The following is a 115,343-nucleotide window of genomic DNA, read 5'->3' on the forward strand; positions in this document are numbered from 1 at the left end:
ACAACCCCGCAGCACGCAGTGCTGCGGGGTTTCTTGTTTCTGACACTCGCAACCGTGCACCGATAGCGGTGATCCCCTGGCTCAGGGCGAGAAACGTCACCATCGTTAAGCAATTGCTTGTCATGTATCAATGGGTTAATGTTAATTTAACTTCAGCGCGCCGCTCAACGGAATGCAGATCTATGCCTATTATAAAATCACTGCTTCTCCTGCTACTGCTCCCTGTTTGCTTTAAGACACTGGCAACGACACTGACATTTGTGGATCAGGACGGACAGTCGTTGTCTGACGTTGTTGTCACTGGCAATAGTACTCAGCCTGCAGCTACGCAGCAAAGCAATGAACCCGTGATCATGGATCAGGTAGACAAGCAGTTCGTCCCTCATGTACTGCTTATTAAGCAAGGCCAGCAGGTTGCTTTCCCTAACAGTGACAATATACGCCACCATGTTTACAGTTTTTCTGAAGCTAAACCGTTTGAAATAAAACTGTACAGCGGTGATGACTCGGCCCCGGTGACATTTGAAAAGCCAGGCATTGTCGTGCTTGGCTGTAATATTCACGACAGCATGGTTGGCTACATTTATGTGCAGGATGCGTCGCGTACCTGGCTCAGTGACACTGACGGCAAAATTACGGTGCCGGACAATGTAACGGAAATCGAAATCTGGCATCCGCACCTGGACGTGGTGAAGACGACAAAACAGTCGGTAACGCTATCAGAGAACAAGGCCTTGCAAACTATCAGGTTAAATTTAAAGGCCAGGCCAAAGCCTGAAACGCAGAGCAATACGTTTGGGAAGCGCACCTTTGGTCACTAGTGCCTATGCAAATATCACTTAGACACAGCCTGTTCAGACTGCTCTTAGGTGGCATTGTTATCACTGCCATGCTGATTTTGTTTGCGGTGTGGAACGGAACTAACGATCTTATTCAGAAAAATGTCGAGCGTGAACTTCTGATAAGTCGTGGTATTTTGCAGCGTGTCATTACTGATCGCTACGATGGCTTAGGCACGGCCTCGTCGGCGATCAGCAATACCTTTGAATTTCGCCAACAGGTTGGTCTGCGTAGTATTCCCGATTTAAACAGCACCCTCGAAAGTTTTGCACGGCGACTGGATGCGCAGCAATTGCTGGTCATGGATCTGCAGCACAAAATCATTACTTCACTTCCAGAGCGGTTAGCCCAGGGTCAGGTCACGCCGTTTAAGGCACTAAACCGTAAAATTGATTATGACACCGTGGTCGGCGATTTTATTGTTTTAGATAATACGCTCTACTATATGGTAGTAACGCCGGTTAAAGCGCCCAGAACCATCGCTTACCTTGGCGTTGGCTTTCAGTTCAGCCGTGCGTTTCTGTCTAATCTCAGCGACGTTGTGGGCGCGGAAATTATTGTGCATCTGAATGAGGCCCAGGGAGAGCAGCGCATTCTCAGTGCCAGTGTAGATTCACAGCGCGCCAGCGCTTTACTGGCAGAATCCGGGCAGGAGCCCAGCTGGTTTGACATTACGCTCGACACTGAGGGCCATTATCTGACGCGAAGCTTCTCATTGCCTGAACTGGGTGAGCTTCCTGTCGAATTCTCACTGGCACTGGATGTCGGCCCCCAGTTTCGCAGCTTTACCAACCTTCAGTTAACCATCATCTTTATTGCACTGGTCGCAATGCTTGTGGCACTGGCTGTTGCTATGCTGTTGTCGAAGCGCGTCAGCGGGCCCGTGGCAAGTCTGGTAGAGGCCGTAAATAACATCGCCAATGGTGATTACGAGCAGCCTCTTAAACCCAAAGGGCGGTTGTCAGAAATTGCCGATCTGGCTAAAGCATTCACCAGCATGCAACAACGTATTCGCTCCCGTGAAGAGCGCATTCGCTATCAGGCACAACATGACATGCTAACTGGCTTATACAACCGGGATTATGTGGACCAGCGGCTTGAGGCGAGGCTCGGCGCCGGCGAAACACTACAAATTGTAGGAATTAATATCAGTGGGTTTAGAACCATCAACGATCTGTATGGTTACTCAAACGGCGATACCTGCCTGAAAATTGTGGCCGAACGCTTACTGCGCTGGCCCGGGATGGCGGCGCGATTATCCGGCGGAGAAGTGTTGTTCGTGCCGGACCAGGCGCTTACCGAGTTACAGCTGGAAACGCTGCGCTATATTCTGGAACAGCCGGTTGAAACGAACGCTCTCTCGATTCCGGTCAGGGTCACGATTTCGGTAATTAATTGCCCGGAAAGTGGCCACTCTGCGCAGGAAATTTTCAGAAAAATCAACATTGTTGCCGATGAAAACGAACGCTCAGGCAAATGGCTGGTGTGGTACCACGAAGAAATGGAGCAACATTACCTGCGCCGGCTGACCATTATCACTGAGCTCAAAAAAGCGCTGATGAGTGAGCACACCGAATTATCTATGGTGTACCAGCCGAAAATAAATCTGGAAACGTCGCAAATCTGCAGTGTTGAGGCCCTGATACGCTGGAATAACAAAGCCCTGGGATTTGTGCCTCCAGATGAATTTATTGGTATTGCAGAACAGGCCGGATTAATTGAACTGGTAACCAGCTGGGTTATCGAACGAACACTTATCGATTTAGCCTCATTTCGGGAGGCGGGCTACAGCTTCACTGTGGCAATGAATTTGTCGACCCAGGATATACAGCATCCCGAACTGTTGGGACGGCTGAACAGTGTGATCCGTCGTGAAGGACTGCTGCCTGAAGATCTTGAGCTGGAAATTACAGAAAGTGATCTGGTTGAAGACGCGGCGACAGCAACGGACAACCTGACCAAACTGTCCAATTTAGGTTATCGTTTTGCGATTGATGATTTTGGTACAGGTTACTCCTCCCTCGCTTACTTAAAAACGTTGCCGGTGAATACCATTAAAATTGATAAGAGTTTTGTACTGAACCTGGCAACTGACCGTTCCGATCAGCAAATTGTCCGCACGGTGCTGAACCTGGCAAAAGTGTTTGGCCTGGAGGTGGTGGCGGAAGGCGTTGAAGATGAGACGTCGCTTAATGTGCTTAAAAAATGGGGGTGTAATATTGCGCAGGGTTATTTCATTAGTAAGCCTGTCACAACAGAGGGGCTGTTTGAATGGCTGGCAAATTCACCGTATTCAATAAAAAATAAGGAAGATTTATGAGGGGAACGTATTGCGCTGTTCTGGCACTGTTAACCCTGTCTCAGAATGTCATTGCCGACGAGGGCAAGCTGATTGGTACAGCAGGCCTGAATCAGATAGAAGGGGCAGGCGGCGGTGGTCTGGTGCCCTGGGCGACATTGTCGGGGTATGACTCACAGGAGCAAACGTCGTTAAATGTCTTTGCCACCAACGTCAATGTTGATGATTACCGTCTCCAGGTGCTGGGAAGCAGTGTGTCACTCTACGACAGAGTGGAAGTTTCGGCGGCCCGTCATACCTTTGATTTAACCAGCCTAGGTGGTGAAATCAGACAGAATATTTACGGGGCTAAGGTGCGCCTCTATGGCGATGTGGTGTATTCACAGTATCCGCAGCTCAGTGCTGGTGTTCAGTATAAGGATTTGCAGGACGATACGATTGCCAACGCGCTTGGTAGTACGGATAGCAGCGGTCTGGACTATTACCTGTCAGCAACTAAAGTGCATTTAGGCGCGGCGGCTGGCTATAACCTGGTCTGGAATGTGACCGCACGTATGACGAAAGCGAATCAGCTGGGGTTGCTGGGCTTTGGTCATGCCACGCAGGATAACCACGAGTTAATGATGGAAGGCTCTGTGGGCATACTGTTCAACCGCCATCTTGCAGTCGGCGCAGAGTATCGGCAGAAACCTGATAATCTGGGCCTCGGTGAAGATGACTGGTGGGATGTCTTTGTCACTTATATTCCCTCAAAGTCTTTCAACGTGACGCTGGCCTGGGCTGAGTTAGGCAGTATAGCCGGTGCGCAGGGGCAGGATGGACTGTATCTGTCGATAGGAGGTCAGTTATGGTGAAATGTGTAAGCAGTATGCTCATTATTCTTGCATTAGCTGGCTGTGCTACTACTCAGCAGAGTCTTTATGATGAGCTGGGCGGTAAACAAACGATTGCGGCAATTGTCGATAATTTTATCACTGAAATTCAGTACGATGCTGAAATCCTGCCATACTTTGAGGGCAGTGATATTGCGCGGTTCCGTGACAAGCTTGAGGAGCAGCTTTGTGATGTTGCCGATGGCCCCTGTGACTACACCGGCGATACGATGGCTCAGGTTCATGCTGGTATGGCTATCACTGAACATGATTTTAACCTGACCGTCGACTTGCTTATCAATGCGATGACGCAGGCGGGTGTGCCCCACCGGGTACAGAACAAACTTCTGGCACGTCTGGCGCCGATGCGAAAGGATATGTTGTACAAATAGCTTGCTCGTCGGGCGCGGTGTTGCAGGTTATGCGTATCGCGCTGTAACGACTGGCAGTAATTTTGCAGTAACAGTAATGCAATTTGCAGTCTATGTCGCAGAAGCGCACATACACACAACGATGTGTCCCACGCAGGTCGCGTCAGCGACGTCACTGGGAAGGTGTACTGGGGCTTACAGGCATATGTCCGCGTTCATACAAATGAGGAGCTAACAGTGGATATTTTACGGATTATCTTGTCAATTTTACTGCCGCCGCTTGGGGTATTCCTGCAGGTAGGGATAGGACCACAATTCTGGATCAACATTTTGCTGACATTACTGGGTTATATTCCCGGTATTATTCACGCTGTGTATATTATTGCCAGTCGTTAAAAAAAAGCGCCGAAAGGCGCTTTTTTGTTAGGTACCTATTTTCTTCGCGCGCTTTGTATAAACGAAGCTACCAGCGACAACGCAAGTAAAATAGCAAATATGTAGAAGATAAACTGCGCAATGGACGTTGCGGTACTGGCAGCGCCGCCAAAACCGAACAGCGCAGCTATAATCGCGATCGCGAAAAATATCAGTGACCAAACCAGCATGATAACTCTCCTGAATGCCTGTTAGGCAGCCTTCGTTTCACTTTTCATTTCGTCAATGTAGCCTTTCGCCAGCTGCTCTTTTTCACTGCTGTTTAATAGTTTGCCGGCCGTCTGGAAAAATCCCTGCTCTTCATCAGCCAGGTGATGCTCAACTTTTTCTCTGAGCGTTTTTAAATGATGCAGCCAGGCTGACGAGGACATATCTGTCTCATCCAGTTTTTCCAGTAGTTCATCTATCTCGTGATGCTCGGCAATACCGTGGCGCGAGAGTTCTACCGCTTCGTCATACTCTAACAGAGGCGAGTAAAAGTGACGCTCTTCAGCAACGGCGTGACGTTCAAGCTGCTGTTTAAGATCGGCGTAGTACTCCCTGCGAGCCGCTGTATCACCGCTGGTCTCGTTAAGAATTTTAAGCAGTAACCGTTGCTTTTCATGATCCTGACGCAATGCTTCGAAAATCTGCATATGATGCTCCTGTGGCATTAGTAAAAAAAGAGAACAGGATTTACTTTGCTAAATTCATTCCAGTTTTATTTTATGTAACACATTGATAAAACAGCTAAAGATATAGTTCGGGTTAAGACAGACTGAGAAATTGGTACGCACAGTGGGTAGCTTTTACATAAGCTGAAACACCCGCCATGACTGTTCGGTTTTGTGCCTGTGGCGGGTGTTAGCCGACGAGGAAGGGGAGGCAGGGAGGTCAAATGCCCTGCGCTACCATCGCATCAGCCAGACGACGGAATCCGGCAATATTAGCGCCGCGGCTGTAGTTAACAAAGCCGTCATCCTGTCCTTCATCTACACACACCTGATGGATGTCTTCCATCACAGATTTAAGGGCTGCGTCCAGTTTTTCGAATGACACTGGCCGAAACGCCGCGTTTTGTGACATTTCCATTCCGGAAAGCGCCACACCGCCAGCATTTGAGGCCTTACCGGGCACATGTGGAATTTTTGCCTTTAAAAACGCCTGCTTTGCTCCGTCGGTACAGGGCATGTTAGCGCCTTCTAGGACCAGTTGGCAGCCGTTCTCAATAAGCACCTTGGCATGTTCATCATTCAGCTCGTTTTGTGTTGCGCAGGGCAGGGCGACATCACAGCGCAATGACCACGGAGCTTTTCCGGCATGCCACTTACCACCAAATTTGTCTGACAGGGCTTTAAGAATATTGTCGCTGTCCTGTTTATTGTCCATCGCCCAGCTGATCATTTCTGCTGTTAGGCCATCTTCATATTCGTAGAAGCCCCGGCTGTTGGACAGTGATATGACACAGCCTTCATGCTGGGCGGCTTTCAGGGCCGCATGCAAGGCCACGTTGCCAGCCCCGGAAATCGCGATCCGCTTGTTGGTTAGTGTGGTCTGATGGGACTCCAGCACCGCGAGCAGGAAATAGATAAGCCCAAAGCCAGTGGCTTCGGTGCGTACAAAACTACCGCCAAAATCGACCCCTTTACCGGTAAGTACGCCTTCAAAACGGTTATTCAGTCGCCGGTACTGGCCATACATGTAACCAATTTCCCTGGCACCCACATTAATATCTCCGGCAGGTACATCGGTTCGGGCACCGATATGCCGCTGCAGCTCGGTCATAAATGCCTGACAAAAACGCATAACGTCGTCATCACTGCGGCCTTTAGGATTAAAGTCTGCACCGCCTTTAGCACCGCCAATCGGCAAGCCGGTCAGGGCATTTTTAAACGACTGTTCAAAAGCCAGGAATTTGAGGATAGATTCATTGACGGTGGGGTGAAAACGCAGCCCTCCTTTATACGGCCCGATCAGACCACTGTGCTGAACCCGCCAGGCCTGATTAATTTCAATGTCACCGCTGGTATTTTTCCAGCATACATTGAAGTGAATGATGCGCTCCGGCACACACAGCCTGCGTAATACATCGTTGCGCTTATAGTCACTGTGCGCGTTAAATATAGGTATTATGTCGTCATAGACCTCTTTAACAGCCTGAAGGTACTCTTCTTGATCCGGGTGACGGTCAGCCAGCCAGTCTACTACTTTGTCATAATTAGATTTTGAACTCATTGACTTCACTTCATTTAACATAACGCCTCATACATACCTTGGCAGAGGCGGGGGCGATCAATCCCGGGTGATGGCATCGCCATTTTCAAGCGTGATCACAGACAAACTCCGTGGCAATGTTTCAATTAAGAGTGTCTCTGCCTCCCGTAATTCCCCATCAATGGCATAAGCGCGTTTCTTAGAAAAGTGAATTTCAATAGTGGAAGCCTGGGTATGGCGTATCCGCTCCGACTGCTTTTTCCCGTCGGGCGTCAGAAAAACCAGCTCTGCCAGGCTAAGAAATTGTTCATCGGCGGAGGATTTCGGGGTTAACCAGGTGATATCAAGTTTTCCGTCGACCACGCTGGGCTCTGTGCTCCCCTGAGCCAGCGCGGTTGTGACCGGCGCCGCATTGGCGATCACCAGGCTGGGTGTCTCAAGCTGCTCTTTCTCTGCGCCGTCCAGAGAAATATCCATGGTCAGGGTTTCATTGGTAGACATGGCTTCCCATAACCCTCGCAGGTAAGCAAACTGGCCACCTTCGTCTTTCTCTTCGCGGTCGGCACGCTCAATCATCTTTTGCTCAAAACCGACTGCCGCCACCAGCAGCATGAGTTCACCGTTGCAGCGTGCAGTATCAATATCGTGGGAATAGCCTTTGATGAGAAGGTCACAAGCCGTATTTATGGGGGTGATCTTGCTGCTGAACCCGTGTAATACCTGACTTAACGCGTTGGCTGTTCCCATTGGAATAATCCCAAGTTGCCTGGATGAGCCAATCAGTGCGTGGGCAACTTCGGCAATGGTCCCGTCGCCGCCGCATGCGACAATAATGTCACTGTTTTTGTGCAATGCCTTTTTTGTCAGCATGGTGGCATCGATGTCCGGGGTTGTTTCCATTACATCGACCCTGAAGTGGGGATTAAGCTGTGAAAGAATATCGTCGCTGTAAGTTTGCCATTTACCGCCACCGGCAACAGGGTTAGCAACCAGCGTGAGTGTTTTGTTCAGTGCCAGTCGTCCCCCTTGCTTCACCTTTGTCAGTGATGCAAGCTGACGCTTATTCAGCCGGGCTGTATCGCGTACTGACTTGATTTTATTCAGCGCGTCCTTAACAGACAGCGTGTCATCTTTAGCCAGCAGATAGGCGGCAACAATCAGCACAGAACGGCCACGGCCCAGAGCACAGTGCACAACCACTTTGCGTCCTGCATCTATTTGCTGATCTATCCAGTTGATGGCCGTATTCAGTTGCTCCATTGTTGGACTGGTATGGTCTAACACGGGGACGTTCAGGTAAGTACAGTCTGACTGGTAGGCCGACCAGTCTAACCCGTCAAACTCTGCAGTAACGTCTAAGATTGCCTGGACGTCATAATCAAGCAGCGTATCGACATCGCTGCCAAATAACCGGCAGGCTAAAAACAGGTTTTCATCTATCTGTTGGATGGCTGGCACCTTGTCGTTTTTCCTGGCCCAGCTGTTGTAGGACCCGCTGCCAAGTAAAAAGGGAATGAATAGCCAGCGAATGTAAAAAGGTATGGAGCCATCTTCTCGTTTACGAAACAGTGAGGGATAGTTGAACAGGTAGGCGCTGCTGACAGCGAGCAATGAAAAGGCAATCCACACCAACGGCGCTTTTATGAACCAGAAAGGAATTAGCCAGGCAAGTCCCACAGCGGCGATGGCACCAAGAACATAATATTTCACCATTTTCAATGTGTCGTCTCCCTTAACGCTTCTTAACATTTCCCGATTGAACTAACCGGGATGACTGACAGTATCCACACATAGTCCCGATAGCGGCTGGCGAGTCTGAACGATGACGCGCTGGCGATCCAACTTAAGCAGATAACTTGCCATGTCTCCAGCATCGATACGAAAAATTGCAAATTTTGTGTGGTTTCAGTCAATCTGGCTGCTGGTCATACTTTTTCAGTACGAGTGGTTGTGGCTGGTTTGTTTACTATTAATAAGTTTTTTTCTGATTACTGATGACAGAGCAGTTGATTTGGCGGTAATTACCATCGTGGGCGTGACGGGTGTCATTATTGACAGCCTGCTTACTGTTGGCGGGGTGTTTGTTTTTACGTCACCGGTGTACGGGATACCAATTCCACTGTGGTTGATAGCATTATGGCTGGCGTTTGCCGGCACACTGAGGCACAGCCTGCGGTATTTTATCGGGCATTGGTGGCTGTGTGCAGGGGCGGGGGCGGTTTTCGGGCCCCTCAGTTATTACGGCGGCGTACGGCTGGGAGCGGTGACCTTTGGCTACCCACTTTCCGTTTCACTGGCAGTACTTTCGCTGGTCTGGGCACTGGTGCTGCCTTGCGCGTTTTACATCGCTGCAAGGGTGGAAGCGCGTCGCCAGACTCTTCAGTTTAATGATTAACAGAGCAAACATAAGGAAGACAACATGACGAAAACCGTATTTGTAACCGGGGGAAACCGTGGCATCGGTTTTGAAATCGTGCGCGGATTTGCCAAGGCCGGCTATAAAGTTATGATGGGATGTCGCGATGAGGATGAAGGCAACGAAGTGAAGGAAGACATCGTTGGTGGTGATGTTCATGTAATAGAAATGAGCCTGAGTAATGAGCAGGGGATTATTGACGCGCTTACCCGCGCAACGGCGGTGTATGGCGGGATTGATATACTGGTTAACAACGCCGGTGTGCTGTGCCGCGATGGCGTAGAGGATGTGTCGATGGGGGACGTATCATCAGCGCTGCAGGTACATGTGCAGGCACCGCTTACTCTTATACAGCAAGTATTGCCCGGTATGAAAGAACGTGGGTTTGGCCGGATAATCAATATGTCGTCAGGCTGGGGCGCGTTTGCTGAAGGGATGGAAGGTCCGGTAGCCTACGCGATCAGTAAAGCTGCGCTAAACGCGCTTACACTCAATGTTGCTAATGAACTTGAAGAAGAAAGCAATATTACGGTTAACAGTGTCTGTCCGGGCTGGGTACATACCCGTATGGGCGGAACAGATGCCCCGAAGTCACCGGAAGAGGGAGCCGATACGGTTGTATGGCTTGGCACGCTGGAAGACGAAACTCCCAATGGCAAGTTTGTCAGAGAGCGCAAAGAAATCGACTGGTAAACACAAAAAAGCGGCCAATCGGCCGCTTTTTCACTTATTGTTTCCACATTAACGCAATGACCGGGTTACTTTCAGACCTCGCCTCGCCAGCAAGCGCTCAACGCTGTCGACAGACTGCGAACGTTTCAGGTTTACAATCAGCGCACTGCGCTTTTCTTTCACAGCGTGGCGCACTGTGTCTATAAGTGCACTGCGATCTGGTCTGAGACTAAATAAACCCGCTGCAAACAGTCCAATAAAGAAGCCTGGGCTGATGAGTGCAATAAATGTAAAGACAGGGTTTTGCTGCGTCAGTGCCGGACCAACTGTAACCAGAATGGCAGCAAGTATTAAACCAGCCAGCAATCCAATGAAGCCCAGAAGCAAGTGGGAGTTAAGCATTTTTTTCTTAATGCTGCCGGCATCGCGTTCCAGCTTGTCACTAAGATGCGCTTCGCCTGGATCCATAATTACAATTTGTTCACTGGATACCGAACAGTCCGCTTCCAGTTGTCTGGCTGTTGCTTCCGCTTCATCGTGACTGTCAAATACAGCTGCTAGCTGAGTATGCTGGGCGGAAAAAATATGCCCGGTTAACTTGTCTGGCGAAGTAGACATAAGACCTCCAGAGTCGTTAGTACCTGAATAGCGACACTACTCGTTTCGCTATTATGAATATCTGCAGCGAACAATTAGTATCTTAATCACGTTAAGTGTTCAAATCCCGTTCCTGTTTTGTAAGTTCATGATAATTATAATCATATATATTTTTTTTGTAGGGACAGTCTGACTGAGTAAGCGTTGGTGTGAATAAATTGCACGGTATTCTGAAAAATATGCCTGGCTGCACTGAAATTAATAGGTAAGTTTGTCGTCACGACGTCGTCGTCCCCGGTGCTCAGGCATGTGGGTAAGCGCCCAGGGCCTAAAACGATATGGCAGACGAAGGCGTGTTAATTATGCAAAAAAGTGGCGTTAAGTTTGCAACATGCCCGCAACAAGTAACTACCAGATACGCGTTGCAGATGACAGGCGGGGCAGACGGCCGCGTTCATGTGTTCTGACACGGTGGAGGCGAAATGACGACATCGGTTGCCGTTATATATCAGGACAGTGAATGTCCAGACAACGGAATTACCCATGAGGTAATTCGTGGCCTGGCCAGCGAACAAATTGATGTAAAAGCGTATTCGTTCGATACCGCTCAGTCACATCTTGACGAGCTAGATACGTTCGACGGAATGATATTTGGTTCGTTACCTGCCAAATACGCTGATCAGGAAGCGTTGCAGGCTTTTATTCGTTCAACGCGGGTGCGTTGTCAGACGGGCGTGTGGCGAAATAAAATTGCCACAGCGTTTACACATACACTAGAGGTGTGTGCGGAATCAATGCCATCGTTGTTGCAGTTGTCATTGTTTTGCGCCCGGCATCATATGGTTTGGATTGACGAATCTGACAACACGCGCACAGCGGCCCATTCTGATGTCCGTACTGAAGATGACGCGTCCGTACAACAAACACCGGCATTCGCTTATGGGCAGCGGGTTGCTCTGATCACAAAGCAGTGGTTAGAGTAGTCGTGGTCGCGGAGTAAAATGTGGCACTCTCAGAGAACGAGGCCATAAGACGCTGCAAACGGGGGCGCGGCTTTGAATACTTTTATGCAACCGGCAATAAAGTTGGCTGCAGACGGACACTTCAGCGAATTAAGCGACTCGTCATTCCTCCTCAATGGCAACAGGTGCTGATTAACCCAAAGCCATCAGCACGCATCCAGGCGGAAGGCCTGGATAGAAAGCACCGTCGGCAATACATTTACCACCCCTCCTGGCACGAGCAGCAGCAACAGCAGAAATTTTCAGATATGACCGATTTCGGCAGATGTCTTCCTGAGTTTCGTCAACATTGCTGGCAACTGCTTAAACGCGAGCAGTGGACCCTGAAACGCAGTGCGGCGCTGGCGTGTTTGCTACTCGACCATACCGGGCTGAGGGCGGGAAATCGCCAGTATACACAGTCCAATCAGACCTATGGGCTGACAACGCTGAGGCGCCGCCATCTTCATCAGGAGGGGGACAGGATCCGTTTACGTTTTACCGGTAAGCACCATCGCGAGCGAGATGTGGTAATTGATGATCCTGCTCTGGCAGATCTGGTGTGTGAAAGCGCAGAAAAACAGGGGTATGCACTGTTTCGCTATCAGGCTGACGGACACTGGCATGACATTGACAGCGATGACGTGAATGCGTTTATCCATACGCATCTTAGCGACCGGTTCAGCTGCAAAGACTTTCGCACATGGTCAGCCAGTCGCTTTGCAGTTCACAGTTTGCCAGTGGTGAATAGCAGTCTTCAGCAAAACGTGAGGCGCAAGTGGTCACCCACATTAACCCAACATGTGGCAGACATGCTGGGTAATACCCCCCAGATATGCCGAAAATATTACCTTCACCCGAAACTAATTACAGCGATCGAATCGCCCCGGCAACGCAAGCAACTGCTCAGTGAGGTTGGTGAAATTATGCACGATAAAAGAGGTTACAAACATGCGTTGTCGTCATTAGAAAAGGTTCTTATACAAGTAATATCGTAAAAAGTGCTCATGGAATAAGCTTCAATTGAATTTAATAAATAGTGATATAAAAAGAATAAAAAATAGCACTTTAACACGATATTAACTTTTTTGTATCTCGCGGCTATTTAGAATATATTTATAATAAACAATGGGATAGGGTTTCTTGTTTTTGTAAAATTGTAAAATGTCAGCTTGATTAAAAACCCATCGTTAATGAGGTATTTCAATCTGTTGTCTATTAATTGCGCTTGAATTTCACAAAATGAATCTTATATAATTTGAACTCTAATCATTGTTGAGCGACGAATTCCTGCGCCGGATGGCGTAGCTGAAAACTGAAATCACAAGAAGGGGTGCATACAGGTTTATGCAATTTGAAGCATATATATCGTTAGCCGTGTATTTTTTAGCAATGCTGGGCATTGGGCTGTTCGCTTATCGTCAGTCTACCAGTGACATCTCCGGCTACATTCTGGGTGGGCGTCAGGTAAGTCCGCAGGTAACGGCACTGTCAGCCGGTGCGTCTGACATGTCAGGCTGGATGCTGATGGGTCTGCCGGGCGCAATGTTTGTGACGGGCTTTGATGCGATGTATATCGCTATTGGCCTGCTTACAGGTGCCCTGGCAAATTATCTGCTGGTAGCGCCTAAGCTGCGTGTTTACACCGAGGTTGCGGACGACTCACTCACCGTTCCCGAGTTTTTTGCCAAGCGTTTCGGAAATAAAAATGCCAGCGTACGAATGGTGTCAGCCGCGATTATTGTGCTGTTCTTTACGCTATATACCTCGGCAGGATTAGTGGCCGGCGGCAAACTGTTTGAAAGTGCCTTCGGTGTTGAATACATGTGGGGACTGCTAATTACCCTTGGCGTTGTGGTTTCGTACACACTGCTTGGTGGCTTTCTGGCAGTCAGCATGACGGACTTTGTTCAGGGCTGCATCATGTTTGTCGCACTCGTCATGGTGCCCATTGTGGCCTACATGGAATTCGACAGTATGTCAGCAATGACGGGGGCAGCCTATGAGTCTGTGCCCAGTTTAAGTGAGTCATGGCAGGAAATGTCGCTGCTTGCGCTGGTTTCCAGTCTGGCATGGGGACTTGGGTATTTTGGTCAGCCACACATTATTGTCAGGTTCATGGCGATTCGCTCGGTGAATGCGGTGAAAACCGCCAGAAATATCGGCATGTCGTGGATGACGGTGACCATCATTGGCTCACTGGGAACAGGATTTGTGGGGATTGCATATTCTAATGCATTTGGATTGGACGTTGCGGACCCTGAGACTATATTTATATTGTTCTCTCAAATTTTGTTTCACCCTTTGATTAGCGGATTTTTAATGGCCGCAATTTTAGCAGCAATTATGAGTACGATTTCGTCGCAGCTGCTGGTGTCAGCAAGTTCGCTGACCGAAGATATTTATCGTGTTTTCTCCAATAAAGATGTTAGTGAGAAAGCGACGGTAACCATTGGACGTATCGGTGTCGCAGGCGTCGCTATTGTTGCGCTGCTGCTGGCGATGGATCAGTCCAATACTATTTTATCGCTGGTAAGTAACGCCTGGGCAGGTTTTGGTGCTGCATTTGGTCCACTTGTACTGTTTAGTCTGTATAAGAAAAACCTGACACATAAAGCGGCGTTGTCCGGCATTGTGACAGGCGCAGTAACGGTTCTGTTCTGGATCTATGCGCCAGTGCTTGATGGCGGTAAAGCGCTTAGCAGCGTGGTTTATGAAATTATTCCAGGCTTCGTAGTGAGCATAACAACGCTTTGGGTCGTATCTAAATTTGATGCCGAACCTTCGGATAAGGTTGAAAATATGTTTAACGAGGCCAGTAACGAATTAGCGAAACAACAAGCTTAAGGTGAATGAAACATTATGAGTCATCCTAATTGGAAACGCGTGGTCGTTAAAGTTGGTAGTGCGTTGATATCTCCCAACCAGCAAGGATGCAGCAGCCACTACCTGCTGAGCATTGCACAGTTTATTGTGCGATGCCGTGCCAATGGCACGCAGGTTGTGCTGGTTTCATCTGGTTCTGTCGCGGCAGGGTCGCATATGTTTCCGGATCAGGAAAAAACAGATATCGCGGTCAAAAAAGCCATGGCAGCAGCCGGACAGACTGAAATGATTGCAACCTGGGACAGGTTGTTTGACTTTCCGTCTGCGCAAATCCTGCTAACCCACGCCGATCTTCGTGATCGGGAGCGTTATGTCAGTATTCGCGAAACCATCGACAGTCTGCTGGATAACAATATCCTGCCGATCGTCAACGAAAACGACACCGTTACCACGGACAAACTCAAAGTGGGTGACAATGACAACTTGTCGGCAATGGTGGCAGCGGCCGCTGATGCTGACTCGCTGATCATCTGTTCAGACATTGATGGTCTGTACGACAAGAATCCCCATGAACATGACGACGCAAAACTGTTGTCATGGGTTGAGGAAATCGACGAGAAAATTTATGCCATGGCTGGCGGCGCCGCTGAAGACGGCGTGGGTACCGGTGGCATGCGTACCAAAATTGAAGCGGCAGAGAAGGCCGTATCGCACGGTATTGATACGTTTATCATCAACGGCTTTACGGAGCTATCGTTTAACATGTTGCTGGATGGGAAAAATCCAGGAACACACTTCCAGCCGTATGACAAACCGATGAAAGAGAACATTCACTGGATGACACATACATCCAATGCACAGGGTGAAGTGATTGTTGAAAGTGATTTCTCTGCATCGCTGGAAGATGAGACAGATAGTTTAACAAGTAGTGAAATTATCGGTGTGAAGGGCGAGTTCTCAGTAGGTGATACTATCCTTGTGCGCAAGGACGATGGCACCAAGCTGGTGAAAGCCAAGTCAAACTACAGCAGTTGTTTGCTGAACTTCATCGCGAAACAGGACAACGAAGAGTTCGCGTCGGAATTCGAAGAGAAAACCGGTCCGATTATTTCGAAACAGCATATAGCAAATCTGGAGAAAGAATGAGCATTATTACGGAGTTATCGCAACAGGCAAAAGACGCTGCACGTAAACTGGCAGTTCTTGACGAAAGTACTAAGAATGCGGTTCTCACTGATATGGCCGAAGCAATTCGTGCCAACAAAGATGCTATTGTAGAAGTTAATAAAAAAGAAGTAGCACGCGCGAAAGACAATAACCTGGATGAGGCGATGATTGACCGCCTTATTCTGGATGATGCGCGCATCGAAGACATGGCCGCAGGCATCGAGACCATCATTAACTTAGATGATCCAGTCGGGCAGGAGCGTTTACTGACCAACCGTGATAACGGGCTGGAAATCAAGAAAATGCGTATCCCGCTCGGTGTGGTCTGCATGATTTACGAAGCCCGTCCAAATGTAACTGCCGACGCAGGTGCATTATGCTTTAAGTCAGGCAATGCGGTTATTTTGCGTGGTGGTAAAGAGGCACTGGATAGCAGTCTGGCTATCGCCAAGATCATGCAGGATGTGCTGGAAAAGCATAATCTGCCGAAGGCCGCAGTGACGGTTGTTCCTGATCCTGATCGCGCCCTGATGCAGGAGCTGATGGAGCAGGAAGATTATATCGACGTGATTATTCCACGTGGCGGTGAAGGTCTGATCAAGTATGTAACAGACAACGCCAAGGTTCCGGTCATTCAGCACTTTAAAGGTGTGTGTCACCTTTACGTCGACAAAGACGCGGACCTGGATAAAGCACTAAACCTGCTAATTAATGGTAAAACCCAGCGTACTGGTGTCTGCAATGCACTCGAAGGTCTGATTGTACATAAGGCAGTAGCTGCTGACTTCTTACCGAAAGCAGCTGCAGCAATGGCAGAGCGTAGTGTTAAAATCAACGCCGATAAGCGCGCTTCAGAATACTTTGAAGGTGCCACAGTTATCGGCGATGATGAATTCGGTGAAGAATACCTGACGCTGGAACTTGCCGTGGGTATTGTCGATGACTTTGATGCAGCGCTTAATCATATTGCCCGTTTTGGCAGTAACCATACAGAAGTAATCTGCACGGAAAACAAAGAGACAGCGTCTCTTTTCCAGCGGGCCGTCGACGCATCAGGCGTGTGTGTTAATGCCTCTTCACGCTTTAACGACGGCAGTCAGTTAGGGCTGGGCGCGGAAATTGGTATTGCTACTACCAAACTGCACGCTTATGGTCCGATGGGACTGGAGTCACTGACGGCTGAGAAGTATCTGGTCAATGGTGATGGTCAAATTCGTGAGTAAGTCACTACGTCACTAAGTGACTAAGTTTCGCATGCGGCATTGTGCCGCGTGAGACATTAATACATAATGCAAACACCGGGAACTCCCCGGTGTTTTTTTGTTTGTGTATCAATCATCTATCTGGAGTGACTAGATGACATTTGACCTAGATTTGCTGCTCTATCAGGCCAGTGAGTTTGCGCTTGAGTACAAACTGGCCACCTCTGTGATCCTGGTGATGGCGTTGTACCTGGTAAAGCGTGGTCTGCTCAGACTTATCCGTAAGATCAGTTCTCAGCGCGGTGAAGACAGGCGTAATCAGCTAAACATCTTAGAGCAGCTTGGCAATGCATTTATCATCATTGGTCTGATGATGTTGTGGTCCTCCGAAATCCAGAGCCTGGCAATTTCGATTGCTGCGTTTATGGTCGCCATTGTATTGGCGACCCGTGAATTTATTCAGTGCTTTTTAGGCTTTATTTACTACCTTGGCGCCCGTCCATTCAGGGTTGGCGACTGGATCCAGATGAATCAGGTCGTGGGTGAAGTGGTCGAAATGGACTGGGCCAAAACCACCATGCTGGAAGTCGACCCGCATACGTTTAACTACACGGGGAAGCATGTGTATTTCCCAAACAGCCAGTTGGTGACGCAAAGCATTAAAAACCTGAATTTCATGCGCCGTTACCGGCTGCACAAGTTCAGTATTGTCAATGAACCCACGGTGAATGCGTACCGATTGCTACCCGCCTTCATTGCGCGAGCGCAGGCTCATTGTGAATACTTTCGCGATGTGGCAGAACGCTATAAGGCGCTCATCGAGCGTCATCTCGAACAGGAGTTTATCGAGATTGACCCGGAGGTTGAGGTCAGTACCAACGAGCTGGCAAAAGTTGTGATCCGCATTTCCTTGTTCTGTCCGACCGCCGAGGCCTATGAGCTGGAACAAAAGATTTCGGCCGACTGGATGAACCTGTGGTTCCGCGCACAGAAAGAGCTGGAAGATGCGGAGATACCGAACACAGAGGTCCTGCCAGCTACAGCTGCGGCGACTACGACGCCCTGAGAGTTAACTTAGCAGTTGCCACTGACGCCGCTGGGTAAAATGCCCCTGCAGAAAACTCATCTGGTCAGCCAGAATACGCCGGTTCATCAGATAAAACCGTTCATACACATTCGGCCGGAACGGTACCGCAAGGAGTGCCATATTGGCTTCTTCCGGTGTTTTCGCCCCCTTGGCGTGATTACAGCGTGAACAGGCGGTGGCAACGTTGGTCCAGTTGTCCTTTCCTCCACGGGAACGGGGAATAATGTGGTCGCGGGTCAGCAATGATGGTCTGAACTGCTGACCACAATAGAGACACAGGTAATTGTCACGCCGAAACAGATACCGGTTGGTGAGCGCAATCTTGCCACTCATATCTGTAACCTTGCCCTCACAGGCGATAATAGAGGCCAGCCTCAGCCTGCTGCGCTGACCCAGTGCATTCCAACCTCCGTGCAGAACAATCGAGTCGCTGCCCAGTTCAAACAGCACTTTTTCCTGCGTATATAATCTTGCAGCATGCTCGATGTTAATCCATTCCTGCGGCATGCCGGCTTTATTTAAGCGAAGAATTAGCATTACGGCTTCCCCTTAGCACACGTGAACTTCACGCTTACTTATAGAATACCTGCTTTTGTTTCATTTTGATGAAAAATTATGCAATAAGTGTGAAATTTACCAGAATCACCGGTAATCATGAGTGCAGTGAACGAATTGCCACAATTGCCTTGTTATTACGAAGGCTTGCAATTTGCCAAAACAGATGATTTGGTAATGGAATTAAGGCGTGTTCGTCGCTATACTGTGCGCCGCGTTTAAAAGCGATAAATAAAGATTGAAATTAAAGGACAACTAGTGACTCCTATTACAAAATCATTTCAGTATGGACAACATACTGTCACTCTTGAAACGGGCGTAATTGCTCGTCAGGCCACTGCAGCCGTCATGGCAAGCATGGATGACACTGCGGTGCTTGTCTCTGTTGTGGGTAAAAAAGAAGCAAAACCAGATCAAAGCTTTTTCCCGTTAACAGTTAACTATCAGGAAAAAACCTACGCTGCCGGTAAAATTCCGGGTGGCTTCTTTAAACGGGAAGGGCGCCCGTCAGAAAACGAGACATTGACCGCGCGTCTGATAGACCGTCCGATTCGTCCTCTGTTCCCGGAAGGGTTCAAAAACGAAGTTCAGGTCGTTATCACCGTAATGTCTGCGAATCCTGACATTCCTACCGATATCATTTCGATGATTGGTACCTCTGCCGCCCTGGCTATCTCTGGTATTCCTTTCAATGGACCTATTGGTGCTGCACGGGTTGGCTATGTCGACGGTGAATATGTACTTAATACCCGTATGGAAGAGCAGCCAAACAGCGAACTGGATCTGGTTGTTGCCGGCACCGAAAGTGCGGTTCTGATGGTGGAATCAGAGGCCAACGTGCTGTCTGAAGATACCATGCTGGGTGCTGTAATGTACGGCCACGAGCAACTGCAGACCGTTGTTAGCAACGTGAATGAGTTTGCTAAAGAAGTCGGCACTGAAGCCTGGGACTGGCAGCCTGAAGCAGAAAACACAGATTTGAAAGCCAAGGTGAAATCACTGGCAGAAGCCGGTATGACTGAGGCGTATCAGATTTCTGATAAGATGGCGCGTAAAGACGCAGTCACCGCGGTCACAGAAAAGGCCCTGGCTGAAATTGTTGAGGCCGACGAAGAGCAGGACGAGAAAGAAGTTCTGGATCTGTTGCATGAGCTGGAAAGTGATGTGGTTCGTTCACGCATTCTTGACGGTCAGCCACGTATTGATGGCCGTGACCCGGCGATGATCCGTGCCCTGGATGTAGCAACAGGTATCCTGCCGCGTACGCACGGTTCAGCGCTGTTTACCCGTGGTGAAACGCAGGCGATTGTGGCGGCTACGCTGGGTACTGAGCGTGACGCACAGATGATTGATGAGCTGCAGGGCAAGCGCGACAGCCGCTTCATGCTGCACTATAACTTCCCGCCATACTGCGTGGGTGAAACCGGCATGATTGGCTCGCCGAAGCGTCGTGAAATTGGTCACGGCCGTCTGGCTAAGCGCGGTATTCAGGCTGTTATGCCAAGTGAAGAAGACTTCCCGTACGTGGTACGTGTGGTGTCAGAAATCACTGAGTCTAACGGTTCTTCTTCTATGGCATCGGTATGTGGTACGTCACTGGCGCTGATGGACGCGGGTGTACCGATTAAATCATCGGTTGCCGGTATTGCCATGGGGCTGGTGAAGAGCGACGACAACTTTGTGGTGCTGTCTGACATTCTGGGTGATGAAGATCACTTAGGTGACATGGACTTTAAAGTTGCGGGTACCACCGACGGTATTACTGCACTGCAGATGGATATCAAAATCGAAGGTATCACCAAAGAAATCATGCAAATCGCGCTGAAACAAGCGAAAGAAGCACGTCTGCACATCCTGTCTGTCATGGACGAAGCGATTGGCGGCCATCGTGAAGAGCTGAGCGAATTTGCACCGCGCATTTACACCATGAAGATCGATCAGGACAAGATCCGTGATGTGATTGGTAAAGGCGGCGCGATGATCCGCACTATCACTGAAGAGTCTGATACCAACATCGAAATCGAAGATGACGGTACAATTAAGATCTTCGCCACCGAGCGCGCGAAAGCGGATATTGCGATCAGCAAGATTGAGCAGGTTACAGCAGAAATCGAAGTAGGTAAGACCTACAACGGTAAAGTAACCCGTATTGTCGATTTTGGTGCGTTTGTTGAAGTGCTGCCAGGCAAAGAAGGGCTGGTACACATTTCTCAAATCGCTCACGAGCGCGTGAACAAAGTCACCGATTATCTGTCAGAAGGGCAGATGGTTGATGTGAAAGTGATGGAAATTGACCGTCAGAACCGTGTCCGTCTGAGCATTAAAGAGCTGCTGGAAAAGCCGGCACCTAAGCAGTCTGACGACGAATAAGTCAGGTTCACAGACATAATGCAAAAGGGAGCTTCTGGCTCCCTTTTTTATTGTTGCAAATCAGAGGTAATGAAATTCATGGAACCGCAAACACAGACCGAGGTTGAAGCCGCAACATTCAGACGCTTGCTGGCACATCTGGACGCCAATAAAGATGTGCAGAACATTGACCTGATGATCCTGGCCGATTTTTGCCGCAACTGTCTGGCCAAATGGTACGCCAGTGAGGCCGCCGAGCGCGGCGAGGAAATGAGCTACGAAGAGGCCAGAGAAGTTATCTATAAAATGCCCTATGCCCAATGGAAAGAGGCATACCAGCGCCCGGCTACCCAGCAGCAACTTGATGCAATGGCGGCCAGGCAGCAAAAATAGTGGCGCATCAGCCGGCCATTGTCTGTTTGCTGAAAGAATGAGGAAGCAAGGCCGCGATTGTTGTGCGTTCAATATCGCCCTGCTGCGTGACCATCACGACCTGCGTATCAGGGCCTGCAAACTCAGCGATTTTTTGTCTGCAACCACCACAGGGGTAACAAAAATCTTCATTCGGACTGACGATGACAATGGTTCGGATATGCGTGTCACCGTGCAGGATCATATTGCCGATGGCTGAGGCTTCTGCACACTGGCCCAGCGGATAAGCCGCATTCTCGACATTACAGCCACTGTACGTGTTGTTTTTATCGGTAACCAGGGCAGCGCCGACGGCAAAACCGGAGTAAGGGGCATAAGCGTGACGTTGCGCGCTAAGGGCTAATTGGCGTAGCTGAGTGAGTTCCTGTGTCATAATTGCCTTTATTTGATGCCAGCCGTTAGTACTTTACATTTTGCGGTAAATGCGAGAAGGTTGCCGCATCTTTCCGCCATCAGTCGGTGGCTTATACTTATTGTCGTTTTCTGAGAAGCCTTTTTTATCATGCAACTACGCTTAAGTCTCATTTTTTTCCTGTTTACACTGGCTATCCTGGGTGGCTGTGCACAAACACCTGCGCCTGGGGAAAAAGCACAGATGGGTAATTTGTTGCTGGCAGAGCCTGCTCCCGTCAGTCCACGATCTCAGATGGCCATTGCCCGCTACAACCAAATCCTGTCTACGTCGGGACTGCCCGATGAAGACAAGGCCGAGCTGCACTTCCAGCGTGGCATGTTATACGACAGTGTAGGGCTGGGCGGGCTTGCGCAGTTCGACTACACTCAGGCCATTAATTTAAAGCCAGATATGGCAGAAGCGTACAACTCCATTGGCATTCACTATATTCAGCAACGGGATTTTATTCAGGCGTATGAGGCATTTGACTCAACCCTGGAGATTAATCCCGACTACGATTTTGCCTTCCTGAATCGTGGTATTGCGCTTTATTACGGTGGCCGCTCTGAACTGGCTGTCGATGATCTGGCAACCTTTGTGGGTATGGATAACAGCGACCCATTCAGAGCATTGTGGGCTTACTTTGCGCACTATGAACTGGCGCCGGAAGAAGGCACTGCCTATCTTGAAGAGGTTCGCCCGGCGCTGGACGACGAACACTGGGCGACCAGCCTGGTTGATTTGTTCCGTGGCGCGGTTACCGAAAATCAGGTACTCAACTCACTGATTGAAGGGGTCGACAGTCAGAAGGCTCTCACCGACAGACTTTGCGAAGCCTACTTTTACCTTGGTAAATATCATACCCAGCGAGGCAACCGCGGCATTGCCTCCAATTATTTCAAACTGGCACTGAGTACTAATGTGTTTGAATATGTAGAGCACCGCTATGCCAGAATGGAGTTAAACCGGTTACGCCAGTCCGGTAATCAAGCGCCTTAATTATGCGGGGCCTGTTACTGGCGATTGTTGCATTTTTTCTGGTCTGCGCTGACACCACCTTTGCGCCGCACGTTCTGCTGCATAATGCGCAATCTGCCGCACAACCCAGTCCGCTGTTATGGCGCGCCACCCAGCAGGGCAGCGAAGAAGCAAGGGCTGCACTTATTCGCCTCTCCCGTGGTGAAAAAAAACGCTACTGGCTGATGCGGCTGGCGCAAAATGACGACCCGCAAGCGGCGTGGGCACTTTATGAACTTAGCGGTCCTGATGATGATCCGCGTCAGCTAATGCGTCTGGCAGCAATGGGCAATGTGCCAGAAGCGCAGCTTTCATACGCCATGTCTGAAGATGATCCGGCATTCAGGGAAAAATGGCTCAAAAGAGCGGCCAGTCAGGGGCTCGCCGACGCGCAGGCTGCACTGGCTGACTGGTATCTGCTGTACGATAAGCCCGAAAAAGCCCGCCCCTTGCTGGCATTGATCGCCGATAATGATAACCAGAGTGCGTATAAGTTTGGCCGGTTGCTTTGGGATGCCGGTGAAAAAGAAGCCGGGCGGGAATATCTGGCGAAAGCCGCAGAGCAGGGCAATGCAACAGCGCAGGGAGTGCTTGATGTATTGAAACGGTATACCCAGCAACCGGTAACCCGTTCGTTTGATAATCGCTGGCCATCAGAGTGCAGGCAACGTATTCAGATGTTTGCCGACAGTTTGTCGACCATTCAGCATGCCGACAAACTATACCGGGCGTTTAATGACGATCCCCGTCTGGCCAGCCTGCCATTGTGCCTGGCAAAACCACTGTGGCTGACATCGGATACGTTTACCTGTGATGAGAACTGGCAACAAAGCCAGCGTCTGGGTTGCGATATCCGGCCGCTGGCGCCCGCTATTGAGCGAGACGGTGCCAGTCATGTGGTCTTACTGGCCCAGCAGGGTAAGGCGAATATTGATAATGGAGTGATGTTTTTAGACATTGGTGATACCTATTCAGTGTTTGTGCATGAACTGGCTCACTTCGCCGGTTTTGCTGACGAGTACCCGCTGAGCAAAGGTGCTGCAAAAAAAGTTTGTCAGACTGCAACGCAGTCGGTAAATGAAAGTCCTAACCTGGTCTTTGATGGCCGCCTGACCTATGCCCCCATGTCCGTATTGGAACGCTGGCTGAAACTGGCTCCGCACGATGGCATATGGCCCGCAAAAACCTGTGACGGAATAAAAGGAAACGCATACAAACCCTCATCTGCCATCACCTTTATGGAGCACCACGACACCGGGGTAATACCGCCGTTGTATCTGGCGTTATGGAAGCAACAGCTTGAAGATAAAACCCGTCAGCGGCCGGTCAGCATGAACCTGTTTCAGGCTTTTCATCATCATGGCCAGACCGCCCAGGCCGGTATCTGGCTTGAACGCTATCAGCAGGCGGTAGCGGCAATGCCGGACGCTACCGGTACGCCGTCCGCCACACACTGAGCAGCGGCCAAGCCTGAGAAGTGATCAGGCTAGGGTGTTGCCTCATCTTTTAGTTCGTTTACCCACATGGCGGTTGCACCACAAATGGCGACGGGCATAACAATGAAGTTGACGATGGGGATCAATGAAAACAGATTGACCATCGAGCCAAATGCAAACGCCCGCGATTTATGCTGGCCCAGGTGCAGGCGCATGCGGGTGAAGGGCACTTTATGGTTGTCGTAAGGGTAATCGCAGTACTGAATGGCCATCATCCAGGCGTTAAACATAAACCAGATAACCTGACCAAAAACCGGCACAAATAAAAACAAAAGCAGAAAGCCGATGGCCCGGGGCAGGTACCAGATGAATTTTGCCATTTCACGTGACAGTGTACGTGGAATGTCCTTGAGCAACCCCATGATGCCTTCGTCACCCAAAGACTGTCCTGACAGATACCGTTCTACTTTTTCGCTTAAAATTCCGTTAAACGGCGCGGCGATCCAGTTGGCCAGTGTGCCGAAAATGAGCGCGAATATTAACAGCACGCTAATCACTGCCAGTGGCCAGAGAATGAATTCCACTACTGTGGCTGCCCATCCAAGCCAGTCAGGCACCAGGTTGATCAGGTATCGGATCCCGTCATCAATCTGACCAAACAGGAAGTAGAAAGCAACGGAGAAAAGCACCAGATTAATGGCCAGTGGTACAAACACAAAGCGCTTGAGCCCTTTGGTGGTGATCAGTGAAAACCCTTCGAAAAAATAATGAAAGCCACTGCGTGACGTCATACTACCTTCCTTTACTTTCGCTGTGTGCGCGCAGTATAACGGGGCTGTGACAGTGTGGGAAATGCCATTTGTTACAATCTGTTTGTTTTGGTAAAGTCAAAGCAATAACAAGAATACTATGACTGCGCTTTATGCCCTCCATACGGAGCTTTCCTGACAGCCCGAACCTGTTGTGTAGTGCCCATCTTTGCCTGGGATGGTTGTTGTGCGACTGAAAAAAATTAAGCTCGCAGGCTTTAAGTCCTTCGTCGATCCTACTTCCATTCCCTTTCCAGGTGATATGACGGCCATTGTTGGTCCCAATGGCTGTGGCAAATCAAATGTGATCGATGCCGTGCGCTGGGTACTGGGCGAAAGCTCGGCGAAAAACCTGCGTGGCGATGCGATGACCGATGTGATTTTTAACGGGTCATCCGCACGTAAGCCGGTCGGTCAATGCAGTGTCGAACTGATTTTTGATAACAGTTCAGGGCGCTTAGGCGGGGAGTATGCAGGCTTTGTAGAGTTGTCCGTCAAACGTCTGGTGACGCGGGATGCACAGTCAACCTATTTTCTCAACGGCACCAAATGCCGGCGCCGCGATGTGACGGACCTGTTTTTAGGTACCGGACTGGGACCACGCAGTTATGCCATCATTGAGCAGGGTATGATTTCGCGGCTTATCGAGTCCAGGCCTCAGGAGCTGCGGGTATTTATCGAAGAAGCGGCGGGGATATCGAAGTACAAGGAACGTCGCCGCGAAACGGAAAATCGTATCCGCCACACCCAGGATAACCTTGAGCGGTTAGAGGATGTGCGTTCAGAACTCGGTCAACAGCTGGAGAAGTTGCAGCGTCAGGCGGCTGCGGCCAACCGCTATAAAACATACCGGGCAAAAATCCGGGAGCTCAAGGGACAACTGGCAGCCATTCGTTATCTGACGATGAGTGCACAAACAGAAAAACTTGAACAGCAACGTAACGATGAGCAACGTGAACTGGATGCGCTGGTAGCCGAACAGCGTGGTGACGAAGCCGGTATAGAGCGGTTCCGCAGCCAGCAGCAGGCTGCTAAAGACGAACTTGACAGACTACAGCAGGCGTTGTTTACCGCGGCAACGGCTATAACCCGGCTTGAGCAAAACACGTTGCACGGCAAGCAGCGCTACCAGCAAATCGACACCGAGCGCCGTCAGTTGCGTGAACAAATGCAGGTACTCGAGGATTCTCTGAAAGACGCCCGGGAGGCCTACAGTGATGCGGATAAAGCCTGCAGAGAGCTGGAGCCCCGTCAGGAATTACTCATCGCCCAGCTTGAGCAGGCGCAGGAAAAGCTGGATACCGATGAGCAGGCGTTACGCGAATTCAGTGCTCAGTCACGCGACAAAGAGCAGGCATACTTGCAGGCCAAACAGCAGTCCCAGACCTGTCACAGTCAGATTCAGTCCACCATGAGCATGCAACTGCGTACGACCCAGCGAATAAGCGAGCTCAATGACGAAATCGCAGGGCTTGACAGTGATGATTTACAGCAGCAGAAAGCACTGATTGATGCGTCGCTCGATGAGGCAGCAGATACGCTCACTGACGTTGAAGCAAAATGGCGACAGGCGCAGACAGACACGGCCAGTGCGCAGCAGGCGCATCAGGCATCGCTGGGCGTGGTTGATGAACACAAAAGTGAGCGTCAGAGACTTTCCTCTACGATTGCTGCGCTGCAGGCCCTCCAGGAAGATGATGTGCCAGTGGCGGCTGATAACGATGCGTTTTCTGCGTTGTGGCAGCATCTGACGGTGAAGACCGGCGACGAGTCATTGCTTGAGTTCGTATTGCGCGTAATGGGCGACCCGCTTATCGCCGACACACTGAATGATGATGCGCTACTAGGTGCAACGCCGCGCGTTCCTCAGGGCAAGCCCGTATGGCTGGGTGGCGACGGACAGCCCGTAAAACCAGGTACACTGGCGGCGTGCCTGGAGGGGGGCTTTATTCCGGCCGGATTTAACGATATTTATGTGTATGACAGCATTGAAGATGGCGCACAAAAGCGGGCAGCACTGAGCGGTGGTCAGCAAATTGTCACCCGTGATGGCTATTATCTGACCCGGCACAGTGTGTTGTTCGGTCAGGCAGACAAACAGGAGGGGGCGTTGCAGCGAGCGGCGCGCCTTGCCAGTCTGAATGATGAGCTGGCAATGACACAGGCGGCACTGGAAGAAAGTGAAAACATTGCTGAAGACTGCGAATCTGCACTGAAAGAATGTAGAGCACAGGAAGACGCGTTGTCAGAACAGCGTCAGCATACATCTAATCAGGTACAGCAGTTGCAGAATCAGCAGGGGATGCTGGATATGCAGGTCACGCAGTCAGCAAGCCGCACGCAAAAGCTGAATGATGAACTGCATCGTCAGCAACAGTTACTGGATGAGGAAAACTCGCAGCTTGAAACACTCTCTGCGAAGCTCGAAGGGCTGGAAGAAGATATTTTGCATTTCGAAACGGACATGCAACAGGTTCAGACGCAGCGTGACACGCTTGAGCGGGCTGTTGAAGAAGGCCGCACCAGGCACAGGCAGCTCAGTGAAGAAAAGCACAGCCTCGACTTAAACTTAAGCCAGCAGCAAAATCAGCGCACCCTGTATGCACAGCAGGTAGAGCGAAATGAAAAACAGCGCCAGGATTACCAGGCCCGCGATAAGCAACTGCTTGAAGAGCAGGAAACATTGTTACAGCCGCTTGAAGACCAGCAGCTTGAGTTGCAGGCGCTGCTGGATGAAAAGGTCGCCACTGAAGCCAAGCGCACCGAGGCCCAGACCGAGCTGGACAATGTTGAGGCGTTGCTGAAAGAAGCCGAGCAGGGCCAGCAGGGCGTGGCCGAGAAGATCCAACAGCGGCAGGCTAAAATCGACAGTCTGCGGATTGAAATTGAAGGTTCCCGCGTTCGTGCCAGTGCCGTACTGGAGAAGCTGGATGAAGCCGGTACGACTTTAAAAGCCGTGCTTGACACACTGCCTGAAGAGGCCAGTGAAGATACCTGGCAGGCTGAACTGGACAAAGCGCAGGCAGCCATTAACCGGCTTGGGGCAGTCAACCTGGCGGCGGTTGAAGAATATGAAACACAGTCGACACGTAAAGCGCACCTGGATGCGCAGCATCAGGATCTGACAGATGCGCTTGAAACCTTGCAGTCGGCTATTCGTAAGATAGATAAAGAAACCCGTAGCCGTTTCTCTGCTACATTCGAACAGGTCAATGACGACTTAAAACAGTTATTTCCAAAAGTCTTTGGCGGCGGCTCAGCGTATCTCGATCTGACTGATGACGATCTGCTGGAAACGGGCGTCACGATAATGGCGCGGCCACCTGGCAAGAAAAATAGTACGATTCATCTGTTAAGCGGTGGAGAAAAAGCCTTAACCGCTTTATCATTGGTGTTTGCAATTTTCAGGCTCAATCCAGCACCATTTTGTTTGCTGGATGAGGTGGATGCACCGCTTGATGACGCTAACGTCGGGCGTTTTTGTAATTTGGTTTCAGAAATGTCGCAGACGGTGCAGTTTATCTATATCACCCACAATAAGATTGCGATGGAAATGGCAGCGCATCTGACCGGTGTGACCATGGCTGAGCCTGGCGTTTCCCGCATGGTCGCTGTGGACGTGGATGAAGCTATAGCCTTCGCAGAAGCATAACAAAGGGCGAAATACGAGATGGAAGATGAGTTACGTCTCTCACTACTGATAGCAGGTTCCTGCTTTATTATTGCCGTTCTGGCACATGGGATCTGGAAAATCAGAAAAAATAACCAGCCCTCGCCGCGACGTGAAGAGCCACATGCGTGGAGCGAGGATACCGAAGAATCGTCAGAGGATACGTCAGACGACGCGGGCTGGCAGACATCACCTTACGATGACCTGGGGCTCGGTGAAGTCCGGGTGGTTAAACAGCCGGAAGCCAGACAAACGTCCGCTGCTTACAGTCCAGAAGAGGGTGACGAGACTACTGAAACGCATGACGCGCCGTCACCCGGGACCCTGGATGATGACAACGATGCGCAAACGCCTGTCCGCAACGAGGATGATAGCCAGACAACGCATCATGAAAGCACAGTGCCTTGTGAAGACAAACTCTATGGCTCTGTGGTCACTAACCCTAAACCGCATATGCAGTCGCAGAAAAGCGCAGCATCGCAGGAAGAGCCCCTCGACTTTCCGGAGCCGCCAGGCTTTTTAATTAAAGAAGAGGCTGCTGACAAAGACAGTGAGTCGCGCACACCCTCAGCAGAGGATGCCGAGGTGGACAGCTTTAGCCTGGATGCGCAGCCTGCTGAGCCGTCTGCAGATACGCAGGCAAAAAACGAAGGCGGGCTGGGTGAGCAGGCGAAAAAACTGGTCACGCGAAAACGTAGCAAACACGCACCACAAAAACGTCGTCAGGAGCCAAATTTTGGTGATGATCAGATGCGTATCGACTTTGAAGAGCAGTCAGAAGCGACGGAGACTGATCACGCAGAAACACCGAAAAGTGCGCCCCAGACTGACATGCCGCCAGCGGAGCAGGAAGTATTGATCCTGAATGTTAAAGCGAAAGGCGATGCGCCTGTTTCCGGGGCGGCCCTGCTGCCATTACTGCTGACCCTTGGCTTTAAGTTCGGCGATCAGGATATTTTTCACCGCCATGTAAATTCTAATGGTAAAGGACCGGTATTGTTTAGTCTCGCCAACATGTTTAAGCCTGGCAACTTCGATATCGATAACCTTGAAAACTTTACCACTCAGGGTGTCTCCCTGTTTATGATCCTGCCCATCGACGGCGATCCGCATCAGGTATTTAATATGATGCATAATGCGGCGCGTAAAATAGCCGATGAGTTTGGCGCACAAATCCTGGATGGAAGGCGCAGTGTGCTGACCAAGCAGGGGCTGCAGCAATATACCGAGAAAATCCGGGAATTTGAGCGCCAGCGCATGATTGCGCGACATTAATCACAATAACAGCTAGAGAAGGGGCGTCTGTGATCCCAGAAGACATTCAGGCGCGCGCCGAGTCCCTGCGCGCGCGTATTAATGATTATAACTACCACTATTATGTGCTCGATGCGCCCACGGTGCCGGATGCCGAGTATGATCGCGATATGCAGGCGTTAATGGAGCTTGAGCAGTCGTACCCGGCGCTGATTACACCCGATTCCCCCAGTCAGAAAGTTGGCGGTGAGCCCCTCGATGCGTTTGAATCAGTGAAGCATGATGTGCCTATGCTGTCGCTGGACAATGCCTTTGACGAAGACGCATTGTATGCGTTTGAAAAGCGCCTGGCGGACAGGCTGAAAGACAGCCGTACCCTTACATTTAGCTGTGAACCAAAACTTGACGGCCTGGCAGTCAGCCTGCTGTATGAAAATGGTACGCTGACCCGGGCGGCGACCCGCGGTGACGGGCAAACCGGAGAAAACATTACGCAAAATGTGCGTACCATTGCCAATATTCCACTGTCGCTGCGTGGTGATGCATTGCCATCGCGTGTGGAAGTGCGTGGCGAGGTATTCATGCCAAAAGCTGGCTTTGAATCTCTTAATCAGCGCCAGCGTGAAAAGGGTGAAAAGGTGTTTGTGAACCCGCGAAATGCCGCAGCAGGCAGTCTGCGTCAGCTTGATTCGCGGATCACTGCAAAGCGTCCGCTGATGTTCTATGCCTACTCGCTGGGCGTGGTTGAGCCTCAGTCCTTTGCGTTACCGGACACCCACAGTCAGCGCCTTTTGAAGCTGGCGCAGTGGGGACTGCCACTGTGTCGGGAAACCGATGTTGCCGACGGGGCTGGCGGTTGCCTTGCCTATTATGAGCGACTAATGGCTCAGCGTGACGCGCTAAGCTATGACATCGACGGTGTGGTGTTCAAAGTCGACGAGATTGCCACGCAACAGCAGTTAGGGTTTGTGGCCCGGGCGCCACGCTGGGCAATTGCCCAGAAGTTTCCGGCCCAGGAAGAGATCACCCGGTTACTGGATGTGGAATTTCAGGTCGGGCGGACCGGCGCAATTACCCCGGTCGCCCGTTTAGAGCCGGTTTTTGTCGGCGGGGTTACCGTGTCAAATGCGACGCTGCATAATCAGGATGAAATTGCCCGGCTGGGCGTACAAATTGGCGACTATGTCACCATTCGCCGTGCCGGCGACGTGATCCCGCAGGTTGTGTCGGTGGTAGAAGCCCGCCGTGATGACAATGTACGGCCGATTGTCTTTCCCGAGCATTGTCCAATTTGTGATTCAGGCATTGAAAAACTTGAGGATGAAGCCGTGGCACGCTGCACCGGAGGGTTAATCTGTGCAGCGCAGCGTAAGCAGGCACTGAAACATTTTGCATCCCGCAAAGCGCTGGACATTGATGGACTGGGTGACAAACTGGTAGAGCAACTGGTGGATGCCGATTTGGTCCATAGTCCGGCAGACTTTTTCCGGCTTTCTGTCGCTGATCTTATTTCGCTTGAGCGCATGGCTGAGAAGTCGGCCTCGAATCTGCTGGCGTCACTGGAGGCGTCGAAGCACACCACGCTGCCAAAGTTCCTGTATGCCCTGGGCATTCGCGAGGTGGGTGAAACGACAGCCCTTAACCTGGCATTGCACTTTGGCTCATTGCCGGCACTGCGTGAGGCCAGTAAAGAGGCACTGGTCGCTGTGAATGATGTGGGCGAGGTGGTTGCCACGCACATTGCTAATTTCTTTGCAGAGCCACATAACAACGACATTATCGACGCGCTGATTGACGAAGGTCTGGTCTGGGAAGACATGGCCCGTCCGGATGAGGCTGAGCTGCCGCTTGCTGAGCAAACCTGTGTGCTTACCGGCAGTCTGACGGCAATGAGCCGCAGTGAGGCGAAAGGGCTGTTACAGCAGCTGGGCGCGAAGGTTGCCGGATCCGTATCGGCGAATACCGATTTTCTGGTGGCCGGAGAGAAAGCCGGATCAAAACTGACGAAAGCCGAACAACTTGGCGTTAAAGTATGGAGTGAAGACGCACTGCTTACTGTCTTGCGTGACCATAACCTGTACGAGGGCGACAACGACTAGTCTGACTGACAACGCTGGGAATCAGGACAATTTAAGGGGGCGAGGATAAGCGCACCCGGTCTGATTCCAGCTATTAGCTCTCCGTTGCCTGGCGTTGTGCAGATCTGCGCTGCCAGGCGCGCCTGACCTGTATACGCCATAACCAGTTCAGCCCGACATACCCCACTGTGGCAAAGACCACGGAACAAATTCCACAGCCAACCAGAAACGCAGGACCGATGGTCGATACACTGTCGACAACCCATTGCCAGCTGAACTGAAAATTAAAATGGCCCGGCGTGGTCCCAAGTACAGTAGATCCGACTTTGTAGGCGCCATAGAATATGGGGGGCATGGTAAAGGGATTGGTTATCCATACGGTAGCGACAGACAACGGCAGATTAGCCCGAAACGGAATAGCCACGGCAGCTGCCAGCCACATTTGAAAAGGAACTGGCCAAAACGCAAAAAACAATCCGATAGAAAAGCCACCGGCCGCCGAGCGACGGTTCAGATGCCACAGATTAGGGTCGTGCAATATGGTCCCGAATACACGAAGCGCGCGCAGGTTTTTTACTTTTTCGTGGTCTGGCAGGAATCGACGAATAAACTTTTTAGGCATAAAACAGATTCATTGACTAAATTAGGGTACGCAACGGAATGCGCAATGTTACCACACCATGGCTCTCGGCCTTCGTACTCTCTGCACTGACATCGTATGTCTGGCCAGCGCTGCCATCGCTGACAGTACTGTTGATCGTGACCGGCTTAATAAGCAGCGCGTGTATCGTGACAATCATCGCCCCCCACGCTGTCGGCGGTCTGACACCGTTAAGACCCGCCATTTTTATCGCGCACGGCCTTGCGGTTGGCACGCTTTGGATGGCGAGTGTAGGTCATTGGTACTATGCATGGCAACTGCCACGTGACAAAATTCAGCAAGATGTCACATTGAGCGGCACTGTTGTCGATGCCCGCTGTCGTCCAGATGGCCACACGTATACCCTGACAACCCGCGTTTTTAAAGCGCGAGGCTGGCCTGGGCGCAGAGCGGTCAGGCTGCATGAGCAGTCTGATTATCCGTGTCTGCAAGCCGGAACACGCATCACGGCCACGGTCGTACTAAAGCCTGCATACGGCACGGCCAACCCAATTGGATTCAATTTTCAGCAATATTTAACCAGTCAGGGCATTGTAGCGACCGGCTATGTCCGTCAGCGTCATGTTGTCTTTGTCCCTGCGCCGTCGTTGCGTCAGCGCCTGCAGCGTCTTATTCAGAGCAGGGATCATGATTACCAGCGCTGGCTGCTGTTGTTGTTAACCGGCGATAAAAGTAAGTTGCGCGCTGAAGACTGGGCATTGTTGCGGCGCACCGGTACGGGCCACTTATTCAGTATATCAGGTTTGCACCTGGGTATTATCGCTGCAGCGCTGTTTCCACTGACCGGATTTATTGTTGGCTTGCTGGTCAGCCGTTGTACGTGGATACCAACACGTGCAATATGGCCGCTTACCCTACTGGCAGTGGCCCTGCTTACCGGTCTGTACGCCCAGATAGCCGGCGCCGCACTGCCCGTTATCCGGGCATGGGTACTACTAATCATTGGCCTGTTGCTGGCACTGACCCGTCGCAACTGGAATGGGCTTCATGTGGGCCTGTGCATGCTGTCAGCCTGCATTATTTTGTTTCCCCTTTCTGTGTTGTCGGCCGGCTTTTACCTGAGCAGCGGTGCAGTGCTGGCTATCTGGCTGTTGCTGTGGCGTTACCGGTGGTACCAGCTGCGCTGGTATCAGTTACTGTGGCGGCTGCAGCTTGCACTTTCGCTGACACTGCTACCCGTAGTTGTGAGCTGGTTTTCGGTGATGTCGGTGTCAGCTATACCGGTTAACCTTCTGCTGGTACCGTTGATGAGTGTGGTGCTACCGGTATTGTTATTATTGTTACTGCTGGCCTGGGGAATACCGCCCGTATCGGACAGCAGCCTGTGGCTTGCTCACCGTATCATGGGCAGTCTGATCGACGCCGTAGCATGGCTGGACAAGGGGCTGCCAGTCCCGTTGACGCTGTTTCCACCGAACAACCTGATGGTTATTGTTGCCGTCATTACGCTACTGGTAGTTTTGCCACCTTTTGCATACAGGCGTCTTGCGATTGCGCTGCTGACACTGCCATTGGCGTTTTCGTTTGTGCCTTTTTCTTCGCGGTTCATGCACGTCCATGTACTGGATGCAGGGCAGGGAACTGCGGTCATCGTTACCCGTGGCAGGCATGCCATGGTCGTTGATACCGGCCCTGCGCATAATGGTGTCGCGCCTGTAACTGAATATGCGCTGATCCCATTGCTAAAGCGCCATCGCCTGCATCTTGATCACATCATAGTGAGTCACAATGATAATGATCATGCAGGCGGGGCAAAAGCACTGCAGGACTACCTGAACAGGGCCGGGCAATCACCGCGCTGGTACCGGCCGCATCAGGGGTGTTATGCAGGAAAAACGCTGCACTGGCAGCAGGTTGAGGTTCACTTTCTCTGGCCCGAGCGTGGCAGTGCGATGGCCGGTAATAACGGCTCCTGTGTGGTTATGCTTGACGTTGGCGCGCAGCGACTGTTACTGCCTGGGGATATTGAACGTTCGGCGGAATATTCACTACTTGCTGGTACACCCGGTTTGCGCGCTTCGATTATGCTGGCACCGCATCATGGCTCTGATACTTCATCTACCGGCGCGCTGATTGAGGCAGTTTCACCGCAAACCGTTATCTTTACCCAGGGGTTTGAAAATCGCTGGGGCTTTCCTGAAAGGGCGGTTGTCGAACGCTACCGTGCGCGTGGCGTGCGCATGATGGCAAGTAGTGAGTCAGGCTATATCAGGCTGACGTTCGCTCCACAGCGGCCGGTCAGGATCGAGTCTATGCGGCATACCCTGCGTCCTCGCTGGTACTTTCGGGCCCGCCAATTTCATACGATGGATTGAAAAACACATGTTAAGCCCTACAGTAACACCGTGTTAAGATTAGGGATTTAGGGTAAGTCCCTGTACACTGTCAGCGCTATAAATAAGAGAATTGATTTAATCCATGCAGCAACCCGATTATTCGGCCGCGCAGGTCAGACGCTTTCTTCGCTATCTGCGACCCTTTAAGCTACCGTTTTTTGTCGCCATCATCGGTATGATTGGTTATTCCGCCGTGGACACGTTTGTGTTTGCGCAGCTTCAGCCCATGATTGATGAGTCACTGGGCAACAATGATCATGAATACCTGCGTCTCGCTGCCTATGCGATTGTGCCACTTTTTTTGCTGCGCGGGGTGTTTAACTTTCTTGGCTCTTACACGCTGACCTGGATTGGCTCGCAGGTAGTGATGCGCATGCGTCAGCAGTTGTTCGACAAATATATTCACCTGCCGGTGTCCTTTCATGACCGCCATTCGGTGGGCAATCTTATCAGTAAAGTGACGTACGATACCGAGCAGGTTGCCGGGGCTGCAGGTAAAGCCCTGCTGACACTGGTCCGTGAGGGTGCGCTGGTGATTGGCCTGCTGGTGGTGATGTTTTACTACTCCTGGCAACTGTCACTGATATTCTTGCTGATTGGACCGCTGGTGGCCGTGATCGTGTCCTTCGTCAGCAAGCGCTTCAGAAAAGTCAGCCGCAACATTCAGCACGCAATGGGAAACCTGACGTCAGCGGTAGAACAGGCCGTTAAAGGGCATAAAGTGGTGATCATGTTCGGTGGTCAGGCAATAGAGCAGCAACGCTTTAAGAAAAAGAACAACCATAACCGCCAGCAAACCATGAAACTGGCTGTCACCCAGATTTTAAGCGTGTCATCCATTCAGGTGATTGCATCGGTGGCGCTGGCCGTGGTGCTGTTTATTGCCAGTACACCGGGCATGCTTGAAGAGCTGACGGCAGGCGTGTTTATTAATGTTGTTTTCTGTATGGTGATGCTGCTCAAGCCGCTGAAGCAACTTACCACCATCAACAATGAATTTCAGAAAGGCATGGCTGCCTGTACCAGTGTGTTCACTATTTTAGATAATCAGGACGAAGATGACAGCGGCAATACGACCTTTGACCGGGTCAACGGCAAAATTGAGTTTGATAAGGTTACGTTTACTTATCCGGGTAAGCATCAGCCTGCACTCAGCGATATCAGCTTTACCGCTGAGCCGGGCCAAACCGTGGCGCTGGTCGGGCGATCAGGCAGCGGCAAATCAACTATCTCGTCATTGTTAACACGCTTCTACCACCCCGACGAGGGACAGGTCAGGCTGGACGACACGCCTCTGGCCGAGGTTGATCTCAAGTCGCTGCGCGCTCAGTTTGCTCTGGTATCCCAGCATGTCACTCTGTTTAACGACACCATTGCCAATAATATTGCCTATGGCGCGCGCGAAAATGTATCGCGCAAGGACATTGAGCGCGCCGCGCAGATGGCACACGTGGATGAATTTCTTAACCAGTTACCACAAGGTCTGGATACTATTGTCGGCGAAAATGGTCTGATGCTCTCGGGTGGACAGCGACAGCGTATTGCTATTGCCAGAGCTATCCTTGCTGATGCCCCTGTTCTGATCCTGGATGAAGCTACCTCTGCGCTGGATACTGAATCAGAAAAACTGATCCAGGATGCGCTGGAGGCACTACAGCAAAATTGCACGAGCCTGGTGGTTGCCCACCGCCTCTCGACCATTGAAAACGCCGATATGATCATTGTTGTTGAGCAGGGGCGCATTATCGAAATGGGCCGGCATCAGGATCTGCTGGACAAGCAGGGGCACTATGCCCAGTTGCACGCTCTGCAATTTGGAGACTAGCGCATGGCGTCTTTAAGTCAGCGCTGGTACCAGGGCCACCCATTGCTGTGGCTGCTATGGCCTCTTTCTATGCTGTTTGCGCTGCTCTCTGCGGCGCGGCGACTGGCTTACCGGCTAAACATAATACCGGTCACCAGCGTGACGGCCGATGTTATTGTGGTGGGCAATATCAGCGTGGGGGGAAACGGTAAAACGCCGCTGGTTATTGCGCTGGCCAGCCACTTTCGTGAAAAAGGCCGTCGTGTTGGAATTCTCAGTCGCGGCTATGGCGGCAATAATTCGACGTTTCCGCGTCAGGTGCTGCCTGGCGATGACGCCCGCGATGTGGGAGATGAGCCGCTGTTAATGGCCACCCGCACTGGTGTGCCGGTGGTCATTGACCCCAAACGCGCTCGAGGCGCGCGGTTTTTAGTGGATTCACTGCAATGCGATATCATTATTTGCGATGATGGCCTGCAGCACTATGCGCTGGCCAGGGACGCAGAAGTTGTAGTAATGGATGAACGGCGCTGGGGCAGTGGCCATCTGCTACCCATGGGGCCATTGCGCGAGGGCCGCTGGCGGCTGAACAAGGTGGATGCGGTGGTACACAATACCGCCAGAGATGAGGGGCCGTACTTACCGCAGATAACCAGTATGCAGGTGAGTATGCACCTTGAAGCTGGCCGCGCCATCAATGTGAAATACCCGCAGCAGACAGCACCGGTATCGGAACTGCATTCTGAGCCTGTTACAGCACTGGCTGGTATCGGTAATCCTGATCGCTTCTTTCGTCAGCTCGAGACAATGGGGCTGGCAGCAGACGAACAGATACGTTTTAATGATCACCATGTTTTCAGCCGGGAGGATATTCCTCAGGGCAGGGTGATCATGACGGAAAAAGATGCGGTAAAGGTCACCGCGCTTGCCCATGATGACTGCTGGTTTCTGCCGGTGACGGCTGCACTGCCGACGGATTTTTACACACATATCGCATCGGTATTAGAGAACGCCAGCCACAAAGGACGATAAAATGAGCTTTGACAAAAAATTACTAGAGGTACTCGCCTGTCCGGTCTGTAAAGGCAAACTGGTACTTAATCACGACGACCAGAGCCTGATTTGCCGCTTTGACCGGCTGGCTTATCCCATTCGCGATGGGATCCCGGTGTTAATTGAAAGTAAGGCCACCACACTGTCTGTGGATGAGGTAGACGCGACAAGGTAGCAGTTATGGATTTTATTGCAGTTATTCCCGCACGCTTTGGCTCAAGCCGGTTTCCGGGAAAGCCGCTGGCTGATATTCATGGTAAACCGATGATTCAGCATGCGACAGAACGTGCCAGAGAAGCCGGTGCGGGCAGAGTGATCGTAGCAACCGATGATGACCGCATTGCCAACGTTGCAGCTGGGTTTGTCGACGTCTGCATGACGTCTCCCGATCATCAGTCGGGTACCGAGCGTATTGCCCAGGTGCTTGCTGATCAAAACATTGATGATGAGCAGATTGTAGTTAATGTGCAGGGCGATGAGCCGTTTGTACCACCTGAAAATATCAGGCAGGTCGCTCAGGCACTTAACGACCGTCAGGACATTGCCATGGCCACGCTGGCGACGCAAATTCAGTCAGTCGCCGATGTTACCAACCCGAATGTTGTGAAGGTTGTGCTCAACAAAAATAATGAAGCGCTGTATTTTTCCCGGTCATCCATTCCGTTTGAGCGGGAGCGCATGGTGGCGCATCCCACTGACGCCGATCCACAGCACTATCACAGGCACATTGGCCTTTATGCCTACCGTGCAAGGTATGTACGTCAGTATGTGAATTATACACCGTCTGTACTTGAGCAGCTTGAGTCGCTGGAGCAGTTACGGGCGCTGTGGTATGGCGATAAGATATATTGTGCCCTGGCCGCGAAAGCGCCGCCGATGGGGGTGGACACACCGGATGATCTGGCGCATCTGTTAGCGGTTATGGCGGACCGGTAAGTTGTTACCATTAGCCGGGCTGACCGGCGTCATTTTCATTGTTTCATTTGTTATCGCTGAATAGCTAAATCGGGAGTAACGCATGAATGTTGTCATAACAGGTGCCAATCGCGGGATTGGTCTGGCGTTCGTACGCCATTATCTGTCGCAGGGCGTAAACGTGTTTGCACTGTGTCGCAACAGTTGTGACGAGCTCAATGGCCTTGGTGCCAGAGTGATAAACGGCGTGGATGTCTCCCAGCCGGACTCGTTAAAAGATGCCCTCAAGCCACTAACTGATGTCAGCATTGATTTACTGATTAACAATGCCGGGGTATTGGGCAAAGAAACCATTGATGACTGGGAGCCCAACACCATTGATTATCAGTTCAGGGTAAATGCGCTCGGACCTTTGCTGGTTACCCAGGCACTGCTGCCTTCATTAGCCGGTAACGCAAAAGTCGCAATGATTACCAGCCGTATGGGCTCCATGGAAGATAATGGATCAGGCGGCTATTATGGCTATCGTATGTCCAAGGCGGCTTTAAATGCGGCGGCGGTATCCATGGCCACCGATTTAGGTCACCGTGGCATTGCGGTAGGCATTTTCCACCCTGGCTTTGTGCAGACCGAAATGGTTAACAATGCCGGTGATATTGACGCTGATACGGCAGCAACCAGACTGGCCGCGCGTATCGACGAACTCACACTTGAAAATGCCGGGCAGTTTGTGCACTCAAACGGGCAGGCATTGCCGTGGTAGTGTCGTTAGCAATCCGCGGCACCTTTCTCGCGTCGCTGCTCTTTGCCACAGCGGTATCAGCCAGCTGGCGTGATGGTCCGGCGCTGCCCGCACCGGTGCAGGAGATCTATCCGGCATTGTGGCAGGGCAAGCTGGTGGTGGCCGGCGGGCTGAGCGGGCACGCTGAAGGCCTCACCATCACGGACAAAGTCTGGCAGTTGGGTAATAAGAACTGGCAAGCGCTGCCAGCACTCCCCGAACCCCGTCATCACCCGTTTGTCGTATCGCTCAATAACTCGCTGTATGCCATTGGCGGTTTTGTTACTAATGAACGTGGTCAGTGGGCCAATACCGCCGATGTGCTGATGCTGACAGATGACGGCTGGCAAACGCGCGCCTCGATGCCGGTGCCGCTGTCTGAGACGGTCACGGCGGTAATTGACGGCAAGCTGCATGTGGCAGGTGGAAGAACACCCACGCAGCAAAATGGTCAGTGGGCGGACAGTACCGATACCAACTGGCACGGTGTATATGACCCACAAAGCAATAGCTGGCAACAACGGACACCATTGCCCAAAGCACGTAACAGTGCCTGCAGTGCACTGGTAAACGGGAAGTGGCATGTAATAGGAGGCCGCACAGTGAACGGTGGTAACAGTAGTCAGCACGATATCTATGACGCCCGGACGAATAACTGGCAGCAGGGTGAACCGCTGCCACAGCCACAGGGTGGTCTGGCGTGCGCTGCACTCGACGGTGTCATCTATGTCTTTGGTGGTGAGTATTTTAATAACGGCGGTGGTGTGTACCCGACGGTATGGGCTTATGATACCGGCGAACAATCCTGGCAGTCAGTTTCCTCTATGCCTGTGCCCCGTCATGGCCTCGGCGCTGTCGCGCTTGAAGACAGGATCTGGATCATTGGCGGCGCTGCGAAGGCTGGCGCAAATGAAACCAGTGACAGAGTAAGTGTATTCACCCCGTCGCCCTGATGGGACGCAGTGATACACAACGACGTACAGGCAAGTGTCTTACACCACAGCCTGCTCTGTAATCGCTATCTGTTTGCAACAGCTACTCCTTGATGAATACTTTCAGGCGCGTCAATGGCCACAGCGTCTGCATCTGCTTCCAGGTCTGTTCCGATAATATTCGAAGGCCAGGCGTTGATAAGTATTCGGCGCATTGTCCTGGCGTGTGTTTGAACTAACAGGCTGATTGTTCCTCCTGAAATGGCCTTGGGCGGGAGGAAATATGTCTTCATACATTTTAGTTTTTTTCACATCGGTGGCTATTTTTTAAAATGTCGCTATCTCGCAATGCCCATAACACCGTATTGTCGCCGATCCTTTTCACACGACGGCCCGTACTATCTCCTTGTTTTTAGGGAAAATCATCGTTCGTGATGGTCACTGTTCCTGGCATGACGCCAGGTAAGGTGTAGTCATATCACACGCTTCAAATACCGGGAAGTTGTATGAAAGAAGAACAGCATGCTACACCAGGTCTGTTACTGGCACTGACGCCAGTTGTACTGTCGCTTATTATTTTAGGGACACAGATATTTTACTTCGGCGTGTTTGAACCTCATATTCCGCTGGCGATAGGCGTGGCGCTGACGAGCTGTGTAGGGGCTTATCTGGGGCTGACATGGGAAGCGATCCGGGCCGGTATTTTCAAAGTTATTCATGTGGCATTGCCATCCGTTAGCGTACTGATTGTCGTTGGTATGATTATCGGAATATGGATTGCCAGCGGGACAGTCCCGACCATTATTTATTATGGGTTAAAAACCTTATCACCTGAGATCTTTCTGGCAGCGGGCATGGTGATATGCGCTGTAGTAGCAGTCTCGCTTGGCACAAGCTGGGGAAGTGTCGGTACGGTTGGTCTGGCATTGATGGGCATCGGTGAGGGTTTTGATATTCCCATGTACTGGACGGCCGGAGCGGTGGTGTCGGGTGCGTTTTTCGGTGACAAGGTATCGCCACTGTCTGATACGACCAATCTGGCGCCCGCGGTGACAGGCACAGATGTCTTTTCTCACATCCAGAATATGATGGCCACCACCATTCCTGCCATGCTGATCGCGTTTCTCATTTATATTGGCGTTGGCTATTTTGTGATCGATGCTCAGAGTGTGTCATTTGAAAAAATAGAAGGGATCACCACCGCCTTAGACGAAAACTTCACAATCTCTGGCTGGGCGTTGCTGCCCGCTCTGGTTGTTATGGGGCTTGCGCTTAAGAAGTTTCCACCACTTCCATCCCTGTTCGTTGGCGTTCTTGTAGGCGGTGCCTTCGCCATGGCAATGCAGGGACAGAGCCTGCAGGCCGTGTTTGATTATGCAAACAACGGCTATACCATTGAGACCAATATCAGTGAGATAGACAATTTGCTTAACCGTGGGGGCATTCAGTCCATGATGTGGACCATATCGTTAGTGCTAATTGCACTGGCGTTTGGAGGCGCACTGGAAACTACGGGCTGCCTGAAAACGATAATTAATTCAATAAAGAGTAAAGCCAGGTCGTTTGCCGGAACGCAGGCTGCCGCGGTCGGCACGGCGTTTTCAACCAACCTGGTAGCGGGCGACCCGTATCTGTCGGTGGCGTTACCCGGCAGAATGTTTTCTCCTGTGTATCGCGGCATGGGCTATTCCACACTGAACCTGTCCCGTGGCATCGAGGAGGGGGGCACGTTGATGTCACCGCTGATCCCGTGGAATGCGGGCGGTGCGTTTGTCATATCCGCCCTGGGGTTGGGGATTTCTGGCAATAATTTAGAAAATTTACTGTATATCCCTTTAGCATTTGCATGCTGGACAGCCCCATTGATAGGGATATTTTATGCCTACGTAGACTGGTTCTCGCCTAAAGCCACGGACAAGGAACGCGAGGAATGGGAATCGTCAGGCGCCGATATTGCAAAGTTCAATAAAGACGGTTCGCCAGTCCCAGACTAAGATACCTGAAGGACACCCCGGCTTGCGCCGGGATGACGATTCATTGGTGTCAGTGCTGGGTGTCCGGGGTTTAGATTTTTACCGGTCTGTTGCCCTTACGCTGAGGCCTCTTCTTCGTCCTGTTCGTCAGACAGTACTGCCCACACATCATGCTCGTTGGCGTGGATAACTTCGGCCCACACGCGCTGACCGGGGGCGACATCATACACACCATTCAGATGTACCAGACCATCTACTTCCGGCGCGTCCGCATAAGTACGGCCTACTGCGCCTTCACTGTCTACGCTGTCGATAACAATCTGATATTCATTACCCACGCGTTCCTCTAAGCGTGCCGTGCTGATTTCGCCCTGGACTTCCATAAAGCGAGCAAGACGTTGTTGTTTTACGTCTTCGGGCACGGGGTCCGGCAATTCATTGGCTTTTGCGCCTTCCACCGGTGAATAGGCAAAAGCGCCAACACGGTCCAGCCGTGCATCACGCAAAAACTGCAGCAACTCTTCAAACTCTTCTTCGGTTTCACCCGGGAAGCCGACAATAAAGGTAGAGCGAATGATGAGTTGAGGACATATCTCACGCCATTTACGGATCCGCTCCAGTGTGCGCTCTGCACTGCCGGGACGTTTCATCAGTTTTAGCAGGCGTTTACTGGCGTGCTGAAGGGGAATATCCAGATAGGGCAGGATCTTTCCTTCATTCATCAGTGGAATAAGATCATCAACGTGCGGGTAGGGGTACACATAATGCAGTCTTACCCACATGCCCAGCTCGCCCAGCTTGTCGCACAGCGTTTGCAGGTTGGTTTTTACCGGCATGCCATTCCAGAAGCCAGTGCGGTGTTTTACATCCACCCCGTAGGCGCTGGTATCCTGCGAAATCACCAGCAGTTCATTAACGCCTGCGGCCTTAAGCCGTTTAGCTTCATCCAGAATTTCTCCCATCGGACGGCTGATCAGGTCGCCACGCATTGACGGAATAATGCAAAATGTACAGCGGTGATTGCAGCCTTCGGAGATCTTCAGGTAAGCAAAGTGCCGGGGCGTCAGTTTTATGCCATGGTCCGGTACCAGATCCTGAAATGGATCGTGCTCTGGCATAGGCAGATGTTCATGGACCTGCTCAACCACAGATTCGTAAGCGTGCGGCCCGGTGATCGCCAGCACATTCGGATGTACTTCACGGATCTCGTCTTCTTTTACGCCAAGACAGCCGGTCACAATGACACGGCCGTTCTCTTTTAAGGCCTCGCCAATGGTATCCAGCGACTCTTCTACGGCCGAATCAATAAACCCGCAGGTATTAACAATGACCAGGTCGGCATCGTGGTAAGTTGGCACCACATCGTAACCTTCAGTACGCAATTGCGTAAGAATACGCTCTGAATCTACCAGGTTTTTGGGGCAGCCAAGACTGACAAACCCAATCCTGCTGCCGCTGGCAGGTGCCGGGGAGCGGTTTGCCTCAAGGGTTTTTACCGGAATGTCCGATGTGGTCGTTTGTTTTGGCGAAAAGCGTTCTACAGTCATAGCGGCCAGCCTGGCGATAAAAGTGGGCGCGAATTATAACGAATTTTGTCGCTAATAGCAGCAGTTTCCAGAGACACCCCAAGCGCTTTCGGTCGGCGTAGCGTTCGCGATAAAATCTCCGTAAACTGTGCAGTGTTTGCAGCCACTGTGGACTGCGGGCAATCAGGTATCAGCAGGGTTTTTCTTGGTTAATTTACAAACTTTCATATCTCATAACGTCTCAGTGCGTTTTTATCAGTTTACAGACCAGCACAATAGGGCCGTTGCATGTTAAAACTGCCATTACACTGCTACGACGAAGGTGGGCGGATCCTGCCGCCTCGCTGGCTGTTCTGGCTGATAGGACTAGCCTGTGCTGACTGGGTTTTGCTGGTGTTTTCACTGGCTTCACGCTCGCAAACTGAGACGTTACTGGAAATTTTTTACCCTGACAGTGGCATGCTGGGGGTTAATCTGCTTGCAACACTGCCGCTGGTAGCGGGTGGCGTGCTGATCAGTCAGCGTGCGCGACTGTGGAAACGAGGGATGATACGGTGGGTCGTGCTGGTGCGTCCGCTGTTATTGACTGGCTTGCTGATGAGTGTCGGCGTCGCACTGCGTACCGAATATGTAATGGACTGGGCGTTTTCAGCATACAGCAGTGCGCGTCTGGCACTGCTGCTGGCGTTTATTTACTGTGTGTTTCGCAGCCGTCACCTGCGCTGGATGACAGAAGACTGGAAAGTGCCTGAACACACCCGTGAATAACCGGAAACCTGCTACTGTGAGTGCTGGCTGGCGGCGTGCAGAAAATAGGCGTTGACGCTGACGTCACTGTCATTCACCAGGCGCTCATAACAAATGCCGGCAAACGCATACGAACGGTTGCCAATTTCAAGCAGCACGTGAGGCGCATCCGGGTTGCTTTTATCGTAGTGCCAGTCGCCGCCAAAATGGTTTCTGAACACTTCGCCAACATAGGCGCCAAATACGTTACACAACGTAAAGACGGCAGAGTCTTCCAGTGCCTGATCGCGGTACCTGTCCAGAAAACCTAAGAGAATATCATCGACTCTGGCAACGCTCTCTTTTGAGTAATCCAGTGCAATGTCGAACTCCTGCCTGGCCACATCCACGGCGTCGCGTGCGGTATCATGCATCAGTGTATCAAGGTCTGTCGCGTTCATGCTGCTCTCCGTTTTTTTAATTATTGTGCGTGAGTTATCCGGTAAAGTCTATTTCTGTCCGGTGAGACGGTTTACCACGTGGGCGGCAGCAAACATGCCAAAGGTTGCGGTCACCATGGCAACGGCACCAAAACCGCCGGCACAGTCCAGCCGGGTGCCGCCTTCCATCGCTGACTTGTTAAAGCAGACGCTGCCATCTGGCTGGGGGTAGCGGAGCTGCTCCGTGGAATAAATACAGGTGACGCCAAAGCGGCGTTTCGGGTTTTTGCTAAAACCGTAATTGCGTCGTAACTCGCTGCGTAGCTTAGCGGCCAATGGGTCCTGAATGGTTTTGGCGAGATCGCCTTGGGTTACCTGGGAAGGATCGATCTGGCCCCCGGCGCCGCCTACTGTCACGACCAGGGTTTTGTTGCGTTTGCAGTGCGCAATGATGGCTGCTTTGGCGCGAATGCTGTCGGTAGCATCAATAACGGCGTCTGTCTGGCTGTTCAGGTAAGCCGCCACCGTATCCTGAGTAACAAAGTCTTCAATGGCATGCACGGTTATCTCAGGGTTGATCGCCAGTAACCGTTCGCGCATTACTTCTACCTTAGGACGGCCAATCGTGTCAGCTAAGGCATGAATTTGGCGGTTGGTATTGGTAATGCAAACATCATCCAGATCAATCAGCGTAATAGTACCTACGCCACTGCGGGCAAGTGCTTCAGCGCTCCAGGTGCCCACTCCGCCGATGCCGGCGACAACGACATGACTGTCAGCCAGTTGAGTGGTGTTTTCGGAACCGTATAAACGGGTAAGGCCGCCAAAGCGGGGATTATCACTCATCAGAATTGTACCTGCCGAAATAGGGTTGCTGCCTGTTTGAGGACGCGAATGATCGCAGACTGGTAGTATTTTTCAAGAGAATATGCAGCGGTAGCGCCAGGCTTTGTTGCCATGGATGCCGGCCATTGCTTGTGAACCCTGTCTTGCGACTACGCAAGTCAGAACCCGCTGAGTGATGATAGACTTATCCGCATCATCCGTAGAAAAAGACAGCGCAGTCATGGCAGTACTTAACGCAACCCCGCAGGCAGATCTGGTCATTATTGGGGCCGGAATTATCGGCGCGGCAGTGGCAAGGGATTACCTTGCGCGCTTTCCTCATCATCATGTGCTGATGCTGGAACGTGCTGACCGCCCAGCGGCGCATCAGACCGGCAGAAACTCAGGCGTAGTGCATGCCGGCGTGTACTACCCGCCGGGCTCCCTGAAGTCGACCCTGTGCAGGGAGGGGCTGGATACCACGCTGGCGTATTGCAGAGACCATCAGCTACCCGTTGAACAGTGCGGCAAAGTGATTGTGGCTACGGATGAGACCGAAGCGCAGCGTCTTGATACGCTTTATTCAAACTGTAAAGCCAATGATTTGCAGCCTGAGCGCTGGAGTACCAGGCAAATCCGTAGCCATGAGCCTGCTATCAGAGGGACTGAGGGTGTGTATGTACGTCACACAGGGATCACCGATTATGCGGCCATTACCCGTCATATGCTTAGTGCATGCAAGGCGACAGGGCAGTTTACACTGGCAACCGGGGCGGAGGTTGAGACAATCAGTGAAGGCGCTGACAGTGTCACGCTTGAGGTAAAACAACACGCACGGCGGGTCAGGGTGAAAAGTCAGGCACTGGTGTGTTGTGCCGGTGTACGTGCCGATCAGCTTATTCGTACTCAGCTTGGTGACTGTGACTTTGCCATACTGCCGTTTAAGGGCGAGTATTTCCGGCTGTCGCCACGCTTTGATGCGGTGAGCTCACGGCTGATTTACCCGGTGCCTGATCCTGCCATGCCTTTCTTAGGCGTACACCTTACCCGTATGATTGGCGGTTACACCACCGTTGGTCCTAATGCCGTGCTGGCAGCAGGGCGCGAAGCTTACACCTGTCTCGACACGTCGCTGGCAGAGCTGGGCAGAATACTGCGAGTTCGGGGGCTGTATCCGCTTTTATGGCGGTTTAAACGGGCCGTGGTCAGTGAGCTTATCACCAGTTTGAGTAAACACGCCTATGCCAGCAGAATACAGCGCTACTGTCCGGCTGTCACCGTCGACGACTTTACGCCATACCGCAGCGGTATTCGTGCGCAAGCTGTAAGTCGTAACGGAGAACTGATGCAGGACTTTCATTTTGTTCAGACCCAGCGCGTACTGCACGTAGGTAATGCACCGTCCCCGGCCGCGACCAGTGCTATCCCCATCGCGCGTACCGTGGTCGATCGTCTTTTGTAATATTCGCTTTTAACGGTTAATCAATCCGAATCTTTGTGTACTACGTTTTACTCCAGATATGTTCAACTGACAATATTACCTGTAACGCACAGGTGTCAGACAGCAACAGGAGAAAATAATGGGCTTACTGGTCGAGGGTAAATGGCAGGACAAGTGGTACGACACGGACAGCACAGGCGGTAAATTTGAGCGTCAGGCGTCACAATTCAGAAGCTGGGTCAGCGAGGATGAAGACAGCGAGTTTCCAGTTGCGTCAGGGCGCTATCACTTGTACGTGTCTCTGGCCTGTCCCTGGGCACATCGCGCGCTCATTTTTCGCAAACTGAAAGGACTGGAGCCGCACATTGATGTGTCAGTGATGCACCCTGAAATGCTGGAAAATGGCTGGGAGTTCGGTGACTATCCGGGCGCTACGGGAGATAAACTGTATGGCGCTGACTACATGCGCGATATCTACACCAGGGCAAAGCCTGACGTCACCACACGTGTGACCGTGCCGGTATTATGGGACACCCACACTCAGCAAATCGTGAACAACGAGTCTGCTGAGATTATCCGCATGTTTAACAGCGCATTTAATTCGCTCACTGGCGATAAACAGGATTTTTATCCGCAGGCGCTGCGCAATGATATCGAGGCGGTGAATGAACTGGTTTACCACAACATCAATAATGGGGTGTATAAGGCCGGTTTTGCCACCACGCAACAAGCCTACGAAGAAGCCGTATCGGCCCTGTTTCATGCTCTGGACAGTCTGGAAGTCAGACTCAGTGAACAGCGTTATCTGGCCGGTGATACGCTGACGGAGGCCGACTGGCGTTTATTCACCACGCTGGTGCGTTTTGATGCGGTCTATCACGGCCACTTTAAGTGCAACATCCGTCGTATTGCGGATTACCCAAACCTGTATGGTTATCTGCGGGAACTTTATCAGTATCCAGGTATTGCCGGGACCGTTAATTTTGATCATATCAAACGTCATTATTACTACAGCCATACTATGATAAATCCTACTCAGGTTATCCCTGCGGGACCCGAACTGGGCTTGGATGAGCCACACAGGCGAGGGGCATAGATGAGGCGAGAAATAACCAGAAAAGTACGCGGCGTTGATACCCAGGATGGTGCGGGCGTGTCACTGTCGAGGATCCTTGGACAACAGGCACTGCCACGGCTTGATCCGTTTCTGATGCTGGACTACTTTGGCTCAGACTCACCGTCAGAGTATCTGGCTGGCTTTCCCAGTCATCCGCATCGCGGCTTTCAGACCGTGACCTATATGCTGGCTGGTAAAATGCGTCACCGTGATTCGGTGGGCAATGACGGCGTCATTGAGCCTGGTGGGATCCAGTGGATGAACGCGGGCAGAGGGATCATTCATGAGGAATTGCCACAGCAAACAGACGGTCTGCTCAAAGGGTTTCAGTTATGGGTCAACGTGCCTGCGTCTCACAAGATGTCTGAGCCAGACTATCAGGACATTGCATCACAGGATGTACCTGAAGTTGTTGTACGCAATTCATTGGTCAGGGTGCTGGCGGGGCGCTTTTCGAATACTGAAGGGCCGGTAAAAAATATTCCTGTTAAGCCCTTGCTACTGGACGTAACGGTCAATGGTAGCGTCTCACTGCCCATAGCCACAGATCACACTGCATTTATTTACTGTTTCGAAGGAGCAATCAGTGTGCAAAACACGGCGCTATCCAGTGGTGAGCTTGGCGTACTGAGTAAGGGTGATACCATCGACGTGGAAGGGGCCGGGCGTGCGCTGCTGGTTGCCGGCAAGGCGATTGGTGAGCCCATAGCACAATATGGGCCGTTCGTTATGAACACCACCGACGAAATTCAGCAAGCAATCAGTGATTACACGCGCGGTGAACTAACCGGGTAATACCGTCATTAACTTAACCGGTACGTGGCGTCCTTTTCCAGCAACGCGTTAACCTGTGCCACCGGAATAGGACGCTGAAAATGGAACCCCTGAAAGTAGTCGCAGTTAAGCGCTCGTAACGTTTGTGCCTGCGTGGGTGTCTCGATACCCTCTGCAACTAAGTGCATGCCGGATGCATGGGCGAGGGAAATGATCGCGGTAATGAGCGCGGCACTGTCTTTTTGCTGATCAAGCCGATCGATAAATGACTTATCTATTTTCAGAATGTCAGCCGGAATTTGATGCAGGTAACTCAGGCTGGAAAAACCGGTACCAAAATCGTCAATAGAGAAAACAACCCCCAGTTTTTTGCTCTCCAGCATGTTCGCGACACACCGCGCTAAGTTGTCAACGATGCCGTCTTCGAGCAGCTCAATTTCGATATAATGCCCAGGTAATTCATGTGTCGCTAGCAACCGTTTTAGCGTGCCAGTGAACAACGGCGACGATAAATCTTTTGCGGACATATTAATAGACACGGTTCGACTACCGAGCAGGTTGTTGCGTCGCCATGTAGCGGTTTGTCTAAAAACCCAGTCGAGGGTATAACTGACCAGCTGCTGCTCAATTCCCAAATCCTCGCACGCTGACACTATTTTATTAGGCGCTACGGGACCCAGTGTTGGATGCCGCCAACGCATTAACGCCTCGAAACCCGCAATTTTAAGCGTTTTGGCATCGATTTTTGGCTGAAACTCAAAATAAATATGTTTCGCTTTCAAAGCGTGTGGGAGCGCGTTTCTGAATTGCTCCTGACAGATAATTTCATTGAGTAGAGCATTACTGCAGGTTACCAGTCGCTGATTCGGCGAAAACTGTTTAGAAAAAGTCTGTAGTTCGGCAATAAGATTCATTACCTGCTGACTATTGTCGAGACCTTCCAGCGATGTTGTCCAAAGCAGTTGCGCCTGTACATCAATATCTTCACCATCGACCTGAAGGGGCACATGCAACGCATTTTCCAGCTTTTCCATATTCAGGGTGGTCTCATCTACCCGGTCATACTGTTTGGCAATCAGACAGAACCGATCAAAACCTATACGGGTGGCGATGACAATACCGGGGGACAGGCGGCGTAACGCATTCACCATCTCATCACAGACCCGTTCGGAAAAGGTAAAGCCACGGGTATTGCGAAGTTGAACAAGGCTTCGCAGCTTTACAACGCCAAGACCGAGACTTTTCCTGCATTCTTCGGCCAGTAAGCGACTGGCCCGGGTGAAAAAGTTAAACGGGCTGAGCATAAACTGATTTTCTTTCTCTGAGCGCAATACTGTGCGCACTGCCACCGGAGAAACAATGGTAGAAATAATGTCAGCCAGTTGTGTAAGCCGGTTTTTCTCCAGGGAAGTTAAGGAACGTGGTGTGGTGTCGATTAGACACAGTACGCCTAACGCTTGATGGTCATCGGCTTTTACCTGCGCACCGGCGTAAAATCGAATATGGGGACGTCCGGTTACCAGCGGGTTATTGGCAAACCGGGTATCACAGCGCGCATCCGGTATCTCAAAAACATCATCACAAACAATCGCATGAGCACAAAACGAATACTCACGCAGGGATTCCTCAACGTCCGGTCCAACCCGTGATTTAAGCCATTGCCGGTGTGCATCAAGCAGTGAAAACAAAACGATAGGCACGTTAAAAAGCTCGGCCGCGAAAGCGGTGAGCTGGTCGATAAGGGGGGCGGGATCGCCGTCAAGCAGTTCACTTCGGCTAAGCGCTGCAAGGCTGTTTTTTTCGTCAGTATCCAGATACTGACTGCACTGCACCTGCTCTAAAAGATTTCCCATCAGACTCTCTCCTTTGAGCGCGCAGTATAGTCGCACAGATATCTGACACGGAATTGGACTTTAGTTTAAAAAATCGCCACAGTTTTGTGAAAGGGCAGGGCAATGCTGGGGCCGGTCATCTTTCTGACAGGACATCCTTACCGTTGCACATCGATTGTCGTCTCAGGTAAGCAGGAAAATCATCCACGCGTGGGTCAGTACTACGATAGTGGTCAATGCCATACGCAGTGTCATATAACCCATGATAAGCGCTTTCGGCATGGCCAGCGTGAATTTATCGTAAACCAGTATCGCCAGATAGCTTAATGACAGGATCCCAAGTACCAGCGGGTGGCCGCTGAAAACCAGACATAACCAGCCAATGATGGTCGGCAGCATGGCGACGTACAGCTGGTGGCGCACCTGAAACTGATTAATGGCATCCCACCAGTGAATACCACCAAAAAATGACAACAGTACTGCGGAGTACTGCGTAAAGTACCGGGCAGCCTGAGACAGAGCCAGCCAGTCGAGTGCAACAGCCAGTGGCATAAACACAAACGGAATAAGGCCCGCAAGACCAAGAGCAATGGCGGGGTAAGGCATAATGCATCCTTCTCTAACAAAAATAGCGCCCGGTGGGCGCTATTTATTTAATAAGCCAGACTAAGCTTAGCGATTAATCGGCGTATATTCACGTTTGCTGCTACCTGTGTACAGCTGACGCGGACGACCGATTTTCTGTTTCGGATCGCTCATCATTTCGTGCCAGTGTGAAATCCAGCCTACTGTCCGTGACAGCGCGAAGATACAGGTAAACATGTTGGTAGGAATACCAATGGCTTTCAGTACGATACCAGAGTAGAAATCCACGTTCGGGAACAGTTTCTTCTGGGTGAAGTACTCGTCTTCCAGCGCAATACGTTCAAGCTCCATCGCAACATCCAGCAGCGGATCGTCAAGTTGCAGCTCTTTAAGTACTTCGTGACAGCTTTCGCGCATAACGGTCGCACGCGGATCGTAATTTTTATAAACCCGGTGTCCGAAGCCCATCAGACGAAACGGATCGTTCTTGTCTTTGGCTCGCTCGATAAATTCCGGAATACGATCAACGCTGCCAATTTCTTCCAGCATGTTAAGACAGGCTTCATTGGCACCACCGTGTGCAGGGCCCCACAGTGACGCAACACCGGCCGCAATACATGCATACGGGTTTGCACCGGAAGAACCGGCCAGTCGCACGGTAGAGGTCGATGCATTTTGTTCGTGGTCTGCATGCAATGTAAAGATACGATCCATTGCACGTTCAACAGCCGGGCTTACTTCGTAATCTTCCGCCGGAACTGAGAACATCATATTCAGGAAGTTAGCGGCGTAGCTTAAATCATTACGCGGATAAACAAACGGCTGACCTACGTTATATTTGTAGCACATTGCTACCAGCGTAGGCATTTTGGCAATCAGACGGTGCGCGCTGCGTACACGCTGTTTTTCGTTACCAACATCCAGATCGCTGTGATAAAACGACGACATTGCGCCAACAGTGCCACACAGCATAGCCATTGGGTGGGCGTCGTTTCTGAAACCATGGAAGAACATATTGATTTGCTCATGTACCATGGTGTGACGGGTGATGGTGTGTTTAAACTCTTCGTACTGCTCTTTTGTTGGGGCCTCGCCGTGTAGCAACATGTGGCACACTTCGAGGTAGTCTGCATCACGTGCCAAATCTTCTATCGAGTAACCGCGGTGTAAAAGCACGCCGTTGGCACCATCGATATACGTGATTTCTGACTCGCAAGATCCTGTCGCCAAAAAACCTGGGTCGTAAGTGAAATAGCCATGAGCACCCAGTGTACGCACGTCAATGACATCTTGTCCTTCGGTAGGGGACAATACGGGTAACTCTATTTCCTTATCTCCGACCTTTAAAATGGCTTTCTGATCTGCCATAAATGCTCTCCTCAGAATGGTTCTGTTTGCAGCGAAATCGAACAAAAAACGCTCGATTCGTAGGGAAAAGTGGCGTATTTGTACTTTATTCTGCACCGATAAGTCAATTTAAATGCACTGTCGCACCATAAATATTCCCTATTTGTGGTGTTTATAGCGCGGCTTTTCAGACCGCATTTTCATGCCACATGGGCGTTTGCAGACAAACCACCGGTGAAAATATTTTTTACTGAAATATCGTACATGACTGGTTAATCTTTGGGCAATGGCCCGACCAGATACGCAGTGTTCCGTCTCCTGGTGAGTATTTTATCCACCAGCCTTTGCCAACTGTCTAAATTAAAAGCACTTAATATTTGCCTCTGGCAGGGATTCGGTGCGTAGTACAGTGTACATGTGACTGTCGTTTATACCGCATGTGGCCTGGGTTTCGATCAAACATGATCGAGTTTTTATGATGTCAACTACCGGTATAAAGTGGTATAAGACTAACGTCCTAATAAGGCACAAAAAATTGTAATTATATAATGCGCTGGATATACTCAGCGGTACTTGAAATCGGGAATATTTATTCTGTAAATCAAGTAATAAATAATTCACAAAATGTTAACAGCTCAGGGAGTGAGGCTTTAACAAACAAATCGTACCGGTTTACGACAGGACACAATAATGTAACCGGGAAAATTGTCCCTACGGAACAAACAGGCAAAAATTGTGAAAAAGCAAAGACCAGTAAATTTAGAACTCAATACCATTAAATTTCCGCCTTCTGCTATTTCGTCAATTCTCCACCGCGTGACCGGCGTGGCCATGTTCTTTGCGCTTTTATTTGTCATCTGGGCATGGGCAGTGTCCGTGTCATCTGCAGACGGCTTTGCCAGCGTAAGCGCATTAATGGACGGGATTGTCGGAAAGATCATCGCAATTGGTACCGCATCCGCGCTGACCTACCACCTTCTCGGTGGTATTCGTCACGGCATTATGGATATGGGCTATTGGGAAGAACTAGAATCAGGAAACCTCAGCGCTAAAGTCGTCATTGGCCTCTGGATTGTGCTGACAATCGTATTGGGAGTTGCACTATGGTAACAAACCAGGCAAGCATTAAACGTGATGGGGTACAGGATTATGTATCGCTTCGCGCAACCGCAGCGATTATCGCTGCCTTTACACTGTTCATGACGTGGTTTTTTATTTCCACTGAATCGTTAACTTACGAAGTCTGGCATGGCCTGTTTTCCGGGATCGCCATGAAAGTATTTACGCTGGCGACGCTGGTTGCCATTATGATTCACGTTCGCATCGGCCTGTGGCAGGTGCTGACCGATTATGTCAAATCGTCTGTCGTACGCGGTATTGTGCAATATGTATTGAATATTATTGCCTTTGTCTATGTCGCGGTTGGACTGTTTGTACTGTGGGGGGTGTAAAATGACGTTACCTGTTCATGAATTTGATGCCGTTGTTATCGGCGCCGGTGGTGCAGGCATGCGGGCCGCACTGCAGATTTCACAATCAGGCAAGTCCTGTGCCCTGTTATCAAAAGTATTCCCAACCCGATCACACACTGTGTCAGCGCAGGGCGGTATCACAGTCGCGCTGGGTAACTCACACGAAGACAACTGGCAATGGCACATGTATGACACCGTAAAGGGGTCTGACTACATCGGTGACCAGGATGCCATTGAATACATGTGTAAAGAGGGTCCGGAAGCCATTATTGAAATGGAAAACATGGGGCTGCCATTCTCCCGTTTTGAGAACGGCAAAGTCTACCAGCGTCCTTTCGGTGGTCAGTCAAAGAATTTTGGTGGTGAGCAGGCAGCACGTACAGCAGCTGCTGCAGACCGTACCGGTCATGCCTTATTGCACCTGTTGTACCAACAGAATGTTAAAAACAAAACGCAGGTGTTTTCAGAATGGTACGCACTGGATCTGGTTAAAAACCAGGACGGTGATGTTGTCGGCTGTACAGCCATTGATATTGAGAGCGGGGAAGTGGTGTACTTCAAGTCCCGTGCAGTGGTGCTGGCAACCGGCGGTGCGGGGCGTATCTTTGCCTCGACAACCAATGCTCACATTAATACAGGTGACGGCATTGGTATGGCACTGCGTGCCGGCGTATCGGCCCAGGACATGGAAATGTGGCAGTTCCACCCAACGGGAATTGCCGGTGCGGGTACACTGGTAACAGAAGGGTGTCGTGGTGAAGGTGGCTACCTGCTGAATAAAGACGGCGAGCGGTTCATGGAACGTTATGCGCCAAACGCCAAAGACCTTGCCAGCCGTGACGTGGTTGCCCGTTCAATGATGACGGAGATCCGTGAAGGCCGCGGTTGCGATGGCCCGTGGGGCACGCACCTTAAGCTGAAGCTGGATCACCTGGGTAAAGACGTTCTGGAATCGCGCCTGCCGGGCATTCTGGAATTATCGCGCACCTTTGCACACGTTGATCCGGTGAAAGAACCCATACCGGTTATACCAACCTGTCATTACATGATGGGCGGTATCCCGACGAACGTGCATGGTCAGTGTCTGAGCATGGATGAAAACGGTAAAGAGAGTGTCGTAAACGGTCTGTTTGCCTGCGGGGAAATTGCCTGCGTATCGGTTCATGGTGCCAACCGGCTGGGCGGTAACTCGTTACTGGATCTCGTAGTATTCGGTCGTGCGACCGGTATGCACCTGGGTGAAAAACTGTCCGAACTGGAACAGACCCGTGATGCCTCTGAGTCTGACCTGGAAGCAGCAATGTCGCGCTTCAACCGCTGGGAAAACTCAGATAAAGGCAAGGGCGAAGATCCGGTTCAGATTAAAAAGGATATGCAGCAATGCATGCAGCTTAACTTCTCGGTATTCCGTGAAGGTGAAAATATGGCTGAAGGCCTTAAAGAGCTGCGCGAAATCCGCGATCGACTGCAACATGCGCGTCTGGATGACAAGAGTTCAGATTTCAATACCCAGCGTATTGAGTGCCTGGAGCTGGACAACCTAATGGAAACCGCGTTGAGCACAGCCGTTGCAGCAAACTTCAGAACGGAAAGCCGTGGTGCACACAGCCGCTCTGATTATCCGGATCGTGATGATGATAACTGGCTGTGTCACAGCGTTTATCGCCCTCAGGACGAGTCGATGATCAAACGAGATGTCAATATGGCGCCGAAGCTGCGGGAAGCGTTCCCGCCTAAAGCGCGTACATATTAAGAGAGGCAACGATCATGAAATTACATTTTTCTATCTATCGCTACAACCCCGAGGTTGATGATAAACCTCGCATGCAGGACTACACCCTGGATGTGGAAGAAGGTCAGGATATGATGGTGCTGGATGCACTGCTGGCTATCAAAGAGCAGGATCCAACACTGTCACTGCGCCGCTCGTGCCGTGAAGGTGTTTGCGGGTCAGATGGGGTTAATATGAACGGTAAGAACGGCCTTGCCTGTATTACACCCGTATCATCTTTGGGCAAGGGCAAAGTGGTGATTCGTCCGTTGCCTGGCTTGCCAGTTGTGCGCGACCTGGTGGTCGACATGACGCAGTTCTATGATCAGTATGAAAAGGTTAAACCGTATCTGATTAACGATGGTAAAAATCCACCGGCGCGGGAGCACCTGCAGTCGCCGGAAGATCGCGCGCATCTTGATGGTCTGTACGAATGTATCCTGTGTGCATGCTGTTCAACCTCATGCCCGTCATTCTGGTGGAATCCGGATAAGTTCGTAGGTCCGGCGGGACTGCTGCACGCTTACCGCTTCCTTATCGATAGCCGTGACACGGCGACCGAGGAGCGGCTGAACGACTTAGATGATGCATTTAGCGTGTTCCGTTGTCATGGCATCATGAACTGCGTCAGTGTTTGCCCTAAAGGGCTAAACCCAACAAAAGCCATCGGCCATATCAAGTCGATGCTTTTACAACGGGCTGTTTAGTACTATAGTTCTGTCAGCAATTGAGTGACAGCTAGTGATGCTTAAATGGCCATCCTTTGCAGGATGGCTATTTTTTTAACTATTTCGTGGTCCTGGTGTGTTGGTTATGAAATTAATATCCTTATAATACAGAGCCATGATGTTTGTTTTTACAAAACGTAGCAAGGCACAATAATGCAAGAGAGCGTGATGAAAGCGTGGTGGGACTCATCACATATGGCCGGCGCTAATGCGGCGTATGTTGAAGAGTTGTACGAAGCCTACCTGGAGGACTCCCAAAGTGTCTCCGAACCCTGGCGCCAAGTCTTCGATAACCTGCCCAAGGTTGATGGCGTGGAACTGGAAACTAATCACTCGTCGGTAAAAGAGCAGTTTCGTAAGCTCGCTTCACTAGGGCCAGCAGCCCGAATGAGCGGTGGTGCGGCATCTGAGGCCGTGTCAGACGAGCGCCAGGTTAAGGTTCTGCAACTGATTAATGCTTTCCGCTTTCGTGGTCATCAACACGCTAATCTGGATCCGCTGGGGCTGTGGAAACAAGCCCGGGTACGGGATTTGGAATTATCACATCACAGTCTGTCAGAAAAAGATTTTGATACGGTTTTTAATGTCGGCTCTTATGCCATCGGTAAAGATTCGATGTCACTGGGTGATTTGTATAAATCACTGAACCGTACTTATTGCGGCTCAATCGGTGCAGAGTATATGCACATCACCGATACCGAGCAAAAACGCTGGTTGCAGCAGAAAATAGAGTCAGTTGAAGCGCGCCCTGAATTCAGCAGTGATGAAAAACGCAGCATTCTTAAAGGTCTGGTTGCGGCTGACGGAATGGAAAAATACCTAAGCTCTAAATTTCCAGGTGCGAAACGCTTTTCACTGGAAGGCGGTGATTCACTCATCCCGATGCTTAAGGGGCTGATCACCGAAGCCGGTGCAGCCGGTACTAAGGAATGTGTTATTGGCATGGCCCACCGTGGCCGTCTGAATGTGCTGGTAAACGTGCTGGGTAAAAACCCATCGGTATTGTTCGATGAGTTTTCTGGCAAACACGACGAAAGCCTGGGTTCTGGTGATGTGAAATATCATGCTGGTTTCTCGTCAGACTTTGCTACGCCTGGTGGCAATGTGCATTTGGCGCTGGCATTTAACCCGTCACATCTGGAGATCGTGAATCCGGTGGTGATGGGCTCGGTACGTGCTCGTATCGCCCGTCGCAGCGACGACAATAACCGTGTACTGCCGATCACCATTCACGGTGATGCGGCCATTGCCGGTCAGGGTGTGGTACAGGAAACCTTTAATATGTCGCAAACCCGCGGTTTCGCGGTCGGCGGCACCGTGCGTATTGTGATTAATAATCAGGTGGGCTTTACGACCTCTAAAATCGCCGATGCCCGCTCCACACAGTACTGTACTGACATTGCCAAAATGGTTCAGGCGCCTATTTTCCACGTTAATGCCGATGATCCTGAAGCTGTGCAGTTTGTCACCAAGCTGGCGCTGGAATACCGCAACAAGTTTAAGAAAGACGTGGTGATTGACTTGGTATGCTACCGTCGCCACGGGCATAACGAGGCGGATGAGCCTAATGCCACGCAACCGCTGATGTATCAGAAGATCAAGAAGCACCCGGTTACCCGTGAGATATATACCGATCAGCTGGTCGCCGAAGGGGTACTGGAAGAGCGCGAAGCCAAAAAATACCTGGAAGATTACCGGAATGCGTTGGATCACGGTGCCTGCGTCGTTGAAGAATGGCGTCCGATGACCGAGCACAGTGTCGACTGGAGCCCGTACATGGGGCATGACTGGGACACCGACTACGACGGCAAAATCAGTCTCGACAAACTAAAAGAACTCGGCGAGAAAATTACCACCTACCCGGAAGACTATAAACTCAATTCGCGGGTCAATAAGTTGTACCAGGATCGTAAATCAATGATCACCGGCGATAAAAAGCTGGATTGGGGTATGGCAGAAAACCTGGCCTATGCGAGTATTGTTCAGCTGGGTCATGACATTCGCATAACCGGGCAGGATTCAGGCCGCGGGACATTCTTCCACCGCCATGCTGTACTACATAATCAGGGCGATGGCGGTGTTCATATTCCATTGCAACACATCAGCGAAGAGCAGGGTGAGATGGAAATCTATGACTCTGTGCTCTCTGAAGCTGCTGTTATGGCTTTTGAGTATGGTTTCGCCACGGCTGAGCCAAACTGTCTGACAATATGGGAAGCGCAGTTTGGCGACTTCGCCAATGGTGCCCAGGTCGTATTCGATCAATTCTTAAGCTCTGGTGAAGCAAAGTGGGGCCGTTTGTGTGGCCTGACCGTACTGCTGCCGCACGGTTATGAAGGGCAGGGGCCAGAACACAGTTCAGCTCGCCTTGAACGGTTCCTGCAAATGTGCGCCGACCATAACTGGCAGGTCTGTGTACCGTCGACACCTGCGCAGGTATTTAATATGCTGCGCCGTCAGATGATCCGCCCGATGCGTAAGCCGTTGATTGTGATGTCGCCGAAATCGCTGTTGCGCCATGCGATGGCAACATCGACACTGGAAGAGCTGGCAGAAGGCAAATTCCACAATGTCATTGGCGAGATCGACGATATTGCGCCAGAGAATGTAAAACGTGTGGTGATGTGCTCCGGCAAGGTCTACTACGACTTGCTCGACCAGCGCCGAAAAAATGAGCAAACAGACATTGCGCTCATTCGTTTAGAGCAACTTTACCCGTTTCCACAGGAAGAATGTGCGAAAATTGTGGCACAATACAGCCACGTTAAAGACTGGGTCTGGTGTCAGGAAGAGCCTCAGAATCAAGGCGCCTGGTACTGCAGTCAGCACCATTTCTGGCAGGCGATCCCAGATGGCGCCAAGTTGACATATGCCGGGCGTGAAGCTTCGTCCTCGCCGGCTGTAGGTTATGTTTCCGTTCACAACCAGCAACAGAAAGCGCTGGTAGAAGACGCACTCACTATCAAATAAGGAACAAAGATGACAATTGAGATAAAAGTTCCGGTCCTTCCTGAGTCAGTTGCCGATGCCACCATTGCAACCTGGCACGTCAAGGCCGGTGATTCAGTAAAACGCGATCAGAACCTGGTTGATATCGAGACCGACAAGGTTGTGCTGGAAGTGGTAGCGCCAGCTGACGGAGTTATCGATGAGATCCTTGATGAGGAAGGTGAGACCGTTTTAGGTGAGCAGGTAATCGCCAAACTGAAAAAAGGTGAGGGATCTGGCTCGTCATCAGATGAGAGTGAAAAATCAGAAGACACGTCTTCTGACAAGAAGGAATCAAGTTCTGATTCCGATAGTGAAGAAGACACCTCTTCAGCGTCTGGCGGTAAAACACACGAAGTGAAAGTGCCGGTTCTGCCCGAATCGGTAGCCGATGCGACCATCGCGACCTGGCATGTGCAGGTCGGTGAGCAGGTAAGTCGTGACCAGAATCTGGTCGACATTGAAACGGACAAAGTGGTGCTGGAAGTTGTCGCGCCGGCAGACGGATCAGTGAAAGAAATCCTGGCCGAAGAAGGGACCACGGTCACAGCGGAAGAAGTGATTGCGAATTTTGTTGAAGGTGGCTCGTCGGGCGCTGCGAAAGACGGCGACAGTGATGCTGAGCAAAGCACAGACAGCGATGGTGACAGTGATGCGCTAAGTCCGTCTGTACGGCGTTTGCTGGCGGAGAAGGGTGTCGATGCATCGAAAGTGAAAGGCACTGGCAAAAATGGCCGTATCACCAAAGAAGATGTTGAAAAACACCTTAAAGGTGATGGCGGTAGTAATCAGGCTGCAGACAAAGGCGAGAGCAAAGAAGACGCAACAGCCGACCTGCCTACGGGTAACCGTACTGAGAAGCGCGTACCGATGACGCGTCTGCGTAAAACCATTGCCAACCGCTTGTTGGAAGCGAAAAACTCAACGGCCATGCTGACCACGTTTAACGAAGTCAACATGAAGCCGATCATGGACTTGCGTAAGCAGTATCAGGAAAGCTTCGAAAAGCGCCACGGCATTCGCCTTGGCTTTATGTCGTTTTACGTGAAAGCAGTGACTGAAGCACTGAAACGTTTCCCGGAAGTGAATGCGTCACTTGATGGTGATGACATCTGCTACCACAACTACTTTGACATCTCCATTGCGGTTTCAACCCCGCGTGGTCTGGTGACGCCGGTATTAAAAGATACTGATTCACTGGGCATGGCAGGTGTTGAAAAAGGCATCAAAGATCTGGCCATTAAAGGCCGTGACGGCAAGTTGTCGATGGACGACCTGCAGGGCGGTAACTTTACTATCACTAACGGTGGTGTATTTGGTTCATTGATGTCCACGCCTATTATTAACCCGCCACAAAGTGCGATCCTTGGCATGCATAAAATCCAGGATCGTCCTATGGCTGTCAATGGCAAGGTCGAAATCCTGCCAATGATGTACCTGGCACTGTCTTATGACCATCGGATTATCGATGGCAAAGAGTCGGTAGGCTTTTTGGTGACGGTTAAAGAGATGCTGGAAGATCCGACACGTCTGCTTCTGGACGTCTAAGACTTTCGTCTCACAGGAATTGTGTTACGCGGGCGACATTGTGTAAACTCTGTGCCCGCTGACATATCACTGGTATTGGGCCTATAATATCAGTCACGTTCATCAAGTCGCGTAAGCGGCTTTTGTCTTACTAAAAATCGGAAAGAAACACCATGAATTTGCATGAATACCAAGGTAAGCAGCTATTCAAAGAGTATGGCTTACCTGTTTCTGAAGGATACGCTACAGATACGCCGCAAGGCGCTGTAGAAGCTGCGGACCGCATTGGCGGTGACGAATGGGTGGTCAAGTGCCAGGTACACGCAGGTGGCCGTGGTAAAGCTGGCGGTGTAAAGCTGGTTAAAAACAAAAGCGACATCCGTGAGTTTGCCGAAAAATGGCTGGGCAAAAATCTGGTGACCTTTCAAACTGACGAGAATGGTCAGCCGGTCAGCAAGATCCTGGTTGAGTCTTGCACTGACATCGCCAATGAGCTGTATCTTGGTGCGGTTGTTGACCGTACTACTCGTCGCGTTGTGTTTATGGCGTCGACTGAAGGTGGCGTAGAAATTGAAACCGTTGCCGAAGAAACGCCGGAAAAGATCCTGAAAGCTGAAATCGATCCAATCGTTGGTCCTCAGCCTTATCAGGCACGCGAAATGGCATTCAAACTGGGCCTGGAAGGCGCACAGATTAAGCAGTTTGTGCAAATTTTCTTAGGTCTGGCGAAAATGTTTGAAGACTTGGATCTGGCACTGATTGAGATCAATCCACTGGTCATTAAAGATGACGGTAACCTTCACTGTCTGGACGCGAAGCTGGGTGTTGACGGCAACGCACTGTACCGTCAGGCGAAAGTGAAAGACATGCACGATCCTTCACAGGAAGATTCACGTGAAGCGCATGCCGCACAGTGGGAACTGAACTACGTAGCACTTGATGGCAACGTTGGCTGTATGGTTAACGGTGCAGGTCTGGCCATGGGTACCATGGACATTGTTAACCTGCATGGCGGCAAGCCTGCAAACTTCCTGGACGTTGGTGGCGGTGCAACCAAAGAGCGTGTTGCCGAAGCGTTTAAAATTATCCTGTCTGATGACAGTGTAAATGCCGTACTGGTTAACATTTTTGGCGGTATCGTTCGTTGCGACATGATTGCTGAAGGTATCATCGGTGCCGTGAAAGAAGTAGGCGTAAACGTACCTGTCGTGGTACGCCTGGAAGGTACCAATGCTGAACAAGGCCGCGAAGTGCTGGCTAATTCAGGCCTGGATATCATTGCCGCTGAGTCGCTGACTGATGCAGCGAAGAAAGTGGTTGCAGCAGCGGAGGGCAAATAATGTCTGTTTTGATTAATAAAGATACCAAAGTAATCTGTCAGGGCTTTACCGGTGGTCAGGGTACCTTCCACTCTGAACAGGCCATTGCCTACGGCACACAGATGGTTGGCGGCGTAACACCTGGCAAAGGTGGCACTGAACACCTTGGATTGCCGGTATTCAATACCGTACGCGAAGCTGTAGAGCAAACGGGTGCAACGGCGTCAGTTATTTATGTTCCAGCGCCGTTCTGTAAAGACTCCATCGTAGAAGCGGTAGATGCTGGCATTGAGCTGGTTGTATGTATCACAGAAGGTATTCCAACACTGGATATGCTGTATGTGAAAGAATATGTCGATGCTAAAGGCGCACGCATGATTGGTCCAAACTGCCCGGGTGTGATCACGCCGGGTGAGTGTAAAATTGGTATCATGCCTGGTCACATTCATAAGCCGGGTAAAGTGGGCATCGTATCCCGCTCGGGTACGCTGACCTATGAAGCGGTTAAGCAGACCACAGACGAAGGCTTTGGCCAGTCTACCTGTGTCGGTATTGGTGGTGATCCTATTCCGGGCTCAAACTTCATCGACATCCTGAAATTGTTCCAGGACGATCCACAGACTGAAGCCATCGTGATGATTGGTGAAATTGGCGGAACGGCTGAAGAAGAAGCGGCGGCATTCATTAAAGAGAATGTCACCAAGCCGGTTGTCTCATACATTGCCGGTGTAACTGCACCTCCAGGCAAACGTATGGGCCATGCTGGTGCTATCATTGCCGGTGGTAAAGGTACTGCCGATGAAAAATTTGCTGCACTTGAATCTGCCGGCGTTAAAACCGTGCGTTCACTGGCAGAAATTGGCAAAGCACTGCGTGAGTCAACAGGCTGGTAAGTCACTGTCATAATTTTAAAAAGCGCTTCATATGAAGCGCTTTTTTTATGCCTGAAATACAGGGGGAGGGCTTACTGAGTGACTGAATAAATAACCAAAAAGCGCATTTCTGTATTAACAACTTAACTTTTCAGAATGACTTTTACGTGAGATCTTTTAAGCGTTAACAATGTAAGGTTTTGAAATATAAATAAATATATTTGTTTTCTTATGTTAATTCCGATCGTTGACGTTAACAGATTGTGTAAAAGATTTTATGAATACGTATGCAGCTAATTGAGTGGAATCAGGTGTCACTATAGGATGCAGTCCGATGTCATGAACTTGTCATAATAAAAATAATAAGACAATAAACTAATCGAAACGGGACACCCTTGTTATGACGCAATTCAAACCTAGCTTGATCAAACTCGCACTGATTTCCAGCGGTCTTGCCTTTGCCTCTGCACCTGCAGTCGCTCAGCAGCAGGACAGCGCCCAGCCTGATGATGACATGGTCGAGGTTATCCAGGTATCTGGTATTCGCAGCAGCCTGCAACGTGCCCAGGCCATAAAGATGGATAGCTCGTCAATTGTTGAAGCGCTGTCTGCCGAAGACATCGGTAAACTGCCTGACACCAGTATTGCTGAATCACTGGCACGTTTACCGGGTCTTGCCGGTGAGCGCCGCAATGGCCGTACCAGCGGTATTTCTGTACGTGGTTTCAATGAAAACTACGTCGGTACTACATTAAATGGTCGCGAATTACTCGGAATGGGTGATAACCGTGGGGTAGAGTTTGACCTTTACCCTACAGAGATCATTTCGAATATTGTTGTTTATAAAACACCAGAAGCAGGCATGACCACTCAAAATATTGGTGGCTCCATTGACCTGCAAACCGTAAAGCCGTTATTTGCAGAAAGTACGCTGACGGTTAACGGTACTTACGAGAAAAACGCGGAAGACTCTGCTAACCCGGATTTCGATAATGACGGGCATCGCGTATCGGTTAACTTTGTTGACCAGTTCGCCGATGACACCCTGGGTGTGGCAATCACAGCCGCTACCATGGAATCGCCTCGCCAGGAGCGCCAGTTCCGCGGCTGGGGTTATCCAACGGTAGACCTGGAGAGTGATAAACTGAGCATTGCTGACGGCGTGAATGTCCCCGAGGACACTGCCATTCTGGGTGGTCACGATAGTTTTGCGCGCTCAGCCATGATGGAACGTGACTCTCTTGCTGCCGTCATTCAGTGGCGGCCCAGTGAAAAGCTGGATATACAGTTTGATGCGCTGTACATCGACTTTGTTGAAAATGACGCCCGTCGTGGTCTTGAGGAAGAAGGCGCGGTATGGGGCCCCAGTGATTTTACTGTTACAGGTGTAGACAATGGTCTTGTGACATCGTATACCACCGAGGGTGTGTACAGTATTATTCGTAACGATGTGCGTGAACAGGATGCCGAACTTACAACCTTTGGTCTGAATGCTGAATATCTGTTGAATGATGACTGGACGCTGACAGCAGACATATCAACGGGTCAGGTTGATAAGACGATTACCGATGTAGAAAGTTACTCCGGTGTGGGCAGAGCCGGCACAGAAGGGCGACCGTTAACGTCTCGTACCTGGGAAATGACCGATGAAGGCGTAATGTTTTCAGATCATCCTACCAACGATACCATTGATCTTACCGATCCCAGCCTAATTCGCCTCGCGGGCCCGCAAGCCTGGGGTGCGCCCATTGTTGGTGCAGATGCTCAGGATGGCTTCGTCAATAAACCAGAGTTTGAAGAGACTCTTTCTTCTTATCGCTTTGACCTGGAAGGCTATGTTGACTGGGGCATTGTGACAGGTCTTGAAGCCGGTATTATTTATAGCGACCGTGAGAAATCTAAGGATAACAATGGTGCATATCTGACAGGGCCAGCATACCCTGGTGATGACGAGATCCCAGACGTTCTGGGCGTGGTGCCGCTTGATTTCATTGGTATTAACGGCGTGCTCGCATATGACGCACTGGGCTTGTATAACAGTGGTTATTACTCAACAACCGACGCTGAGCTGGTTCAGGCGGATCGTCTTGGTGATACCTACACGGTTAATGAAGAGCTGACAACGCTCTATACCAAACTGAAACTCGATACAGAAGTTAGCGGCATCTACATTCGCGGTAATGTGGGTCTTCAGGTTGTTCATGCCGACCAGCAGTCCAGCGGTTTTAGCACCACATTGAATCGCAGTGGCCGTGTAGATTCTGTCGCTGTGTCTGGTGGGACTGACTATACTGATGTGTTGCCAACACTGAACCTGGCGGCCGAGTTTACAGACAATCAGTTCGTGCGTCTTGGACTTTCAAAAGTACTGACAAGACCCCGTATGGACGATATGCGTCCCAATACGCAGGTGACTTTCTCATTTAATGATAATCAAATCCTGAGTAACGATATTGATAATGGGCCATGGAGTGGGAGTTCAGGTAACCCTGATCTGAAGCCGTACGAAGCAAATCAGTTAGATCTCGCATATGAGAACTATTTTGCGGACAGTGGCTATGTTGCGGTTTCATTCTTTTATAAGGATATTAAAAACTGGCACCGTTCAAACTCAGCGTTGGCTGACTTTAGTGATGACTATATTCCTGAGATTCACCAGACATCTGAAGGTGAGGCTCCGGTGTTGTTCGAAGGGGAAGTTTCCCGTCCAACAGACGGTTACGAAGGCTTTGTGCGTGGCTGGGAAGTGCAGGGTAGCCTGCCGGGCGATATGATCCACGATAGCCTGGAAGGCTTCGGGGTCTTCGCTAGTGCCACCTTCCTGGATGGTTACGCCGATCCTGCGCCAGGCACAGAGGAAACACGTATTCCCGGCCTGTCTGACGAGAATTACAGCATGACGTTTTTCTACGAGAAGTCAGGTTTTGAATTCCGTGTTTCAGCCACCAAACGGTCAGACTACCTGACAGAGACCCGGGGGGTGAGTCTGGCACTTTCGGATTCGACAAACGAGGGCGGAACCTTTGTTGATGCGCAAATTGGTTACGATTTCAGCGAGTCAGGTATTGAATCACTTGACGGTCTGCGCGTGACACTGCAGGGACAGAACCTGACGGACGAAAATGATTTACAAACGTCCGGCGCCGACGGCCGTCAAATTATTACGTACCAGTCTTACGGTGCGAACTATCTGTTAGCCTTTAACTATACGTTCTGAATGTAAACAGTATTTACATCTTCCTGGTTAAAGCCACGGTTACTTCGGTAGCCGTGGCTTTTTTTTAAACGTAATTAGACTGCCAACCTCTCTTTTTCTCTAAAAATCATAATTATCAATTACCTGCGTTTTTGATATGCCAGCCTTAACCGTTGTCTCTTCGCTTAATCTTTTTAAGTAAAATGTAAAAATATGTGTGCAAATGTTAATGAATACGTATGCAGACAATTGCTCCTTTTTTACACAAAGCGCTAGTATCAGATATGAACCATAACAGGTGTTAGCGGGGCGGGTTGTCGCTGGCACCAATAAAAAAAGGAATGGGACACAATGAGAACCTTTAAACCCAGCACCATTACTGCAGCGCTGCTCGCAAGCGGATTGTCAGTATGTGCTAGTCCGCTTTATGCGCAAGAGCAACAGACGCAGGAAGAGGAAGCAAACCAGGATGAGGCAGTTGTCGAGCGCATCGAGGTGCGCGGTTACAGCACCAGCCTTATTCAGTCACTCAATCAGAAGCGTTTCAGTGATACCGTCAGCGAGCAAATTTCCGCTGACGATTTAGGCGGCTTGCCTGATGTTTCGATGGCGGATGCTTTAACCCGTCTGCCGGGTATCTCTGCGGTTCGGACCGGTGGTCAGGCCGCCGAAATCAATATCCGGGGGCTGTCCGGTGGCTTCGTCTTCTCCACTCTTAATGGTCGCGAGCAGGTATCCACCAGCGGCACCCGGGCCATAGAGTTTGATCAGTATCCGTCTGAACTGATTAACTCGGCAGCAGTATACAAGTCTCCTAAAGCGTCGCTGATTGAAGGCGGTGTGGCGGGTACCGTGGAGTTACGTACAGCCAGTCCGCTTTCGAACGACCAGCAACATACCTTTAATGCTAACGTGCGTGGTATGTATAACGATCGTGCTGATGAAGTGTCAGATGCGGAAGAGTACGGGCATCGCCTCAGCTTTTCTTATCAGGGTAAGTTTCTTAACGACACGCTCGGTGTAAATCTGGGGTATGCGCGTTTGTATCAGCCTAGCGTCGCCACACAATTTGTGGGACTCGCCTACACGGAACAGGAAGACTGCGCCGACTGTATACTGACCAGCGAAGGGTTTGAACTCCAGCACAGAGGTGGCGAAGAAACCCGGGATGGCTATGTCGGGACAATCGAGTGGATCCCCCATGACGATTTCAAACTTACCGCCGATGCGTTTGTTTCTAAATTTGATGAGGAAGCCTTTGCACGGGGCTATCGGGTAAAACTGGAAAACGGTGCTGTTGTTAACCCGGTAGTGGTAAACAACAGTGTGGTTGGCGGCACCTTTAGCCGCATCGCCAATAACGGTAACACCCGTGTTGAAATTGTTAACGATGACAACCAGGATTTTGACCAGGTTGAAAGTTACGGTATCAATGCAGACTGGCAGATAAGCGATCGCTGGTCGGCACAGTTTGACATCGCTCTGTCTAAGGCCGAGTCTGATTTTCGTAACGGCCTGCTGTGGTCACTGGTATCTGAAGACGCCAGCGCCCTGAACCCGCAATTTGACGAAAATGTGCAGATCTCCTATCTGCTTGACGACCTGAACCTGCCCGATGTGGCATTTAATCAGTCGCAGGCATTCTCGGATATCGATCGGGTGATGGTCAGCAAGTATGGTATTTATCCCTATGAAAATACCGATGAGCTGGATGCCTACAAGGTCGACTTCCAGTATGCGCTGGATCTTGGCGTGTTCTCGACACTGGAATTTGGCTACCGGTATTCTGACAGAGAATATACCAACGACCGCTCGGTGTATGAATACGGCAGTGACTCTGGGTTTTCTGCCAGCCAGCCGCCGCTGCGTCTGACCGAGGATATGGTCGAAGTGGTAGACTGGCAGGGTGATTTTGGTTACTTCCCAAGCTATCTGTCGGTTGACCTGGATAAGGCACTGACCGCCTGGTTCCCTAATGGTGTGCCCCAGCCAATGCAAACCTGGGGCGCCGGTGCACCGGGTGTGATTAACGGCCCGGGTACAGGCCCGAATACCTCCTGGTCAGTGCTTGAAAGTGGTGATGTTTTTGAAACGGTCAACGCCGCTTACTTAATGGCCAATATCGATACCGAAATTGGCGATATCCCGGTCAGTGGTAACGTCGGTGTCCGTTATGTTCGCACGAAGCAAAGCGCTACAACATTGCAGCGGGCAACACGGTTTCTGACTGATCCTGAAACCGGTAATTCTGTAGAAGTCAGCGATCCCACGCTGGGTGCGCAGAACATCACGGACGAGGCGGGTCTGATTAATAATTTCTATCGTCCCACCATTCTTACCCATGAATACAGCGATGTGCTGCCTTCGATAAACCTTAATTTCAAGCTGACCGACAATACACAGCTAAGAATGGCGGCAGCAAAAGTAATGGCGCGGCCCGACATTAACCGGCTTGCTGCCAATGCTTCAACCAATGTTGAAACCGTACAGGCAACCCAGGACCGCGATTCCGGTGAAATTACGCTGTCATCTCCGACAGCCGAGATCACCGGTTCGTCACTTAACAGTCCTTACCTGAATCCTTTTTATGCCACCCAGTACGATATTTCTTACGAGTGGTATTTCGAAGAGACAGATGGTGCGTTAGTGGTTGCCGGTTTCTTTAAAGACATTGAGTCCTTTATAGATACGACGGGCGTGGATCCCTACGACTTTGCCGGCAATGGCTTTAGGGTGCCGGATTCTGTCACGGTCCCCGTGTTCTTAGAAGCGGAGTTTCAGGGGCAGGAGCCAGAGCTGGCCCGCGATGAAAACGGCGATCCGGTGCTGATCAATGTCGATACTGAAAATGGCCGTTATGAATCAGCCTTTAACAACGCCGAAGGGGGCTACATTCGCGGTATGGAGGTTGCCTATACGCAAATTTATTCCATGCTGCCTGGCATGTGGTCAGGACTGGGGGTCAGTGCCAGTTATTCCTATACCGAAAGTGAGGTAACACGCACGACCGGTGATGGCGTCTACTCAAGCCGTTTGCCAGGACTGTCTGAAAACGTCGCGACAGTGACCGTATTCTGGGAGCACGACGGCTTTGAAACCCGCTTGTCCGGACGTTACCGGGACGCGTTTGTTTCCAGGCAGGTCGCGGTAAACGATCAGACCGTAAACTTTGATGAAGAACTGGTGATTGATTATCAGGCTTCCTACGAGGTGAGTGATAATTTAAGCGTGTTGTTCCAGGTAAATAACCTTACCGATGAACCGACGCGCAGTTACTTCACGTCGCAGGAACAGACCGGCACGATTCAGTTCTTTGGTACGCAATACTTCCTGGGGCTGACGTACTCATTATGAAAAATATAAACAGAATCAATGTGTATGACACGGCGCCGAGAGCGAATACGACACAGGAGCATCAACCTATGTTTAGTGTAAAACGGGTGCTGGCGATGATTTCGCTGGTACTGAGTCTACTAGTGATCACTGGCTGTGGCGGTAGCAGTGATGTGGAATCGGGCACCAGCGCCTTGCTGGTCTGTAGCGTACCTAATGTACCTAATGAAGCCGGTGACGACTGTGTACCACCGCCGCCGATTGAGTGCGATCCTCCGACCGTACCGAATGAAGCCAATGATGCCTGCGTTGTTGGCGCTGATCCAAACGCACCGGACCCTGTGTTCTTTCCCGGTGAAAATCAGGCCGTACTGTATTACAACCGTGCAGCAGTGGATGCCGACAATGTCCCGAATGACCCGGCCTATGACGGCTGGCGACTGCATACCTGGAACAATGACACCTGTGATGCGTTCGCCGATCCTGACACTGACTGGGCAAGCGGCCGAACGCCATCAGGCATTGATCCCAACTATGGTGCGTACTGGGTTCTGGATCTCAAGGAAGGCTACGACGATTGCCATAACTTTATCATCCATATCGGCACCGAAGATGCCGGTAAAGAAATGGGCGGTTTCGATTATACTGCACCACTGAATCAGGATGATCCGCGCTTTACACGCATGAACTTCACCTTTTCTGGTGTTGAAAATGTGTTTGAGTTTCCCATTGTTTCCTTAGGCCCACAGCCGGTTTCTATTGAAGGTTTTGGTGCGCACTGGTTAGATGCCAATACCCTGTTGTGGGATGTGCCGTCAGAAGTCAGCTACGTGCAGTTGCATCATGCCGCAGATGCGGGCCTTGAAGCAACGCTGGAAGAGGGCCTCAATGGCACTGCCATTGAACTGGAAATGGCGGAACTGACAGAAGAGCAACAGGCTATTGCGCCCCACCTGTCAGGCTTGATGGCCTGGTACGGTGACTGGTCAGCTGAAGATGCCAAGGCTGTGTTACGCGGGCAGGCGGTACTGGGCGGCTATAACGCCGACGGCACCCTGATTGCGGCAACCGGTATTCAAACAGCCAATGCCATTGATCAGCTTTACACAGCTGGTGAGGACGATGCCGATGAAGCCATGCTGGGTCCAGTGTATACCGACAGTGGCATTACGGCGGCAGTCTGGGCGCCAACCGCAAAATCGGTGCGTTTACTGACCTTTAACGACAATAAAACCGAGGCGAATAGCTTCGATATGATCCGTAACGACGCATCCGGCGTGTGGACGTATGAAGGCGATATGTCGCTGGATCGCGTGTTATACCGGTATGAAGTTACCGTGTATCACCCCATCACAGACACGGTTGAAACGCTGGAAGTGACCGATCCGTATTCGGTGTCGCTGTCGACCAACGGACGTTTCTCGCGGTTCGTAAACTTAAACGATGATGATCTTAAGCCTGAAGGATGGGTTGACCACAGCATTCCTGCAGTAAGCAATCCGGAAGATGCCGTCATTTACGAAGGCCATATCCGTGACTTCAGTGCCCGTGATATGTCGACCTCGGAAGAAAATCGCGGTAAATATCTGGCCTTCACCGAAGAAGGCACGGCACCTGTCATGCACCTGCAGAAGCTGGTTGATGCGGGCGTCAATTACTTCCACATTCTGCCGGCGAACGACATCGCCACCATCGATGAGGACCCGCGCAATACCATTGATCTGTACGATACCGTGGCAGACTTATGTCGCCTCAATGCAGACGCGGCAGTGTGTGAGGAAGCGGATGCCGGTGAGCGCCTGATTGACGTATTCAATGGCTATGATCCACTGGCTGAAGCAGCAAAAGCACAGCAACTGACCAATGATCTGCGCAATGTCGATACCTTTAACTGGGGCTACGATCCGCACCACTTCAACGCACCGGAAGGCAGTTATGCATCCAGCGCTGAAGGTGTGGAGCGAATCATTGAAATGCGCGCCATGATCCAGGCATTGCATGAAATGGGTCTGCGCGTTGCGCTGGACGTGGTTTATAACCACACCAATGCCTCTGGCGTGTTCCCTAAATCAGTGCTGGACAAGGTTGTGCCCGGTTATTATCACCGCTATACCATTGAGACCGGTGACATTGTTCGCGAAACCTGTTGTGACGATACGGAACCGCGTAACGCCATGATGGAAAAACTGATGCACGATTCACTGGTAATGTGGGCTGAGCAGTATAAGTATGACTCGTTCCGCTTCGACATTATGAGTCAGGCCAGTAAAGACACCATGCTGCGTTTACGTGAAGCCGTTCAGGCCATTGACCCGGATAACTACTTCTACGGCGAAGGCTGGACCAAGAATGTTGAAAGCTATGGTGCGTATGAGCAGGCCAATCAGCTAAACATGGCCGGTACAGAAATTGGTACGTTTAACGATCGGCTGCGTGAGGCGGTGCGTCAGGGCGAAATCTTTAATCCTGACAGCGACGGCATACTGGGTGCACAGGACCGGGTTAAGGTCGGCATGATTGGTACCCTCACAGACTACGTGCTGGAAACCTCCGGTGGCACGGCTACCACCACCAGCTCACTGGGTGGCTACGCAGAAGATCCGGCAGACATCATTAACTATGTGTCAAAACATGATAATGAAACGCTGTGGGATCAGTTTAATTACGCGTTGCCAATGGACTTAACCCTGGCCGAGCGGGTACGGGCGCAGAATATCGGGATCAGTATTCCGATCATGTCGCAGGGCATTCCGTTTTTGCAGATGGGCGGTGACATGCTGCGCTCTAAGTCGATGGACCGTAACAGCTATGACTCAGGTGACTGGTTCAACTACGTAGACTTTACCTATCAGACCAACAACTGGAATGTTGGCCTGCCTCCGGCGCAGGACAATGAAGCGCGCTGGGAGGAAATGGGTGAGTTTATTTACTCACCTGAGCGTGCTGCCTCTATGACCGACATTGAGTTTGCCTCGGCAGTCTTCGGTGAGTATGTGTCGATTCGCCGCGACAGTCCGCTGTTCAGACTGACAACCGGACAGGCGATTATCGACCGTGTTGGCTTTCACAACATTGGTCGTCGTCAGCAGCCGGGTCTGATTGCCATGAGCATTGATGATGGTGTGTCGCCGGATTCTGAGACGACGCTCGACGATCTGGACCCCATGAACGATGCCATTATGGTGGTGGTCAACAGCGGCTATGAAGAAAAGTCTATCACGGTGAACACTGCGACGGGTTTTGAGCTTCATATGACCCACATGAACTCGGTAGATCCCACCGTACGTGGCGCCTTCTTTACTGAAGGCTCCGGCGATGACGAAGGCAATGGCACCTTTACCGTGCCGGCGCTGACCATGGCGGTATTTGTTAAGCCGCAGATGGGCATGCAGGGCTATGGCCTGTCAGCGTACGCAACGTCAGGTGCGCCGGACGTTGTGCCCTATGGTGACACCACCGTCTACCTGCGTGGCGGCATGAATGACTGGGGCACTACCGATCCGATGACCTATCAGGGCTCAGGTGTGTATCAGGTAGCAGTTCCTCTGACTGCAGCAACAGCCTATGAGTTTAAAGTGGCCTCTGAAGACTGGTCTACCGTGAACTTAGGCGCGCAAGATGGTGAGTCACAGACGGTAATTGAAGATGAAGAAAAAGTGCTGGCACCCAGCAACAACAACCTTATCTTCACACCATCGGTGGATGCGACCTACCTGTTTACCGTCGATGCTACCGATACTGGCGCACCAATTCTGAGCGTAGTAAACGAAGAGCCGTACGTGGGTACACCAGTTTATGTTCGCGGTGGCTTTAACGGCTGGGGCACAGACAATGAGCTGACCTACGATGGCGGACGCCTGTACTCTGCGTCGGTGGATCTAGATGTTGGCAGTTATGAGTTTAAGGTAGCCTCGGAAGACTGGTCGACCGTAAACTTAGGCGCTGTCAGTGGTGACAACGCAGACAGAGTTGTGACGCTGGGTGAAGATACTTTCCTGGCAACCAGCGACAATAACCTGCTGATCGACATCGAAAGTAACGAAGGCTATGTCTTCATCTTTGATGTGACAACGCTGGACGAGCCTAAGCTTCGTGTGTTCAAAGAAGAGTTCTTTGGCGATACACCGGTCTACCTGCGCGGTGGCATGAACGGCTGGGGCACGGATAACCCGCTGGTCTACCAGGGCAGTGGTGTGTACACCGTCGATATCGACTTAGGCGGCGGTTCGACGGAGTTCAAGGTCGCCTCGGAAGACTGGTCAACGGTCAACCTTGGTAGTCCGGATGGTGCGGCTAGCAACGAGGTGATGCTGGATGTGCCAAAAGGTCTTGCTCCCAGCAACAATAACCTGTTGCTTGATGTCGCCGCAGGTACCTATGAATTCCGGGTTGAAGGGCCGGATGCCGGAGCGCCGGTCATCACCGTAACGGAAAAATAACCCGTTCCTGAAGTAAGTCAAAAGCCGCGGAAACGCGGCTTTTTTTTCCTGTCATCCAGCTTCCTGGGTTTTTGTGCAGCTACGACGACGTCATGTACGCGAAAGCAAGGGTCTCTATCGTGCCAGGTGAGGACGTTGATAGTCTGATTTCACAGGCGACAGATAAGGCTAACAGGCGTGTGTTACTGACAAGCTGGGATCAGTGTGCTGATGCTCAGCTTAAGCGACGAAAATGAATCGTAGTGGTAATCAGAAGCGGGCTGCCAACGCCGTATCAGCGGTAAGCCGGCGTGAGTAACATAGTGCATGGCTCGCAGAGCGGATGTATTCGACGGACATCTCGCGGGTTTAACAGCGGTCTTGTCTCATTTGATTCGTATTAGGGTATGCCTGATTGGTTCTCGCATCGAAGCAAATACCGTAAGTGAGATGGCTAGCACCGAATAGGAGAGCACAAACGTGTGGGCTAAACAGCCCACACCATCTGGTTTCCGGAGCACATAGCGTAAACGGACGGCGTCGCCAGCACCCAGAGTACTGCTGAGTTAGTGAAATTGCGGGAATTAAACCAGTTGTACTTTTCGCCGCACTCCCGCCTTCCGGCGAATTGTCAGTAAAGCGATGATGCCTATTCCAAACAGTGACAAGGAACCCGGCGTCGGCACTCTGGTGACCTGGACTAACGCATTGGTAAGGTCATAACCCGCAACAAAAGGAACGCCATTGGCGTCCGGTGCGACGGTATGGACCGTCCCACACGTCGCACCGTTTACACATGGCGCGCCGTTTGAGTTGTTATTGATCAGGCTTGATGTCAGCGTTGATCCCCCTGGCAAATCATTAATTGAATCAAATATAAAATTTAAATCAGTCGTAGGCAGAAAATTCCCAGCCCCAAATACGCCTGAACCATCGAACGGGGCTAACAGTATTCCTTCAAACGGATCATCGCCGATAGTACCCGGCGAGTTCAGGTTATAGTTCAGGGTAAAAAACATATCGATAAGAAAGCTTGGAACCCCAAACGCAAAATCAGTCAGATCGGTCAGATCATGCGAGATTGTAAAGTTAGTTACAGTCCCATAGCTAGCTCCACCGTCGAACATGCCATTGAACGTCGCCGAAGCTTTGGTGATCTCATTTTGCCCTGCTGAAAACGAATTGTTCAGAAAGTCAACATCCTGCTTAAACGGAAATGAACTTAAGTAGCCGTCGCCATTAAGATCCTCACCAGTAAATGAGCCCGTTACACTTCCGCCATTTGAAAATCCTCCTATTGAAAATTTAAAGGTCATCAGCCCCGCTTGCGCAGGAGAGGCCAGGCCCAACGCTCCTGCAACAACAGATACTATCAGTAGCTTATTCTTTTGTAGTTTCCGCATCTAATCTATCTCCATGATGTAAAAAATTGCCGAGAGCAAAATCATTGAAACTGCACATAAGAACAATGTTAACCACATTTGCTGTATAAATTTTAAGCAATGTTTATTCCGTAAATAAAATACGCTTAGAAACAAGGTGTTGTTCTCCGTAAATTGATTACAGAAAAAGTAGTGTTAAATAAACCGACAGTCCGTCGGATTGAAATTCCGTTCACCTTACACCGAACTCGCTCCATGAGATTTTTTGTATTAAGCGCCCGTATTGCATACTCAACAGGCGATAAAAAATGCACTGAGCTATGTGGCCAGACAGGACGCTTAATAAATTAATCAATTTCTCGCATCCGGCAGTAAAAAGGTAAAACTGCATTGAAATAGTGAAATTATAGTTACGCGTAACCGATTTGACGGAGGGAAAGTGTCATGAAAAAAGCCCTGGTTGTCGAAGGGGGAGCCATGCGGGGCATTTTTGCTGCGGGTGTGCTGGATGGCTTCTTAAAGCGGGACATGATGGACTTTGACCTTGCTGTCGGCGTGTCGGCCGGAGCCACCAACCTTGCCACCTACATCACGCAGGCGCAGGGCTTAAGCCGGACGATTATTTCTGAGTATGCCACCCGGCGCGAATTCTTCAGCCCGCTACGGTTTATTCGCGGCGGCCATATGACCGATGTTCACTGGCTGTGGCAGCAGTGCAAAAATGCTTTACCGTCGCACTGCAGAGCGCCGGTGGACACCATTCCTTTGCACGTGGGGATCACCAATGTTGATACCGGTGACTGCGAGTACCATCGGGTGTCGAATGACAATATCGATGACTTAATGGTGGCATCCTGCGCCATCCCTACCGCCTACCGTGAGCAACCGGTGATTGACGGGAAACGCTATACTGACGGTGGAGTAGCCGATCCCATTCCGGCTCAAAAAGCTTATGCCATGGGCGCGCGGGATATTACCGTGGTGCTTTCGCAACCTTTAAGCTTTGCCAAGCCGGATATTCGCTCAGCCTGGCTGCTCGAGCGCTTGTACGGGCGTCAGCCGCAGTTAATGCAGGCCATCTTAAATCGCGCGGATGTGTACAATCACACCCGTGAGTGGCTGGAATCACCGCCAAAGGACTGCAGCGTGACGGTGATTGCACCGGATGAGGCCTTTCGTGTGCGACGCCTGACCATGCATAGGCGTAAACTGGCACTGGGTTACCGGTCCGGTTTGACGGCGGCGCGCCGGTTCCTGCGCGGGCAACAATACGCCGCTTAAGTGCCTGAAGGCATCGAGCGGGCCAGTTCAAAACCCATTCGTGCTGCCAGTCGTGAGGTTTTGTGGTCTTTGTCAAAACTTGGGTTAAGTTCGGCAATATCTGACAGACGCCAGTTAATGCGCCGGTTTGTCACTTCAACCCCCAGCCAGCGTAAAAACATCACCACTTCTGAGGCCGGAATGCCTAATGCTGCCGGCGCGCTCACTCCTGGTGCTGACGCAGCAGGAAACGCATCCATACACACCGTGACATACAGCTCATCAATCTCATCGAGCATACTACTGACCAGCGTCGCGGCGCGATCGGCACTGAAACGAAAATCCCGTAATACGCGGGTGCCTGATGCTTTGGCATAATCGAGTAATGCTGTGGTATTGGCAGCTTCAGACACGCCCAGACAGGCGTAATGAAAAGGCTGGCTGTTTGCCTCACACCACCTGGCAATTTGCCGGAACGGGGTGCCTGAAGAGGTCACCGTGTCGCAGGGGCGCAAATCCAGGTGGGCATCCAGATTGATAATGCCGATCCGCGCATCAGGGCGGGCCTTCTTAAGGCCCTGCCAGCTGCCCCAGGCGATATCGTGGCCACCGCCAAGACCAATGACTCTGGCTCCCTGGTTAAGATATCTGTCCACCGCATCGGCGAAATGCTGCTGTGTCGTCGCAAGATCATCCGCAATATCACTGTCGCCGCTGTCAATCAGATTGCCGGTTAACTGCCAGGGCAGGGACGCCAGCGACTGGCGCAGTGCGTTCGGGCCGCCAGATGCACCGGGCCGCCCCTTATTGGCGATAACCCCGGCATCATTGGGGTAGCCAATCAGAACCGTATCACCCTGACTCGCTTTGTTATCGAAGCTGACCCGCTGATGCCAGCGGTGACCGGCTTCGCCATCTTCACTGTCGATACGCCCGTTCCAGAGATCTTTAAATGACATGCTTACCTCCACTGATGACCTGGGTTGGCCGGTAGCCGTTAATCTCGTACACCAGCGAAGCAGGCGAGGGAATGGCCCACAAGGTGAGATCCGCCCGTTTTCCGGTATCGATGACACCGCGATCGGTAAGTCCTAACGCCGCTGCTGCATGCACGGTCATGCCGCGGATAACTTCTTCAGTGGTCATGGCAAACAGAACGCTGGCCATATTGGCGCTGGTCAGCAATGAGGCAACCGGCGATGTGCCCGGATTGATGTCAGTGGCAACGGCCATTCGAACCCCGGCATCGCGTAATGCCTGTATTGGCGGCTCTTGCGTTTCTTTCAGGTAATAAAAGGCGCCGGGCAGGATCACGGCGACGGTACCGGCCTGCCTGAGCGCGTCAATGTCATCGCTATGCAGGTACTCAAGGTGGTCCACCGACAACGCCTGATACTGCGCGGCGAGGCGCGCGCCCTTGCTGTCGCTGAGCTGCTCCACATGGCCTTTAACTGGCAGTCCGGCCTGTTTGGCGGCCGTAAATACGCGTTCAGTCTGCGCAAGGGTAAAGCCGACATTTTCACAGAACACATCAACGGCGTCGGCCAGGCCCTCAGAAGCAATCTGTGGGATCATGGTATTGCAGACAAAATCGATATAGGCATCTGCATCAGTGTCACAGTCAGGTGGCATAGCATGGGCACCCAGATAGGTTTTTTTGACAGTGATCCCAAACTCCCGGGCCAGCGCATCTGCCACGCGCAGTTGCCTGCGTTCGGTCTCTGTGTCCAGCCCATAGCCTGATTTTACCTCAATGGTGGTCACGCCTTCTTCGACCAGGCGAGCGACCCGGCGTGCGGACTGGCTTCGCAGTTCATCTTCGCTGGTTGCACGGGTGTCACGTACTGTGCGTTTTATGCCGCCGCCTTCCTGACTGATTTGCTGGTAGCTTACGCCTTCCAGACGACGGGCAAATTCATCGGCGCGATCGCCGCCATACACGATGTGGGTATGACAGTCGATAAACCCCGGCAACAGCCACTGGCCTTTCGCATCGATATGCGTCTCAGTGCCTGTGGTTGTTAAATTATGACCAATTTCGGTGATTACACCGTCACGTACCCGCACAGAATTTGCCTCAAGCTCGCCAAATGGCGCCTCAATGGCCTGCATTGACGCGATTCGTGCATGGGTGATGAGCATCTCTGACATACGCGCTCCTTAATGTCTTTGTGGCAGTCTACTTATCTATACTTGTATATACAAGCTGAAGGGCGTAAAGTCCGTTTCATTATTACGCAGCTGATCCGGACGGGGTTTCATGCAGGCACGATTTGTCACCATTAAAGCAGCGCTGCTCGATGATATCGAGACAGGACGACTGCGCGCAGGAGAAAAAGTGCCCTCAGAAAACCAGCTGGCACAACGCTTCAGTGTCAGCCGCATGACCGCGCGACGGGCGCTGACCGAGCTGGTGGATGAAGGGATCCTGGCCCGTACCCAGGGGGTAGGGACGTTTGTCTCTGACAACCGGCCCATGAGTTCGATGCTGACAATCCGCGGTATTCAGGAAGAGATCCATGCCCGGGGCCATCAGCATCAGTGCGAGGTCCTGACACAACAGACCATACCGGCAACGGCAACAGTGGCACAGTGGTTAGGGGTCGCCATTGATACTCCGGTGTATTACACCCTTATCGTCCACGCTGACAATGCACAGCCTGTTCAGCTGGAGGCCCGCTGGGTGAACCCGCAGTGGGCGCCTGACTACCTGAAACAGGACTTTACCCGTCTGACCGCCAATCAGTATCTCAATAAGGTTGCGCCGCTGACTGAGGCCGACCATATCGTCGAAGCCGTAATGCCTGACAGTGATACTGCAACACATTTACACATTAAGGCCGCTGAGCCCTGTCTGAAAATCAGCCGCCGTACGTTTTCAGCCCGGGGCGTGGTGAGCTTTGCCACCCTTATACATCCGGGCAACCGCTACCGTCTGGGCGATCATATTGCCTTTGACAGCCGACATAACGGAGACACCCTATGACCCGACACGATCCCAACCGTAGAATCCGTGCACCGCACGGCAGCACGCTCAATACCCTAAGCTGGCAGACAGAAGCGCCACTGCGTATGTTAATGAATAACCTTGACCCGGACGTGGCCGAACATCCCGAGTCACTGGTTGTGTATGGCGGAATTGGCCGTGCGGCCCGCAACTGGGCATCGTATGATGCCATTGTGGATGTCCTTAAACGACTGAAAAATACCGAGACCCTGCTGGTCCAGTCCGGTAAGCCGGTAGGCGTATTTCCAACCCACGAAAATGCGCCACGGGTATTGATTGCCAACTCTAATTTGGTGCCGCACTGGGCGAACTGGGAGCACTTTAACGAGCTTGATCGCAAGGGACTGATGATGTACGGCCAGATGACCGCAGGCTCCTGGATCTATATTGGCTCACAAGGAATTGTGCAGGGCACCTACGAAACCTTTGTTAGTGTCGCCAAAACCCACTTTGATGGCAAAGCCGAGGGTCGCTGGATCCTGACCGGTGGCCTGGGCGGCATGGGTGGTGCACAGCCGCTGGCCGCGACCATGGCAGGGTTTTCCATGATTGCGGTGGAAGTGGATGAAAGCCGTATCGATTTTCGTCTGCGCACCGGGTACGTCGATAAAAAGGCGACCAGTGTTGATGAAGCCCTTGCCATGCTGGCTGAGGCTAAACAGCAGGGCAAGGCAATTTCTGTCGGCCTGCTGGGTAACGCCGCTGAGGTGTTTCCGGAATTACTTGCCCGCGATGTAATCCCTGATGTGGTCACCGACCAGACCAGTGCGCATGACCCGCTGAATGGCTATCTGCCGAAAGGCTGGTCAATGGATAAAGCGAAACTGGAACGTGAACGCGATGAGCGTGGTGTGGTGAAAGCCGCCAAGCAGTCAATGGCACTGCAGGTCAGTGCCATGCTGGGCTTTCAGGAGAAGGGCGCGGCAACACTGGATTACGGCAATAATATCCGTCAGATGGCGATGGAAGAGGGCGTGGAGAAGGCCTTCGACTTCCCCGGTTTTGTGCCTAAATACATTCGCCCGCTGTTTTGTCAGGGTATTGGCCCGTTTCGCTGGGTAGCCCTGTCCGGCGATCCCGAAGATATATACAGGACCGATGAAAAAGTGAAGGAACTTATCCCGGATAATCCACACCTTCACAACTGGCTGGATATGGCCTGTGAACGCATTTCCTTCCAGGGCCTGCCTGCACGGATTTGCTGGGTTGGGCTGGGCGAACGTCAGAAGCTCGGTCTGGCTTTTAATGAGATGGTACGCAGTGGTGAGCTTTCTGCGCCGGTGGTGATCGGACGTGATCACCTGGACTCAGGCTCAGTGGCGTCGCCTAACCGGGAAACCGAATCCATGAAAGACGGCTCTGACGCGGTATCAGACTGGCCACTGCTAAACGCCATGCTAAATACGGCAGGCGGCGCGACCTGGGTATCCTTACATCACGGTGGTGGTGTGGGTATGGGCTTTAGTCAGCATTCCGGTGTCGTGATCGTGTGTGACGGCAGCGACGAAGCCGATGAACGGATCGCCCGTGTACTGCATAACGATCCGGCAACCGGCGTCATGCGCCATGCAGATGCAGGGTACGATATCGCCCGCGACTGTGCCAGAGCAAACAAGCTTGATTTACCCATGCTAGATGAGGAGTAATAGCATGAGCGAAATGTTTACTATCACACCGGGCCAGCTAAGTCTGGATGATTGCCGTCGTTTTTTCAGAGCGCATCAGAGCATCGCGCTGAATGATGAGGCGTATACCGCAATGCAGCAGTCTGCTGACACGGTGAGTGAGGTGCTAAGCCAGGGACGTACGGTGTACGGCATTAATACCGGCTTTGGCCTGCTGGCCAATACCCGCATCGAAGAAGACGAACTGGAGTTACTGCAGCGCAGTATTGTCCTGTCCCATGCGGCCGGCATTGGCGAATTTATGCAGCCTTCTACGGTGCGTCTGCTGATGCTGCTAAAAATCAACTCGCTGTCCCGCGGCTTTTCCGGGATCCGCCCTGAGGTAGTAGATGCACTGATCACCTTGTTTAATGCCGAGGTGTGGCCGGCTATCCCACAAAAAGGCTCAGTGGGCGCCTCAGGCGATCTTGCGCCTCTGGCACATATGAGTGCGGTATTGCTGGGTGAAGGCGAAGTACTGATAGAAGGCAAGCGGGCAAGCGCTGCACAAGGCCTTAAACAGGCTGGTTTGTCTCCCATTGCGCTGGCACCTAAAGAGGGCCTGGCGTTGTTAAATGGCACGCAGGCCTCTACCGCGTTTGCGCTGGAAGGCCTGTTTAAAGCTGAAAATGCACTGCTCAGCACACTGGCAGTGGGGGCGCTGAGTGTGGAAGCCGCCCTGGGCTCACGGGTTCCGTTCGATGCGCGGATCCACGCAGTACGCGGTCATCAGTCGCAAAGTGACATCGCCAAAGGGTTTCGTGATTTGCTCAAAGAATCTGAGATTGGCCACTCACACGCAGGCTGCGAAAAAGTGCAGGATCCCTATTCACTTCGCTGTCAGCCGCAGGTACTGGGCGCGTGTCTGCAGCAATGCCGGTATGCCATGCAAACGCTTATCACCGAAGTTAACGGTGTGTCGGATAATCCGCTGGTATTTGCGGATGATAAAGACATTTTGTCTGGCGGAAATTTCCATGCTGAAGCAGTGGCCATGGCCTCGGATATGCTGGCCATTGCGCTTTCTGAAATCGGGGCGCTGGCAGAGCGACGTATGGCGCTGCTGATTGATACAAACCTGAGCGGACTGCCGCCGTTTCTGGTTGAAAATGGCGGGGTCAACTCTGGCTTTATGATTGCTCAGGTTACCTCGGCGGCGCTGGCCAGTGAAAATAAAACGCTGGCTCATCCTGCCAGTATTGATTCTTTGCCTACGTCAGCGAACCAGGAAGATCATGTGTCGATGGCGACGTTTGCCGGACGTCGCTTAGGCGATATCTATGACAATGTTGCGGGGATCCTGGCCATTGAATGGCTGGCCGCTGCGCAGGGCATTGATTTCAGACAGCCACTGGCAACCAGTGAACCGCTTAAACGTGTGCACGCACTGCTGCGGGGCGCTGTTTCGTTTTACGATAAGGATCGCTACTTTGCCCCGGATATTGAAAAAGCCACTGCGCTGATAAGCAATCACAGCCTCGCTGATCTGGTCAGCGAGTTACTGGAAAATGACCTGCTTAGCGAGTAAGCACAGACGACAGCTGAAGCGGCCAGCGGCCGCTTTTTTTATTCGTCGCTGCCGATAAGGATCAGAGACTGTTGCGGCGCGGTGAGAAAACGGGCGCCCTGTTCGTCAATTACCACCATTTCCTCAACCGAAATGGTCTTGGTTTGCTGCTCATCGCTGCCCGGATAGTACCAGCTGTAAAACCCATCAAACGCAAAGGTCATGCCTGTGTCCAGTTTACGTTCTGATGTGGCCCTGACACCCAGGTTAGGCCCGGTATCGTGGGCAACATAGCCTACCGGGTGGCCGGTACTCCACATTACCGGTAGTGACCCAGCGTCATCCATGACTGCCAGCTGCGCCTGATGTACCTCACGGCCGGTCGCACCTGCTTTCATTGCGTCAAACGCTGCACGGTTGCCAGCAATGGCACTGTCCCACGCATGCTGTATGTGCGCAGGCGCAGCAGTTTCACCAGGCTGCAGCACATAGGCAAAGCGCTGGATATCCGTCACCCAGCGATCATAGACCCGGATCCCAAAGTCAATCTGAATGACATCGCCTGGCTGAATAACGCGGTTAGTTGGGTGGGAATGACCGCGGTCTGGCCCGGAATTAACAGCCGGGTTTTGTGACGGTGCCCAGCCGTCCTGAACACCGGCCTCAGCAATGCGTGCTTTAAGAAAGTCGGCGATATCTTTGTCTGTGGTTTTTCCGGGCTCTACCATCTGGTAGGCCTGATATTGCCAGTTCGAGGTTATCGTCGCCGCCTCTGCCATGATCGCGACTTCTTCAGGCAGCTTGCGCGATAACCATTCATAAATTAGCGGCTCGGCGGCAGTAAGTTGTTGTTGCTGACCGGGACTCAGTGCGTTGTTCAGTGCCATGAACTGAGAATGACTTAAGCCGTCAGCCTGAGGATTCTGGGAAAAAGAATTTACTGCAATGGCGCTGGTGGACTGGCTGGCTAACCATTCGGCAGCCTGATTGATAGCTGAGTCGCTGCGTGCCACATCTGTCACGGTATCGTAGGTGCCTAACTCTTTCAATGCTGTGGATTCACTGACCGGTGAAAAGATTAGCGATGTTACACCGTTCTCTTTGGCACTGAAAATAACCACAGCAGTGCCTCCGGCATTTTCACAGCCTACATGGGCGGCGATAGGATCGTTATCATTTTCCCGGCACACAATTAGCCAGTGTGAAACGCCTGCACGTTGCATGGCATCAGGCAATAAGGTTTCAATCCGCTGCTGGCGGATCTCAGGCCAGGGCGAGGCCCCTGAAAATGGTTGATCGCTGGCATTAGCAGTACCGCTTAAAGCAAAGGTCATCAGGAGTGAGTTGAGTAGCATAATTGTTCCTTGTTAGCGCTTCAGGTGTTGCCTGAGCTGTGTAGTCCGGGTTGAAAGGTGCGGTGACACGGCGCCGGCACGCAGCGCCCGCTCGTAGTAAAAAAGGGCATCAGCCTTATCGCCCCGCCGGTAGCTGTTGTCTCCAGCCTGCTCATTGTAAAGGGCGTGGTGAGGCAGGGCGTCGGCCATCAGGCGTAATACTTTCGCGGCTTTCGCGGAATCATTGCGTTTCATGTAGCCAGCATATAATTGCTGCATCATTTCCAGCCAGTTGATACGCTTTTTAAAATACGCCTGGCCGAGTGACTGTTGCCAGTCAGCCGGCGAGGAAAGCACAACCGGTTGCGGCGTAGCACTAAAGGGGAAATCGGCTTTCAATGCCTGGATCTGTGCGTAGCCGTTATACTCCTCAGCCACGGTTACTGGGCGTTGTTGCCACGCAAGGCTGGTGTCGATCTGATGCTGCGGTGCGGCATCAAAATAGGTCACAAGAGACTGATAGAACGCATCGGACAGTATAAAATAACCAGGCAGGTTAGGGTGCAGGTGTTCCAGCATCAGCGAATTCCCGACAATGCCATCCTGGCTTCGGGCTTTCAGTGCCTGATGACTGTCAACGAGCTGAACATTGCTGTGGGTGTCACTGAGGGTACGGATAATGTCATTCATGGCGGACGGGGCACGAAAGCGTAACAAGTCCCGGTCTTTTGCTTCGGTGAGTGTTTGCCTGGCTTCCATGTGCTGCCCGTCGGCCAACAGCGTATGCCCTTCGTGGTAAAGCTCACTGGCATTGTCTGGCGTAGTCGCTGAAGCGAAGGGGGGCTGATCTCTGACATTACTGGCTATGGTGCTCAAAAAAACCGGAATGCCTGCGCTGGTGTAGGTATCGACAATCTGCGCCAGATTGCGCTCAAACTGCGACAGTCCCTGATAATATCGCTGGGAATAAAGGGGAATGGCTGTATCACTGGCCACCTGCGACATAAATGTTCGCGAACTGGACACCGCATCTTCAGGCATGCCGCCAAGGAGTTGCTGCAGCATATCGACCAGGGCAAGGTGAGCGACGGTCAGATACGCGCGGGTCAGCCATTGTCCGCCGATGCGGTACGCTGAGCCCGCGCCGAAAATGCCCAGGTATTCATTATGGCCGGTATAAATAAGGATCCCGTCAGGCTGTTGTGCAATAATCTCATCGGCAAAATCAAGTAACAGATAGGTATTGATTGCCGACATGGCGGTGTTGACGACCTCGACATGCCGCTTGGGAAATGTCTGGCGTAGTCGTCGCTCCAGCATACCCGCAGGCGATGCGCCGAGTCCGTATGGAAAGCCGGCCGCCGTCGATCCGCCCGCGACGAAAAGTCGCAATCCGTTTTCAGGTTTGTCTGCCAGAAAAAAATTGGCCTCCATGGTGACGCGCGGTGTGCCGCCTTCGGGAAAATACCGTGATAATACATCGGGTCTGGGCAGGATATAGTCAGGATGCGACGGGTTAGCAATGAACAGCGGCATTGATTTACCGTACCCCGCCAGGCGCAGGCCGCCTTCCAGTGCGCCCAGTACCAAAACCGGTATAGACAGGGTGATAACAAAAAAGATCCAGCGACGCCGAGCAGTAGCCATTAATTTTTAGATACCTGTTGTAAGTAGTAAGCCGGACGGTTGTCACCGGGGAATTGCTGTTTTGCTTCAGTGAGCACCGCTATCGCCTTTGTGCGACGACCAAATTTATACAGCGCTTCGGCCAGCGTGAGTTGCGGATTAATGTCAGAAGCATTAAGGGCCACCGCCCGTCGCGCGAAATAGACAGCTTCCCCGAAACGCTCACTTTTTAGCGATAACTGACTGGCCACATGGGCTGCTTTACCGTCAAAGGGGAGGGCCGTGGCCAGCGTATTGGCAACAGTTGCTGCGTTATGCCACTGTTGCCGCCGTTGAGACAGCGTTAGCAGGTGCGGTTGTTGCGTAATCCAGGGTTCACCCTGATAGCGGTTAACCGCCATCGCCTCAGTCTGAGACTGCGGTGACGGTAACTTGAACACTTCTGGGGTGTCGGTAAACGGGTAGTCAGAGGTCAGCGCGGCGATTTTGTAGCTGGCATAAAGACTGTCGATCGCGGTCAGAGGTCGCTGCTGCCAGGCAACCTGTTGGGAAATGCGGTTGGTCGAAACAGGCAACAGACCGGTATCTTCGAGTACCTCATAAAAACGCTGGGCCACAATAAAATAGCCACGTTCATTCGGATGAAGGTGCTCGAGCATGTGCTGGCGGCCAATGCTTCGCGTATCGCTGTCATGGCGTAGTGCGGCAGCACTGTCTACCAGATAAACGCCGCTGGCCTGACTGAACTGTTTAATAAGCGCATTAAACCGCGACGGTGCACGAAAACGCAGCAAATCGCGATCCATAGCCTGGATATAATTCTGGTGCGCGGCGTCCGGATCGCTGTCAGCCTGTGTATTTGCAAGCATATAATACAACTTTGCCGAATCGGGAAACTGTTGAATGGCCTGTTTAATCGTTTCTGTCGATGGTAACGCTGGTAACTGCAGACCCGGTGTCGGGGAGGATTTGAACGGCGGCTGATCTGCTTCATTCGCAGCGAGGGTTGAGAGCAGCACGGGTATATTGCTTTGTCTGAATGTGCGCAATACCGCGGTCATGTTGTCGGTAAACTGTTTAATGCCCTGATGATATACGTCTGAGTCCAGGGCAATAGCCCGGTCTCTGGCCAGCGTCGCCATGACGGTTCGTCCTGCTGAGGACGTGTCTGCGCCCGCTGACGCTGCCTGAGCGGGAGCCAGTGCGCGTTGCAGTACCTGAAACAACCGGAATTCATTCAGTGCAAGAAATGCCAGATTAGCCATATGCCCACCGGTTGTCGCGCCTGCGCCCATGATCCCGAGGTATTCATTATGGCCAGCGTAAATAAGTACGGCATCAGGTTGGATAGCCGCGACCTCGTCGGCAATATCACGCAGGGTATAACTGTTGACACTGGAGAGGGCCACCGACAGTACTTCGATATCCCGGTCAGGGTAGGACGCCTGTACACGTTGCTGCAGCAATCCTGCTGGTGAACCAAAGCGGCCATACGGAAAACCGGCCGCGGTAGAGCCGCCCATTACCACCAGACGTAGGGTGTTGGCTGGTTTTTGCTGTTTAAAAAAGTACGTATCCGGACTTACATTGGGGGCTTGAGAGCCCTGATGCACGAAGCGCTTAACCAGATCAGGGTTGGGCTTGAGATAGCCCGGCTGCGAGGCATTGACAAACAGCGGGTATTCGCTGCCGACGCCTGTCAGACGTAATGTTATCTCTGCGCCAGCCAAAAACAATAGCGGTATACAAACCATAATACTGGCAAATGTCAGAGTCCTGAGGCGGGAGTTGGTCATCACTGCATCATCGTAGCCGCGTCACGTTACGTTAAGGAACCAGCCTGACAAATACAAGCTGGATACGTATGCATCGTGAGACTGCTGGTTTTTCCTTCGTTGATTAAGGTATGCTCACCCAAGCGGTTAAAAATAACATAACAACAACATTCTCATGATGCGAATTATTTTAGGGATTTCAGCCTTCTATCATGACAGCGCGGCAGCCCTGATCATCGACGGGAACATTGTTGCAGCGGTGCAACAGGAACGTTTCTCGCGTCTGAAACATGATCCGGGATTTCCGGCAGATGCCGTGCGTTACTGTCTTAAAACCGCTGACTGCCAGCTCGACGACGTCGATGCTATCGTCTTCTATGATAAGCCTTTGCTCAAATTTGAGCGCTTGTTAGAGACGTTTCTGGTGAGAGCGCCGTTTGGTTTTACTGGCTTTGTGCGTGCTATGCCGGTCTGGCTGAAAGAAAAGTTGTATTTAAAACATTTGTTGCGCAAAGAATTGCGGGCATTGTCCGGGTCTGCAAACACGCAGACACGCCGTTTTCCCCTGTTATTTACTGAACATCACCAGAGTCATGCTGCGTCTGCGTATTATCCGTCACCGTTTCACCACGCCATCGTTATTTGCCTGGATGGGGTGGGTGAATGGACCACTACCTCGGTATGGGAGGGCAAAGGTAATACCCTTACGGCGCTCAGCGAACTGCATTTCCCTCACTCGCTGGGTTTACTGTATTCCGCCTTTACCTTCTATTGTGGCTTTAAAGTAAATAGCGGCGAATACAAATTAATGGGACTGGCACCTTATGGCAGTCCAAAGTATGCCGATCTTATCCGCACGCACCTGATTGATAGTAAGGCAGATGGCAGCTTTCGCCTGGATCTCAGGTATTTTGATTATGAAACTGGCAGAAGAATGACCAGCCAGCGTTTTCATGATCTGTTTGGGCGCGGCCCCTGGCCACAGGATAAGGAACCTGATCAGATGTGCATGGATCTGGCCAGTTCCATTCAAATGGTCATAGAAGAGGTGGTACTGAACATCGCCCGGTATGCGAGATCGCGGGTGAAGACTGGCAATCTGTGTCTGGCTGGAGGCGTGGCCCTTAATTGTGTAGCGAATGGCAAACTGCGCGAAGCGGCTATTTTCGACAATATCTGGGTTCAGCCGGCTGCCGGCGATGCCGGCGGCGCGCTGGGGGCTGCGCTGGCTGCCTGGTACAGTCAGTCGGACGTGGCAGAGAAACCGGCCGCCGATACGATGCAGGCTGCCTGTCTGGGCCCCGCCTATTCGGACGCTGACATTTGCCAGGCGATGACAGAGTGGGCAGTGAACGGTGAGCGTCTGGACGATGACAAACTAAGCACCGTGGTGGCCAGCTATCTGGCTGACAACCACGTGGTCGGCTGGTATCAGGGAAGAGCAGAATACGGTCCGCGGGCGCTCGGTAACCGCTCCATTCTGGGCAATCCTGCCAGCGAAACCATGCAACGGGTAATGAATGTTAAAATTAAGCAGCGGGAGTCCTTCAGGCCCTTCGCGCCGGCCATCAGGCTGGAGCGGCTGGGGGATTACTTTGATACACAGGCGGACAGCCCCTATATGCTTGATGTTGCGAGGTTATTGCCACGTCATTGCTATACCGTGTCGGCCTCGGAGGGGCTGGATAAAGTAAATGACAAACGCTCTGCCATTCCTGCCGTGACGCATCTGGACTACAGCGCCAGAGTACAAACCGTAACCAGCAATGATAATCCCCGATTCTATGCATTATTGTGTGCATTTGAGGCACAGACCGGACTACCAGTGTTAATCAATACCTCGTTTAATGTGCGTGGCGAACCTCCGGTTCTGACGCCGGCCGATGCGATTCGCTGTTTCCTTGCTACAGAGATGGATTATCTGGTACTCGGTAACTACCTGCTTGATCGGCGCACTGCCAGTGCCAGGGCCATTCAACGGGCCCGGCAAACCACGTTTGAGAAAGACTAATGGGATCGTCTGTATGGCTGCCTGTTGCCGATAAACAGGACTCGACGACACTGCGACATTTCGGTTTGGGCATGAGTCTGATGATATTGCTGGTGTTCGCGCTATTGCTGCCGTGGTTAATGAGTGCAGAAAGACCGGTATGGCCATTGCCCGTTGCGACAGGATTACTGATATTTGCAGTTTGCCTGCCACGTTTACTGTATTATCCTTACCGCGCCTGGATGGTCATCGCAAGTCTGCTGAATGCCGTGAACACCCGGCTTATTATGTTTATTGCGTATTTCGGTATGATCGTACCAATTGGACTGGTATTGCGGTTGATGGGCAAAACACCGTATGCCCGCAGGCCGGATGCCCGACTGGAAAGTTACTGGAAGGCGCGCACGTCTTCGCCACAACCGAATAACCTGAAGGAGCCATTCTGATATGCTGGAGTTTATACAGGATCTCTGGGCTTTTTTGCGCGTCAGAAAAAAATTGTGGCTGATGCCTATTATTGTCGTCCTTGCGTTACTCGGTGCGCTGGTTATCGCAACCCAGCAGTCATCGCTCGCAACCTTTATTTATACTTTGTTTTAATATGAAAATGCCAAAACAGCAGGTCTCACTGGGCCTGCTTAATCCAAAGTCCGCCGTTAATGTGGCCTCTGTACTGCGTGCCGGCGGTTGCTATGGTGTCAGCAGTGTGATGTACACGGGCCAGCGGTTTGGCTATGCCAAAGAGTTCAATGCTGACACAAAAGCGTTCCACCGCATTATCCCTACCATTGGTGTAGATGACTTATTAAGCGTGACACCTGCCGGTGCAAAACGTGTTGCCATTGAACTGGTGGAAGGTGCCACGCCGTTACCCAATTACACGCACCCTGAAAATGTTTTTTACCTGTTTGGGCCGGAAGATGGGAGCCTCTCTCAGGACATTCTGGCGGCGTGCGATGACATTGTTTATATTCCCACTTACAGCTGTATGAACCTTGCGGCGACCGCTAATGTCGTGCTGTATGACAGGCTTAGTAAACGCGGATTTAATGCCGGTGACGAGCTGATCAGGGCGAGTCGCGATAACAACAATAATACCGCCCGACTGATCTAACCTGAACTTTTTTTGTAAAAATTACAAAATTAGCCCAAGGTTTAGTTTACTCTGCCGATAACTTCAGGCATGGTGATCGCAAATCGAACAGGCCGCTAAGAGCCTGGCGATCCAAACTCACACGGAGGGTGATAACTTACAAAAAATCTTCGCGACAAACAGGGGTTTGGGGTGAAAAAACGTTTTCTGAACACTATCAACCGGGTGCGTCAGGCACCATGGTTATCCAGGTTGCTGCGCAGACGCAAGGCGCCTTCTCAAAAGACATCAATAGACGTACTCGTTGACGACTTTTTCAATCATTTTGATGTTGCTATAGCAAATTCAGCGCAAAGTAAAAGCCGGTGTTATAAAACCCGTCATGATGTGTACTGCAGCGAGATGGGCTACGAGCCTGAGCGTGCGGATGGCATGGAACATGACGAGTTTGATGCGTATTCTGTCAGTTGCCATATCACGCATAAGCAGTCAGGTGAATGTGCCGGTACCATTCGCGTGGTGTTACCGCGCACGACGGATCAGGTGCTGCCGATGGAGCAGGGTTGCCAGTCAGCCATGCCTGAGGGTTCACTGACACCGGATAATTTCCAGAGGACCGACATTGCCGAAGTGTCACGACTGGCGGTACCCGCCCGCTTCAGACGTCCACTAAGGCCCGCGGCGAAACTCGATAGTGCGCACAATCAGTCACGCTGTTCGTCTTTGCTGTCGGTTGCGCTGTATCTGATGGCGACCAATGTCAGCCTGCATCATAATATACGGCAGGTTTACGTGATGATGGAACCGCGTCTGGCGCGCAGTATGTCGTTCATGGGTATTCGTTTCAGTCAGTTGGGTGACGTCATTGAATATCATGGCAAACGGGCAGCATTCTCAATCGTGCCTGAACAGCTGGTGGCGGAAGTATCACCGGCAATGCGTGGCTTTCAGCAGGCATTACAGGCACGCATGAACTGGCCAGCTCTGGTGCAGGTCAGTGATACTGCAACGAATCAGCCTGCAACGCACCGCCGTGCGGCCTGAGCGCTCGCGTTTTTAAACGCCGTATAGCAATGCAAATACCGGGGGTTTCCCCGGCCTTTGGCATTGAATACGTATGTATATTCCTTAACATACTGTTAACCGTTATGCTTGATACATTGAAACATAACGGGGATCAGTATGCTTCTTTCTACTTCAGGCTCTTTAAGCCGGTGTGCGGCGACAGTGCTTGCCGTGTTGTCGCTGGCGTCATGCAACGCAAGCGAAGACAAAGCCATGGCAGCAGACACCGCGCCTACACCACCAGTAAAACCCCAGCAAGATGGTAAACCCGTGGTTTATCAGGTGTTCACCCGCCTGTTTGGCAATACCAATACGACCAATAAGCCCTGGGGAACCATTCGGGACAATGGTGTCGGTAAGTTTGAAGACTTCACTGATACCGCGCTTGATGAAATTGCGCAAATGGGAGTTTCTCATATCTGGTATACCGGTGTGCCCCATCATGCGCTGGTCACCGATTACACCGCTTATGGAATTTCTCAGGATGATCCTGATGTGATCAAAGGGCGGGCAGGCTCACCATATGCGGTGAAAGATTACTACAATGTTAATCCGGATCTTGCCGTTGACCCTGCGAATCGTCTGGCAGAGTTTGAAGCGTTAATCGCCCGTACCCACGCACACGGCATGAAAGTGATTATTGATATCGTGCCTAATCACGTTGCCCGTCATTATGAGTCGTTAAGTGCGCCGCAAGGCGTCAGTGACTTTGGCGAAACGGACGACACCAGCGTGACCTATGCCAGGGACAATAACTTTTATTATGTTGTGGATGAGCCATTCAGGGTGCCTGTTGATGAAAGTTACAGTCCGCTTGGCCCATATTCACATCCCCTGGCTGATGGTGAATTCGAGGAGGTGCCCGCCAAATGGACAGGCAATGGTGCTCGGGCCGCACAGCCTGCTATGCATGACTGGTATGAAACGGTAAAAGTTAATTATGGTGTGCGCCCTGATGGCAGCCATGATTTCCCCAGTCTGCCTGACGGTTTTGCCCAACAGCCCGCGGCGGCACATGCGGCATTCTGGCAGGGTAAAGATTTGCCCGATTCCTGGTACAAATTCCGTGATATCGCCCATTACTGGCTGGATAAAGGCGTCGATGGCTTTCGCTTTGATATGGCAGAAATGGTACCCGTCGAATTCTGGTCGTTTCTCAATTCGTCCATCAAGATGAAGAACCCCGACGCGTTCTTACTGGCAGAGGTTTATCAGCCGGACAAGTACCGAGCCTATCTGCATGCGGGGAAAATGGATTACCTGTATGACAAGGTAGGGTTCTATGACACCCTTAAAACCATCATGCAGGGCACCGGCACGGTGTCGGCGTTACTGGATGTGCACCAGCAGGTGAGTGATATTGCGCCTTCCATGCTGCACTTTTTAGAGAATCATGACGAGCAGCGTATCGCCAGCCCGGCATTCGCAGGCGACGCCATGAAAGGCAAGCCCGCGATGGTGGTGTCTGCGCTGATCAGTGCATCGCCCATCATGTATTATTTTGGCCAGGAAGTCGGTGAGGATGGCAGTGAGGAAACCGGTTTTGGCGATCCCACCCGAACCACTATTTTTGATTACGCAGGGGTACCGGCCCACCAGCGCTGGGTGAACGAAGGCGCGTTTGATGGCGGCCAGTTATCCGGCGAGGAGCGTCAGCTGCGGCACTTTTATAAATCACTGCTGAATATTGCGGCCAGCTCACCGGCAGTAAATGGTGCGATGATCAGCTTGCATCAGGAAAATCTGGGTGCATCTGGTAACTATAGCCAGCAGCAACTGGCGTTCATCCGGCATAACGGTGACAGCCGGTTGCTGGTGATCACCAATTTTGCCGAGGATGCTGTTGCGCCACTGACCGTGAATATTCCGGCGCAGACGGTTTCGAAACTTGGCCTCAAACAAGGGATGCCATTGCGTGCAAAACTCACCTCAGGCCAGGATGCTGAGCTGACTCGCGGGGCCGATGGCGGCCTGAAGGTTCAGCTTGATCTCAGCGTGCTGGAGTCCCGGGTTTATGCGTTCTGATTTCTGGGGTACGGCCCTGATGGCAATGGCCTGTATAAGTGCGTGTACCGGCGAGCCTGAGCGTCAGGCTGAGGACAGCAAGCAGCAAGTAGCGCAACAGCAGCTGACACCCTCAACCATGGCAGACAATGTCACACTGTTGCCACAAAGCGTGACATTTGCCGGTAAACCCCGTCAGCTGTGGGTGTATTTACCGCCAGGCTATGCGACGTCATCCGCATCCTATGATGTGGTATATATGCACGATGGTCAGAATGTGTTTGATGCGCAAACCAGTTATGCAGGCGAGTGGGGCGTTGATGAAACCCTGAACCGGCTGGCAGACGAGGGGTACGCGGTGCCACTGGTGGTAGCCATTGAGCATGGCGGCGAGGCGCGGATGCAGGAGCTCAGTCCCTGGACTAACCCTGAATTCGGAGAGGCGCAGGGTGAGGCGTACCTCAATTTTATTATTAACAAGGTTAAACCGCTGATTGATGGGACCTACCGGACCAATCCTGGTGCTATGTCGACAACCATGATGGGCAGCTCCATGGGCGGGTTGATGTCACATTATGCACTGGTTGCGCGGCCTGACGTATTTTCAAAAGCCGCCGTATTTTCGCCGTCTTTCTGGTTTTCCGAACAGGCCTACCATCAAAGTGAAAATGCGCCGCTGCCTGAGACACACCGGCTATTGATGACTGTCGGTGAAAAAGAGGGCGACAAGATGGTCAATGGCACGCAGGCCATGGCCGATTTACATCTGGCTCAGCAACATCCTCAGGACAGGCTGTCAGTCCGGGTCGTACCCGGGCAGTCGCATAACGAAGCGTTCTGGCGGGCGCAGGTTGCTGATGCACTTATCTGGCTAAATGTGGTGAAACAACATGAACAATAAAATGACCATTTGTGCGCTGCGCTGGTTATTGCTGGCGCTGCTGATTGGGCTTAACCCGGCGTTACAGGCTCGTGTGCTTACCGATCTGACGGTCGGGGATGATCGGGCTACTGCGGTGCTGTCTGATGGCGTCACCGTATCACTGCGCTTTTTACCCTATCAGAGTGTTGAAGTGGTTTATCATCAGCCGGGACAGTCAAACCTGCCCGGTCTGGCTATTGCGCCGGATCATAAGGCGTCAACACCAGTGCTGAAAAATACCGCGCAGGGCTTTACGCTGCGTCACGGTGACATCAGTGTTAACGTGAATGCAAGCCCGTTTCGACTTGCTTTTGCGTATCGCAATGAAAGGGCCACGGCAGAAGCGTCGGGTTATTTTAATACCGAAACGATCCGGGGCTTTCGTTTTCAGTTAAGCGATGATGAACAGTTGTACGGCGGAGGTCAGCGTGTCCTGGGGATGGACCGGCGTGGCCATAAAATGCCGCTGTATAACCGGGCGCATTATGGCTATACCACAGAATCCAGCCAGATGTACTATTCACTGCCTGCTGTGCTGTCATCGGCAAACTACGCCATCCTGTTTGATAATACGGCCAAAGGCACACTGGATATCGGTAAGAGTGAGCGCGATATCCTGCAGTTTTCTGCCGTGGCGGGACGCCGGGCCTATATTGTTACGCTGGGCGGCTCAACCCGAGAGGTGGCGACCAATGTAGTGAGTGTCACCGGCAGACAGCCATTACCGTCACGCTGGATGCTTGGCAACTTTGCCTCACGCTTTGGTTATCACAGCGAACAACAAACCAGGGATGTGGTTGACGCGTTTGCCCGCGAGGATATGCCTCTGGATGCTGTTGTGCTGGATTTATACTGGTTTGGTAAAGACGTAAAAGGCCACATGGGCAATCTGCAATGGGATAACGACGCATTTCCCTCACCGCAGAACATGATCGAAGACTTTGCTGCACAAGATATTAAAACGGTGCTGATCACTGAACCCTTTATCCTTACCACATCGAACAAATATGAAGAGGCGCAGGCAGCGGATGCGCTGGCGCAAAATCTGGCCGGGAACACCAAAACCTTTGATTTTTTCTTCGGTAATACTGCGCTGGTGGATGTATTCAGTGAGCCGGGGCAGGCCTGGTTTGCCAGTCAGTACACGCGGTTGCTGGATGACGGTGTGGCAGGATTCTGGGGCGATCTCGGCGAACCTGAAGTGCACCCTGAGGACACTCAGCATACCTGGCAGGGCAGGCCGGTGATGGCCGATGAAATTCACAATGCGTACGGACATCAGTGGGCAAAACTGGTGTATCAGACATTAGTGGATACACAACCTGATACACGCCCGTTTATACTGATGCGCTCTGGCTTTTTAGGCTCACAGCGCTATGCCATGGTGCCCTGGACCGGTGATGTCAGTCGCAGCTGGGGCGGTCTCAAGCCGCAAGTCGAACTGGCACTGCAAATGAGTGTTTTTGGACTGGCCTATACGCACAGTGATTTGGGTGGCTTTGCCGGTGGCGATGCGTTTGATAAGGAACTGTATCTTCGCTGGCTGCAGCTAGGGGAATTCCAGCCGGTATTTCGTCCGCATGCCCAGGAAGACATAGCACCTGAGCCAGTGTTTCACAGCGAAAACGTAAAAAACATCGCCAGAAATATTCTGAAACGGCGCTACGCCATGCTGCCGTATAATTATTCACTTATGGCTGAAAATGCACAGACCGGTATGCCGTTAATGCGTCCACTGAGTTTTTATCATGACGACAAAACATGGTTCGCTCACGACGACAGTTTCTACTGGGGACCGTCGGTGCTCGTCGCCCCGGTCACAGAGCCCGGCGTGAGCAGCTGGCCGGTCGACTTACCCCCGGGGATCTGGTTTGAACGAAGTACCGATCGCCGGTACGAAGGTGGTCAGTCGGTCACGGTGAAGGCAGATCTGGCAACAACGCCGGTATTTATAAAAAATGGTGCGATAATCCCCAAAGTGAAGGCCGTGACTAATACAACCCGCGCTGATTTCAGCCACCTTGATGTGCATGTCTGGGCGGCAGACGGCCTGAAAGAAAGTGCGTTTAGTTATTACGAAGATGATGGCGTAACCCCCGTCAATGACGACGCTGACCGGCACTATCGTATTGATTTTGCTGTCAGCGCCAGTGACGACGCTGTCACAGTAACGGCCGCAAGCCACGGCAGTTACGCTTCTATGCCGGCAAACCGGACCATCACCTGGCATATTCATGGTCTAACCGATGAGCCAGAGGTACTCAGTCCGACTTCAAACAGCGGCATCAGTGAGGCTAACTGGCAGCCTGAGCGCCGGATTCTGCGGGTGTCGCAGTCGCTTAACGAGCGCACTTCACTGCGTCTTTCGCAGTAGGCCTGCCACTTAGCTGTCTGCCGATAAATGCAGATAAGTCTGCACAGGTGACGTGAATACGTATGCAGTTACTTGGAAGAGATGACTATCAGCCGTTACTATTATGTACCTACTTTAACGTATTATTAACAACGCAGGGGCCGCCATGAGTAACCCAGATAGCCTGATCAAAAACCGTCACATACCCGCGTCAGTTTTACTGTTAGCGACCAGTTTAATGGGCGCAGGTAAGGCGCTGGCGGCCGATAGTGATATTCAGGTATCGCCACCACACTGGTGGGCAGACATGGCGTCACCGTCTCTTGAACTGATGCTGCACGGTGATGATATCGCCGATGATACGGTTACGGTGACTGGTGAGGGCGTGACGTTAGTTGAACAGCGTTCCCTGGACAGTGACAACTACCTGTTTGTCGCGCTCGATGTAGAAAATACAGTGCCGGGTAAGGTTACTTTATCGGTAACCGATGAAAACGGACAGGTCAAAACACTCGACTATTCGTTTAAAGCGCGGGATGACGGCTCTGCGCAGCGCCAGGGTTTCTCGGCAAAAGATGCGATTTATTTGATCACGCCAGATCGCTTTGCCAACGGCGATACCAGTAACGACAACGTGTCCGGTTACCGTGATAAACAGGATCGCAGCGATAAGGGTGGCCGTCATGGTGGTGACATTGCCGGTATGATGCAGCATCTGGATTATATCAGCGACATGGGGTTCACGCAGATCTGGACCATGCCGCTGCTGGAAAATGCGATGGAGAAGTATTCCTACCATGGCTACAGCACCACCGACTACTACCGCATTGATCCGCGCTTTGGCAGCAACCAGCTGTACCGCCAATTCAGCGAACGCGCTGCGAAGCACGGGGTAGGCGTGATCATGGATATGATTTTAAATCATATAGGCAGTGACCATCCCTGGATGAGAGATATGCCATCTTCCGACTGGATCCATAATGGCGGTGAGTTTACCCCGACATCGCACCGCCGCGAGTCGCTGCATGATCCACACGGGGTAGAGTCGGACATTCGTGCGTTTGCCGATGGCTGGTTTGTACCCACCATGCCTGATCTGAATCAGTCTAATCCGCACCTGGCGACTTATCTTATTCAGAACGCCATCTGGTGGGTAGAATACGCAGGACTAAGTGGTATTCGGGTTGACACCTATTCGTATTCCGATAAAGCCTTTTTAGCCGAGTGGACGCGCCGGCTGATGCAGGAGTACCCCAATCTCAATATTGTCGGTGAGGAGTGGTCAACCAACCCTGCTATTACGGCTTACTGGCAACAGGGCAGCCAGCGCCACGATGATTACCAGAGTGCATTACCCAGTGTGATGGATTTTCCGCTGCAGTCATCGCTGATGAGTGCGCTTACCCAGAGCGAGAGCTGGGACAGCGGACTCAGGGTGATATACGACACGCTGGCCACCGACTTTTTATATGGTGACCCGTACAATCTGGTGGTGTTTGCTGATAACCATGATATGAGCCGCGTATTCAGTCAGCTCAACGAAGACAAAGCGCTGTGGGATATCGCCATGACAGTTATGCTGACCACACGCGGTATCCCACAGGTTTTCTATGGTACAGAAATATTGATGGCGAACCCTGGTACCACTGATCATGGTATTATTCGCAGCGACTTCCCAGGAGGCTGGCAAGGCGATGAGGTGAATGCGTTTAGTGGTAAAGGACTGACAGACGATCAGCGCTGGGCGCAACAGCGCATTAAACAGCTTCTTTCACTGCGTAAATCGGCACCGGAACTGTTTGCCGGCGAGCTTGTTCATTATGCGCCTGACGACGGTGTTTATGTGTACTTTCGTACCGCCCAGTCAAGTGGTACGCCCGGTATGATGGTTGTTGTTAATAAAGGCGACGCGCGCAGTCTGGATCTGTCCCGTTTTGAGGCGCAGCTGAGCAACACCGGTACTATGACGCGGTTGCGTGATAATAAAAAAGCTACGACGTCTGATTCGCTCAGCCTGGACGCAACATCTGCCAGTGTATGGCTGCTTAATTAAAAAACGACAACAATAATCAGAGAGACTTATGCACGCAAAACAACCCCGACTTAATTTCTGGCAAATATGGAACGTCAGCTTTGGTTTTCTTGGTGTTCAGTTTGGTTTTGCACTGCAAAACGCAAACGTCAGTCGGATCCTGTCTGATTTAGGCGCTGATCTGCACTCCCTGTCGCTGTTCTGGCTGGTTGCACCGATCATGGGGTTGATTGTACAACCCATTGTGGGCTCGGCATCTGACCGCACATGGAATCGCTTAGGGCGCCGTCGTCCGTTTATTCTCGCCGGGGCTTTTGCCGCCGTACTTGGCATGGTTTTACTGCCCAATGCGCCTTTATTTGTTGCCTTTATGGCACCGATGATTATGGGCGCAATGATGGTGGCGCTGATGGATGCGTCGTTTAATGTGTGTTTTCAGCCTTTTCGTTCGCTGGTGTCTGATATGGTGCCGGCCGAACAGCGCAATATAGGCTATTCGGTACAGTCTCTGCTCATCAATATCGGTGCGGTCATTGGCTCGATTCTGCCGTTTGTACTGACCAATGTGGTGGGGCTTGAGAACACAGCACAACTTGGCGAAGTCGCGCCCTCTGTAATGTGGGCGTTTTATATCGGTGCAACGGTGCTGCTTGGCACAGTTATCTGGACCGTGATACGTACCAAAGAATATTCGCCAGAAGACTATTACCGGTACAAAGGAGTGGACCCACAGGCCGCTGAAGAAGCAGAGGCGAAGGTTCCCCTGATACAAAAGCTCCGTGGTTTTTGGACCCTGGTTGCAAATATGCCCACCACCATGAAACAGCTGGCGGTGGTGCAGTTTTTTTCCTGGTTTGCGCTGTTTATCATGTGGGTATATACCACTCCTGCCATAACACAGCACATCTGGAACGTAGACAAGCACTGGTTTGATCCTGACTTTATTGCGGCTGCGCCAATGGTGCCGGAAACCATTGTCGCTGCCAAAGGTGCTGCTGGTGACTGGGTGGGGATCCTGTTCGCGGCGTATTCCGTGTTTGCGGCCATTTTCTCTGTGTTTTTAGCCAAACTTGCGGATAAGTTCGGGCGTAAACTGGTATATGCCGGTTCACTGGTGCTGGGCGGGATCAGTTACATCAGCTTCCTGGCGTTTCAGGATTTGCAGTCGGTCGACGTTAACCTGCTGATTACCAGTGTCACGGTTCCTATGGGCGCTGTGAAACTACTGATTCCCATGGTCGGGATTGGGATTGCCTGGGCGGCTATTCTGGCACTGCCGTACGCCATGCTGGCCGGTGCATTGCCGCCAAACAAAACCGGCGTCTACATGGGGATATTCAACTTTACCGTTGCTGCCCCCCAAATTGTATCGGGGCTGACAGCAGGCTGGATATTAAGTGCCGTATTCGATAATGAAGCCAAATACATCATTGTGGTAGCCGGCGTCTCGATGATACTGGGCGCACTGGCCGTGTTCTTTGTGAAAGAGCCAGACGTGATGCCCGATGTGATGAGCGAAGGAGAACAGTTATGAGATACGGTACACGTAATGTCGCGATGCTTGCCACGCTGAGTATGCTGGCAGCGGGTTGCGTCACACCGGAAAACGGACCTGAATCCGCGGCGAAAAAAGGTGCAGAGACACACCAGCGTCAGCATTATTTTGGTACTCGCGAGCCATTCGCCAGCGAGGCTGTCTATTTCGTAATGACCGATCGCTTTGTTGATGGTGACCCCTCAAACAATCATGAAGACCAGGGTGGCGAACATCCGACCTGGCAATTACCGCTTAAAGGCCCTGACGGTGAGCGTGCGTATGTTGGCTATATGGGCGGAGACTTACGCGGTGTACTGAATAACGCGGACTATATTAAGGACATGGGATTTACCGCCGTATGGCTGACACCACTGGTTGCCAATCCTGATCAGGCTTTTACTGGTGATGAGCCCATAACCTATGGCGGCGCCTTCAAAGACGGCGGTAAAACCGGCTACCATGGCTACTGGGCGACCAATTTTTATAAGCCCGATGAGCATTTTATCAGTGATGATTTGACGGTGAAGCAGTACACACAGGCCATGCGGGAAATGGGCTTTAAAAATGTGTTTGATATTGTGGCCAATCATGGCACGCCCAGTTTTACCATGCCTGACGATCAGCCCGGCTTCGGTGAAATTTATGACAGAGAGGGCAAACTGGTTGCCGACCATGAGAATTTACACCCCAGTGAGCTTGACCCCGAGAACAACCCGCTGCACGCCTTTTTTCATGACTATCCGGATCTGGTGAAATTATCAAACCTTGACGATACCAGTCCGGCCGTTCGTGACTATCTGATTAACAGTTATCTTTACTGGATTGAGCAGGGCGCCGATGCGTTTCGTATTGATACCATTCGTCATGTACCACACAGCTTCTGGCGGGAAATGTCAGAGCGGGTGAGGGCGGCGCATCCGGGCTTCTATATGTTCGGTGAGAGCTTTGAGTATGATGCCAATGCAATCGCACAGCATACGCTGGAGAAAAACGGGGCGATAAGCGTGCTGGATTTCCCCATGCAAAAGGCCATGCTGTCTGTGTTTGAAAAACCGGCAGAATCCGATTTTGCCGACCTGGCACCGACGCTTCACCTTCAGCATGGTCCATACCGCAACCCTTACGATTTGACCATTTTTTATGATAACCACGATATGGCGCGCATGAATGCCACCGACAACGGGTTTATTAACGCACATAACTGGCTGTTCACCGTACGTGGGATCCCGGTGGTGTATCAGGGCTCCGAGATTGGCTTTATGCGCGGCACCGCCGAACATGCCGGGAACCGCAATTACTTTGGCCAGCACAACATTGATAAAGCGCCTGATAATGCCATTCATAATGCACTGCGTGACATCGCGCAGATCCGCAAGCAAACGCCTGCACTGCAACGTGGCTTGCAGGTCAATGTGCGCCTTAAGGATCATCAGGCTGTATTTTACCGCGTCCTTCAGGATAATAAGCAGGCGCAGACAGCACTTGTACTGCTTAACAAGGGGCCCCAGACTCAAGCATTTGAGGTGTCTGAGTATATCCAGGGCGGAACCTGGCAGGAACAGTTATCCGGGCAGACACGCACACTGCGAAACGGCGAGTCGCTGGTTACTGACGTAGCAGCGAATGGTGTCCAGGTGTGGGTAAGAAACGGTGAAGTGCGTCATCCTGCATTGGTGCAACAAATGAATGAGCAAATGGCGACGCAATAGTCGCCACCTTGTCACTTGTCACTTGTCACTTTTACTTTTCTAATCGCTGCTGGCCGGACCGGCGCCACATGACTGGCGGATCACCAGTTCAGCCGGCATTAGAAAATCCTCCACTGGCTCGCTGTTTATGGCTTTGAGCAACGTATCAACCAGTAATTCACCTGCACGGCGGGTGTTTTGCTGGACGGTGGTCAGACTCGGTGTGGTATACGCTGATACCGTGATATTGTCATAACCAACCACCGCAACATCATCCGGTACCATGATATTGGCGTGACGAAGTGCACGTAACACGCCCATTGCAATTAAATCGGACGCGCAGACAATGGCATCCGGCAGGCGGGCGTCATTAATCATGGCTTGCGCTGCGGTAAAGCCGTCATCCTCGGTAGAGATGGCATTGTACTGATTGTCACTGTCGTGAGTGATACCATGCGCACTAAGCGCATCGACAAAGCCCAGGTAACGTGCCATAAACTCAGGCGCATGACTGCCCGCATCGCCGACAAAGGCATAGTGTTTATGCCCGTTGTCCAGAAGATGCCGGGTAATGTCATAGCCGCCCTGGTAATTATCACAACCAATACTGACGCCGGGATGTTCCGAATCATGTGCCCCCCAACGCACGAAATGCGTGCCCTGTTCCTCTAACTGGGTGAGTTTTGTGCGATAGTCCAGATAGTCGCCGTAACCAAGCAGAATGATGCCATCCGCTTTGTTTGAGTCTTCATACTCAGCATGCCAGTCACTTTCCAGGTTCTGAAACGATACAAGCAGATCGTACCCTGCATTCGCACAGGCCCGGGTGATGCTACCCAGCATAGACAGAAAAAACGGATTGATCATAGAATCGTCAGAGGTGGGATCCTCAAACAGCAGTAACGCAATGGTGTTGCTCTTCTGTTTGCGCAGGTTACTGGCGTTTTTGTCGACTTTATAATTAAGATCGCGCGCAATGCGCTGAATTTTTTCCCGTGTTTGCTTGTTAACCAGCGGGCTGTCGCTCAACGCACGGGAGACCGTCGACTGAGAGACTCCAGCGATGTGGGCGATATCAAACGAGGTTGCTTTATCTTTCATGAACACTACATCTAAAAAGCTACGACAACAGTGTCGAATAGCCTTACGATACCACAGTTTTAGAGGAAATAATGGCATAACCTGGCAAGCAGGCGCTGGCAGCACAGCTTCTCACCAGTTCGCTGGATTATTGCACAATCAGGCGGGCAGCCGGAAGAAAACATGGTTGCACATTTTCTGACAGTGTTATACTGCCCGCTTAAACCATCACTTATTTATACTGAAGGGGAAACCGCGAATGGCCGAGACCGAGCATCGTCCGACCAATTTTATCCGCCAAATTGTAGACAAAGACCTGGCCTCTGGGCTTCACCAGAGCATTAAAACGCGCTTTCCGCCCGAGCCGAACGGCTTTTTGCATATCGGGCACGCAAAATCCATTTGTCTTAATTTCGGTATCGCGGAAGACTATGAAGGTAGCTGCAACCTGCGCTTTGATGACACCAACCCGGTGAAAGAAGATATTTCCTTCGTTAATTCCATCAAACAGGACGTACACTGGCTTGGCTTTGAGTGGGATGGTGAGGCCAGATATTCATCAGACTATTTTGATCAGTTACATGGCTTTGCCGTTGAACTGATAGAAAAAGGGCTGGCCTACGTGGATTTCTCTGCGCAGGACAAGGTGCGAGAAATGCGGGGAACGCTGACCGAGCCTGGCACTAACAGTCCGTATCGCGATACGGATATTGAGACCAATAAGGCCGAATTCGCCAAAATGACCGCCGGTGAGTACGGCGAAGGCGAGTGCAGCCTGCGCGCTAAAATTGATATGGCCTCGCCCTTTATGTGTATGCGCGACCCGATAATTTACCGGGTTAAGCATGCCGATCATCACCAGACCGGCAATAAGTGGTGTGTCTACCCTATGTATGACTTCACCCACTGCATTTCCGATGCAATTGAAGGGATCACGCATTCACTGTGCACGCTTGAGTTTCAGGATAACCGTCGGCTGTACGACTGGGTCATTGAGAATATCAGCATTGACTGCACGCCACGTCAGTACGAATTTTCACGCCTGAACCTAGAGTACACGGTACTCAGTAAACGGCGTCTGATTCAGCTGGTTGAAGACGGTCATGTGAGTGGCTGGGATGATCCCCGCATGCCAACCATTGCCGGTTTGCGTCGCCGCGGTTATACGCCAGGCTCTATCCGTGAGTTTTGTAAGCGTATTGGCGTTACCAAAATGGATAACCGGGTTGAAATGTCGATGCTCGAAGCCTGTATTCGCGATGATCTGAATGTCAACGCACCGCGCGCGATGGCCGTGTTAAACCCTATCAAGCTGGTGATTGAAAATTATCCGCAAGACAGTGCAGAGACGCTGACGGCGCCGAACCATCCAAATGACGAAAGTATGGGCACCCGGACTATCAGCTTTTCTCGCGAAGTGTGGATTGAAGCAGAAGACTTTCGCGAGTCTGCCAACAAGAAGTTTAAGCGTCTGGTGCTGGACAAAGAAGTTCGCCTGCGCAATGCCTATGTTGTAAAAGCCAATCGCGTTGAAAAAGACGAGGCAGGCAATGTTACAACGGTGTTTGCCACATACGATGCGGATACGCTGGGCAAAGATCCGGCCGACGGGCGAAAAGTAAAAGGCGTGATCCACTGGGTAGATGCCGGGTCGGCACAGCCAGCAGAGTTCAGACTGTACGACCGGTTATTTAACGTGCCTAACCCAGCAGGCGAAGACGTGTTCACTGATTCTATTAATCCTGAATCACTGAAGGTGGTAAATGGCTATGTAGAAGCTGGTCTGACGGATGCAATACCAGAAAGTGGCGGCTGGCAGTTTGAGCGGACGGGTTATTTCTGCCTTGATACTGATTCAACGACTGCGCGACCAGTGTTTAACCAAACCGTTGGTTTGCGCGATACCTGGGCAAAAATAGGCGACTAACCGGGCAGTCGCCAAAGTAGATAAGCAAGCCGCCATCACAGGCGGCTTTTTTTATTTAGGCTGACAATCAACAGAGGTACCGGTGATCCCTTCGCTGTCTTCTCCCATCAGGTAAAGGTACAGCGGCATGATCTGAGCCGGTGTTTTCAGCGTGTCAGGATCTTCAGCAGGGAAGGCCTGGGCGCGCATATTGGTGCGTGTTGCCCCTGGGTTTATACAGTTAAAACGTATGCCTTTGTTGCGGTATTCATCGGCCAGGGTTTGCATAATACCCTCGGTGGCAAATTTTGAAGCTGCATAGGTACCCCAGAAACTTCTGCCTTCGCGGCCCACTGACGAGGTGGTAAAAATGACCGAGGCTTTGTCGTTTTGCTCCAGCAATGGCAGTAGTGCCTGTGTCATAAACACCGTGCCATTAACATTGATTTCCATAACCGTGCGCCATTCATCCGCAGGAATATCTTTAAAAGCGCTTAAATGACCGAGCACGGACGCATTGTGCAGTACACCATCAAGTTTACCAAACTGCTCTTTTATGGTTTGCGTCATTTGCTGGTAGTGGTTTGGGGTAGCACCTTGCAAATCAAGAGGAATAATCGCCGGTTCAGGCAGTCCTTCTTCGACGATACTGTCGTACACCTTTTCCAGCTTACTCACCGTGCGCCCAAGCAGAATGACTGTTGCCCCGTGCCGGGCATACGTATGTGCTGCCTGAGCACCTATGCCGTCACCTGCGCCCGTCACCAATACTACTTTGTTTTCCAAAAGCCCGTGAGGCGCTTTATAGTCATTCATATTACTGTCCTGATTGATATCGCTAATTCCCCAAATTCTACCCATGCATGCGCATAAGTAAAATGCCGTGCGACGAAAATTCCTCACATTAAAAAATACTTACAAGCAATTAACAAACCTTTGCAAAGTTGCAACAAAGTCAATAAGATTGAACTATGCTCAACTGGTCTAACATGTTTAAAACCCGTTAACGCACTACTGCTTACCGACTGGTGCTGTTACCTGAGTATCAGCCACAACTGGTTTTGGACACAGAATAAAAACAATGTTTTGTAGGGAGAAAGAATGAGAAAACTACTATTGAGTTCCAGTGTTGCTGTCGCGCTGGGCCTTGCCGGATGTGGTGGCTCGGAGACACTCGACGATGTACAGGCGGAGACGCCAGTGGAAGCGCCCCTTTCTCGTGTTGTCTTTGACCCGGGTGCCGGTAACGTCAATATTCCCAACGATATCCTCATGCTGCCAGGCGATGACGGCTTCTTTGATTACACACTGAATATTCCGGTGGCTGATCCTACTGATTTCGGCGACCCGCAAAACGCTCTGAATGTACTGGATGGCTGGTCAACACAGCATCCGTTCCAGATAGAAATTTCCACTGCGGCCGGTGTAAGTCTGGACGCGTCGACACTGGCGTCTGGGGTTCATCTGTTTGAGGCGACACATGGACTGGATATCCGCGACCCGGACTGTGCGCAGGCTGAAATCCCGTCATCAGGCTGTAAGGTGGGCGACAAGCTGACCTACGGTGTTGATTATGTTGCAAATCTTGCTGGCCCGGACACCATTAATGTCGTCCCCCTTAAGCCGCTTAAACCGGCACAGGGCTACATGCTGGTAGTGACCAATGATTTGCAGGACTCAGAAGGCAATGGTGTTGAGGGCTCTACGACCTGGGACCTGGTAAGTCAGGATATCAATACCAATCCGTTATCGACAGAAAGTCAGCTATTGGTTCAGCAACTGGTCAATTCTCTAATTGCACCGGTGGTTGATGCAGGGGTGAGCAGAGACAGCATCTCGTATGCCGCTGCCTTTACCACGCAATCAACCAGTATTGCGCTGGATACCATTAAGAAGGTCATGGTTTCTGAATACGCGGCACGCGCCGGAGCCGGTGATCCAACAGCAGGGCAGGCTTTGCCGGCTATTGTTGCACGAACGCCTGATGCTGCGCCCAATGCTATGGAGGCGCTGGGTTTAGTGAATCAGCAGGCTGTTGACGGTGCTGTGGAGCAGGGTATTGCCGCTTTACCACCGCAGGCAGAACCGCTTATTCCAGCGATTCGCGCAACAGACTTTTCGGCCCTGCAAACCTGCGATGGGCTGCTTGGCACGGCTAGCGGTCAGCTGGCGGGTGTATGGGGTCAGTTAAATGACTTTGCGGTCGGTATCTCAGAAGGGATCCTGCAACAGGCTGGGCCTTTATGTGCAGCCTCACGGTTTGAAGGTGAAATTTCCCTGCCGTACTTCCTCGGCGTTCCCAGTGCGGAGAATTCTCTGGCACCGGTGAATACCTTCTGGCAGGCCGCCTGTGACAGTGGTGTTGTTCTTAATCAGGCATCCGATGAAGTACTGGCGTCTGCTACGCCAGGTCCCAACAATGAAATGTGTCAGCAGCTGGGACTGGCCGATCTGCGGGTCAATGGTGAGAAGCTGGACCCGGCCCGTAATGTTACACGGTTTAACCCGTATCCGCAGCCAACAGGCGGCAATATGGGCAAGGAAACGCTGGATGTCCAGATCACTGTGCCAAATGCTATGGTATCTTCGGCGCTAGGTTTCCCCATTGAAAAACCTGAGGCTGGCTGGCCAGTCGTGATCCTGTCACACGGTATTACCAGCCGTAAGGAAGATATGCTGGCGATTACGGGCACACTGTCACTTGCCGGTATCGCAACGGTGGCCATTGACCATCCTCTGCACGGCAGCCGGGGCTATGATCTCGATGGCGACGGTACCGACGATCTGAATGCAACCTTCGTCAGCGCAACGCATTACATGAACCTGGGTAATCTGCCAACGGCCAGAGATAACCTGCGTCAGAGTGTGTCTGACTTTATGGGGCTGCGGCTTGGTCTGAATGCGGTTGTTGATACTACCGACAGTCAGGCGGTTGACTTTGACATGTCACGCGTCTCAGTCATGGGCGTCTCACTCGGAGCAATGACGGTGGGGAATGTCTCAGCGGTTGCCAATACCAGCATGGGTGGCGATCTGGCTGCGCTTGATGGTTTGTTCGCAGTACAACAGGCTTCCCTCGAATCACCAGGAGGCGGTGCTGCGCAGTTCCTGCTTGAGTCACCGAGTTTTGGACCGCTGATCAAAGGTCTGCTGCTGACTGAGTCGTCGCCTGAGTTCCGAGCATTGTTAGAAGCACAGTTTGGCTCGACCGATGTAACTGAAGAGGAACTTGCTGAAGCGGTTGGCCTGTTCCTGGATAACGCCAGTGAAGAGCAAATGGCCACTATTAACGGCACATTTGCTCAGTTTGCCTTTGCAGCGCAGACTGTGCTGGATGCAGGAGATCCGAATAACTACGCGAAAACGCTGGGTGAAACCACACCGGTGCATATGATGACCGTAGTAGGAGATGGCAGCGAACAGAATCCGCCGGATCAGGTTATTCCGGTGTCAACATCGTTACCACTTGCCGGTCAAATGCCGTATGCCGGCATTGTGGGTCTGCAGCAGGTTACAACCACGCAAACTGGCGATCCGGTATCAGGCCATGTGCTGTTTAACAGTGGTGCACACGCATCGAGCCTGAGCCCGAATGCAAGTCCGGCAGTGACCGAGGAAATGCAGCGTGAAGTTGCCGGTTATATCGGCAGCAGCGCGACGGTGTTGCCAATTACTAATGAAGATGTGGTAGCAAACTAACTACATCAAATCGTTTATAAAAACCGGCATTTATGTGCCGGTTTTTTTATGCCTGAATTTCATAGTCGTTAATTGTATGTGTGGATAAGTTAATGTATTGTTAATTGGTCCGATCTGTCAGCAACGAGGCACCGCATTCAGGGATGTAACGTGCTGATATGAAATACTAAAACAAACTCTATGAGGGACTACGCGTGAAAAAGAATTCTGTTAAGACCGTAGCCGGGCGCTCACTGATCACCTTGGGTGTGGTATTGGCTCTATATGGCTGCGGCGGCAACGACAACGACTTTGATGATGTCGAAACGACTCCAACTCCACCGCCCCCGACAACACCGGAGCCCGCTCCCGCGGTTACTGCATTTGATGATGACGGTACACTGGATGCGGAGATCACCTGGACGACCTATGGTGTGCCACACATCAAGGCCGATAACCTGGAAAGCATGGCCTATGGTGTGGGCTACGCGTTCGCCAGAGACAACCTGTGTATTCTGGCAGATCAAATCGTCAAATATAATTCTGAACGTTCCAAATATTTTGGTCCCGACACACAGCCGGGCAGTGGCGACTCTGAAAACCTGATCAATGACTTTGGTTTTCTGACAGTTGGAATTCGTGAAATGGCGGAAAACGATCTGTCATCGCTTTCTGCGAATAGTCGCGCCATGTTGCAGGGCTACACAGCGGGGTACAACCGCTACCTGGCTGATACACCGGTAGACGAGCAGGATCCTGCGTGTGCCGGGCAACCCTGGGTTCAGCCCATCGATTCTGTAGACCTTCTGACATATTCACTGGGCGTCGCCTTGCTGCCCGGTGCCGCTAACTTTTTAGGCCCGATGTTCTTAGCCGCACCAGAAGGGGAAAGTTATTTGCCCACGCCGGTGGCTCAGGCGCAGGCATCAGCGGCGACGCCCACGATTTCCGTTGATAAGGCCAATATCAAACTGCCAGAGAGAAACCCCCAGGACATGGGATCAAATGGCTGGGGACTGGGCAGCGACAAAACGACGAACGGCAAAGGTATGGTACTGGGTAACCCACATTTCCCGCATACCGGTAACCTGCGTTTCTGGCAGTTCCATACGCAGATCCCGGGGCATTTGAATGTCACAGGCAGCTCTCTGATGGGACTTCCTGGCGCAGTAAACATTGGTTTTAATGAAAACGTGGCCTGGACACACACCTTCTCAACGGCTGAACACTTCGTGGTTTACCAGCTGACGCTGGATGAAGATGACGCCTCTGATATGACGCATATGGTTGACGGTACGCCGCGTGAAATCTATGAAAAGCCGATGCAGATTGAAGTGGCGGTGGGCCCCGGACAAACCATCATGCTGGAAAAGACCGCCTACTACACCAACTACGGGCCTATGATTGAAGTGCCTGGAAACTTTGGCTGGGGTGACGGCGAAGCCTATGCAATTAAAGATGCTAACCTGCCGAATTACGATGTTATCGATCACTGGCTGGCGATGAACATGGCGACATCAATGGACGAGTTTAAACAGGCGTTCAAAGACTATGATGGCGTTATTTTCAATAATACCATGGCGGCATCGGATGATGGCCAGGTATTTTACATCGATGATTCCACGGTACCAAATCTGACTCCGACTGCAATCAATGAGCTGACCACCAACCCGTTGCTGATTGGCGCAAAACAACAGGCCGGGTTTACGATTTTGCCTGGGCACCTGTCAATCTTTGACTTCGAGCGTCCGGTACCCTATGAAAATGCGCCTAAATATGAAGGCACAGATTCGGTACAGAACTCTAATGATAGTTACTGGCTGACGAATATTGATGCTCCGATTGTCAATCCAAACCCACTGTATGGCCGCACCGGTAATCAGCAATCGCTGCGCTCTCGGATGGGACAGAAGCTAATTGAAGAAACCGGCAGCGACAATACCTTTACACCGGACGAAGTTGAGTCACTGGTGCTGAGCAACCGTAGCTACCTGGCTGAGGCCATTCTGCCGTCTCTGCTGTCAGCCTGTGAAGCGCAGGGCGACACACCGGTAGAGGTGGATGGCCAGTCTGTCGATATTTCTGACGCCTGTGCGGCACTGGGCAACTGGGACATGCGCATGAACGTAGAGAGTGTGGCGGGTCATGTGTTCCGTGAGTTTGCCTTCCAGTTTAACCGCAATCCGCAGTGGGCGGTTGACTATGATCCACAGCAGCCCGCGACGACGCCAAATGGCCTGCTTGAAAATGAGACAACCATTGAGCAGTTTGCCCGGGCAGTGATGGTACTTAACGAGGCGGGGGTAGCACCTGATGCGCAGTTTGGTAGCGTGCAGTTCGTTGAGCGAAGCCTGCCAGATGGCAGCGCATCAGGAAATAAACTGCCGTGGGCTGGTGCACATAATATTGAAGGCGGCTTTAACGTCTTTAATATCGTGCCGGGCAACAATGGAACCAAGTTACCGCGTCACACGTATCCACCGCTGAACAGCAATACCATTATGAGCGCCGAGGCTGAGGGCTACCATATCAACTATGGCAGCAGCTGGATGATGGTCATTAGCTTTACAGATGAGGGTCCGCAGGGAAGAGGTATTTTGAGCTATTCGCAGTCACGCGTATATGGCAGCGACCACTTCCTTGATCAGACGCAGTTGTATTCAAATGGTCCCGCGTTTCGCGATATTATCTTCACAGATGAAGATATTGCAGACAATACGATCGAATTTCTGCCACTAAGCTCGCAGTAAACTATCGTTGTACGTGGACAAAAATGGTATAAAAGGGCCTGTTTTAAACAGGTCCTTTTTTTCGCTTGAAGGAGAAATATTTTTGGAGTTTTTGTACGAGTACGGACTATTTTTGGCCAAGGCGGTAACGCTGGTCGTGGCATTGGTGGTGATCATTGCTGCCATTGCCGGTGCTGCGAATAAGCAGAAGCAGGGCAAAGGTCACCTTGAAATTCAGTCGCTGACGTCACAGTTAAAAGACGTTACCAATTATGCCCGTCAGGTGTTGCTGGATAAAGCAGCACTTAAAAAGCTGGCGAAAGAGCAGAAAAAGGAAGCGAAAGAAAAGAAAAAACAGGGTGAAGATAACGCGCCAAGGTTGTTTGTTATTGATTTTAAAGGCTCCATGGACGCACATGAGGTGGAGACCCTGCGTGAAGAAATCACGGCTATTTTGTGCGTGGCTGACAAAGGCGACGAGGTGCTGGTTCGCCTTGAAAGTGGTGGTGGTGTGGTACATGGCTACGGCTTAGCTGCGTCGCAATTGCAGCGCATCCGTGATAACGAACTCTCGCTTACTGTGGCGGTAGACAAGGTCGCGGCCAGTGGTGGCTACATGATGGCCTGTGTGGCCGATAAGCTACTGGCCTCCCGGTTTGCGTATATTGGTTCTATTGGTGTACTGGCGCAGTTACCTAACTTCAATAAGGTACTAAAGAAAAACGACATCGAATTTGAACAGATTACGGCTGGCGATTACAAACGCACCCTGACCATGTTTGGTGAAAATAACGATGAGGGGCGCAAAAAGTTCAAGGAAGAAATAGAAGAAATTCATGTGCTGTTTAAAGACTTTGTGCATGAACATCGTAAAGATATGGACATTGCCAAAGTCGCAACCGGTGAGTTCTGGCCTGGTATTAAAGCCAAAGAACTGGGACTGGTTGACGATATCATGACCTCCGATGATTATATTTTGTCTCACTATCCTGCCCGGGAAATTTTCAGCGTTAAATATGCCCAGCGTAAAAATGTGGCGGAGAAGCTTGGCTTTTCTGTCGCCATGGCCGCTGAGCGTGCGGTAATGCGGGTATGGAGTAAGGCCCAGCACTGGATTGGTTAGCTGAATGGCTAAGCAGACCAAGCAGGCAATCCTGGATGTTGCGCAGCGTCTTTTCTCCGAGCAGGGGTTCAATCAGACGTCGATGCGCAGCATCACTACAGAAGCATCGGTCAACCTTGCATCGGTGAACTACCATTTTGGCAGCAAGAAGAACCTGATTCAGGCAGTCTTCAAGCAGTATTTTGATGTGCTGATGCCCAGTGTTGAGAAGACACTGCAGCAGACTGCCTCTTCTGAAGGGGAACCGGGCGTCCGCAAACTGCTGATGGCGCTGATCCCCGCCATGATAGAATTAAACAGCGTCAGTCGTAATGGCACAGCCATATTCGTGCAGTTACTGGGTCGTGGCTACAACGAAACGCAGGGGCATTTGCGGCGGTTTATCATGCAAAGTTACGGCGATACGGTTCGAAAGCTGGTAGACGCCATTCATGCACGATTACCCTCACTCAGTGATGAAGAGATCTTCTGGCGGATCCACTTTGCGATGGGCAGTTTTGTTTTTTCAATGGCATCCAGCCAGGCGCTGACAGAAATTGCTGAGGCCGATTTCAATCGTCAGGTGTCGATTGAAGATGTGATGATTCACCTGGTGCCGTTTATTTCACAGGGGATTGCAGGGCAGGGTAAATAACCGCATGCGGGAGGTCCGCATGCGTTACGATAGTTAGCGTGGACGTATTGAACCCGGCTTTTCGTCTTCCAGTTGTTTTGCGTAGAAGTCTTTAACCGAAAAGCCGCCACTGGCTTTCTTACTCTTTTTAGCAGGGGCTTTTGCGGCAGTCTTTTTGGCCGGCTTTTTCGGCGCGCTTTCTGCTTTTGGGGCTTTACTGGCACTGGATGCGCCCCCGTTGAGTTCGGCCGTCATTTCTTCCAGTTGACTGATGCGCACATTTTTACCACCATCAACACTGTACCAGCCGGCTTTTGCTTCAATCTCTGGCTTTTTGCCATGCGCTTTCTGATATGCTTGGGTGAATTCCTCAATAATCTGTTCTTTATTCACTTTACTCATTAGTATTTGAACTCTGTAGATTGTTAAAAAAATGTCAGTTCAGGTTTTTTATAACGTTTTCCGCTCAGAATGTCTAATTTTCCCGGAGGAACCGTGTCTATAAGTACTCAGTCGCTCGTCTCTCATTTATCTTCTTTGCTACGCAGTGATGAAATAAAAGATTATTGTCCTAACGGATTACAGGTGCAGGGTAAGTCAGAGATTGCAAAAGTGATCACCGGCGTTACCGCCACACAGGCCCTTATCGATCAGGCGATAACGCAGCAGGCCGATGCCATACTGGTGCATCATGGTTACTTCTGGAAAGGAGAGGCGCAGGAAATAACCGGCATGAAGCAACGCCGGATAAAAGCCCTGTTAGCGCACAATATAAATCTTATCGCCTATCACCTGCCGCTGGACGTTCACCCGGAGTTTGGTAACAACCGGCAGCTGGCACATGTACTTGGTCTTGTCGACATCAGTAGTGTTAGTAGCGTAAAGCCGGAAGGATTACTTATGCTTGGCGAGTTACCTGACGCCATGTCGCATGTTGGGCTGGCTTCACTGATTGAAGAGAAGCTCGACAGGCCGCCTTTATCGGAAGCGGTCATCGACCGTCCCATTAAAAAGCTCGCATGGTGCACAGGCGGCGGACAGGGCTTTATCGAGCAGGCTGTTATGGCTGGCGCTGATGCCTTTATTACTGGCGAGGTATCAGAGCAGACCATCCATACTGCCCGCGAAATGGGAATTGACTTCTATTCTGCCGGCCATCATGCAACAGAACGCTACGGTGCCAAAGCGCTGGGGGAATATGTTGCCGATACCTATGGTCTGAACGTCAGCTTTATCGATATTCCTAATCCGGCCTGAGCATGAAGTCAGATCAGATTTTTGACGGACTGGCTGACAAGTTTGCAGCGAATA

General features: G+C 51.5%; 89 protein-coding genes (1 of these 89 running past the window's edge). 65 read left to right on the plus strand and 24 right to left on the minus strand.

Features of this window, described 5'->3' with window-relative positions:
* The first annotated feature begins 182 nt into the window (after positions 1 to 182).
* The 5 genes from IE054_RS10915 (at position 183) to IE054_RS10935 (ending at position 4,778) form a co-directional block, all read left to right on the plus strand.
* Entirely contained in the window at positions 183 to 821 is a 639-nt protein-coding gene (locus IE054_RS10915; RefSeq protein WP_189406369.1) for a methylamine utilization protein, read from the plus strand.
* A 5-nt stretch (positions 822 to 826) separates the two neighbouring features.
* On the plus strand, positions 827 to 3,160 hold the full coding sequence (locus tag IE054_RS10920; protein WP_189406370.1) for an EAL domain-containing protein: 2,334 nt from the start codon (positions 827 to 829) through the stop codon (positions 3,158 to 3,160).
* The gene (locus tag IE054_RS10925; protein ID WP_189406371.1) at positions 3,157 to 3,993 is read left to right on the plus strand and encodes a DUF3034 family protein; all 837 of its coding nucleotides are present in this window, start codon (positions 3,157 to 3,159) and stop codon (positions 3,991 to 3,993) included. Before IE054_RS10920 ends, IE054_RS10925 begins: the two co-directional genes overlap by 4 nt.
* Positions 3,987 to 4,403 (plus strand): group I truncated hemoglobin, encoded by a 417-nt coding sequence (locus IE054_RS10930; RefSeq protein ID WP_189406373.1) that lies wholly within the window; start codon positions 3,987 to 3,989, stop codon positions 4,401 to 4,403. Before IE054_RS10925 ends, IE054_RS10930 begins: the two co-directional genes overlap by 7 nt.
* Before the next feature lie 216 nt (positions 4,404 to 4,619).
* On the plus strand, positions 4,620 to 4,778 hold the full coding sequence (locus IE054_RS10935; protein WP_189406375.1) for a YqaE/Pmp3 family membrane protein: 159 nt from the start codon (positions 4,620 to 4,622) through the stop codon (positions 4,776 to 4,778).
* 35 nt (positions 4,779 to 4,813) lie between these two features.
* Here IE054_RS10935 and IE054_RS10940 read toward each other — a convergent pair whose 3' ends face one another.
* The 4 genes from IE054_RS10940 to IE054_RS10955 all read right to left on the minus strand — a co-directional run bounded on the left by IE054_RS10940 (position 4,814) and on the right by IE054_RS10955 (position 8,729).
* A complete protein-coding gene (locus IE054_RS10940; RefSeq protein WP_189406377.1) occupies positions 4,814 to 4,987 on the minus strand; it encodes a DUF1328 family protein in 174 nt (57 codons plus the stop codon).
* Between the two features lie 21 nt (positions 4,988 to 5,008).
* Positions 5,009 to 5,452: a hemerythrin domain-containing protein gene (locus IE054_RS10945; RefSeq protein WP_189406379.1), complete on the minus strand. Its 444-nt coding sequence runs from the start codon at positions 5,450 to 5,452 to the stop codon at positions 5,009 to 5,011.
* A 238-nt stretch (positions 5,453 to 5,690) separates the two neighbouring features.
* Positions 5,691 to 7,031, minus strand: a complete 1,341-nt coding sequence (gene gdhA, locus IE054_RS10950; protein ID WP_189406380.1) for an NADP-specific glutamate dehydrogenase — start codon at positions 7,029 to 7,031, stop codon at positions 5,691 to 5,693.
* A gap of 57 nt (positions 7,032 to 7,088) precedes the next feature.
* Complete coding sequence (locus IE054_RS10955; RefSeq protein ID WP_189406382.1) at positions 7,089 to 8,729, minus strand: diacylglycerol kinase family protein; 1,641 nt, start codon at positions 8,727 to 8,729, stop codon at positions 7,089 to 7,091.
* A gap of 142 nt (positions 8,730 to 8,871) precedes the next feature.
* On the opposite strand from IE054_RS10955, the gene IE054_RS10960 reads away from it, so the two are divergent.
* A complete protein-coding gene (locus tag IE054_RS10960; protein ID WP_189406384.1) occupies positions 8,872 to 9,405 on the plus strand; it encodes a DUF2878 domain-containing protein in 534 nt (177 codons plus the stop codon).
* A gap of 24 nt (positions 9,406 to 9,429) precedes the next feature.
* Positions 9,430 to 10,119 (plus strand): SDR family NAD(P)-dependent oxidoreductase, encoded by a 690-nt coding sequence (locus tag IE054_RS10965; RefSeq protein ID WP_189406386.1) that lies wholly within the window; start codon positions 9,430 to 9,432, stop codon positions 10,117 to 10,119.
* A 48-nt stretch (positions 10,120 to 10,167) separates the two neighbouring features.
* Here the strand turns inward: IE054_RS10965 and IE054_RS10970 are convergent, their stop codons facing one another.
* Entirely contained in the window at positions 10,168 to 10,716 is a 549-nt protein-coding gene (locus IE054_RS10970; protein WP_229805100.1) for a hypothetical protein, read from the minus strand.
* 461 nt (positions 10,717 to 11,177) lie between these two features.
* Between IE054_RS10970 and IE054_RS10975 the strand changes: the two genes are divergently transcribed.
* The 6 genes from IE054_RS10975 to IE054_RS11000 all read left to right on the plus strand — a co-directional run bounded on the left by IE054_RS10975 (position 11,178) and on the right by IE054_RS11000 (position 17,957).
* Entirely contained in the window at positions 11,178 to 11,678 is a 501-nt protein-coding gene (locus IE054_RS10975; RefSeq protein ID WP_189406388.1) for a flavodoxin family protein, read from the plus strand.
* Between the two features lie 20 nt (positions 11,679 to 11,698).
* Positions 11,699 to 12,694: a DNA topoisomerase IB gene (locus IE054_RS10980; protein WP_189406390.1), complete on the plus strand. Its 996-nt coding sequence runs from the start codon at positions 11,699 to 11,701 to the stop codon at positions 12,692 to 12,694.
* A 349-nt stretch (positions 12,695 to 13,043) separates the two neighbouring features.
* A complete protein-coding gene (putP, locus tag IE054_RS10985; protein ID WP_189406391.1) occupies positions 13,044 to 14,543 on the plus strand; it encodes a sodium/proline symporter PutP in 1,500 nt (499 codons plus the stop codon).
* Between the two features lie 15 nt (positions 14,544 to 14,558).
* Positions 14,559 to 15,668: a glutamate 5-kinase gene (proB, locus tag IE054_RS10990; protein ID WP_189406393.1), complete on the plus strand. Its 1,110-nt coding sequence runs from the start codon at positions 14,559 to 14,561 to the stop codon at positions 15,666 to 15,668.
* On the plus strand, positions 15,665 to 16,912 hold the full coding sequence (locus IE054_RS10995) for a glutamate-5-semialdehyde dehydrogenase (RefSeq protein ID WP_189406397.1): 1,248 nt from the start codon (positions 15,665 to 15,667) through the stop codon (positions 16,910 to 16,912). Before proB ends, IE054_RS10995 begins: the two co-directional genes overlap by 4 nt.
* 133 nt (positions 16,913 to 17,045) lie before the next feature.
* Entirely contained in the window at positions 17,046 to 17,957 is a 912-nt protein-coding gene (locus IE054_RS11000) for a mechanosensitive ion channel family protein (RefSeq protein ID WP_189406399.1), read from the plus strand.
* A 3-nt stretch (positions 17,958 to 17,960) separates the two neighbouring features.
* Here IE054_RS11000 and IE054_RS11005 read toward each other — a convergent pair whose 3' ends face one another.
* On the minus strand, positions 17,961 to 18,515 hold the full coding sequence (locus IE054_RS11005; RefSeq protein ID WP_189406402.1) for an HNH endonuclease: 555 nt from the start codon (positions 18,513 to 18,515) through the stop codon (positions 17,961 to 17,963).
* 276 nt (positions 18,516 to 18,791) lie between these two features.
* Between IE054_RS11005 and pnp the strand changes: the two genes are divergently transcribed.
* Both pnp and IE054_RS11015 read left to right on the plus strand, forming a co-directional pair.
* The gene (gene pnp / locus IE054_RS11010; protein ID WP_189406405.1) at positions 18,792 to 20,903 is read left to right on the plus strand and encodes a polyribonucleotide nucleotidyltransferase; all 2,112 of its coding nucleotides are present in this window, start codon (positions 18,792 to 18,794) and stop codon (positions 20,901 to 20,903) included.
* Between the two features lie 78 nt (positions 20,904 to 20,981).
* Positions 20,982 to 21,275, plus strand: a complete 294-nt coding sequence (locus IE054_RS11015) for a DUF1244 domain-containing protein (protein ID WP_189406407.1) — start codon at positions 20,982 to 20,984, stop codon at positions 21,273 to 21,275.
* A 7-nt stretch (positions 21,276 to 21,282) separates the two neighbouring features.
* Here the strand turns inward: IE054_RS11015 and cdd are convergent, their stop codons facing one another.
* Complete coding sequence (gene cdd, locus IE054_RS11020; protein ID WP_189406410.1) at positions 21,283 to 21,687, minus strand: cytidine deaminase; 405 nt, start codon at positions 21,685 to 21,687, stop codon at positions 21,283 to 21,285.
* A gap of 129 nt (positions 21,688 to 21,816) precedes the next feature.
* On the opposite strand from cdd, the gene nlpI reads away from it, so the two are divergent.
* The gene (gene nlpI / locus IE054_RS11025; protein WP_189406412.1) at positions 21,817 to 22,707 is read left to right on the plus strand and encodes a lipoprotein NlpI; all 891 of its coding nucleotides are present in this window, start codon (positions 21,817 to 21,819) and stop codon (positions 22,705 to 22,707) included.
* A 2-nt stretch (positions 22,708 to 22,709) separates the two neighbouring features.
* A complete protein-coding gene (locus IE054_RS11030) occupies positions 22,710 to 24,182 on the plus strand; it encodes an SEL1-like repeat protein (RefSeq protein WP_189406413.1) in 1,473 nt (490 codons plus the stop codon).
* A gap of 29 nt (positions 24,183 to 24,211) precedes the next feature.
* On the opposite strand, the gene cysZ is transcribed toward IE054_RS11030, so the two are convergent.
* Positions 24,212 to 24,952, minus strand: coding sequence for a sulfate transporter CysZ (gene cysZ, locus IE054_RS11035; protein ID WP_189406414.1), 741 nt, complete (start codon positions 24,950 to 24,952; stop codon positions 24,212 to 24,214).
* A gap of 205 nt (positions 24,953 to 25,157) precedes the next feature.
* Between cysZ and smc the strand changes: the two genes are divergently transcribed.
* Genes smc through ligA form a run of 3 tightly spaced genes read left to right on the plus strand, consistent with a single transcriptional unit; the run spans position 25,158 to position 31,993 of the window.
* Complete coding sequence (gene smc, locus IE054_RS11040; RefSeq protein WP_189406416.1) at positions 25,158 to 28,622, plus strand: chromosome segregation protein SMC; 3,465 nt, start codon at positions 25,158 to 25,160, stop codon at positions 28,620 to 28,622.
* Between the two features lie 18 nt (positions 28,623 to 28,640).
* Complete coding sequence (gene zipA, locus IE054_RS11045; protein ID WP_189406422.1) at positions 28,641 to 29,915, plus strand: cell division protein ZipA; 1,275 nt, start codon at positions 28,641 to 28,643, stop codon at positions 29,913 to 29,915.
* 29 nt (positions 29,916 to 29,944) lie between these two features.
* Positions 29,945 to 31,993 carry an NAD-dependent DNA ligase LigA gene (gene ligA, locus IE054_RS11050; protein WP_229805101.1) on the plus strand — a complete coding sequence of 683 codons (2,049 nt, stop codon included), beginning with the start codon at positions 29,945 to 29,947 and terminating at the stop codon, positions 31,991 to 31,993.
* Between the two features lie 73 nt (positions 31,994 to 32,066).
* Here the strand turns inward: ligA and IE054_RS11055 are convergent, their stop codons facing one another.
* Positions 32,067 to 32,594, minus strand: coding sequence for a DUF2062 domain-containing protein (locus IE054_RS11055; protein WP_189406424.1), 528 nt, complete (start codon positions 32,592 to 32,594; stop codon positions 32,067 to 32,069).
* Between the two features lie 38 nt (positions 32,595 to 32,632).
* Between IE054_RS11055 and IE054_RS11060 the strand changes: the two genes are divergently transcribed.
* The 8 genes from IE054_RS11060 to nhaC all read left to right on the plus strand — a co-directional run bounded on the left by IE054_RS11060 (position 32,633) and on the right by nhaC (position 42,448).
* The gene (locus IE054_RS11060; protein WP_189406427.1) at positions 32,633 to 34,948 is read left to right on the plus strand and encodes a DNA internalization-related competence protein ComEC/Rec2; all 2,316 of its coding nucleotides are present in this window, start codon (positions 32,633 to 32,635) and stop codon (positions 34,946 to 34,948) included.
* A gap of 103 nt (positions 34,949 to 35,051) precedes the next feature.
* Positions 35,052 to 36,794 carry a lipid A export permease/ATP-binding protein MsbA gene (msbA, locus tag IE054_RS11065; protein ID WP_189406429.1) on the plus strand — a complete coding sequence of 581 codons (1,743 nt, stop codon included), beginning with the start codon at positions 35,052 to 35,054 and terminating at the stop codon, positions 36,792 to 36,794.
* 3 nt (positions 36,795 to 36,797) lie between these two features.
* A complete protein-coding gene (gene lpxK, locus IE054_RS11070; protein ID WP_189406431.1) occupies positions 36,798 to 37,805 on the plus strand; it encodes a tetraacyldisaccharide 4'-kinase in 1,008 nt (335 codons plus the stop codon).
* Between the two features lies 1 nt (position 37,806).
* Positions 37,807 to 38,001, plus strand: a complete 195-nt coding sequence (locus IE054_RS11075; RefSeq protein WP_189406432.1) for a Trm112 family protein — start codon at positions 37,807 to 37,809, stop codon at positions 37,999 to 38,001.
* A gap of 5 nt (positions 38,002 to 38,006) precedes the next feature.
* Complete coding sequence (gene kdsB, locus IE054_RS11080; RefSeq protein ID WP_189406434.1) at positions 38,007 to 38,762, plus strand: 3-deoxy-manno-octulosonate cytidylyltransferase; 756 nt, start codon at positions 38,007 to 38,009, stop codon at positions 38,760 to 38,762.
* Positions 38,763 to 38,844: 82 nt separating this feature from the next.
* Positions 38,845 to 39,504: an SDR family oxidoreductase gene (locus IE054_RS11085; protein WP_189406436.1), complete on the plus strand. Its 660-nt coding sequence runs from the start codon at positions 38,845 to 38,847 to the stop codon at positions 39,502 to 39,504.
* Complete coding sequence (locus IE054_RS11090) at positions 39,498 to 40,475, plus strand: Kelch repeat-containing protein (RefSeq protein ID WP_229805103.1); 978 nt, start codon at positions 39,498 to 39,500, stop codon at positions 40,473 to 40,475. The genes IE054_RS11085 and IE054_RS11090 overlap by 7 nt, the downstream gene beginning before the upstream one ends.
* 485 nt (positions 40,476 to 40,960) lie before the next feature.
* Positions 40,961 to 42,448 (plus strand): Na+/H+ antiporter NhaC, encoded by a 1,488-nt coding sequence (gene nhaC / locus IE054_RS11095; protein ID WP_189406439.1) that lies wholly within the window; start codon positions 40,961 to 40,963, stop codon positions 42,446 to 42,448.
* 95 nt (positions 42,449 to 42,543) lie between these two features.
* Here the strand turns inward: nhaC and rimO are convergent, their stop codons facing one another.
* A complete protein-coding gene (rimO, locus tag IE054_RS11100) occupies positions 42,544 to 43,974 on the minus strand; it encodes a 30S ribosomal protein S12 methylthiotransferase RimO (RefSeq protein WP_189406440.1) in 1,431 nt (476 codons plus the stop codon).
* Between the two features lie 267 nt (positions 43,975 to 44,241).
* On the opposite strand from rimO, the gene IE054_RS11105 reads away from it, so the two are divergent.
* Positions 44,242 to 44,721, plus strand: coding sequence for a DUF2919 family protein (locus IE054_RS11105; RefSeq protein ID WP_189406442.1), 480 nt, complete (start codon positions 44,242 to 44,244; stop codon positions 44,719 to 44,721).
* An 11-nt stretch (positions 44,722 to 44,732) separates the two neighbouring features.
* Here IE054_RS11105 and IE054_RS11110 read toward each other — a convergent pair whose 3' ends face one another.
* A complete protein-coding gene (locus IE054_RS11110; RefSeq protein WP_189406443.1) occupies positions 44,733 to 45,140 on the minus strand; it encodes a hypothetical protein in 408 nt (135 codons plus the stop codon).
* Between the two features lie 48 nt (positions 45,141 to 45,188).
* Positions 45,189 to 45,965, minus strand: a complete 777-nt coding sequence (gene tcdA, locus IE054_RS11115) for a tRNA cyclic N6-threonylcarbamoyladenosine(37) synthase TcdA (RefSeq protein ID WP_189406444.1) — start codon at positions 45,963 to 45,965, stop codon at positions 45,189 to 45,191.
* Between the two features lie 220 nt (positions 45,966 to 46,185).
* Between tcdA and lhgD the strand changes: the two genes are divergently transcribed.
* From lhgD to IE054_RS11130, 3 genes are all read left to right on the plus strand, one after another.
* On the plus strand, positions 46,186 to 47,406 hold the full coding sequence (gene lhgD, locus IE054_RS11120) for an L-2-hydroxyglutarate dehydrogenase (protein ID WP_189406446.1): 1,221 nt from the start codon (positions 46,186 to 46,188) through the stop codon (positions 47,404 to 47,406).
* Between the two features lie 118 nt (positions 47,407 to 47,524).
* Positions 47,525 to 48,481 carry a glutathione S-transferase family protein gene (locus IE054_RS11125; protein WP_189406447.1) on the plus strand — a complete coding sequence of 319 codons (957 nt, stop codon included), beginning with the start codon at positions 47,525 to 47,527 and terminating at the stop codon, positions 48,479 to 48,481.
* Positions 48,482 to 49,297, plus strand: coding sequence for a pirin family protein (locus IE054_RS11130; protein WP_189406448.1), 816 nt, complete (start codon positions 48,482 to 48,484; stop codon positions 49,295 to 49,297).
* 8 nt (positions 49,298 to 49,305) lie between these two features.
* Here the strand turns inward: IE054_RS11130 and IE054_RS11135 are convergent, their stop codons facing one another.
* From IE054_RS11135 to IE054_RS11145, 3 genes are all read right to left on the minus strand, one after another.
* Positions 49,306 to 51,129 carry a sensor domain-containing diguanylate cyclase gene (locus IE054_RS11135; RefSeq protein WP_189406450.1) on the minus strand — a complete coding sequence of 608 codons (1,824 nt, stop codon included), beginning with the start codon at positions 51,127 to 51,129 and terminating at the stop codon, positions 49,306 to 49,308.
* A 162-nt stretch (positions 51,130 to 51,291) separates the two neighbouring features.
* Complete coding sequence (locus tag IE054_RS11140; protein ID WP_189406453.1) at positions 51,292 to 51,714, minus strand: DUF3429 domain-containing protein; 423 nt, start codon at positions 51,712 to 51,714, stop codon at positions 51,292 to 51,294.
* A gap of 66 nt (positions 51,715 to 51,780) precedes the next feature.
* Complete coding sequence (locus IE054_RS11145) at positions 51,781 to 53,061, minus strand: citrate synthase (RefSeq protein WP_189406456.1); 1,281 nt, start codon at positions 53,059 to 53,061, stop codon at positions 51,781 to 51,783.
* Positions 53,062 to 53,775: 714 nt separating this feature from the next.
* Here IE054_RS11145 and sdhC point away from each other — a divergent pair.
* From sdhC to IE054_RS11200, 11 genes are all read left to right on the plus strand, one after another.
* Complete coding sequence (sdhC, locus tag IE054_RS11150) at positions 53,776 to 54,150, plus strand: succinate dehydrogenase, cytochrome b556 subunit (protein WP_189406458.1); 375 nt, start codon at positions 53,776 to 53,778, stop codon at positions 54,148 to 54,150.
* Positions 54,144 to 54,491 (plus strand): succinate dehydrogenase, hydrophobic membrane anchor protein, encoded by a 348-nt coding sequence (gene sdhD / locus IE054_RS11155; RefSeq protein ID WP_189406459.1) that lies wholly within the window; start codon positions 54,144 to 54,146, stop codon positions 54,489 to 54,491. Before sdhC ends, sdhD begins: the two co-directional genes overlap by 7 nt.
* Before the next feature lies 1 nt (position 54,492).
* Positions 54,493 to 56,265, plus strand: a complete 1,773-nt coding sequence (gene sdhA / locus IE054_RS11160) for a succinate dehydrogenase flavoprotein subunit (RefSeq protein WP_189406460.1) — start codon at positions 54,493 to 54,495, stop codon at positions 56,263 to 56,265.
* Between the two features lie 14 nt (positions 56,266 to 56,279).
* Positions 56,280 to 56,990 carry a succinate dehydrogenase iron-sulfur subunit gene (locus IE054_RS11165; protein ID WP_189406462.1) on the plus strand — a complete coding sequence of 237 codons (711 nt, stop codon included), beginning with the start codon at positions 56,280 to 56,282 and terminating at the stop codon, positions 56,988 to 56,990.
* A gap of 174 nt (positions 56,991 to 57,164) precedes the next feature.
* Positions 57,165 to 59,981 carry a 2-oxoglutarate dehydrogenase E1 component gene (locus IE054_RS11170; RefSeq protein ID WP_189406465.1) on the plus strand — a complete coding sequence of 939 codons (2,817 nt, stop codon included), beginning with the start codon at positions 57,165 to 57,167 and terminating at the stop codon, positions 59,979 to 59,981.
* Positions 59,982 to 59,990: 9 nt separating this feature from the next.
* Entirely contained in the window at positions 59,991 to 61,547 is a 1,557-nt protein-coding gene (gene odhB, locus IE054_RS11175; protein WP_189406466.1) for a 2-oxoglutarate dehydrogenase complex dihydrolipoyllysine-residue succinyltransferase, read from the plus strand.
* A 152-nt stretch (positions 61,548 to 61,699) separates the two neighbouring features.
* Positions 61,700 to 62,866, plus strand: coding sequence for an ADP-forming succinate--CoA ligase subunit beta (gene sucC / locus IE054_RS11180; RefSeq protein WP_189406469.1), 1,167 nt, complete (start codon positions 61,700 to 61,702; stop codon positions 62,864 to 62,866).
* The gene (sucD, locus tag IE054_RS11185) at positions 62,866 to 63,738 is read left to right on the plus strand and encodes a succinate--CoA ligase subunit alpha (protein WP_189406471.1); all 873 of its coding nucleotides are present in this window, start codon (positions 62,866 to 62,868) and stop codon (positions 63,736 to 63,738) included. The genes sucC and sucD overlap by 1 nt, the downstream gene beginning before the upstream one ends.
* Before the next feature lie 379 nt (positions 63,739 to 64,117).
* Entirely contained in the window at positions 64,118 to 66,934 is a 2,817-nt protein-coding gene (locus tag IE054_RS11190) for a TonB-dependent receptor (protein ID WP_189406472.1), read from the plus strand.
* A gap of 330 nt (positions 66,935 to 67,264) precedes the next feature.
* A complete protein-coding gene (locus IE054_RS11195) occupies positions 67,265 to 70,267 on the plus strand; it encodes a TonB-dependent receptor (protein WP_189406474.1) in 3,003 nt (1,000 codons plus the stop codon).
* Between the two features lie 68 nt (positions 70,268 to 70,335).
* Positions 70,336 to 74,685 carry an alpha-1,6-glucosidase domain-containing protein gene (locus tag IE054_RS11200; RefSeq protein ID WP_189406478.1) on the plus strand — a complete coding sequence of 1,450 codons (4,350 nt, stop codon included), beginning with the start codon at positions 70,336 to 70,338 and terminating at the stop codon, positions 74,683 to 74,685.
* A gap of 563 nt (positions 74,686 to 75,248) precedes the next feature.
* On the opposite strand, the gene IE054_RS11205 is transcribed toward IE054_RS11200, so the two are convergent.
* On the minus strand, positions 75,249 to 76,067 hold the full coding sequence (locus IE054_RS11205) for a hypothetical protein (RefSeq protein WP_189406479.1): 819 nt from the start codon (positions 76,065 to 76,067) through the stop codon (positions 75,249 to 75,251).
* Positions 76,068 to 76,490: 423 nt separating this feature from the next.
* On the opposite strand from IE054_RS11205, the gene IE054_RS11210 reads away from it, so the two are divergent.
* On the plus strand, positions 76,491 to 77,327 hold the full coding sequence (locus tag IE054_RS11210; RefSeq protein WP_189406481.1) for a patatin-like phospholipase family protein: 837 nt from the start codon (positions 76,491 to 76,493) through the stop codon (positions 77,325 to 77,327).
* On the opposite strand, the gene hutG is transcribed toward IE054_RS11210, so the two are convergent.
* Both hutG and hutI read right to left on the minus strand, forming a co-directional pair.
* Entirely contained in the window at positions 77,324 to 78,265 is a 942-nt protein-coding gene (gene hutG, locus IE054_RS11215) for a formimidoylglutamase (RefSeq protein ID WP_189406482.1), read from the minus strand. The genes IE054_RS11210 and hutG overlap by 4 nt on opposite strands.
* Positions 78,255 to 79,457 carry an imidazolonepropionase gene (hutI, locus tag IE054_RS11220; protein ID WP_189406484.1) on the minus strand — a complete coding sequence of 401 codons (1,203 nt, stop codon included), beginning with the start codon at positions 79,455 to 79,457 and terminating at the stop codon, positions 78,255 to 78,257. Before hutI ends, hutG begins: the two co-directional genes overlap by 11 nt.
* Positions 79,458 to 79,566: 109 nt before the next feature.
* On the opposite strand from hutI, the gene hutC reads away from it, so the two are divergent.
* From hutC to hutH, 3 genes are read left to right on the plus strand one after another with little or no spacing between them, the layout of a single operon-like run.
* Positions 79,567 to 80,292 (plus strand): histidine utilization transcriptional repressor HutC, encoded by a 726-nt coding sequence (gene hutC, locus IE054_RS11225; RefSeq protein WP_189406486.1) that lies wholly within the window; start codon positions 79,567 to 79,569, stop codon positions 80,290 to 80,292.
* Complete coding sequence (gene hutU / locus IE054_RS11230; RefSeq protein WP_189406488.1) at positions 80,289 to 81,959, plus strand: urocanate hydratase; 1,671 nt, start codon at positions 80,289 to 80,291, stop codon at positions 81,957 to 81,959. Before hutC ends, hutU begins: the two co-directional genes overlap by 4 nt.
* A 4-nt stretch (positions 81,960 to 81,963) precedes the next feature.
* On the plus strand, positions 81,964 to 83,505 hold the full coding sequence (gene hutH / locus IE054_RS11235; RefSeq protein ID WP_189406491.1) for a histidine ammonia-lyase: 1,542 nt from the start codon (positions 81,964 to 81,966) through the stop codon (positions 83,503 to 83,505).
* Between the two features lie 38 nt (positions 83,506 to 83,543).
* Here the strand turns inward: hutH and IE054_RS11240 are convergent, their stop codons facing one another.
* The 3 genes from IE054_RS11240 to IE054_RS11250 are packed head-to-tail and all read right to left on the minus strand — an operon-like array spanning position 83,544 to position 88,240.
* On the minus strand, positions 83,544 to 84,839 hold the full coding sequence (locus tag IE054_RS11240; protein ID WP_189406493.1) for a M24 family metallopeptidase: 1,296 nt from the start codon (positions 84,837 to 84,839) through the stop codon (positions 83,544 to 83,546).
* 12 nt (positions 84,840 to 84,851) lie between these two features.
* Positions 84,852 to 86,465: a hypothetical protein gene (locus IE054_RS11245; RefSeq protein WP_189406494.1), complete on the minus strand. Its 1,614-nt coding sequence runs from the start codon at positions 86,463 to 86,465 to the stop codon at positions 84,852 to 84,854.
* Entirely contained in the window at positions 86,465 to 88,240 is a 1,776-nt protein-coding gene (locus IE054_RS11250; RefSeq protein ID WP_189406495.1) for an SGNH/GDSL hydrolase family protein, read from the minus strand. The genes IE054_RS11245 and IE054_RS11250 overlap by 1 nt, the downstream gene beginning before the upstream one ends.
* Before the next feature lie 154 nt (positions 88,241 to 88,394).
* Here IE054_RS11250 and IE054_RS11255 point away from each other — a divergent pair, with 154 nt between their 5' ends.
* The 11 genes from IE054_RS11255 (at position 88,395) to IE054_RS11305 (ending at position 102,924) form a co-directional block, all read left to right on the plus strand.
* Complete coding sequence (locus tag IE054_RS11255) at positions 88,395 to 90,230, plus strand: carbamoyltransferase family protein (protein ID WP_229805105.1); 1,836 nt, start codon at positions 88,395 to 88,397, stop codon at positions 90,228 to 90,230.
* Positions 90,230 to 90,655 (plus strand): SxtJ family membrane protein, encoded by a 426-nt coding sequence (locus IE054_RS11260; RefSeq protein WP_189406500.1) that lies wholly within the window; start codon positions 90,230 to 90,232, stop codon positions 90,653 to 90,655. The genes IE054_RS11255 and IE054_RS11260 overlap by 1 nt, the downstream gene beginning before the upstream one ends.
* A gap of 1 nt (position 90,656) precedes the next feature.
* Entirely contained in the window at positions 90,657 to 90,809 is a 153-nt protein-coding gene (locus IE054_RS11265) for a DUF5989 family protein (RefSeq protein ID WP_189406502.1), read from the plus strand.
* Position 90,810: 1 nt separating this feature from the next.
* The gene (locus IE054_RS11270; RefSeq protein ID WP_189406504.1) at positions 90,811 to 91,323 is read left to right on the plus strand and encodes an RNA methyltransferase; all 513 of its coding nucleotides are present in this window, start codon (positions 90,811 to 90,813) and stop codon (positions 91,321 to 91,323) included.
* A 171-nt stretch (positions 91,324 to 91,494) separates the two neighbouring features.
* Complete coding sequence (locus IE054_RS11275) at positions 91,495 to 92,346, plus strand: PEP-CTERM/exosortase system-associated acyltransferase (RefSeq protein WP_189406506.1); 852 nt, start codon at positions 91,495 to 91,497, stop codon at positions 92,344 to 92,346.
* A gap of 138 nt (positions 92,347 to 92,484) precedes the next feature.
* Positions 92,485 to 94,392, plus strand: a complete 1,908-nt coding sequence (locus tag IE054_RS11280; RefSeq protein WP_373293878.1) for an alpha-amylase family protein — start codon at positions 92,485 to 92,487, stop codon at positions 94,390 to 94,392.
* On the plus strand, positions 94,382 to 95,272 hold the full coding sequence (locus IE054_RS11285; protein WP_189406508.1) for an alpha/beta hydrolase: 891 nt from the start codon (positions 94,382 to 94,384) through the stop codon (positions 95,270 to 95,272). Before IE054_RS11280 ends, IE054_RS11285 begins: the two co-directional genes overlap by 11 nt.
* The gene (locus tag IE054_RS11290) at positions 95,262 to 97,667 is read left to right on the plus strand and encodes a TIM-barrel domain-containing protein (RefSeq protein WP_189406510.1); all 2,406 of its coding nucleotides are present in this window, start codon (positions 95,262 to 95,264) and stop codon (positions 97,665 to 97,667) included. Before IE054_RS11285 ends, IE054_RS11290 begins: the two co-directional genes overlap by 11 nt.
* 145 nt (positions 97,668 to 97,812) lie before the next feature.
* Positions 97,813 to 99,699 carry a glycoside hydrolase family 13 protein gene (locus IE054_RS11295; RefSeq protein WP_189406512.1) on the plus strand — a complete coding sequence of 629 codons (1,887 nt, stop codon included), beginning with the start codon at positions 97,813 to 97,815 and terminating at the stop codon, positions 99,697 to 99,699.
* 28 nt (positions 99,700 to 99,727) lie between these two features.
* Entirely contained in the window at positions 99,728 to 101,212 is a 1,485-nt protein-coding gene (locus IE054_RS11300; protein WP_189406514.1) for an MFS transporter, read from the plus strand.
* Positions 101,209 to 102,924, plus strand: coding sequence for an alpha-amylase family glycosyl hydrolase (locus IE054_RS11305; protein ID WP_229805107.1), 1,716 nt, complete (start codon positions 101,209 to 101,211; stop codon positions 102,922 to 102,924). The genes IE054_RS11300 and IE054_RS11305 overlap by 4 nt, the downstream gene beginning before the upstream one ends.
* Positions 102,925 to 102,963: 39 nt before the next feature.
* Here IE054_RS11305 and IE054_RS11310 read toward each other — a convergent pair whose 3' ends face one another.
* Positions 102,964 to 104,004: a LacI family DNA-binding transcriptional regulator gene (locus IE054_RS11310; protein WP_189406516.1), complete on the minus strand. Its 1,041-nt coding sequence runs from the start codon at positions 104,002 to 104,004 to the stop codon at positions 102,964 to 102,966.
* Between the two features lie 238 nt (positions 104,005 to 104,242).
* On the opposite strand from IE054_RS11310, the gene glnS reads away from it, so the two are divergent.
* Positions 104,243 to 105,910 (plus strand): glutamine--tRNA ligase, encoded by a 1,668-nt coding sequence (glnS, locus tag IE054_RS11315; RefSeq protein WP_189406517.1) that lies wholly within the window; start codon positions 104,243 to 104,245, stop codon positions 105,908 to 105,910.
* A gap of 51 nt (positions 105,911 to 105,961) precedes the next feature.
* On the opposite strand, the gene IE054_RS11320 is transcribed toward glnS, so the two are convergent.
* The gene (locus tag IE054_RS11320) at positions 105,962 to 106,705 is read right to left on the minus strand and encodes a YciK family oxidoreductase (RefSeq protein ID WP_189406519.1); all 744 of its coding nucleotides are present in this window, start codon (positions 106,703 to 106,705) and stop codon (positions 105,962 to 105,964) included.
* Between the two features lie 285 nt (positions 106,706 to 106,990).
* Here IE054_RS11320 and IE054_RS11325 point away from each other — a divergent pair, with 285 nt between their 5' ends.
* The 4 genes from IE054_RS11325 to IE054_RS11340 all read left to right on the plus strand — a co-directional run bounded on the left by IE054_RS11325 (position 106,991) and on the right by IE054_RS11340 (position 114,053).
* Positions 106,991 to 109,588 (plus strand): VolA/Pla-1 family phospholipase, encoded by a 2,598-nt coding sequence (locus IE054_RS11325; RefSeq protein ID WP_189406521.1) that lies wholly within the window; start codon positions 106,991 to 106,993, stop codon positions 109,586 to 109,588.
* 233 nt (positions 109,589 to 109,821) lie between these two features.
* A complete protein-coding gene (locus IE054_RS11330; protein WP_373293882.1) occupies positions 109,822 to 112,317 on the plus strand; it encodes an acylase in 2,496 nt (831 codons plus the stop codon).
* Positions 112,318 to 112,399: 82 nt separating this feature from the next.
* Positions 112,400 to 113,419 carry a protease SohB gene (gene sohB, locus IE054_RS11335; RefSeq protein WP_189406525.1) on the plus strand — a complete coding sequence of 340 codons (1,020 nt, stop codon included), beginning with the start codon at positions 112,400 to 112,402 and terminating at the stop codon, positions 113,417 to 113,419.
* Between the two features lie 4 nt (positions 113,420 to 113,423).
* Positions 113,424 to 114,053, plus strand: a complete 630-nt coding sequence (locus IE054_RS11340) for a TetR/AcrR family transcriptional regulator (RefSeq protein WP_189406528.1) — start codon at positions 113,424 to 113,426, stop codon at positions 114,051 to 114,053.
* Positions 114,054 to 114,086: 33 nt separating this feature from the next.
* Here IE054_RS11340 and IE054_RS11345 read toward each other — a convergent pair whose 3' ends face one another.
* Positions 114,087 to 114,434, minus strand: coding sequence for a hypothetical protein (locus tag IE054_RS11345; RefSeq protein WP_189406530.1), 348 nt, complete (start codon positions 114,432 to 114,434; stop codon positions 114,087 to 114,089).
* Positions 114,435 to 114,527: 93 nt separating this feature from the next.
* Here IE054_RS11345 and IE054_RS11350 point away from each other — a divergent pair, with 93 nt between their 5' ends.
* Positions 114,528 to 115,289: a Nif3-like dinuclear metal center hexameric protein gene (locus IE054_RS11350; protein WP_229805109.1), complete on the plus strand. Its 762-nt coding sequence runs from the start codon at positions 114,528 to 114,530 to the stop codon at positions 115,287 to 115,289.
* Between the two features lie 2 nt (positions 115,290 to 115,291).
* Positions 115,292 to 115,343, plus strand: partial view of a methyltransferase domain-containing protein gene (locus tag IE054_RS11355; RefSeq protein WP_189406538.1) — the 5' end (the start) only. It continues 692 nt past the right edge of the window; the window shows 52 of its 744 coding nt (coding positions 1–52); it begins with the start codon at positions 115,292 to 115,294; its stop codon lies beyond the right edge, outside the window.

This window comes from Alteromonas halophila, assembly GCF_014651815.1.
Classification (GTDB): Bacteria; Pseudomonadota; Gammaproteobacteria; order Enterobacterales; family Alteromonadaceae; genus Alteromonas; species Alteromonas halophila.

Bases quoted from the DNA above. Each gene is read 5' to 3' on its own strand.
- IE054_RS10915 (WP_189406369.1), top strand. From the start codon at position 183: ATGCCTATTATAAAATCACTGCTTCTCCTGCTACTGCTCCCTGTTTGC.
- IE054_RS10920 (WP_189406370.1), top strand. From the start codon at position 827: ATGCAAATATCACTTAGACACAGCCTGTTCAGACTGCTCTTAGGTGGC.
- IE054_RS10925 (WP_189406371.1), top strand. From the start codon at position 3,157: ATGAGGGGAACGTATTGCGCTGTTCTGGCACTGTTAACCCTGTCTCAG.
- IE054_RS10930 (WP_189406373.1), top strand. From the start codon at position 3,987: ATGGTGAAATGTGTAAGCAGTATGCTCATTATTCTTGCATTAGCTGGC.
- IE054_RS10940 (WP_189406377.1), bottom strand. From the start codon at position 4,987: ATGCTGGTTTGGTCACTGATATTTTTCGCGATCGCGATTATAGCTGCG.
- IE054_RS10945 (WP_189406379.1), bottom strand. From the start codon at position 5,452: ATGCAGATTTTCGAAGCATTGCGTCAGGATCATGAAAAGCAACGGTTA.
- gdhA (WP_189406380.1), bottom strand. From the start codon at position 7,031: ATGAGTTCAAAATCTAATTATGACAAAGTAGTAGACTGGCTGGCTGAC.
- IE054_RS10960 (WP_189406384.1), top strand. From the start codon at position 8,872: ATGTCTCCAGCATCGATACGAAAAATTGCAAATTTTGTGTGGTTTCAG.
- IE054_RS10965 (WP_189406386.1), top strand. From the start codon at position 9,430: ATGACGAAAACCGTATTTGTAACCGGGGGAAACCGTGGCATCGGTTTT.
- IE054_RS10970 (WP_229805100.1), bottom strand. From the start codon at position 10,716: ATGTCTACTTCGCCAGACAAGTTAACCGGGCATATTTTTTCCGCCCAG.
- IE054_RS10975 (WP_189406388.1), top strand. From the start codon at position 11,178: ATGACGACATCGGTTGCCGTTATATATCAGGACAGTGAATGTCCAGAC.
- putP (WP_189406391.1), top strand. From the start codon at position 13,044: ATGCAATTTGAAGCATATATATCGTTAGCCGTGTATTTTTTAGCAATG.
- proB (WP_189406393.1), top strand. From the start codon at position 14,559: ATGAGTCATCCTAATTGGAAACGCGTGGTCGTTAAAGTTGGTAGTGCG.
- IE054_RS10995 (WP_189406397.1), top strand. From the start codon at position 15,665: ATGAGCATTATTACGGAGTTATCGCAACAGGCAAAAGACGCTGCACGT.
- IE054_RS11000 (WP_189406399.1), top strand. From the start codon at position 17,046: ATGACATTTGACCTAGATTTGCTGCTCTATCAGGCCAGTGAGTTTGCG.
- IE054_RS11005 (WP_189406402.1), bottom strand. From the start codon at position 18,515: ATGCTAATTCTTCGCTTAAATAAAGCCGGCATGCCGCAGGAATGGATT.
- IE054_RS11015 (WP_189406407.1), top strand. From the start codon at position 20,982: ATGGAACCGCAAACACAGACCGAGGTTGAAGCCGCAACATTCAGACGC.
- cdd (WP_189406410.1), bottom strand. From the start codon at position 21,687: ATGACACAGGAACTCACTCAGCTACGCCAATTAGCCCTTAGCGCGCAA.
- nlpI (WP_189406412.1), top strand. From the start codon at position 21,817: ATGCAACTACGCTTAAGTCTCATTTTTTTCCTGTTTACACTGGCTATC.
- IE054_RS11030 (WP_189406413.1), top strand. From the start codon at position 22,710: ATGCGGGGCCTGTTACTGGCGATTGTTGCATTTTTTCTGGTCTGCGCT.
- cysZ (WP_189406414.1), bottom strand. From the start codon at position 24,952: ATGACGTCACGCAGTGGCTTTCATTATTTTTTCGAAGGGTTTTCACTG.
- zipA (WP_189406422.1), top strand. From the start codon at position 28,641: ATGGAAGATGAGTTACGTCTCTCACTACTGATAGCAGGTTCCTGCTTT.
- IE054_RS11055 (WP_189406424.1), bottom strand. From the start codon at position 32,594: ATGCCTAAAAAGTTTATTCGTCGATTCCTGCCAGACCACGAAAAAGTA.
- IE054_RS11060 (WP_189406427.1), top strand. From the start codon at position 32,633: ATGCGCAATGTTACCACACCATGGCTCTCGGCCTTCGTACTCTCTGCA.
- msbA (WP_189406429.1), top strand. From the start codon at position 35,052: ATGCAGCAACCCGATTATTCGGCCGCGCAGGTCAGACGCTTTCTTCGC.
- lpxK (WP_189406431.1), top strand. From the start codon at position 36,798: ATGGCGTCTTTAAGTCAGCGCTGGTACCAGGGCCACCCATTGCTGTGG.
- IE054_RS11075 (WP_189406432.1), top strand. From the start codon at position 37,807: ATGAGCTTTGACAAAAAATTACTAGAGGTACTCGCCTGTCCGGTCTGT.
- kdsB (WP_189406434.1), top strand. From the start codon at position 38,007: ATGGATTTTATTGCAGTTATTCCCGCACGCTTTGGCTCAAGCCGGTTT.
- IE054_RS11085 (WP_189406436.1), top strand. From the start codon at position 38,845: ATGAATGTTGTCATAACAGGTGCCAATCGCGGGATTGGTCTGGCGTTC.
- nhaC (WP_189406439.1), top strand. From the start codon at position 40,961: ATGAAAGAAGAACAGCATGCTACACCAGGTCTGTTACTGGCACTGACG.
- rimO (WP_189406440.1), bottom strand. From the start codon at position 43,974: ATGACTGTAGAACGCTTTTCGCCAAAACAAACGACCACATCGGACATT.
- IE054_RS11105 (WP_189406442.1), top strand. From the start codon at position 44,242: ATGTTAAAACTGCCATTACACTGCTACGACGAAGGTGGGCGGATCCTG.
- IE054_RS11110 (WP_189406443.1), bottom strand. From the start codon at position 45,140: ATGAACGCGACAGACCTTGATACACTGATGCATGATACCGCACGCGAC.
- tcdA (WP_189406444.1), bottom strand. From the start codon at position 45,965: ATGAGTGATAATCCCCGCTTTGGCGGCCTTACCCGTTTATACGGTTCC.
- lhgD (WP_189406446.1), top strand. From the start codon at position 46,186: ATGGCAGTACTTAACGCAACCCCGCAGGCAGATCTGGTCATTATTGGG.
- IE054_RS11125 (WP_189406447.1), top strand. From the start codon at position 47,525: ATGGGCTTACTGGTCGAGGGTAAATGGCAGGACAAGTGGTACGACACG.
- IE054_RS11130 (WP_189406448.1), top strand. From the start codon at position 48,482: ATGAGGCGAGAAATAACCAGAAAAGTACGCGGCGTTGATACCCAGGAT.
- IE054_RS11135 (WP_189406450.1), bottom strand. From the start codon at position 51,129: ATGGGAAATCTTTTAGAGCAGGTGCAGTGCAGTCAGTATCTGGATACT.
- IE054_RS11140 (WP_189406453.1), bottom strand. From the start codon at position 51,714: ATGCCTTACCCCGCCATTGCTCTTGGTCTTGCGGGCCTTATTCCGTTT.
- IE054_RS11145 (WP_189406456.1), bottom strand. From the start codon at position 53,061: ATGGCAGATCAGAAAGCCATTTTAAAGGTCGGAGATAAGGAAATAGAG.
- sdhD (WP_189406459.1), top strand. From the start codon at position 54,144: ATGGTAACAAACCAGGCAAGCATTAAACGTGATGGGGTACAGGATTAT.
- sdhA (WP_189406460.1), top strand. From the start codon at position 54,493: ATGACGTTACCTGTTCATGAATTTGATGCCGTTGTTATCGGCGCCGGT.
- IE054_RS11165 (WP_189406462.1), top strand. From the start codon at position 56,280: ATGAAATTACATTTTTCTATCTATCGCTACAACCCCGAGGTTGATGAT.
- IE054_RS11170 (WP_189406465.1), top strand. From the start codon at position 57,165: ATGCAAGAGAGCGTGATGAAAGCGTGGTGGGACTCATCACATATGGCC.
- odhB (WP_189406466.1), top strand. From the start codon at position 59,991: ATGACAATTGAGATAAAAGTTCCGGTCCTTCCTGAGTCAGTTGCCGAT.
- sucC (WP_189406469.1), top strand. From the start codon at position 61,700: ATGAATTTGCATGAATACCAAGGTAAGCAGCTATTCAAAGAGTATGGC.
- sucD (WP_189406471.1), top strand. From the start codon at position 62,866: ATGTCTGTTTTGATTAATAAAGATACCAAAGTAATCTGTCAGGGCTTT.
- IE054_RS11190 (WP_189406472.1), top strand. From the start codon at position 64,118: ATGACGCAATTCAAACCTAGCTTGATCAAACTCGCACTGATTTCCAGC.
- IE054_RS11195 (WP_189406474.1), top strand. From the start codon at position 67,265: ATGAGAACCTTTAAACCCAGCACCATTACTGCAGCGCTGCTCGCAAGC.
- IE054_RS11200 (WP_189406478.1), top strand. From the start codon at position 70,336: ATGTTTAGTGTAAAACGGGTGCTGGCGATGATTTCGCTGGTACTGAGT.
- IE054_RS11205 (WP_189406479.1), bottom strand. From the start codon at position 76,067: ATGCGGAAACTACAAAAGAATAAGCTACTGATAGTATCTGTTGTTGCA.
- IE054_RS11210 (WP_189406481.1), top strand. From the start codon at position 76,491: ATGAAAAAAGCCCTGGTTGTCGAAGGGGGAGCCATGCGGGGCATTTTT.
- hutG (WP_189406482.1), bottom strand. From the start codon at position 78,265: ATGTCATTTAAAGATCTCTGGAACGGGCGTATCGACAGTGAAGATGGC.
- hutI (WP_189406484.1), bottom strand. From the start codon at position 79,457: ATGTCAGAGATGCTCATCACCCATGCACGAATCGCGTCAATGCAGGCC.
- hutC (WP_189406486.1), top strand. From the start codon at position 79,567: ATGCAGGCACGATTTGTCACCATTAAAGCAGCGCTGCTCGATGATATC.
- hutU (WP_189406488.1), top strand. From the start codon at position 80,289: ATGACCCGACACGATCCCAACCGTAGAATCCGTGCACCGCACGGCAGC.
- hutH (WP_189406491.1), top strand. From the start codon at position 81,964: ATGAGCGAAATGTTTACTATCACACCGGGCCAGCTAAGTCTGGATGAT.
- IE054_RS11240 (WP_189406493.1), bottom strand. From the start codon at position 84,839: ATGCTACTCAACTCACTCCTGATGACCTTTGCTTTAAGCGGTACTGCT.
- IE054_RS11245 (WP_189406494.1), bottom strand. From the start codon at position 86,465: ATGGCTACTGCTCGGCGTCGCTGGATCTTTTTTGTTATCACCCTGTCT.
- IE054_RS11250 (WP_189406495.1), bottom strand. From the start codon at position 88,240: ATGACCAACTCCCGCCTCAGGACTCTGACATTTGCCAGTATTATGGTT.
- IE054_RS11255 (WP_229805105.1), top strand. From the start codon at position 88,395: ATGATGCGAATTATTTTAGGGATTTCAGCCTTCTATCATGACAGCGCG.
- IE054_RS11260 (WP_189406500.1), top strand. From the start codon at position 90,230: ATGGGATCGTCTGTATGGCTGCCTGTTGCCGATAAACAGGACTCGACG.
- IE054_RS11265 (WP_189406502.1), top strand. From the start codon at position 90,657: ATGCTGGAGTTTATACAGGATCTCTGGGCTTTTTTGCGCGTCAGAAAA.
- IE054_RS11270 (WP_189406504.1), top strand. From the start codon at position 90,811: ATGAAAATGCCAAAACAGCAGGTCTCACTGGGCCTGCTTAATCCAAAG.
- IE054_RS11280 (WP_373293878.1), top strand. From the start codon at position 92,485: ATGCTTCTTTCTACTTCAGGCTCTTTAAGCCGGTGTGCGGCGACAGTG.
- IE054_RS11285 (WP_189406508.1), top strand. From the start codon at position 94,382: ATGCGTTCTGATTTCTGGGGTACGGCCCTGATGGCAATGGCCTGTATA.
- IE054_RS11290 (WP_189406510.1), top strand. From the start codon at position 95,262: ATGAACAATAAAATGACCATTTGTGCGCTGCGCTGGTTATTGCTGGCG.
- IE054_RS11295 (WP_189406512.1), top strand. From the start codon at position 97,813: ATGAGTAACCCAGATAGCCTGATCAAAAACCGTCACATACCCGCGTCA.
- IE054_RS11300 (WP_189406514.1), top strand. From the start codon at position 99,728: ATGCACGCAAAACAACCCCGACTTAATTTCTGGCAAATATGGAACGTC.
- IE054_RS11305 (WP_229805107.1), top strand. From the start codon at position 101,209: ATGAGATACGGTACACGTAATGTCGCGATGCTTGCCACGCTGAGTATG.
- IE054_RS11310 (WP_189406516.1), bottom strand. From the start codon at position 104,004: ATGAAAGATAAAGCAACCTCGTTTGATATCGCCCACATCGCTGGAGTC.
- glnS (WP_189406517.1), top strand. From the start codon at position 104,243: ATGGCCGAGACCGAGCATCGTCCGACCAATTTTATCCGCCAAATTGTA.
- IE054_RS11320 (WP_189406519.1), bottom strand. From the start codon at position 106,705: ATGAATGACTATAAAGCGCCTCACGGGCTTTTGGAAAACAAAGTAGTA.
- IE054_RS11325 (WP_189406521.1), top strand. From the start codon at position 106,991: ATGAGAAAACTACTATTGAGTTCCAGTGTTGCTGTCGCGCTGGGCCTT.
- IE054_RS11340 (WP_189406528.1), top strand. From the start codon at position 113,424: ATGGCTAAGCAGACCAAGCAGGCAATCCTGGATGTTGCGCAGCGTCTT.
- IE054_RS11345 (WP_189406530.1), bottom strand. From the start codon at position 114,434: ATGAGTAAAGTGAATAAAGAACAGATTATTGAGGAATTCACCCAAGCA.